The 115343-nt window shown below is 71.9% G+C and carries 78 protein-coding genes and 6 pseudogenes (2 of these 84 cut by a window edge); 56 read left to right on the top strand and 28 right to left on the bottom strand.

All coding sequences use genetic code 11. The features are described 5' to 3' along the window. On the bottom strand, positions 1–426 hold the 5' portion of the coding sequence (locus tag ACLB9X_RS05440) for a DUF6643 family protein (protein ID WP_410359058.1). It extends 30 nt beyond the left edge of the window; the window shows 426 of its 456 coding nt (coding positions 1–426); the start codon lies at positions 424–426; its stop codon lies beyond the left edge, outside the window. 250 nt (positions 427–676) lie between these two features. Here ACLB9X_RS05440 and ACLB9X_RS05435 point away from each other — a divergent pair, with 250 nt between their 5' ends. Continuing rightward, on the top strand, positions 677–1960 hold the full coding sequence (locus ACLB9X_RS05435) for a TerD family protein (protein ID WP_410359057.1): 1284 nt from the start codon (positions 677–679) through the stop codon (positions 1958–1960). Positions 1961–2027: 67 nt separating this feature from the next. Here the strand turns inward: ACLB9X_RS05435 and ACLB9X_RS05430 are convergent, their stop codons facing one another. Continuing rightward, the gene (locus ACLB9X_RS05430; RefSeq protein ID WP_410359056.1) at positions 2028–3224 is read right to left on the bottom strand and encodes a glycosyltransferase; all 1197 of its coding nucleotides are present in this window, start codon (positions 3222–3224) and stop codon (positions 2028–2030) included. Between the two features lie 58 nt (positions 3225–3282). Here ACLB9X_RS05430 and ACLB9X_RS05425 point away from each other — a divergent pair, with 58 nt between their 5' ends. The 6 genes from ACLB9X_RS05425 to ACLB9X_RS05400 all read left to right on the top strand — a co-directional run bounded on the left by ACLB9X_RS05425 (position 3283) and on the right by ACLB9X_RS05400 (position 10030). Continuing rightward, positions 3283–4071: a glutamate racemase gene (locus tag ACLB9X_RS05425; protein WP_410359055.1), complete on the top strand. Its 789-nt coding sequence runs from the start codon at positions 3283–3285 to the stop codon at positions 4069–4071. A 101-nt stretch (positions 4072–4172) separates the two neighbouring features. Then, the gene (locus tag ACLB9X_RS05420; RefSeq protein ID WP_410359054.1) at positions 4173–4733 is read left to right on the top strand and encodes a hypothetical protein; all 561 of its coding nucleotides are present in this window, start codon (positions 4173–4175) and stop codon (positions 4731–4733) included. A gap of 286 nt (positions 4734–5019) precedes the next feature. After that, positions 5020–6642, top strand: a complete 1623-nt coding sequence (gene lnt, locus ACLB9X_RS05415) for an apolipoprotein N-acyltransferase (RefSeq protein WP_410359053.1) — start codon at positions 5020–5022, stop codon at positions 6640–6642. Between the two features lie 43 nt (positions 6643–6685). Then, positions 6686–7168 carry an NUDIX hydrolase gene (locus ACLB9X_RS05410; RefSeq protein ID WP_410359052.1) on the top strand — a complete coding sequence of 161 codons (483 nt, stop codon included), beginning with the start codon at positions 6686–6688 and terminating at the stop codon, positions 7166–7168. Between the two features lie 55 nt (positions 7169–7223). Next, entirely contained in the window at positions 7224–8027 is an 804-nt protein-coding gene (locus ACLB9X_RS05405; RefSeq protein ID WP_410359051.1) for a 3-hydroxybutyrate dehydrogenase, read from the top strand. Between the two features lie 101 nt (positions 8028–8128). Beyond that, positions 8129–10030, top strand: a complete 1902-nt coding sequence (locus ACLB9X_RS05400) for a helix-turn-helix domain-containing protein (protein WP_410359050.1) — start codon at positions 8129–8131, stop codon at positions 10028–10030. 106 nt (positions 10031–10136) lie between these two features. Here the strand turns inward: ACLB9X_RS05400 and ACLB9X_RS05395 are convergent, their stop codons facing one another. Continuing rightward, positions 10137–11528: an MFS transporter gene (locus tag ACLB9X_RS05395; protein WP_410359049.1), complete on the bottom strand. Its 1392-nt coding sequence runs from the start codon at positions 11526–11528 to the stop codon at positions 10137–10139. A 1004-nt stretch (positions 11529–12532) separates the two neighbouring features. On the opposite strand from ACLB9X_RS05395, the gene ACLB9X_RS05390 reads away from it, so the two are divergent. After that, on the top strand, positions 12533–14311 hold the full coding sequence (locus ACLB9X_RS05390) for a diguanylate cyclase domain-containing protein (RefSeq protein WP_410359048.1): 1779 nt from the start codon (positions 12533–12535) through the stop codon (positions 14309–14311). A gap of 106 nt (positions 14312–14417) precedes the next feature. Here ACLB9X_RS05390 and ACLB9X_RS05385 read toward each other — a convergent pair whose 3' ends face one another. Further along, positions 14418–15158, bottom strand: a complete 741-nt coding sequence (locus ACLB9X_RS05385) for an NAD(P)-dependent oxidoreductase (RefSeq protein WP_410359047.1) — start codon at positions 15156–15158, stop codon at positions 14418–14420. A gap of 98 nt (positions 15159–15256) precedes the next feature. On the opposite strand from ACLB9X_RS05385, the gene ACLB9X_RS05380 reads away from it, so the two are divergent. Beyond that, positions 15257–15937 carry a TetR/AcrR family transcriptional regulator gene (locus ACLB9X_RS05380; RefSeq protein WP_410359046.1) on the top strand — a complete coding sequence of 227 codons (681 nt, stop codon included), beginning with the start codon at positions 15257–15259 and terminating at the stop codon, positions 15935–15937. Between the two features lie 29 nt (positions 15938–15966). Here the strand turns inward: ACLB9X_RS05380 and ACLB9X_RS05375 are convergent. Then, positions 15967–16113 (bottom strand): annotated as a pseudogene (locus ACLB9X_RS05375) (hypothetical protein); the annotation flags it as partial. 421 nt (positions 16114–16534) lie between these two features. Here ACLB9X_RS05375 and ACLB9X_RS05370 point away from each other — a divergent pair. Continuing rightward, positions 16535–16645 (top strand): annotated as a pseudogene (locus tag ACLB9X_RS05370) (IS5/IS1182 family transposase); the annotation flags it as partial. A gap of 59 nt (positions 16646–16704) precedes the next feature. Beyond that, entirely contained in the window at positions 16705–17148 is a 444-nt protein-coding gene (locus tag ACLB9X_RS05365) for an archease (protein WP_410359045.1), read from the top strand. 24 nt (positions 17149–17172) lie between these two features. On the opposite strand, the gene ACLB9X_RS05360 is transcribed toward ACLB9X_RS05365, so the two are convergent. Further along, complete coding sequence (locus ACLB9X_RS05360) at positions 17173–18585, bottom strand: RtcB family protein (protein WP_410359044.1); 1413 nt, start codon at positions 18583–18585, stop codon at positions 17173–17175. Between the two features lie 385 nt (positions 18586–18970). On the opposite strand from ACLB9X_RS05360, the gene ACLB9X_RS05355 reads away from it, so the two are divergent. From ACLB9X_RS05355 to ACLB9X_RS05235, 25 genes and pseudogenes are all read left to right on the top strand, one after another. Beyond that, positions 18971–19249 carry a hypothetical protein gene (locus ACLB9X_RS05355; RefSeq protein ID WP_410359043.1) on the top strand — a complete coding sequence of 93 codons (279 nt, stop codon included), beginning with the start codon at positions 18971–18973 and terminating at the stop codon, positions 19247–19249. A 68-nt stretch (positions 19250–19317) separates the two neighbouring features. Then, on the top strand, positions 19318–19554 hold the full coding sequence (locus ACLB9X_RS05350; protein WP_410359042.1) for a hypothetical protein: 237 nt from the start codon (positions 19318–19320) through the stop codon (positions 19552–19554). 614 nt (positions 19555–20168) lie between these two features. Beyond that, positions 20169–22163 (top strand): VWA domain-containing protein, encoded by a 1995-nt coding sequence (locus tag ACLB9X_RS05345; protein ID WP_410359041.1) that lies wholly within the window; start codon positions 20169–20171, stop codon positions 22161–22163. A gap of 168 nt (positions 22164–22331) precedes the next feature. Beyond that, positions 22332–22922: pseudogene (locus tag ACLB9X_RS05340) on the top strand (AMP-binding enzyme); the annotation flags it as partial. A 1120-nt stretch (positions 22923–24042) separates the two neighbouring features. Then, the gene (locus ACLB9X_RS05335) at positions 24043–25521 is read left to right on the top strand and encodes a sugar transferase (RefSeq protein WP_410359040.1); all 1479 of its coding nucleotides are present in this window, start codon (positions 24043–24045) and stop codon (positions 25519–25521) included. 127 nt (positions 25522–25648) lie between these two features. Next, complete coding sequence (locus ACLB9X_RS05330) at positions 25649–26974, top strand: nucleotide sugar dehydrogenase (protein ID WP_410359039.1); 1326 nt, start codon at positions 25649–25651, stop codon at positions 26972–26974. A gap of 1 nt (position 26975) precedes the next feature. Continuing rightward, a complete protein-coding gene (locus ACLB9X_RS05325) occupies positions 26976–28229 on the top strand; it encodes a glycosyltransferase family 4 protein (protein ID WP_410359038.1) in 1254 nt (417 codons plus the stop codon). Continuing rightward, positions 28226–29590 (top strand): Wzz/FepE/Etk N-terminal domain-containing protein, encoded by a 1365-nt coding sequence (locus ACLB9X_RS05320; RefSeq protein WP_410359037.1) that lies wholly within the window; start codon positions 28226–28228, stop codon positions 29588–29590. Before ACLB9X_RS05325 ends, ACLB9X_RS05320 begins: the two co-directional genes overlap by 4 nt. Continuing rightward, complete coding sequence (locus tag ACLB9X_RS05315; protein WP_410359036.1) at positions 29587–31101, top strand: Wzz/FepE/Etk N-terminal domain-containing protein; 1515 nt, start codon at positions 29587–29589, stop codon at positions 31099–31101. Before ACLB9X_RS05320 ends, ACLB9X_RS05315 begins: the two co-directional genes overlap by 4 nt. A 3-nt stretch (positions 31102–31104) precedes the next feature. After that, a complete protein-coding gene (gene asnB, locus ACLB9X_RS05310; protein ID WP_410359035.1) occupies positions 31105–33039 on the top strand; it encodes an asparagine synthase (glutamine-hydrolyzing) in 1935 nt (644 codons plus the stop codon). Positions 33040–33056: 17 nt separating this feature from the next. Further along, the gene (locus ACLB9X_RS05305; protein ID WP_410359034.1) at positions 33057–35255 is read left to right on the top strand and encodes a bi-domain-containing oxidoreductase; all 2199 of its coding nucleotides are present in this window, start codon (positions 33057–33059) and stop codon (positions 35253–35255) included. Further along, positions 35252–37213, top strand: coding sequence for an alginate lyase family protein (locus ACLB9X_RS05300; protein ID WP_410359033.1), 1962 nt, complete (start codon positions 35252–35254; stop codon positions 37211–37213). The genes ACLB9X_RS05305 and ACLB9X_RS05300 overlap by 4 nt, the downstream gene beginning before the upstream one ends. 9 nt (positions 37214–37222) lie before the next feature. Further along, entirely contained in the window at positions 37223–38440 is a 1218-nt protein-coding gene (locus tag ACLB9X_RS05295) for a right-handed parallel beta-helix repeat-containing protein (RefSeq protein ID WP_410359032.1), read from the top strand. Between the two features lies 1 nt (position 38441). After that, positions 38442–39770, top strand: coding sequence for an O-antigen ligase family protein (locus tag ACLB9X_RS05290; RefSeq protein WP_410359031.1), 1329 nt, complete (start codon positions 38442–38444; stop codon positions 39768–39770). A 2-nt stretch (positions 39771–39772) separates the two neighbouring features. Then, positions 39773–40981 carry a glycosyltransferase gene (locus ACLB9X_RS05285; protein ID WP_410359030.1) on the top strand — a complete coding sequence of 403 codons (1209 nt, stop codon included), beginning with the start codon at positions 39773–39775 and terminating at the stop codon, positions 40979–40981. Beyond that, complete coding sequence (locus ACLB9X_RS05280) at positions 40978–42213, top strand: class I SAM-dependent methyltransferase (protein ID WP_410359029.1); 1236 nt, start codon at positions 40978–40980, stop codon at positions 42211–42213. Before ACLB9X_RS05285 ends, ACLB9X_RS05280 begins: the two co-directional genes overlap by 4 nt. Positions 42214–42224: 11 nt before the next feature. Then, positions 42225–43019, top strand: coding sequence for a glucose-1-phosphate cytidylyltransferase (locus ACLB9X_RS05275; RefSeq protein ID WP_410359028.1), 795 nt, complete (start codon positions 42225–42227; stop codon positions 43017–43019). Further along, positions 43016–43663, top strand: coding sequence for a PIG-L deacetylase family protein (locus ACLB9X_RS05270; RefSeq protein ID WP_410359027.1), 648 nt, complete (start codon positions 43016–43018; stop codon positions 43661–43663). Before ACLB9X_RS05275 ends, ACLB9X_RS05270 begins: the two co-directional genes overlap by 4 nt. Positions 43664–43666: 3 nt before the next feature. After that, entirely contained in the window at positions 43667–44692 is a 1026-nt protein-coding gene (locus tag ACLB9X_RS05265) for an NAD-dependent epimerase/dehydratase family protein (RefSeq protein WP_410359026.1), read from the top strand. Then, the gene (locus ACLB9X_RS05260; RefSeq protein WP_410359025.1) at positions 44680–45963 is read left to right on the top strand and encodes a DUF4910 domain-containing protein; all 1284 of its coding nucleotides are present in this window, start codon (positions 44680–44682) and stop codon (positions 45961–45963) included. The genes ACLB9X_RS05265 and ACLB9X_RS05260 overlap by 13 nt, the downstream gene beginning before the upstream one ends. 5 nt (positions 45964–45968) lie before the next feature. Then, complete coding sequence (locus ACLB9X_RS05255) at positions 45969–47258, top strand: hypothetical protein (protein ID WP_410359024.1); 1290 nt, start codon at positions 45969–45971, stop codon at positions 47256–47258. Continuing rightward, entirely contained in the window at positions 47255–48202 is a 948-nt protein-coding gene (locus tag ACLB9X_RS05250; protein WP_410359023.1) for a glycosyltransferase family 2 protein, read from the top strand. The genes ACLB9X_RS05255 and ACLB9X_RS05250 overlap by 4 nt, the downstream gene beginning before the upstream one ends. Further along, entirely contained in the window at positions 48199–49437 is a 1239-nt protein-coding gene (locus ACLB9X_RS05245) for a polysaccharide pyruvyl transferase family protein (protein WP_410359022.1), read from the top strand. Before ACLB9X_RS05250 ends, ACLB9X_RS05245 begins: the two co-directional genes overlap by 4 nt. After that, positions 49434–49985 carry a dTDP-4-dehydrorhamnose 3,5-epimerase gene (gene rfbC, locus ACLB9X_RS05240; RefSeq protein ID WP_410359021.1) on the top strand — a complete coding sequence of 184 codons (552 nt, stop codon included), beginning with the start codon at positions 49434–49436 and terminating at the stop codon, positions 49983–49985. Before ACLB9X_RS05245 ends, rfbC begins: the two co-directional genes overlap by 4 nt. A gap of 8 nt (positions 49986–49993) precedes the next feature. Continuing rightward, positions 49994–51346, top strand: a complete 1353-nt coding sequence (locus ACLB9X_RS05235) for a glutamate-1-semialdehyde 2,1-aminomutase (RefSeq protein ID WP_410359020.1) — start codon at positions 49994–49996, stop codon at positions 51344–51346. A 7-nt stretch (positions 51347–51353) separates the two neighbouring features. Here ACLB9X_RS05235 and ACLB9X_RS05230 read toward each other — a convergent pair. Together ACLB9X_RS05230 and ACLB9X_RS05225 are read right to left on the bottom strand one after the other, a co-directional pair. Next, positions 51354–52021: pseudogene (locus ACLB9X_RS05230) on the bottom strand (phosphatase PAP2 family protein). 438 nt (positions 52022–52459) lie between these two features. Beyond that, positions 52460–55213: a SpoIIE family protein phosphatase gene (locus ACLB9X_RS05225; protein ID WP_410359019.1), complete on the bottom strand. Its 2754-nt coding sequence runs from the start codon at positions 55211–55213 to the stop codon at positions 52460–52462. 201 nt (positions 55214–55414) lie between these two features. On the opposite strand from ACLB9X_RS05225, the gene ACLB9X_RS05220 reads away from it, so the two are divergent. The 3 genes from ACLB9X_RS05220 to ACLB9X_RS05210 all read left to right on the top strand — a co-directional run bounded on the left by ACLB9X_RS05220 (position 55415) and on the right by ACLB9X_RS05210 (position 58747). Next, on the top strand, positions 55415–56536 hold the full coding sequence (locus ACLB9X_RS05220; protein ID WP_410359151.1) for a PP2C family protein-serine/threonine phosphatase: 1122 nt from the start codon (positions 55415–55417) through the stop codon (positions 56534–56536). Positions 56537–56712: 176 nt separating this feature from the next. Beyond that, a complete protein-coding gene (locus ACLB9X_RS05215) occupies positions 56713–57408 on the top strand; it encodes a GNAT family N-acetyltransferase (RefSeq protein ID WP_410359018.1) in 696 nt (231 codons plus the stop codon). A gap of 91 nt (positions 57409–57499) precedes the next feature. Further along, positions 57500–58747, top strand: coding sequence for a MalY/PatB family protein (locus ACLB9X_RS05210; protein ID WP_410359017.1), 1248 nt, complete (start codon positions 57500–57502; stop codon positions 58745–58747). Between the two features lie 74 nt (positions 58748–58821). Here ACLB9X_RS05210 and ACLB9X_RS05205 read toward each other — a convergent pair whose 3' ends face one another. From ACLB9X_RS05205 to ACLB9X_RS05185, 5 genes are all read right to left on the bottom strand, one after another. Then, entirely contained in the window at positions 58822–59859 is a 1038-nt protein-coding gene (locus ACLB9X_RS05205; RefSeq protein ID WP_410359016.1) for a sodium:calcium antiporter, read from the bottom strand. A gap of 36 nt (positions 59860–59895) precedes the next feature. Next, the gene (locus tag ACLB9X_RS05200) at positions 59896–61026 is read right to left on the bottom strand and encodes a site-2 protease family protein (protein ID WP_410359150.1); all 1131 of its coding nucleotides are present in this window, start codon (positions 61024–61026) and stop codon (positions 59896–59898) included. A 446-nt stretch (positions 61027–61472) separates the two neighbouring features. Continuing rightward, complete coding sequence (locus ACLB9X_RS05195; protein WP_410359015.1) at positions 61473–62816, bottom strand: acyltransferase family protein; 1344 nt, start codon at positions 62814–62816, stop codon at positions 61473–61475. 150 nt (positions 62817–62966) lie between these two features. Then, positions 62967–63263: a sulfurtransferase TusA family protein gene (locus ACLB9X_RS05190; RefSeq protein WP_410359014.1), complete on the bottom strand. Its 297-nt coding sequence runs from the start codon at positions 63261–63263 to the stop codon at positions 62967–62969. Positions 63264–63291: 28 nt separating this feature from the next. Continuing rightward, positions 63292–63966, bottom strand: coding sequence for an ArsR/SmtB family transcription factor (locus ACLB9X_RS05185; RefSeq protein WP_410359013.1), 675 nt, complete (start codon positions 63964–63966; stop codon positions 63292–63294). A 60-nt stretch (positions 63967–64026) separates the two neighbouring features. On the opposite strand from ACLB9X_RS05185, the gene ACLB9X_RS05180 reads away from it, so the two are divergent. The 3 genes from ACLB9X_RS05180 to ACLB9X_RS05170 are packed head-to-tail and all read left to right on the top strand — an operon-like array spanning position 64027 to position 67113. Beyond that, complete coding sequence (locus ACLB9X_RS05180; RefSeq protein ID WP_410359012.1) at positions 64027–65433, top strand: MBL fold metallo-hydrolase; 1407 nt, start codon at positions 64027–64029, stop codon at positions 65431–65433. Next, complete coding sequence (locus tag ACLB9X_RS05175) at positions 65430–66707, top strand: MFS transporter (RefSeq protein WP_410359011.1); 1278 nt, start codon at positions 65430–65432, stop codon at positions 66705–66707. Before ACLB9X_RS05180 ends, ACLB9X_RS05175 begins: the two co-directional genes overlap by 4 nt. Positions 66708–66759: 52 nt before the next feature. After that, positions 66760–67113 carry an MmcQ/YjbR family DNA-binding protein gene (locus tag ACLB9X_RS05170; RefSeq protein WP_410359010.1) on the top strand — a complete coding sequence of 118 codons (354 nt, stop codon included), beginning with the start codon at positions 66760–66762 and terminating at the stop codon, positions 67111–67113. Positions 67114–67141: 28 nt separating this feature from the next. Here the strand turns inward: ACLB9X_RS05170 and ACLB9X_RS05165 are convergent, their stop codons facing one another. Both ACLB9X_RS05165 and ACLB9X_RS05160 read right to left on the bottom strand, forming a co-directional pair. After that, positions 67142–67669 carry a nucleoside-triphosphatase gene (locus tag ACLB9X_RS05165; RefSeq protein ID WP_410359009.1) on the bottom strand — a complete coding sequence of 176 codons (528 nt, stop codon included), beginning with the start codon at positions 67667–67669 and terminating at the stop codon, positions 67142–67144. 242 nt (positions 67670–67911) lie between these two features. After that, positions 67912–68859 (bottom strand): methionyl-tRNA formyltransferase, encoded by a 948-nt coding sequence (locus ACLB9X_RS05160; RefSeq protein ID WP_410359008.1) that lies wholly within the window; start codon positions 68857–68859, stop codon positions 67912–67914. A 260-nt stretch (positions 68860–69119) separates the two neighbouring features. Between ACLB9X_RS05160 and ACLB9X_RS05155 the strand changes: the two genes are divergently transcribed. The 4 genes from ACLB9X_RS05155 to ACLB9X_RS05140 all read left to right on the top strand — a co-directional run bounded on the left by ACLB9X_RS05155 (position 69120) and on the right by ACLB9X_RS05140 (position 87658). Further along, entirely contained in the window at positions 69120–70472 is a 1353-nt protein-coding gene (locus tag ACLB9X_RS05155) for a lysine N(6)-hydroxylase/L-ornithine N(5)-oxygenase family protein (RefSeq protein ID WP_410359007.1), read from the top strand. A 143-nt stretch (positions 70473–70615) separates the two neighbouring features. Then, positions 70616–71647 carry an iron-siderophore ABC transporter substrate-binding protein gene (locus ACLB9X_RS05150; RefSeq protein WP_410359006.1) on the top strand — a complete coding sequence of 344 codons (1032 nt, stop codon included), beginning with the start codon at positions 70616–70618 and terminating at the stop codon, positions 71645–71647. 226 nt (positions 71648–71873) lie between these two features. Continuing rightward, complete coding sequence (locus ACLB9X_RS05145; RefSeq protein ID WP_410359005.1) at positions 71874–87452, top strand: amino acid adenylation domain-containing protein; 15579 nt, start codon at positions 71874–71876, stop codon at positions 87450–87452. After that, on the top strand, positions 87449–87658 hold the full coding sequence (locus tag ACLB9X_RS05140; RefSeq protein ID WP_410359004.1) for an MbtH family protein: 210 nt from the start codon (positions 87449–87451) through the stop codon (positions 87656–87658). The genes ACLB9X_RS05145 and ACLB9X_RS05140 overlap by 4 nt, the downstream gene beginning before the upstream one ends. A 145-nt stretch (positions 87659–87803) precedes the next feature. Here the strand turns inward: ACLB9X_RS05140 and ACLB9X_RS05135 are convergent, their stop codons facing one another. The 3 genes from ACLB9X_RS05135 to ACLB9X_RS05125 all read right to left on the bottom strand — a co-directional run bounded on the left by ACLB9X_RS05135 (position 87804) and on the right by ACLB9X_RS05125 (position 92090). Next, entirely contained in the window at positions 87804–88325 is a 522-nt protein-coding gene (locus ACLB9X_RS05135) for a hypothetical protein (protein WP_410359003.1), read from the bottom strand. Positions 88326–88521: 196 nt separating this feature from the next. Beyond that, a complete protein-coding gene (locus tag ACLB9X_RS05130; RefSeq protein WP_410359149.1) occupies positions 88522–90333 on the bottom strand; it encodes an ABC transporter ATP-binding protein in 1812 nt (603 codons plus the stop codon). 44 nt (positions 90334–90377) lie between these two features. Beyond that, a complete protein-coding gene (locus ACLB9X_RS05125) occupies positions 90378–92090 on the bottom strand; it encodes an ABC transporter ATP-binding protein (RefSeq protein ID WP_410359002.1) in 1713 nt (570 codons plus the stop codon). A gap of 228 nt (positions 92091–92318) precedes the next feature. Between ACLB9X_RS05125 and ACLB9X_RS05120 the strand changes: the two genes are divergently transcribed. From ACLB9X_RS05120 to ACLB9X_RS05100, 5 genes are all read left to right on the top strand, one after another. Then, positions 92319–93386 carry a FecCD family ABC transporter permease gene (locus ACLB9X_RS05120; RefSeq protein ID WP_410359001.1) on the top strand — a complete coding sequence of 356 codons (1068 nt, stop codon included), beginning with the start codon at positions 92319–92321 and terminating at the stop codon, positions 93384–93386. A gap of 118 nt (positions 93387–93504) precedes the next feature. Continuing rightward, complete coding sequence (locus tag ACLB9X_RS05115) at positions 93505–94626, top strand: FecCD family ABC transporter permease (RefSeq protein ID WP_410359000.1); 1122 nt, start codon at positions 93505–93507, stop codon at positions 94624–94626. Beyond that, the gene (locus tag ACLB9X_RS05110; RefSeq protein WP_410358999.1) at positions 94623–95504 is read left to right on the top strand and encodes an ABC transporter ATP-binding protein; all 882 of its coding nucleotides are present in this window, start codon (positions 94623–94625) and stop codon (positions 95502–95504) included. The genes ACLB9X_RS05115 and ACLB9X_RS05110 overlap by 4 nt, the downstream gene beginning before the upstream one ends. 22 nt (positions 95505–95526) lie before the next feature. Next, positions 95527–97107 carry an amidohydrolase gene (locus tag ACLB9X_RS05105; RefSeq protein ID WP_410359148.1) on the top strand — a complete coding sequence of 527 codons (1581 nt, stop codon included), beginning with the start codon at positions 95527–95529 and terminating at the stop codon, positions 97105–97107. Positions 97108–97220: 113 nt separating this feature from the next. After that, positions 97221–97754, top strand: a complete 534-nt coding sequence (locus ACLB9X_RS05100) for a GNAT family N-acetyltransferase (RefSeq protein ID WP_410358998.1) — start codon at positions 97221–97223, stop codon at positions 97752–97754. Positions 97755–97823: 69 nt separating this feature from the next. On the opposite strand, the pseudogene ACLB9X_RS05095 reads toward ACLB9X_RS05100, so the two are convergent. The 5 genes and pseudogenes from ACLB9X_RS05095 to ACLB9X_RS05075 all read right to left on the bottom strand — a co-directional run. Continuing rightward, a pseudogene (locus tag ACLB9X_RS05095) lies at positions 97824–98084 on the bottom strand (aminotransferase class III-fold pyridoxal phosphate-dependent enzyme); the annotation flags it as partial. A gap of 161 nt (positions 98085–98245) precedes the next feature. Further along, positions 98246–99223: an acetylglutamate kinase gene (gene argB, locus ACLB9X_RS05090; protein WP_410358997.1), complete on the bottom strand. Its 978-nt coding sequence runs from the start codon at positions 99221–99223 to the stop codon at positions 98246–98248. Then, the gene (gene argJ, locus ACLB9X_RS05085; RefSeq protein WP_410358996.1) at positions 99220–100371 is read right to left on the bottom strand and encodes a bifunctional glutamate N-acetyltransferase/amino-acid acetyltransferase ArgJ; all 1152 of its coding nucleotides are present in this window, start codon (positions 100369–100371) and stop codon (positions 99220–99222) included. Before argJ ends, argB begins: the two co-directional genes overlap by 4 nt. A 119-nt stretch (positions 100372–100490) precedes the next feature. Then, positions 100491–101528, bottom strand: coding sequence for an N-acetyl-gamma-glutamyl-phosphate reductase (gene argC, locus ACLB9X_RS05080; protein WP_410358995.1), 1038 nt, complete (start codon positions 101526–101528; stop codon positions 100491–100493). A gap of 106 nt (positions 101529–101634) precedes the next feature. Next, positions 101635–102354, bottom strand: coding sequence for a DUF2470 domain-containing protein (locus tag ACLB9X_RS05075; RefSeq protein WP_410358994.1), 720 nt, complete (start codon positions 102352–102354; stop codon positions 101635–101637). 230 nt (positions 102355–102584) lie between these two features. Here ACLB9X_RS05075 and ACLB9X_RS05070 point away from each other — a divergent pair. Continuing rightward, a pseudogene (locus ACLB9X_RS05070) lies at positions 102585–103543 on the top strand (FAD-dependent oxidoreductase); the annotation flags it as partial. Positions 103544–103613: 70 nt separating this feature from the next. Here ACLB9X_RS05070 and ACLB9X_RS05065 read toward each other — a convergent pair. The 5 genes from ACLB9X_RS05065 to ACLB9X_RS05045 form a co-directional block, all read right to left on the bottom strand. Continuing rightward, complete coding sequence (locus ACLB9X_RS05065) at positions 103614–105263, bottom strand: FAD-dependent oxidoreductase (RefSeq protein WP_410358993.1); 1650 nt, start codon at positions 105261–105263, stop codon at positions 103614–103616. A gap of 89 nt (positions 105264–105352) precedes the next feature. Next, positions 105353–106279, bottom strand: a complete 927-nt coding sequence (locus ACLB9X_RS05060; protein WP_410358992.1) for an AurF N-oxygenase family protein — start codon at positions 106277–106279, stop codon at positions 105353–105355. Between the two features lie 403 nt (positions 106280–106682). Further along, entirely contained in the window at positions 106683–109004 is a 2322-nt protein-coding gene (locus tag ACLB9X_RS05055; RefSeq protein WP_410358991.1) for an FtsX-like permease family protein, read from the bottom strand. A 2-nt stretch (positions 109005–109006) separates the two neighbouring features. After that, a complete protein-coding gene (locus ACLB9X_RS05050; protein ID WP_410359147.1) occupies positions 109007–109738 on the bottom strand; it encodes an ABC transporter ATP-binding protein in 732 nt (243 codons plus the stop codon). 293 nt (positions 109739–110031) lie between these two features. Continuing rightward, positions 110032–110538, bottom strand: a complete 507-nt coding sequence (locus ACLB9X_RS05045; protein WP_410358990.1) for a PadR family transcriptional regulator — start codon at positions 110536–110538, stop codon at positions 110032–110034. 168 nt (positions 110539–110706) lie between these two features. Here ACLB9X_RS05045 and ACLB9X_RS05040 point away from each other — a divergent pair, with 168 nt between their 5' ends. The 4 genes from ACLB9X_RS05040 to ACLB9X_RS05025 all read left to right on the top strand — a co-directional run. Next, on the top strand, positions 110707–111978 hold the full coding sequence (locus ACLB9X_RS05040) for an ABC transporter substrate-binding protein (protein WP_410358989.1): 1272 nt from the start codon (positions 110707–110709) through the stop codon (positions 111976–111978). A gap of 212 nt (positions 111979–112190) precedes the next feature. Continuing rightward, positions 112191–113870 carry a glycoside hydrolase family 13 protein gene (locus tag ACLB9X_RS05035; protein ID WP_410358988.1) on the top strand — a complete coding sequence of 560 codons (1680 nt, stop codon included), beginning with the start codon at positions 112191–112193 and terminating at the stop codon, positions 113868–113870. 28 nt (positions 113871–113898) lie between these two features. Then, positions 113899–115230, top strand: coding sequence for an ABC transporter substrate-binding protein (locus ACLB9X_RS05030; RefSeq protein ID WP_410358987.1), 1332 nt, complete (start codon positions 113899–113901; stop codon positions 115228–115230). 10 nt (positions 115231–115240) lie between these two features. After that, positions 115241–115343, top strand: the 5' end (the start) of a protein-coding gene (locus tag ACLB9X_RS05025) for a carbohydrate ABC transporter permease (protein ID WP_410358986.1). 1229 nt of this gene lie beyond the right edge of the window; only the first 103 of its 1332 coding nucleotides appear in the window; its start codon is at positions 115241–115243; its stop codon lies beyond the right edge, outside the window.

Here is a 115343-nt window from a genome sequence, read left to right as displayed (position 1 = left end):
GTACGGATCGTCGTACGGCGCGGGCGAAGGCGCGGGCCGCGGCGCGGCCGGGCGCATGGCCTCGTACCCGGTGGCGACCGGACGCGGCTGCTGCGGCTGGCCCTGGTACTGCGGGCCGGGGTACCCGCGAGGCGCCGACGCCTGCTGCGGGATGTACGGCGCGGGCGCGTGCTGCAGCGGTACGGGTTGCGGCGTCTGCTGCGGGTAACCGTAGGCAGGCGACGGGGACGGTGCCGCCGGGAGGGCGGGCAGGGCCGCGGGGAGCGCCGGCAGGTAGCTGCTGCCGGTGTCGTACGCGGCGGGCACTCGGATCGGCGCGATCTGAGGCGTGCCCCGCTCCGCGACAAGGGAGTCGTAGATCGGGGTGTCGGGGAACGACGGCGCGGAGTAGTAACCGCCGCCGTAGGTGGCGCGGGGGGAGGTCATGGCACATAAGTTAAGCCCACGATGTGCTGGTTGGGGAGCCCGATAAGCGGGTTGTTTCGACAGCTCTGAGTGACTACGGATCCTCAATTCGAGCGAATCAGGTGAAAAGGGTCGACCTGGCGTCTCGCTCTCATGTAAAGGGCAAGGGCAGAGCGGGTTACCGACGGGTCGGACCCGATCAGGTGGACGTATGCGGAATAGGTTGACGAGAAATGAACTTCCGGGCGCAGGAACCGGTGAGGGGGCGGTCATGTCGATGCTCAAAGGAGCCAACACCGCGGTGCGGGCTGAGCGCGTCCGTGTCGAACTGGGGTGGCGGCCCGGACCGGGCGTTCCGGACATCGACGCCTCGGCGCTCCTCCTGACCGGCGGCAGGGTCCGCTCCGACGCCGACTTCGTGTTCTACAACCAGCCCGCGCATGCCTCGGGAGCCGTGCGTCACGAGGGGAAGCGGACGGCGCAGGGCGCCGCCACCGACGTGGTCGCCGTCGACCTCGACCGCGTCGAGGCCGGAATCGACCGGGTCGTGCTCGCCGCCTCCGCGGACGGCGGCACCTTCGGCCAGGTGCCAGGACTGCACATCCGCGTCCTTGACGCGGCGTCGGGCGCCGAACTGGCCCGCTACGACAGCCAGGACGCCACCGTCGAGACGGCGTTCGTCCTCGGCGAGCTCTACCGGCGACAGGGCGCGTGGAAGTTCCGCGCCGTCGGCCAGGGATACGGCACCGGACTCGAGGGTCTCGCCACGGACTTCGGCATCTCCGTCGACGAGCCCCAGCGCCCGGCGGCATCCGCTGCGACCGCGTCCTCGCCGCCTTCCGTCCCGGCTCCCGCGGCCCCCTCGCCCGCCGCGGCTCCACCGCCGCCTCCCGCCCCGCCCGCAGCGCCGCCCGACCCGGTACGGCTCACCAAGATCACCCTGACGAAAGAGGTCCCGTCCGTCTCGCTGACGAAGCAGGGCGGCACCTCGGGTGCGATGCGCGTAAATCTGAACTGGCGGGTGCGCAAGCAGTTCCAGGGCTGGGGCGCCAAGCTCGGCCGCGCCGTCGCCGTGCACGGCGACCTCGACCTCGACCTGTGCGCCCTGTACGAACTCACCGACGGACGCAAGGGCGTTGTCCAGGCGCTGGGCAACGCCTTCGGCGCCCTGCACCAGCCCCCGTACATCCACCTCGACGGCGACGACCGCACCGGCGGCACACCCGGCGAGAACCTCACCATCAACCTCGACCACAAGAGCGCCCTGCGCCGGATCGTCATCTTCGTGACCATTTACGAGGGCGCACGGAGCTTCGCCGACCTCGACGCGACGGTCACGCTCCAGCCCCAGCACGGCGCCGCCATCGACTTCTCCCTCGGCGAGTGCACCGTGCCCTCCACGGTCTGCGCCCTCGCCCTCATCACGAACACCGGATCGGACCTCGTCGTCCAGCGCGAGGCCCGCTTCCTCGTGCCCGAGCGGGGGGTCAGCCCCCAGCGCACCATCGACCATGCCTACGGCTGGGGCATGAACTGGACGCCGGGCAGGAAGTGACGCCCGCCCGAGGGGCGTTCATCGGTCCACGGGCGTCGGGCCGGGGTTCAGCGGACGCGCCGAGTACTCAGCGGTCGGGCGCGGCCTCGGGCCGGGCGTAGGTACGCCCCTTCCAGGCCGCCCCCCGGCCCCGGTAGTGCTGGACCGCCGAGTCGACGGTCATCAGCAGGTACAGCAGCGCGGTGAACGGCAGGGTGGGGGCGAGCAGCAGAGACAGGCGGTAGTAGCGAAGCATCGGCGCGTACGTCCCCGCCATCACCGCCCAGGCCAGTCCCGCCACTCCCACGGCCACCGGGTCGCCCGCCACCGTGGCGGCCACCAGCACGACGGGCGGCGCCAGATACACCAGGGCGAGCCCCGCCACCGTGGCCGCCAGCACCAGCGGGTGGTGCCGCAGCTGCGCGTACGCACAGCGCGACACCATCCGCCACAGATCCGCGAACTTCGGATACGGGCGCACGCTGTCCACCCGCTCCGCGAGCCCGAGCCAGATCCGGCCGCCCGCGCGCCGCACCGCGCGCGCCAGCGAGACGTCGTCGATCACCGCCTGCCGGATCGACGCCGGGACGTCCGCCCGCACCGCGGTGGCGGTGCGCAGCAGGACGCACCCGCCGGCCGCCGCGGCCGTCCGCGCGCCGTCCGCGTTGATCCAGCGGAAGGGATAGAGCTGGGCGAAGAAGTACACGAACGCCGGGACCACCAGCCGCTCCCAGCCGCTCTCGACGCGCAGCCGCGCCATCTGGGACACCAGGTCGTACCGGCCGGCGTCCCCGTCCGCCGAGCCGCTCCCGTGGGCGGCGGCCACCAGCTCGCGCAGGCTGTCCGGCTCGTGGGCGATGTCCGCGTCCGTCAGCAGCAGGAACTCCGGACCGTTCGCCCGGGCCAGGGCGATCCCGTGCCGCAGCGCCCACAGCTTCCCCGTCCAGCCGGGCTCCGGCTCGCCCGGGGTCACGACCCGCAGCGGCAGGCCGCCGTGCCGCGCGGCGAGCGAGTGCGCGACCTCGCCGGTGCCGTCGCCGCTGTTGTCGTCCACGAGCACGATCTCCGCCCGGCCCGGGTACCGCTGGCCGAGCAGGGAGGGCAGGCTGTCCGGCAGGACCGCGGCCTCGTCCCGCGCGGGCACCACGACGGCGACATCCGGCCACACCGAGGGGTCCTCCCGTCGCGGCAGGCGCTGGTCGGTGCGCCAGAAGAACCCCTGGCCGAGCAGCAGCCAGCACCATGCGGCCAGCGATCCGAGGGCGGTCCACGCGAGGGCGCTCATGCGCCGCAGTCTGCCCCAGCCCGGGGGGCCCGGAGCGGCGGTCGACTATGGTGACCGGGTGAAGATCGCGCTCATGGACTCCGGAATCGGCCTGCTCGCGGCGGCCGCCGCCGTACGCCGACTGCGACCCGATGCTGATCTGGTCCTCTCCTCGGCTCCCGACAGCATGCCTTGGGGGCCGCTCACGCCGGCCGACGTCACCGAGCGCGCGCTCGCCGTGGCACGGGCGGCGGCCGCCCACCGGCCGGACGCGCTGATCATCGCCTGCAACACCGCCTCGGTGCACGCTCTGCCCGCGATCCGTGCGGAGCTGGAGCCGGACCTCCCCGTCGTGGGGACCGTGCCCGCGATCAAACCCGCCGCGGCAGGCGGCGGCCCGGTGGCCATCTGGGCCACGCCGGCGACCACGGGCAGCCCCTACCAGCGCGGACTCATCGCGGAATTCGCCCACGCCGTCGACGTCACCGAGGTCCCCTGCCCCGGTCTCGCCGACGCCGTCGAGAGCGCCGACGAGGCGGGGATCGACCGGGCCGTCGCCGCGGCGGCAGCCATCACGCCGCAGCATGTCAGCGCCGTCGTCCTCGGCTGCACCCACTACGAACTCGTCGCGGAACGCATCCGCGCGGCCGTCGCGTCCGACGGTGACGGCAGCGCCCTCGCCCTTTACGGCTCCGCGGACGCGGTCGCCGCCCAGGCCCTGCGCCGCAGCGGTGCCGCCCCCGCGCCCGATGCCGCGCCGAGCGGCCGGATCACGGTCCTGCTCAGCGGCCGGGAGTCCGAGCTGCCCGACGCCGCCCTCGCCTACGCCGAGGGGCGCCTGTTCCAGGCGGTCACGCCCGCGGTCTGACGCCCGCCACAGCCGGCCGGCGCGCCGTCCCGCCGGTGATCCTTACTCTCGGTCACGCCTGGACCGTGCTGTGTACGCCGATGCTGGGTACCCTCCCAGACATGAGGCACCGTCTGCGCCACCTGGGGCCCGCGAGCGAGCCCCTCCCCGAAGTCTGGACCGGCCGAGCGACCAACCGCCTGCAGTGGGTGCTGGCTGCGGCGGGTGCGGCGTGCCTCGCGCTCGGCATCAAGCTCGCCGTCTCGGCCAACTGGGAGACGGCGATCACGGCCCTGCTGATGGCGGTGATCGGCTGCGTCGCGGCCGGCCTCCTGATGCTCTACGGCACGCTCGCCTTCGTCCGACTGGAAGTGACCATCGACCGGGAGGCCCTCGAAGTGCGCTGCGGCCACGTGGGCTTGCCGCGCAAGCGCATCCTCCTCAGCGAGGTCGTCGAGGCCGACTACGACCCGAAGATCACCCCGTACCAGTGGGGCGGCTGGGGCTGCCGCTGGCGTCCGGAGAAGGGCACGGCGTGGCTCGTGCGGCGCGGCGAGGGAGTGGTCGTCACGCTGGCGGGCGGCGAGACGTTCACGGTGACCGTCGACGGTGCCGAGATGGCCGTGCGCGTCATCCGGGACCGCCTCAGCAGGTCGAACAGCGACCCGGTCCCCCAAATCTGAGCCGGCGCCGCCCCGCGCGGGACCGCGTTGTGCCGTCCCCGAGCGCTGCGCCCGACTCGACTGAGCCTGGGCCGGCCCGCACGGGACACGTTCGTGCCGTGCCCGAGCGATGCGTCCCCGCAGGTCTGAGCCGGAACGGCCACCGCGGGGCAAGGCCCTGTCCCCGAGCGACGCCGTCTCGCCCCGTCTGAGCCGGGGCTGCCCCACGGAACGCCCTCGTGCCGTCCCGGTCACGAACGGTGACCGCACTGCCGGGCGCACAGGTCACCGCCGTAGACTCCGGCAGGTGAGCGCCACCATCGCCCCAGTCGACATCCCGCAGCCCGCCCGCGTGGCCGGCCGCCCGCTGATCCGGCGGTTCGTACGGCCCGGAGCCGCGGCCCTGTCCGGGGTGCTGCTCTATCTGAGCTTCCCCCCGAGGCCCCTGTGGTGGCTGGTGCTCCCCGCTTTCGCGCTGCTCGGCTGGACCCTGCGCGGGCGGCGGCCGCGGGCGGCGCTGGGCCTCGGCTACCTGGCGGGCCTGGGCTTCCTGCTCCCCCTGCTCGTCTGGACCGGCGAGGAGGTCGGCGCGGTCCCGTGGCTGGCGCTCGCCGCAGTCGAGGCCCTGTTCGTCGCGGTCGCCTGCGTGGGCATGGCCGCCGTCTCGCGCCTGCCCGCGTGGCCGGTGTGGGGCGCGGCGGTCTGGATCGCCGGGGAGGCGGCCCGTGCCAGGATGCCGTTCGGCGGCTTCCCCTGGGGGAAGATCGCGTTCGGACAGGCGGACGGCCTCTTCCTGCCGCTGGCCGCCGTCGGCGGCACCCCCGTGCTGAGCTTCGCAGTCGTCCTGTGCGGTCTGGGGCTGTACGAAACGGTGCGCCAGGCGGCGGCGCACCGCCGCACCGGCACCGTGCGCAGCGGGACGGCGGCCGCCGCTCTGCTGGCTCTCGTGCTGCCGCTCGTGGGCGCCGTGTGCGCCCGGCCGCTCGTCGACGACGCCGCCGAGGACGGCACCGCGACCGTCGCCGCGATCCAGGGCAACGTGCCGCGCCTGGGACTCGACTTCAACGCCCAGCGCCGGGCGGTGCTCGACAACCACGCGCAGCGCACCGAGCAGCTGGCCGACGACGTGGCAGCGGGCAAGGCGCCGAAGCCGGACTTCGTCCTGTGGCCGGAGAACTCCTCCGACCTCGACCCCTACCGCAACGCCGACGCCCGCCTCGTCATCGACGACGCCGTCAGGGCCATCGGCGTCCCCACCGTCGTCGGCGCCGTGCTGACCCCCGAGACGGGCACGCTCCGCAACACGCTGATCGAGTGGGACCCGCGCCACGGCCCCGTCGACACCTACGACAAGCGCCACGTCCAGCCGTTCGGCGAGTACATCCCGCTGCGGCCGATCGTACGGATCTTCAACTCCGACGTGGACCGCGTCAGCCGCGACTTCGGTCCGGGGTACGAGGTCGGCGTCTTCGACCTGGCGGGGACGCAGGTCGGGCTCGTCACCTGTTTCGAGGCGGCGTTCGACGACGCGGCCCGTGACACCGTCACCCATGGCGCGCAGCTCATCTCCGTCCCCAGCAACAACGCCACGTTCGGCCGCAGCGAGATGACCTACCAGCAGCTGGCCATGTCGCGCGTGCGGGCCGTGGAGCACAGCCGGTCCGTCGTCGTCCCCGTCACCAGCGGCGTCAGCGCCGTGATCATGCCGGACGGCGAGATCGTCCAGGAGACGCGCATGTTCACGCCCGACGCGCTCGTCGCCGAGGTGCCCCTGCGGTCCTCCCTCACGCCCGCCACCCGGCTCGGCGTCTGGCCCGAGGTGGCCCTGCTGCTCCTCGCGGCCGCCGCCGTGGGCAAGGCCGTCACCGATGCCGTACGCGAACGGCGCGGGCGTGCGGACGCCGCAGTGGAGCAGGGAGCCGGGGCCTGACCTGTCCGACCGGTGTCGGCCGCCGCCCGTTAGGGTCGCGGGCATGGGTACGCCTGACTTCATCCGTGAGATCCGGGCCACCGCGGGCCACCAGCTGTTGTTGCTGCCGGGGGTGAGCGCCGTCGTCCTCGACGACGAGGGACGTGTGCTGCTCGGCAGACGGGCGGACACCGGGAAGTGGTCGATCATCGGCGGCATCCCGGAGCCGGGGGAGGAGCCGGCCGTGACCGCGGAGCGCGAGGTGTTCGAGGAGACGGCCGTACGGTGCGTTGCCGAGCGGGTCGTCCTCGTGCAGGCGCTGCCCGATCCGGTCACCTATCCCAACGGGGACCGCTGCCAGTACATGGACATCACGATGCGGTGCCGGGCGGTCGGCGGCGATGCCCGGGTCAACGACGAGGAGTCGCTCGAGGTGGGCTGGTTCCCGATCGACTCACTGCCGGAACTCAAGGAGCCCGACCTGTTCCGGATCAAGCAGGCGCTGGCCGAGGGACCAGCATGGTTTCACCCCACCATTACGCCGTGAAGTATGGGCGCTGACCACATCGGTCGGGGGATGATCGCTGCCTAGGGTGCACACCATGACCGCGCCCATCACCTCAGGTCCCACAGCGCCCTCCGTCTCCCTCGACCTCGGCGGCCGCACCGCCCTGGTCACCGGTGCCGCGGGCGGCATCGGCCACGCCTGCGTGCTGCGACTCGCGGCCGCGGGCGCGAAGGTCAGAGCCGTCGACCGCGACGCCGAGGGGCTGGCGGCGCTGGTGGAGCAGGCCGACGGACTCGCCGGCGCCGTCGAGGCGCGGGTGCTCGACCTCACCGACCTCGACGCCGCCGAGGCCGTCGCCGCGGGCGCGGACATCCTCGTCAACAACGCCGGACTGCAACTCGTCCGCCCCATCGAGGAGTTCCCGCCGGACGTCTTCCACACCGTGCTCACGGTCATGCTGGAGGCGCCGTTCCGCCTGATCAGGGGCGCGCTGCCGCACATGTACGCGCAGGGCTGGGGGCGGATCGTCAACATCTCCTCCGTGCACGGACTGCGGGCCTCCCCCTACAAGTCCGCCTATGTGGCCGCCAAACACGGACTGGAGGGCCTGTCCAAGACCGCGGCCCTGGAAGGCGCTCCCCACGGTGTGACGTCGGTGTGCGTCAATCCGGGCTATGTGCGTACGCCCCTGGTCGAGAAGCAGATCGCCGACCAGGCCGCCGCACACTCCCTGCCCGAGGAACGCGTCCTGACCGAGGTCCTGCTCAAGGACTCGGCGATCAAGCGCCTCATCGAAACGGACGAGGTCGCCGAGGCCGTGCTGTACCTGTGTTCGCCGCAGGCCGCGTTCATCACCGGCACCTCCCTCGCCCTCGACGGCGGATGGACCGCCCACTGACGGCGGGCGGCCCCTTGACGGCGGGCGGAGCGGCCGACGGCGGCCGCCCGGTTGTCCACAGGGCTGGCGCGACCCCGGCCGCGCCGGGTAATCCTGTGTCCATGTCCCTGGATCAAGCCGCCTACCTGGAGCTCCTCGCCCGCGGCGCCGCAGTCGAGGCCTACGACAGGCCCGTCCTGCTCGCGCGGGCCCACGGCGCCGACGCCGCGTCGCTCGCCGCCACCGAGCACGCCAAGCAGCTCGCGCTGCGGGTCCGTGCCGAGCTGGAGGGCCGCAGGCGGCGCGAGGCGGAGCTGTCCGCGCTCTTCGAGACGGCGCACGACCTGGCCGGGCTGCGCGACCTCGATGCCGTGCTGCGCGCGATCGTGCAGCGCGCCCGCTCCCTGCTGGGCACCGAGGTCGCCTACCTCAGCCTCAACGACCCCGTCGCCGGCGACACCTACATGCGGGTCACCGAGGGGTCGGTCTCGGCGCGCTTCCAGCAGGTCCGGCTCGGCATGGGCGAGGGCCTCGGCGGCCTCGTCGCGCAGACGGCCCGGCCCTATGTGACCGAGAGCTACTTCGAGGACGCCCGGTTCGAGCACACGGGGCCGATCGACGCGGCGGTCAGGGACGAGGGGCTGGTCGCCATCCTCGGCGTGCCGCTGATGCTCGGCAGCCAGGTCATCGGCGTGCTGTTCGCCGCCGACCGCCGCGCCCGCGTCTTCGAACGGGAACAGGTCGCGCTGCTCGCCTCGTTCGCCGCACACGCCGCCGTGGCCATCGACACGGCGAACCTGCTCGCCGAGACGCGCTCCGCCCTGTCCGAGCTGGAGCGGGCCCACGCGATCATCCAGGAGCACAGCGGTGTCATCGAGCGCGCGTCGGAGGTGCACGACCGGCTCACCGAACTGGTGCTGCGCGGCGGCGGCGTCGACGACGTGGCCGCCGCACTCTCGGAAGTCCTGGACGGCACGGTCGAGTTCACCGAGCACGGCCCCCGGCTCACCGCGGCGGACGGACGCGCGGGCCGCCACGGCGACGACTGGGTCGCCGAAGTCTCCGCGGGCGGCGAGGTGTTCGGCGCCCTCGTGCTGCGCGGCCACCCCGATCTCGCCCTCGTCGACCAGCGCACCCTGGAGCGGGCCGCCATGGTCACCTCGCTGCTCCTGCTCGCCCGCCGGTCGGCGCACGACGCCGAACAGCGCGTACGGGGCGAGCTGCTGGACGACCTGCTGGACGCGCAGGACCGCGACCCCCGCCTCCTGCGGGAGCGCGCGGCGCGGCTGCGCGCCGACCTGGACGTGCCCCACGTCGTGCTGGCCGCGCGGATCGACGGCCACCCGGACCCCGGCTCCGCGGCCGGCCCCCAGTCGGCCGCCGCGCGCGAGAGCGCGGACCGGCAGCGGCTGTGGTCGGCCGCCTCGCACATGGCCGCGACCCGTTCGGGCCTCGCCGCGGCCCGGGACGGCGGCACCGTGCTGCTCCTCCCGCTCGGCCCCGACGACACCCCGGCCTCCCTCGCCCGCCAGACCGCCCGCCAACTGGGCGGCACACTGCGCGAGTCGGTGACCGTCGGAGCCTCGTCCCCGGTGGCCTCCCCGGCCGGCGACCCCGCTCCGATATCCGGCGCCTACGAGCAGGCACGGCGGTGCCTGGACGCTTTGCGCCTGCTCGGCCGCTCCGGACAGGGCGCGGCCGCCGAGGACCTGGGCTTCCTCGGGCTGCTGCTGGCCGACCCCGGCGACATCGACGGCTTCGTGCACCGCACGATCGGCGAGGTCGTCGCGTACGACAGGCGCCGGGGCACCGACCTCGTCGGCACCCTCGACGCGTACTTCGCCAGCGGCATGAGCCCGGCCCGTACGAAGGACGACCTCCACGTCCATGTGAACACCGTCGCCCAGCGCCTCGAGCGCATCGGCCGGCTCCTGGGCCCCGACTGGCAGACGCCCGCCCGCTCCCTGGAGATCCAGCTGGCCCTGCGGCTGTACGGGATGTCCTCGGCGGCGCACCGGGATTGAGGCCGACACCTCCCGCCGCCGTTCCGGCCGGGCCGTGCCCCGCACACGAAGCCACGCGGGACCCATGAGGTCCCGCGCGGCTTCGGCGTGGTGCACAGGGCGCTGCTCAGGCGGTACGGGCAGCGTCCGCCGCCGGGGAGGACGCGGGGTCCGTGGCGCCGTCGGAGCCGGGCTCCACGTCGTTGAGGTTCCGGTGCCTGGTCTCCCTGGCGCATGCGATGGCCACCACGGTGAGCAGGGCGGCGGCGATGACGTACAGGGCGATCGGCGTCGACGAGCCGTAGTCCGCGAGCAGGGCGGTCGCGATGAGCGGCGCGGGGGCCCCTGCGGCGACGGAGGAGAACTGCGCGCCGATGGACGCCCCGGAGTAGCGCATGCGCGTCGCGAACATCTCGGAGAAGAACGCCGCCTGCGGCGCGTACATCGCCCCGTGCAGCACCAGACCGACGGTCACGGCCAGCAGCAGCGAACCGAAGCTCCCCTGGTCGATCAGTGCGAAGAAGGGGAACATCCACGCGCCGACGCCGATGGCGCCGATGAGGTAGACGGGCCTGCGGCCCAGCCGGTCCGACAGCGCGCCCCAGAGCGGGATCACGGCGAAGTGGACGGCCGAGGCGATGAGTACGGCGTTCAGCGCGGTCTGCTTGCTCATCTCCACGGCGGTCGTCGCGTACACGAGGATGAACGCGGTGATCACGTAGTAGCTGATGTTCTCCGCCATGCGCGCGCCCATGGCGACCAGCACATCGCGCCAGTGGTGGCGCAGCACGGCGACGAGCGGCATCTTCTCGACCTGGCCGGCGGCGGCCTTGCGCTGCTCGGCCTGGGCCAGGGCGGCCTTGAAGACGGGCGATTCGTCGACGGAGAGACGAATCCACAGACCGACGATCACCAGGACGCCCGAGAGCAGGAACGGGATCCGCCATCCCCATGAGGTGAACGCGGCGTCGGAGAGCAGCGCGGTGAGCGCGGAGAGCACACCGGTCGCCAGCAACTGCCCGGCCGGAGCACCGGTCTGCGGCCACGACGCCCAGAAGCCGCGCCGGCCGGCGTCCCCGTGCTCGGACACGAGCAGAACGGCCCCGCCCCATTCGCCGCCGAGGGCGAAGCCCTGCACGAGGCGGAGGACGGTGAGCAGCACGGGCGCCGCGGTCCCGATGGTCGCGTGCGTGGGCAGCAGCCCGATCGCGAACGTGGCCCCGCCCATCATCAACAGGCTCAGCACCAGCAGCTTCTTGCGCCCGAGCCGGTCGCCGTAGTGCCCGAAGACGAGCGCTCCGAGCGGCCGGGCCGCGAAGCCGACGGCGTAGGTGAGGAAGGACAGCAGGGTGCCCACGAGCGGGTCGGACTCGGGGAAGAAGAGCTTGTTGAACACCAGCGCGGCGGCCGAACCGTACAGGAAGAAGTCGTACCACTCGATGGTGGTGCCGATGAGGCTGGCTGCGACGATGCGCTTGAGGTTCGACGGAGTGGGTGGAGCGCTTGCGGGCGACGACATCGGCACCACTTCCTGGCGTTCGACGGGGACGTATGCGTATCGCCACACCGTAGGAATGGCCAGGTCAGAGGCGTATGTGGTGGGACACTATAGTTCTGGGCGCTGGAGTGCGCGTGCCCACCATGGAGGCACTTCTTGGATCTCCGTGACGGTCTTGACAAGGCCGCGAAGGCATCTGTCCGAGTTGCACTATTCGGGCATGATGTGGAGGTGCCGTGCTGACTCCCGTGCTGACTTGGTGCTGACTACGCTGCGTATTCCACAGCACGACGGCGTTGAGGACGAGACTCGGACTGGCGCGCTGGTCCTTCTGGCCGTCGCGGTATGCCTGCCGGATCCTCGGCGTGCGTTCACGTCTGCCCGTACAGGAAGCTGCGGAACTCTCGCCCCACTTCAGGTCGCTGAAGTCCGGGTAGCTGAACCGCTTCCGAATTTTCTGCGCGTGTTCGTACACCGTCATCAAAGCCGACGGCTCACCCGCAATCACCCGAACCCGCGTGGCACATGACTTCGCAGCAGACGCTATCTCCGGGACGAAACGCTCTTCTGGTGGCGGTGGTGCCTTGCAGGAGCGATTCGCCACGGCACTGACTGACGGGAACGCAGCATCTTCCCTACCAGTTCAGTCCCGCCGCGTCAGTGGCACACGGGCGCTGTCGTTATTTCAGGTGAAGGCCCCAAGGCGGCATGCGCATTGAGCGAAGGATCGTCCTACCCTTTTATCGCACTCGTTTTGCAAGGGTTTGTGTCCGCCCTCCTGAGCCGGGTCACTCCGGGAGGTTCGCATGGTGCCAGGATTAGCCGGTCGAGGCGGTTCGACCCGCGTCGCCCGTATCGGCTGGCCGCACGGGGCAGGGGCGCGCGAGGCCCTGGGTGTGGGCTCTGCGGCAGCTGCAGCCGTGGGAGGGTGCGTCACCGCGGCAGTGGTGCTGGGTGCCTGCGTAGGGGTGGCAGCTGCGCATGGGGTAGCCACTCTCTCGCTCTACGCGCGTGCCCGAACCGTCATGGGAAGGGTCCGCCTGCGCCTGATTCTGCTGGCGGTTTCGGTGGCAGCAGGTGGTCTTCACCACCTTTTGGCCAGTCAACGCCCCACAGCACAGGCAGGATTTGCCGGCGTTGTCCAATCCGTGATCGAACTGCTGACAGTCGCCGGGATCTTGGTTTCTCTGGGGTTGGGTGTCGCCGGACTGGTCGTGGCAGCTGCGGACAGCGGCACGACGCTGATCTGGTTACGGCGGCTCCTGGACGGCTGGATGACCGCAGGCTCGCTGTTCATGCTGAGCTGGGTGCTTCTGTTGCATCGCGTCGACAAAGGCGGTGACGTATCGGGATCGCTCATGGCTCTCACCCGTGTGGCGGCGGACATCCTCGTCCTCGGGTTACTGGTCGCCTTGCGCTTCTGCCGGAGATCCGGGGAGCGCGCAGCGGTCACTCTGGCGGCCGCGGCCGTCGCCGTTTTGGCCGTGAGCGACATGCTGGCCATTCTGTTGCCCGCTCCAGGCGCCTGGTCCGGGATTCCTGTCACGGCGGCCCTTTCGATGGCCGGATTGTTCCTCGTGGCCCTCGCGCCCTGGCTGTCCGGCGGTGCCAGCATCATGGGCGCCGACCGGCGCGAGTTGCCTGTCGCCGGGGTGGTCGTCGCCTTTGTACCCGTGGTCGTCTGCGCTTTCGCCATGGCTGCGCATGTACTGGCCGGTGGCCACCCCGATGTGGTGATGCTCGCCCTGGCAGGTTCTGTGCTTCTCGGGCTCAGCGCCCGGCAAGGCGTTGCTCACGCCGACCACTTGCAGCTCACTCGAGAGGCGGCAGCCCGGGAGGCCCATTACCGCACGCTGGTCGATGGCTCGAGCGATGTGATCACCATCGTCGGCCTGGATGGTCGCGTGCTCTACATCAGTCCGGCCGTCCGTGAGGTCTTCGGATACCGCCCTGAGGAACTCGTAGGCGCCCGCCTGCCCCTGTACAGCCACCCGGACGACGTGGCGCCGCTGATGCAAGCCGTCGAGACGCTGCGGCGGGAAGCCGAGTCAGGCACCCGCGGTCCGGGCCGCTGCGTGTCGTGTCGGGTTCGGGCGGCGGACGGGCAATGGCGCCACGTCGAGTCGACGATCAGCCACCACGCCGACGGACTGATCTTCAACAGCCGCGATATCACCGAGCGAGTCACATTGCAGGCACAACTCGAGCACCTGGCATTCCACGACGTGTTGACGGGCCTGCCCAACCGCGCGTTATTCGCCGACAGGGTCAAACACGCGCTGCAGAAGCGGACCGCCGACGCCACGCCGCCCGCGGTGATCGTCCTGGACCTGGACGGCTTCAAGGCCGTCAACGACTCGGCCGGTCACGCGGCAGGTGATGGCCTGCTCGTCCAGGCTGCCCGTCGGCTCGAGGCATCCGTGCGGGCCGCGGACACGGTCGCCCGCCTCGGCGGTGACGAGTTCGCCGCGCTGCTGGAGGGAAAGGCAGGAGCATGCCCTTCCCGGGCCAGGGAGGTAGCGGAGCGGATCTTGTCGGCCCTGATGAAGCCGTACCGCATCGGCAGCACCGATGCGGTGGTATCGGCTTCCATTGGCATCGCGGTAGCCACTCCAGGGATCACGCCGGATGAACTCCTGCACAACGCCGACCTGGTCATGTACGAGGCCAAAGCCGCGGGAAAAGGCCGCATCCGCATGCACGGCGCGCAGCCGCAGAGCATCAGTTGCGAGACTTCTTCCACCGTTATCACCACCTGTGTCTGCAAAGACACTGCTGTACCAACGGCCAACACAGTGGGTTGAGTTGTTCGGCGGCGCCGTTCGCGGGTGTCCGGCAGGGGCGACTGTCCGGAATGCTGGAGGGCTGAGACGCACGCGGATCAGGCCGTACCCCGATGGTCCCAAGGTGTCAGGCCACGCCCTCCGTGCGGGCGTGGGCGAGGGCCGACGGGGTCAGCCGGCCGACGATGGCCGGGGCCTCCCGGACGAGGGCGTCGTCCTCCACCGCGTCGACCATGAAAAGGGCGAAGTCCACGCGACGGGTCAGGTTGCTCGCGAGGACGGGGTCGCCGACATGCCGGCTCCACACGGGCAGGCCCTGGCTCTCGCCCTCCTCCAGGTCGCTGCCGCGGACGACCGTCCATTCGGTGTCGCTGGAGAATATCCTTCGGCATGCCTCCACCTGGTCGTCCAGGTCCGCCACGCGAGCCAGTCTTGCCAACCGCCCGAAGACCGCCACGAACGTTTTGAGTTTCCGGGTGTACACGTCCTTCCCGTCGCGGGTGATGTGCCAGCCGCAGGAGAACACCAACCGGGCTCCTGGTGGCGCCTGGTCGAGCACGGTCTGGGCCGTACCGGAGGAGTAGTGGTTCATCCCCCATGGCACCAGCACCGTGAGCACGGCCTGGCACCCGTCCACCGCCCGTGCGATGACCGCACGGTCGTCGGTCGCGCCGGGGATCACCGTGATCCGCCCCTCGAACTCGGCGAGCTTGTCGACGCTCTGTTCCCGGCACACGCCCACCACCTCGTAGCCCCGGTTCAGCGCGTGGCGCACCATGTACCGCCCGAGCTTTCCGGACGCGCCGACGACGCACACCCTTTTCCCTGGGCCCCGTGTCCGGGCCTCCTGCGAGCCGATCGGTTCCATGACCTTCGCCCTCCCTCTCCCCACCCGTCCTTACGGCGTAAGGGTGTGCCTTACGTAGTAAGGTTGTCAACCGATGAAGCCCGCCCAGGGAGGATTCCGTGTCCACCGAGCCAGCCCCCGTGTCGGCGTCCCGCCGCCGACCGCTCAGCAAGGAGACGGTGCTCCGCTCGGCGGTCGCGCTGGCGGACGAGGCCGGCACCGGCGCGCTGACGATGCGCAAACTCGCCGCGCGGCTTGGTGTCGAGGCCATGTCGCTGTACCACCACGTCCGCAACAAGGAGGCGATTCTCGACGGCATGGTCGACCTCCTCTTCGGTGAGATCGAGCTCCCGCCGAAGGACCTCCACTGGCGGGCCGCGATGCGACGGCGCGCGGTTTCGACACGCGACGCACTGCTCCGCCACCCGTGGGCGATCGGCCTGATGGACTCGCGGAGCAACCCCGGCCTCGCGACGCTGCGCCACCACGACGCCGTGATCGGCTGCCTGCGATCGGGCGGCTTCACCCTCGCCGGTGCGGCACACGCGTTCTCCGTACTCGACAGCTACGTCTACGGGTTCACGCTGCAGGAGCTCAGCCTGCCGTTCGAGTCGTCCGCCGACATCGAGGACCTGGCGGACTCGATCCTGGAACAGATGCCCCGCGACGAGTTCCCCCACCTGACCGAGATGATCGGCCACCATGCCCTGAAACCCGGCTACGCGTACGCTGCGGAATTCGACATCGGACTCGACCTGATTCTCGACGGATTGCAACGACAGCGCGAAAGCTGGCTGTGACCAGTCACCGGACGCGTACACGTGCCCCCTCACTCCTGCCGCAGCGCGAACCACAGCTCCATCCGAACGTGCTCGTCGCCAGGGTCTGACTCCAGCCGTGCCGGGCCGCGCGTGATGCACTGGCGAACCGTGTTGCGGTGAGCTTCCGGCGCCGTGGCCGTCCCGCCCCAACTGCCACGGGCCGGCGGAGATCAGGCGGATCTGCTCAGTCAGATGCCGAGGTGGTTCGACGCGCCCGTCGACTGAACGCGCACTCGGGGCCCGAGGGCGGGCCGTTGTGACGGGATGCGCGACATCATGCGCTCGATCTGCCCGGCCACGGGCGGACGGCGAAGAACATCGCGCCCATGCCGTTCTGGTCGTAGATGCCGCTGAACGGGCTGGTGAGGAGTTCGAGCCGGGATACCGCCGGCCGGGAACTCGGCGAAAACCAACGCGGCGGCGTTGCGTGCGGCCGACCTGCTGGGGTGGCAATCCCGCGGCGCGCGGAGGAGGCGATGGCCTCCCGCCTGGCACCTGGGCGTCGGTGATCTCCTTGGCGAAGCCGTCCTCGCCCGGCAGGCTGACCGGTTTCGGGTCGGTGGTGTCGAACACCAGGTGCTGGACGGGTTGTGGGAGTTGTTCCAGCGGGTGGTGCCGGAGGCGCCGATACGGCCCCAGGGCGGTGGCCGACGCCAGTACGGTGACCGTGAGGTGCCGGCCGGGTTGCCTTCATGGAAGCGCGGCTCGAGCCTGCCCCGGGGACGGACCGGGCACATGATGGAGACATGGCCGACGACACACAGAGGGGCAGGCCGGGGGAGACCGGTCACCGGACGGTCCCGCACACGGCCGACGTGCGGATCGAGGCATGGGGGGCGAGCCGGGAGCAGTGTCTGGCGGAGGCTGTGCTCGGGATGGTGGGGTGCTTCGCGGACGTCTCCGGCGTGCGGCCGACCGCGGTGCGGCAGGTGGAGCTGGCCGAGGCCGACGACGACGATCTGCTGATCGCGTCCCTGGACGAGGTCATCTTCCGGCTGGAGGTGCACGGCGAGGTGCCGGTGGACGTGGAGGCGGAGGCGACAGACGGGGGACTCGACGTACGACTGGCCGTGACCGACGTGGCGGCGGTACGGATCATCGGCGCCATCCCCAAGGCCGTGTCGTGGAGTGATCTGTACCTTGCCCCGGATCCGTACGGCTGGTCCTGCGCTGTGACGGTCGACGTATGACGGGCTGATTCATGACGGTCTGACCTACCCCTTCACCACGCCCAGCGGGACCAGCCGGACGACCTTGCGGCACAGCCCCGCTCCCTCGCTCGCCTCCACCACGGCGGAGACGTCCTTGTACGCCTCCGGTGCCTCCTCTGCCAGGCCCTGCAAGGACGCAACGCGTACCGCGATCCCTTGCGCCTCCAGGCGTGACCGCAGCTCCCGGCCGCGCACCGCACGCACGGCCGCGTGCCGGCTCAGGACCCGGCCGGCCCCGTGGCAGGTGGAGGAGAACGCGTCGCCGTCGGGGACCCCGGTCAGGACGTACGAGGCGGTGCCCATGGTGCCGGGAATGAGCACCGGCTGCCCGACCCCGCGCAGGTCGTCCGGCAGATCGGAGTGGCCGGGCGGCAGTGCCCTGGTGGCGCCCTTGCGGTGGACGCACAAGGTACGAGGTTCCCCCCGCACGAGATGGGTCTCGATCTTGGCCAGGTTGTGGGACACGTCGTAGACCAGGGAAAGACGGGCCCCCAGCTCACGGCGGAAGATGCGGCGGGCCGCCTGGGAAAGAAGCTGACGGTTGGCGCGCCCGTAATTGGCCGCGGCGCCCATCGCGCCGAGATACGCGCGCCCTTCCGGCGAGTCGACCGGGGCGCAGGCGAGCTGCTTGTCGGGAACGGTGATGCCGTGCCGCGGCATGGCCAGGTTCATCATCCGGACGTCATCCGTGCAGACCTGGTGCCCCAGCCCGCGCGAGCCGCAGTGGATCATCACGCAGATCTGGCCGAGTGCGAGTTCGAAGGCGGCGGCGACCGGCTCGTCGTAGACCTCGGCGACCTGCTGTACCTCCAGGAAGTGGTTGCCCCCGCCCAGGCTGCCGACCTGCGCGAGCCCCCGTTCCATCGCCCGCTCGCTCACCTGTGTCACGTCCGCGTCGGGTACCGCCCCGTTGTCCTCGCAGCGGCTCAGGTCGCGCGGCTCTCCGTGGCCTTGGTCGACCGCGTACCGGGATCCTTCCGCCAGTACCCGTTTGAGCTGAGCCGTGCTGCCCAGCTGCCAGACCGCGCCGCGTCCGGCACCACGCGGGGTGTCCCAGCCCAGTCCGTCCATCAACGCGGACAGCACAGGCGCGAGGTCCTGGCGGTCGCAGTCGGCGGCCAGCAGTCGTACACCGCAGGAGATGTCGAACCCGACACCGCCGGGTGAGACCACCCCACCCTCCTCGACATCGGTCGCGGCCACCCCGCCGATGGGAAAGCCGTAGCCCCAGTGAACGTCCGGCATCGCGTACGAGGCCGTCACGATGCCCGGCAGCGTCGCCACGTTGGCGACCTGCTCCAACGCCTTCTCGGCGTCCCGCAGCAGCCCGCGCGAGGCGAACACGATCCCGGGCACCCTCATGTCGCGCCGCGGATCGATGCGGTAGCGGTACGGGCGCTCCTCTACGATCTCCATGGCAGCCTCCAGGGTTCTGTCTTCCAGGATCCGCCGTTTCCCCGGTCCAGGCCCTGCCGTCTTCCTGGTCCCCGCCGCCGAACCGGCCCCGGGCGCGAGTGCCCGCGACCGCGCCGCGGGATCCGCTGCCACTACGCCAGCACCGCCGCCGAGCTCGCGGTCATCGGCCCGCACACGGAGTGGCAGCTTCCATCCTGGCCATCGTGCTCGTCTCCCCAGTGCACAAGCCGACCATGCGCGGGCCGGCGTGCGCGGCGTCGGCGGCGGCGAGGTCCCGCCAACTCACCCCAACAGCCGCTTGATCATTTTCGGACGCGACTGAAAACTGGCAATGAAGGCAGCGTCCGTCTCGGCCTCGTGGCGGACATCCGAGAGGAGACCAACAGTGACGACCGACACGAAAAGCAGAGTGCGTTTGAAAGAGGAAGACGCCGTGCGAATGCGTCGGCTGCATGAAGAGATTTCCGGCCGCGTCGAGGAAATGGCACTCATCGCGGCGCGGAATCTCAAGATGAAGCTGAACGGTGAGGGTGTGCGCATGTTCCACCCGGTGCGGAATGAGAAGGCGAGGCGGATCGAATTCGAGGGCGTCGAAATCATCTGTTACCCGAACGGTGTGTGCGCTTGTTACGACTACGACTCCGGCGAGTGCTACGAGTGCTGACGGGGAACGCCGAGTGAGGCAGCGCGGCAAGCCGGACTTGGCGCCTGGTTCATGGCAGAGGAGATCACATGGCATCGAACAAGCGGCAGGAGTTCCGCGTCGAGATCGACGGACTCGACCTTGCTGAGGAGGTGGTGCAGCGGATCAATGACGCCGTGCGCAGGGTTGTACTGCACGAACTGGCGGCGATCAGTCCGGCCGGAAGCAGCAGGAGCGTTGATCTGTTGGGAAAGGGATTCACGGCCCGTGGCATCGAGCATGGTGGCACTCAGGGAATCCGTGTGCGCTCAGCGGAATCGGAATGACCGACCCCCAGTCGGAGACGCGCGAATCGCTCGCCACGGAATCGCGGACAACCCCGGTCTGCCCCAGTTCGACCTGCCATGAAGGCGCTGTTGTCATCGGCGTACTGGGAGAAAGCGGCCGCCTGGGCTACATTCGGCCTCCCGTCCCCGTCGACTCGCACTTCGCCGAAACCGCCGGCCGGCACGGCGATCCTGAATCGCGTTTCCGTTTCGCCGACAACTGCGTGCGCCATGCCTGTGAACACTGGACCGGCCGGCAGTGCGGGCTCATCGGCCGGCTGGTCCACTCTGCACATGCTCAAGAACTTGAGCTTGCCACAAACCTGCCGAGATGCGCTGTCAGAGCCGACTGTCAGTGGTTCGCCCAGAACGGACAGGAGGCATGCGCCGTCTGCCCTCTAGTTGTGTATCGCCCCAAATAGGGTCGTATTGCCCTGCCGGTTCAGAGATGCGTACGCATGTCCGATCTGCTCAGTGTCTTGACGCAGCGGGCTCAAGTCGGCACGCTCCGTTGCGGACAACAGCGGGGACGAGCGCATCGGCGTGCCCGTCCCGCCGCTTGGATTCCTAGGGGGGAATCAATGCACGCGTTATCGACGCGCCTGCGCACGCCCATGCCCATACGGACACTCCTGGCCGGATTCACAGTCCTGGTCCTCGCTCTGACCGGCCTGGTCGCCTTGGCGCCCAGTGCCGCGGCGGCGCCCGTGCCCGACGCCTCGGCCGGCCCCACGGCCGTCGCCCGGTACGGCACCTCCACCGTGAAACTCAGACTCGACGGCGAGTCCAGCACTCAGTCGACACCGACCGACCTCGTGCTCGTCCTCGACGAGTCCGGCAGCATCGACGGCACCGAGTGGGGCCAACTGAAGGACTTCGCCAAGAGCGTGGTCAACGGCGTGGCGGCCCACGGGCTGTTCACCAACGGCGGCAGGATCGGCGTCGTCGGCTTCGCCAACGGCGTGACACCGCCCGTCAGCGCCCTCAGCGGCGACAAGGATGCCGTCCTGAACGCCATCGACACGAACCCCAAGCAGGACACAGGCACCTGCATCGCCTGCGGCCTGGCCGAGGCCAACGCCGTAATGGGGCCCGACGACCCGGCCCGCAACCAGCTGGCGATCGTGATCACCGACGGTGAGGCGACCAGCGGCGACACGGCCGCCGAGGCAGCCGCCCTGCAGGCCGAGGCCACCGTATTCGCCGTCGGCGTCGGCGGGGGGATCCAGCAGGCCACCCTTGAGGTCATCGCCAGCGGCCCGGGCTCCGACAACACCTTCTCGGCCGGTGACTTCGGCAGCCTCGACACCCTGCTGAAGGAGATCGTCGAGGCGGTCGTGGTACCCGGCGCCATCCACCCGTCGATCGCCGTCACGCTCGACGCGCCCTGGCAGCTCGTGGCCGGCACCGTGACCGCGAACCTCGCCGGATCGGCCGTGAACGACGTCACCGCCGACGGGTTCACCTGGTCCCGGGCCGAACTCGGGGACGAGGACCTGGAGATCACTTACCAGGTCAAGCACCGCGGCGCCCCCTGCGGGCCGCTGGACGTCAACAAGTCCGTCGTCTACCACGACGACCAGAGCGCTTCCGTGACCTTCCCGAAGGTCATCGTCACCGTCAACTGTCTGCCGCCCGTCGCCGATGCCGGCCTCGACAAGACCGTCGACGAGGGCTCCGCGGTCATGCTGGACGGCTCCGCCAGCCACGACCCGGACGGCACCGTCGTCTCGTACGCCTGGAGCGGCGCCGACGCCGGCATCGGCACGCTGGCGAACGCCGGTGCGGCGGTCGCCACGTACAACGGTCTCGACGACGGCGATGACGCCGTGACGCTCACCGTGACGGATGACAACGGCCTCACGGACGACGACTCCACCACCGTGACGGTCAAGAACGTCGCCCCGAACCTCACCCTCACCACCTGCCCGGTCGACCCGCACGCGGTGAACACGGACGTCTCCTTCGGCGGAACCTTCACCGACCCGGGCACGCTCGACACCCACACGATGTCCGTCGACTGGGGCGACGGCACGACGACCGACGTGTCCGGCGTGAACTCCCCGGTGGGCAGCACGCATCAGTACCCGGCCGCGGGCATCTACGACATCGCCGTCACCGTCACGGACGACGACGGCGGGACCGACACCCAGCACTGTGGCTTCGTGGTCGTGTACGACCCCGACGGCGGCTTCGTGACCGGCGGCGGCTGGATCAACTCTCCGGCCGGCGCCTACCCGGCAGACCCGGGGGCCACCGGGCGTGCGAACTTCGGCTTCGTGTCGAAGTACAAGAAGGGCGCGGCCGTTCCCACCGGCAGCACGGAGTTCCAGTTCAAGGCCGGAAACCTGAACTTCCACTCCGCCGACCACCAGTGGCTGGTCGTCGCCGGTGACAGGGCCATCTTCAAGGGCACGGGCACGGTCAACGGCGTCGCAGGGTACTCGTTCATGCTCAGCGCGACCGACGGTACGCCGGACACCTTCCGGATGCGGGTGTGGAAGACCGCGGACGACACGCTCGTCTACGACAACCAGATCGGCTCGGCACCCGACGCGGACCCGACGACCGCCCTTGCGGGAGGGTCGATCGTGATCCACAAGAGCTGACGCCACAGGCCCGGCCGGCGGCTCACCCGACGCCGGCCGGGCTGCGCGGTCCCTTCGCCTGCGCTGATTCGGAGATGTGCCGAGCCCATCGGGCGCACCCAGGGCGCCACCGGCCGCTCACGCGGGTGGCTGCACCACCCAGCTGAAGGACGAGGTGGCGGCCTTCGGCCGGCCGGTGTCGACGGCGCGCTCGTCGTGAAGTTCCCCCTGCCGCCCGGTTCGCTGCCCACCCTCTGGAACGACGACGCCCGCTTCGTCGCCTCCTACCTCTCCACCTGCGACGGCTACTACCTCACGGGCGACAGCGGGCACATCGACGAGGACGGCTATGTGTACGTCATGGGCCGCACCGACGACGTCATCAACGTCGACGGACACCGGCTGTCCACCGGCAGCATGGAAGAGGCCCTGGCCACGCACTCCGATGTCGCCGAGTGCGCCGTGATCGGCGTCGCGGACGCCCTCAAGGGGCAGGTCCCACGCGGCTTCGTCGTCCTGAAGGCGGGCACCGCCCGCGACCCGAGGGAGATCGAGGCCGAACTGGTCCGGCTCGTACGCGAGCGCATCGGTGCCGTCGCCTCCCTCAAGGAGGTGGCTGTCGTGGCCGCCCTGTCCAAGACGCGCTCGGGGAAGATCCTGCGCAAGACGATGCCCGGTATCGCCGACGGCCTCGACGAACCCACCCCGTCCACGGTGGACGACCCGAGCGCCATCGAGACCCTGCGTCCGGTTCTTCACCGCCCCGATCACAGCGTTTGAGCACGCTGCCGAACCGGCGGTCGGTCACGCCTGGACGCCAACGCGGGGTTGCGCGGAGCTCACGGTGGGCGGGTGACGTGCGAGGGCGCCGCGGCCGTACCGGACCGTGGGGGCTGGGGCGTGTCGGCTCATCTTCCGGTGCTGCATGCCCTCCCTCTGCGCGATGTGATCCACCGACGTCAGGAAGCCGTCGGTGACGGCCCCGGATATCGACACGCACGCCGCGCGACAACGTCGGCGCCCAAGACCATAACCAGGTCTTGGGCGTCGCTGTCCCGCGTGGGCTCGAATTTGGCCAACAGCGTCGGGGGCTCGGCAGGGCGTCGGTGTGGGCGGGGTGCGGGCGCACTGCCGTGCCGTTGTCCCGACCCGTGGCCGTAGCCGGCATCGGCCACGATCACCGGCGCGGAAGACAGCCAGCCGGCCGGTCAACAGGCCAGCGGCAGATGGTATTTGGGCGCATTTCTGACGCCATCGGGCCCCTGTGGCCGGCTCACCTCGCACCGTACTGACGAACTGCTGCAGGGCATGCACCCCCTCCGGCCGCCGCCTGATCCAGCCATCCGACATGCTCCCGATCAGCCCCGATGAACACACTGACGCAGTCCGGAGAACTCCCCGTCATCACAGGTCACAAGGCACGCCTTCGTCGCCAACGCGCCCGCAGGGCGGTTACGGCTGCGTGGATCCATCTTCAAATCTTGAGCGCAAATTGCACACATCGTCTCTTCAGATGGGCCTCGATGGTCTAGATTGACCGTGCTTCACATGCGGCACGCAAGGCGTCAAATGATGATCTATGGGTCAGACGCTATGCGAAGCCGGCAACTGCGTCTTCGGCCTCAGACGTGCGGGTGATCAACTCTTTGAGCCCGAGAGGGGTTTTGGGTGCGGGGAGCACCCGAGATTTCGACGGGTTCCGGCGCACCTCGAGACGCGGGCGGGGCACATGAGTCCGCTGCGGCCGGGGCGGGTTGTTCACGTAGCGCTGAAGTAGCCGGGATGCCATATGCGGGGGCAGGGGCCTCCCGCGGGGAGGAACAGCGCGGGGCGGGGGCCTCCCGCGGGGAGGAACAGTGTCAGGCGAACACGTCGTACCACTGGGGACCGGGGGGGTTCTGTGCGGCAGGGGGGATTAGTCGGCCCTTTTTCGTCGGCGTGCGGGGGTCTGACGAATGGGGCGATCAGCAGGCCCGCGATCGACTGGGAGCAGCGGTACCGCCGTACGGTGATCACCAGCGATACCGTGGCCACCGCCTTGGTGGTGGCGGCGATCGGCAACTTCTTCGGGGTTCGGGACGCAGCCAACTGGCACGAGAAGTGGGGAATTCTCGCGTTCGGCACTGAGCTGCTGGTACTGGGAGCGCTTGCGGTGAGCCGGTCGTGGGCTCCGGCCGTGCTCGGCCAGGGCGCCGAGGAATTCCGCCGACTCGGACGCTCACTGTTCGCGGCGACCGTCGTACTGGCGCTCGGCGGTATCGCCCTCGCCTCGCGCAACATCAAGCTCTGGATATTCGTCGCGATCCCCGCGGTCGCGCTCGTCACCATGACCGCGCGGTATCTGCTCCGCCTCTGGCTGCACAAACAGCGCAAGGAAGGACGGTGCCTGCGACCGGTGCTCGCTGCCGGGAGCCCGGCCACCGTGCGCGACCTGATCACGCGAACCCGCAAGTTCCCCCACATCGGCTGGCGGGTGGAGGCGGTGTGCACGCCGGACGGTCGCGGGCTCGAGGGCGACCACCTCGACGGAGTGCCGGTCGTCGGCCGGATGACGGACGTCGCCAAGCATGTACGCCACGACGGCTACCGTGTCGTCGCGGTCACACCGGACCCGCACTGGTCACCGGACCGGCTGCAGCGGCTGGCCTGGAACCTCGAAGGCAGCGATACCGAGATGGTCGTGGCCCCCGTGCTGATGGAGGTGGCCGGCCCGCGGCTGCACGTCGACGCGGTGCTCGGGATCCCGCTGCTGCGGGTCAGCATGCCGACCTTCACCGGGGGCCGCCGGGCGATCAAGGGGGTCGTCGACCGGGTAGGCGCAACGTTTCTGCTGATGTTGTTCGCGCCGCTAATGGTGCTCGTCGGGCTGCTCGTGGTGCTGGACAGCCGGGGTGGGGTGTTCTACCGCCAGCGCAGGGTCGGCAAGGACGGCCGTGAGTTCAACATTCTCAAGTTCCGCACCATGGTCGCCGGGGCCCACGGGGCACGGGCCGAGCTGGCCGACCGCAACGAGGGCGCCGGCCTGCTGTTCAAGCTCCGCCGGGATCCGCGGGTGACCCGGGTGGGAGCAGTACTGCGCCGGTACTCGCTCGACGAGCTGCCGCAGCTGTTCAACGTGCTCACCGGATCGATGTCGCTGGTCGGACCCCGGCCTCCGTTGCCGGAGGAGTGCGCCGCGTACGACCCGGACATCCGGCGGCGGCTCCTGGTCAAGCCCGGGCTCACCGGCCTGTGGCAGATCAGCGGACGCAGCGACCTGCCGTGGGAGGAAGCGGTCCGGCTCGACCTGCGGTACGTGGAGGACTGGTCGCTCGCCCTGGACACAGTGATCTTGTGGAAGACGCTGCGTGCGGTGCTCCACGGGCAGGGGGCCTACTGATGCATGGGGGGCGTCGTTAGGCCGACGCGCGAACGGCAGGCCAGGATTTTTTGGGGGATCGCAGGCCACAAGGACCTGCATGCGGCGACCGCAGGCCACAAGGGTCTGCCTGGGGGAGAGACGGGTCATGAGAGTCAGCGTTTTCGGGCTCGGCTACGTGGGCTGCGTGTCGGCCGCGTGCCTGGCCAGCATGGGGCACGAGGTCATCGGGGTGGACGTGAACCAGGTGAAGGTCGACCTGGTCAACGACGGCAAGGCCCCGGTGGTCGAGGAGCGGATCGGCGAGCTCATCGCCGAGGTCGTGCGAACCGGAGGGTTACGCGCCACCGGCGACGTCCGCGAGGCGATCACGGGCAGTGAGGTGTCGCTGGTCTGTGTGGGCACGCCGTCGGAGCCCAACGGCAGCCTGTGCACCACGTACTTGGAGCGGGTCACCGAGCAGATCGGCGCCGCGCTGGCCGAGGGGGCCAAGCAGGGGGGCCAGCACACCGTCGTCTTCCGCAGCACCATGCTCCCGGGCACCTGCCTGAACCTGCTGGTCCCGATCCTGGAGAAATACCTCGGCGGCACGGCCGGGGTGGACATCGGAGTCGCGGTCAACCCTGAGTTCCTGCGCGAGGGCACGAGCGTGCGGGACTTCTTCGACCCGCCCAAGACCGTCATCGGCGAGCTCGACCCGGCAAGCGGCGACGCGGTGGCGGCGCTGTACGACGGCTTGCCCGGCGAGGTGTTCCGGGTGCCGGTCGCGACGGCCGAGGCGATCAAGTACGCGGACAACGCGTTCCACGGCCTCAAGATCGGCTTCGCGAACGAGATGGGCGCGGTGTGCCGGGCGCTCGGGGTGGACTCACACCAGGTGATGGACGTGTTCCTGGCCGACCGCAAGTTGAACATCAGCCCCGCCTACCTGCGGCCCGGTTTCGCCTTCGGTGGCTCCTGCCTGCCCAAGGACCTGCGCAGCCTGGTCCACGCGGCGCGGCGGGCCGACGTCTCGGTGCCCATCCTCGCCCACGTGCTGCCCTCCAACTCCGACCATCTGCAGCGCGCGGTGGAACTGGTCGAGCGCACCGGCAAGCGCCGGGTGGGTCTGTTCGGGCTCTCCTTCAAACCCGGCACCGACGACCTCCGCGAGAGCCCGCTCGTCGAGCTGGCGGAGAGACTCTTCGGCAAGGGCTACGACCTCAAGATCCACGACGCCAACGTGAGCCTGTCCCGGCTGGTCGGCGCGAACCGCGAGTACATCGAGACCCGGCTGCCGCACCTCGCGCAGCTGCTCGCCGACTCCGTCGACGAGGTGCTCGAGCACGCAGAGGTGTGCCTGGTCGGGACCAGGGATCCGGCCGTGCTGTCGGCGCTGCCACACGGTGACGGCCCGGTGATCGTCGACCTCATCCGCCTTCCCGACGCCGAGGCGCGCCGGGCCGAACCGGGATACGTGGGCCTTGCTTGGTGACATGACCGGCGGCGACCGGCCGGGCCGGCGCGCGCTGATCCTGGTGGAGAACCTGTCGGTGCCGTTCGACCGGCGGGTGTGGCAGGAGTGCACGACGCTGCGCGACGCGGGCTGGGAGGTGCGCGTCATCTGTCCACGGGGGGAAAAGCGGGACAGGGAACCGGAGGCGCTGATCGACGGAGTGCGGATCCACCGCTACCCGTTGCGCGCGGCCACCGGAGGACCGGCCGGCTACCTTCGCGAGTACGGATCGGCGTTGTGGCACACGGTCCAGCTGGCCCGCGAGGTCGGCCCGGTCGACGTGGTCCACGCCTGCAATCCGCCCGACTTGCTGTTCCTGCCCGCACTGTGGCTGAAGAGGCGAGGCGCGCGGTTCATCTTCGACCAGCACGACCTGGTGCCCGAGCTGTACCTCTCCCGGTTCGACCGTGGCAAGGACCTGCTCTACCGCGCCGTGTGCGCGCTGGAACGGCGGACCTACCGGGCCGCGGACATCGTGCTCGCCACGAACGAGAGCTACCGGGACGTCGCGATGCGCCGCGGCGGTCGGCGACCGGAGGACGTTTTCGTCGTGCGCAGCGCACCCGCCATCGACCGGTTCCAACCGGTGCCGCCGGAGCCGCAGTTGAAGCGCGGCAAGCCCCATCTGCTGTGCTACCTCGGCGTCATGGGCCCGCAGGACGGCGTCGACTACGCCCTGCGCGCCCTCGCGAAACTGCGCGACGAGTTCGGACGGACCGACTGGCATGCGGTGTTCGTCGGCGCCGGCGACGCCTTCGACGCGATGGTGGAGCTGTCCCGGCGGCTCGGGCTCTCCGAACAGGTGCAGTTCACCGGGCGCATCCCGGACGCCGACCTGGTGCGCTACCTGTCCACTGCGAGCGTGTGCCTTTCCCCCGACCCGCGCAATCCGCTCAACGACGTGTCGACCATGAACAAGGTCCTGGAGTACATGGCGATGGGCCGGCCCATCGTCTCGTTCGACCTGAAGGAGGCGCGCGTCTCCGCCGGTGACGCCGCCGTCTACGCGCCCGCCAACGACGAGGCCGCATTCGCGGGACTCATCGCGTTGTTGCTGGACGATCCGGAGAAGCGGGCCCGGATGGGCAAGATCGGCCAGGAGCGGATCAGCGGGCCGCTCTCCTGGCGGAACTCGCAAGAGTCGCTGCTCGCCGCCTACGCCGCTGCCTGCCGTGACCGCACTCCGATGTCGGCGGGCGACCCGGTCCGCACGGGGAAGAGGCAGCGCCGTTGAGCAATGACACGATCCGCTTGGTCACGATCGGCCGGATTCTCCGTCGGCGCCGGCGGCTTCTCGCCATCCTCGCCGTGGTGGGCGCACTCGTCGGCTACGGCGTCTCGGTGGTGTTTCCGCCTCGCTACACGACGACGGCATCGGTCCTGCTGCCGGGGCAGTGGGAGGAGCGCGAGCTGCTGACTCAGGTGGACATCGCGACCAGTTCGACGGTGCTCGACCGCGTGGGTGCCGCGCTCGGCTGGACCGGTGTCAGCGGCGCCGAGCTGCGGGATCGAGTGAGCGCCAAGGCCGCCGACGGGAACATCATTGACATCTCGGGTACGGCCGACACCCCCGAGCGCGCGCAGCAGCTCTCCGACCAGGTCGCCCAGCAGTTCGTCAGATATGCCGCGCGGATCACAGGCGGCGGCACCGACGCCGCTGCGGCTACGGGGCTCGAGGCGCTGCGGCAGAAGGTCCAGGAGACCGACCGCCGCATCACCGACCTGGCCAAGGCGGCCGACCCGGGGACCGTGGAAGGCGTGCAGGCCCGCACCGCGCTGGAGAAGCTGCGGACCTCGCTCGAGGAGGCCATGACGAAGCTGGACCAGGCCGATCCGGCGACCACCATGGCCGGCATGGTCGTCATGGGCCCGGCGGCCCGGCCGACCGGCGAGGCGCCGCCGACGAGGATGCAGCTCATCGTCGCCGGGGCACTGCTGTTCTTCCTGCTCGCGATCACCGGCCATCTCGTCGCCGCACGGGTGAATCACCGACTGCGCGCCGGACCGGAGATCGCCGCGGCGCTGGGCTCGGCGGTCCTCGGCACCGTCGACGTGCCCGATGAACGGCGCCCGCACCGGCCGGCGGACAGTGGCCCACGGGCCTCCGTCCGCCGACTCCTCGGCGTCCACACCAGGTGGGACATACCGGCCCCGCTCAGGTCGGTCGACGAGGCCGGCAGCCGGATCCACCACCGGCGGCTGTGCACTCGCCTTCGGCAACAACTGCCCGCCCCCCGGAGACTGTTGGCTGTCGTGCCGGGCGGCGACGAGATCGCCCGCCGGGCCGCCGGGCAGCTCGTCGCCGCGGCCGAGGGCGATCCTCTGCTGCGGGTGGTGGAGGTGTCGGTGGACCGGCCGATGGTGCCGGACCGCGACACCGAGTCCGGTGCCCTGGTCGTCCTCAGCGCGGGCAGCTGGACCGCGGAGGAGCTCACCGGCATCGCCGAAGCGTGTGCGGACGGCGGACATGAGGTCGTCGGCATCGTCGTCGCCGACACGGTACGGGCCCGTCCGACGCGATCTGCCGGCCGTCCTCCGGATGACGCCGCTCCCGCGCTCGCGGTTCGCGGCCACGCGACGGGGTGTTCAACATGACGACGAGCACGACTTCGGAGTCGTCGGCCGCCACTCCGCTGCTCGACCTGCAGGCGCTGGTGGTCGCGGTCCGCAGGCGCCGCCGCCTCTGCTGCGCCATGGCGCTGCTGGGACTGCTGGTCGGGACGGCCGTGGCCGTCCTGATGCCGCCGCCGACCGCGGTGACCAAAGTGCTGGTCGTGCACAAGGAGGACCAGCCGAACGACACCGGAACGCTGATCCGCACCGACGTCGAGCTGCTGGGGACCACGCGGATCGCCAGCAAGGCCCTGCAGTCCCTCAAATCCCGGGAGAAACCGGAAGACTTCATGCGGGACTACCGGGGCACCGGTCTGACCAACAACCTGCTGCAGATCACTGTGACAGGTGACAGCGACGAGGAAGCGGTGGCCCGGGCCAGGGCACTGGCCGACGCGTTCGTCGCGGACCATGTGCGGCGGATGCGGGAAACCGCGGAGGCCGAGGCTGACGCCCTGCTCGACCAGCGTGACCGCATGCGGGACGAGCTCGACCAGGTCAACAAGGCGATCGGAGACCGATCGCCGGACAGCGACCCGAAAGCGTCGGCGAGCATCGAGTCGCTCTTCGCCCGCCGGGCCGAGCTCAACTCACGGATCGCCGATTTCGACCAGCGCGCCGCGGAGGCGCGTACCGGCACGCCCAAGGTCGTCGCCGGCACGCAGATCGTGGACGCCCCGCGGGCGGTGCGGCACTCCCTGCCCAAGGCCGCTGCCACCAACGCCGCGATCGGGCTCGTCCTCGGGCTCGTCCTCGGGCTCGCGCTGGCCGCGGTCGGCACCGTGGTGGCGGACCGCCCCGTGCTGCGCCGGGACATCGCGGCGAACCTGGGCGCCTCGGTCATCGCGGAGCTGCCCCGCCGCTCGGGCAGGCCGTGGCAGCGCCGACGGACCCGGGCGGTACGCGAACGGCTCACCGCGACCCTTGCCCGCACCGTGCGCGGCTCCGTGGAGCCGCTGTCGCTGCTGGAACTGGGCTGTGCGCGCAGCACAAGCGTGATCGCCCTGGACCTGGCCAGAGCGATGGCGGCGGACGGACCATGGGCTGTCATCGACGGTCTGCCCGGCCCGCAGCTCGCAAAGCGGCACCTGAAGCCAGGAGACCCCACCGTGGTCAGCGGCCGGCGTGCCGCAACCGTGTCGCATCAGGAGCGCCGGCTCGGCGTCGGCTCGGTGGCGCCCGGCACGGCGTGGACCGACCTCCGGTGCCTCGGCACACAGACCGTGCTCGTCGTGCGTGCCGGGCACGGCAGCGCCGCGTGGCTGCACACCGTGGCGCGGCAGCTCGCTGACCAGCGCATTCCGGTGATCGGTGTGGTGCTGATCGACCCCGATCCGCGTGACCGGACCGACGGGACCCTGTGGGACGGCCTGCACACCGCGCTGCGCGGCCGGAGCGAACGGCCGGCCCGGCAGAACGGGACGGGCCGGCCGCGGACGGAGCAGGCGTCATGGGCCGTACGGGGCGCGGACAACGACCAGGAGGCGCGGTAGGACATGTGTGGCATCGCGGGCACTTACCGATGGCCGGACGGGAAGGTCGTGACCGACCGGCTCACCGACACCCTCGCCCACCGCGGCCCGGACGGGGCGGGCCGGTACGGCCACCCCGTCGGTGACGGCGAAGTACAGCTCGGGCACCGCCGGCTGGCCATCATCGACCTGTCCGAGACCGGCGCCCAGCCGATGGTCTCGGGCGGCCTCGCCCTGACCTACAACGGCGAGCTGTACAACGCCCCCGAACTGCGGGCCGAACTGGTCGCCGCCGGGGTGCGCTTCCGCGGTACCTCCGACACCGAAGTGCTGCTGGGGGCCTGGCGGCGCTGGGGCACGGACTGCCTGCCCCGCCTGCGCGGCATGTTCGCGTTCGGCATCTTCGACGAGCGCACCGGTGAACTGGTACTGGCTCGCGACCAGTTGGGCATCAAGCCGCTGTTCCTTCTCCGGCGCGGCGAGGGCCTGGTGTTCGCCTCCGAGCTCAAGGCGCTCGCCGCCGCGACCGGGGGGACGCTGGAGGTGGACCATGCGGCGCTGGTGGCCTCACTGCTCTATTACTGGGTGCCGGACTCACGGTGCGCGTTCCGCGGGGCGGAGAAGCTGCCGCCAGGGAGCTGGATGAAGTTCCGGCCCGACGGCCGGGTGGAGCGCGGCCGGTTCTGGCATCTGAAAGACGTCGCCGCCGAGGGCCGGGAGCGGGCACAGGCCGGCGAGCGGCCGGACATAGCCGCCATCGTCGAGGAGTCGACCCGGCGCCACCTGCTCTCCGACGTACCCGTGGCGACCTTTCTCTCCGGCGGCCTCGACTCCAGCTACCTGACCGCGCTGGCGGCCCGAGCCCGACCCGGCATCTCCGCTTACACGATCGGATTCCGCGCCGAGGACGCCAGGTTCGAGGCGATGCCGGACGACCTGCGCTACGCCCGTCAGGTGGCCCAGCGGTTCGGCGTCGACCTGCACGAGATCGAGATCGCCCCGAACGTGCTCGACCTGCTGCCGCAGATGACCTACCACCTGGACGAGCCGATCGGCGACCCCGCCGCGATCAACACGTTCCTGATCTGCTCGGCCGCCCGGGAGGCCGGGGTCAAGGTGATGCTCTCGGGGATGGGTGCCGACGAGCTGTTCGCCGGGTACCGCAAGCACCTGGCCAACCTGATCGCGCTGCGCTACCAGCGCGTCCCGAGGCTCCTGCGGCGCGGCCTGTCCAGGGCCGTGGACCGGCTGCCGGTCGCCACGTCCCGCCGGGGGTACCGGTCGGTGCGCTTCGCCAAGCGGTTCCTCTCCTTCGCCGATCTGCCGGAGGAGACCGCGTTCCGGCGCAGCTACACCATGTACGACCAGGACGAACTGCTCGCCTTGGTCGATCCGGACCTGGCCCAGGCGGTCGAGGACGTGCTGACCGAGCACGCTGACGTCTACCAGGACAACGACCTCGACGACTTCGTCAACCGCATGTGCCTGGGCGACGCCCGGATGTTCCTGCCGGGTCTGAACCTCACGTACACGGACCGGTCGAGCATGGCCGCGTCGACCGAGGTGCGGGTGCCGTACGTGGACGTCGAGGTGGTCAAGGCAGCGTTCGCCGTGCCCGGCGACCGCAAGATCGCCGGACGACAGGGCAAGGCCGTCCTCAAGGAGGCGGCCGGCTCGATCCTGCCCCGGGAGATCGTGTACCGGCCCAAGGGCCTGTTCAGCGCACCGCTGCGGGCCTGGATGAGCCGGGATCTGGCACCGCTGGTGCGCGAGGTGGTCAACGACGGCGTGCTCGTCCGCTCCGGGTTCCTGCGCCGGGACGCACTTCAGCGGCTCGTCGCCGAGGACGCCGCCGGACAGCGGGACTTCTCCAAGCATCTGTGGCATGTGCTGACCCTCGAGTACTGGTATCGCGACGCGACCTCTGGGTCCGGCCAGAGCACTCGGTTAACGGTTTAGGAATCAGAGGAGTTCGGGTGAAGCAGGTTGTACAGAACTACAAGAGCGGCGAGCTGGCGGTGCTCGACGTTCCGGTGCCGGGGTGCAAGCCGGGCGGTGTGCTGGTCCGCAGCGCCTACTCGCTGATCTCCACCGGGACCGAGCTCATGAAGGTGTCCGAGGCCGGCATGTCGATGCTGGGCAAGGCCCGCTCCCGCCCGGACCAGGTGGCCAAGGTCGTGCAGAGCGTGGCCACCAACGGGGTGCCCGCCACCTACCGCAAGGTGATGGGCAAGCTGGACTCCTACACGCCGCTGGGCTACTCGCTGTGCGGGGTCGTCGAGCAGGTCGGCGCCGGGATCGACGATGTGAAGGTCGGCGACCTCGTGGCCTGCGCCGGCAACCAGCACGCGCTGCACGCCGAACTGAACTGGGTGCCGAAGAACCTCTACACCCCGGTGCCGGACGGCCTCGCGCCGCGGCACGCGGCCTTCGGCACCGTCGGGTCGATCGCGCTCCAGGGTGTCCGCCAAGGCGAGCCGCAGCTCGGCGAAGTCGCGCTGGTCATCGGCCTCGGGCTGATCGGGCAGCTGGTGGTGCAGCTGCTCGCCGCCTCGGGAGTCCGCGTCGTCGGGGTCGACCCGGACCCGGCGCGCTGCGAGCTCGCGGAGAGCCTGGGCGCCGCGGCCTGCGGCGATCCGGCCTCCGCGGCCGTGGAAGCCGCCGTCGCCGAATTCACCGGCGGCCACGGAGTGGACCAGGTGTACCTGGCCGCCGGCGGCGGCAGCAACCAGCCCGTCGAGCTGGCCGCCCGGCTGAGCCGGGACCGCGGCCGGGTCGTCGACATCGGCAAGTGCCGCCTGGACCTGCCGTGGAACGCGTACTACGAGAAGGAGCTCGACGTCCGGTTTTCCCGCAGTTACGGCCCCGGGCGCTACGACCCGGAGTACGAGCTGGAGGGGCGGGACTACCCGATCGGCTACGTGCGCTGGACCGAGCGCCGAAACCTGGCGTGCTTCCTCGACCTCGTCGCCCGCCGCTGCGTCGACGTGGAGCCCTTGGTCTCGCACACAGCCGACTTCGAGGACGCCGTGGAGACGTACCAGCGTCTGAAGGACGGCGACCTGAAGGCCGTGGCCGTGCTGTTCCGGTACCCCGAACACGCGGCAGAAGCGGGGGAGTCGCAGGCCCCGGCGGTGGCCGTGCCCGCGGTGAAGCGACCCGGCGGCGGAGCGTCCACGCCGGCCCGGGCCGCCAAGGCGCCGGTGCGGCTAGCGTTCGTCGGCGCGGGCAACTACGCGACGTCGATGCTGCTGCCGCACCTGGCACAGCGCGACGACGTCGAGTTGTCGACCGTCGTCACCACGACGGCGCTGTCTGCGGCCAACGCGCAGCGGAAGTTCGGCTTCGCAGAGGCGACCACCGATCTCGACGCCGTGCTCGGCGACACGTCGATCGACGCGGTGTTCGTCGTCACCCGGCACAGCTCGCACGCCGAACTGACCCGCAAGGGGCTGCTCGCCGGCAAGACGGTGTTCGTGGAGAAGCCCCTGGCCCTCACCGAGGACGAGCTGGCCGGCGTGCTCGGGGCGGTGGAGGAGTCCGGCAACGACCGGCTGCAGGTGGGTTTCAACCGCCGGTTCGCGCCATTGCTGCGGGAGGCTCGGCAGCGGTTCGGCGCCCGGACCGGTCCGGCGAGCCTTCGCTACCTGGTCAACGCGGGCCGGCTGCAGCAGGGCAGCTGGTACCTCCAACAGGGCACCGAGGGCTCGCGGTTCGCCGGCGAGGGCGGACACTTCATCGACACCGCGAGCTGGCTGCTCGATGCCGACCCGGTCTCGGTGTACGCGGTCGCCACGTCCGGCAGCGAGGACCTGCAGGTCGTACTGCGCTACCCGAACGGGTCCACCGCCACGATCAGCTACGTCACCACCGGCGCGGCCGGCTTCCCCAAGGAGACGCTGGACCTGGTCGCGGACGGCAAGGTGCTGCGGCTCAACGACTTCGTCCGTGCCGCTGTTTACGACGGCCGCCGCAAGCGGTGGGTCGGTTCGCGGCTGCCCAAGGCCCGGGACAAGGGCCAGAACGCCGAGCTGGCCGCGTTAGTCAAGGCCGTGCGGACCGGCGGACCGATGCCGGTGCCACTCGAGTCGCTGGTCGCCACCACGGCGGCCACCCTCGCCGTGCAGGCCGGCCTGGCGGGCGGTGCGCCGGTGACGTTGGCGAGGACGCGATGACCATGAGCGCGGGCTGGTACCTGCGGCGGTTGTCCCGGATGGGACCGCGGGAGGTCGGCGGCCGGGTGGGCGACGCAGTGCGCAGACGGCGGTGGCGGTCGGCGCCGCCGGACTGCCCGAGCGTGACCGGCGCCCGGTTCACCGCCGTACTGCCCGCCGGGACGATCGCCGCGGTTCCACCGGACGCCGCGAAACGTCTCATCGCCGAGGCGGACCGGCTCATGGCCGGGCACGCCGAGTACTTCGGGGTGGTGCGCGACGACCTGGTGGACCCGGACTGGTGGTACGACCCGAAGACCGGGCGCCGGGCTCCGTGGGGCTACGCCTTCGGCCTGCCGTACCGCGACGAGGACGCGGTCGGGGACATCAAGCAGATCTGGGAGCCGTCCCGGCATCAGTACCTGACCGTGCTAGCCGCCGCCTACGCGATCACCGGCGACGAGCGGTACGCCGAGCGAGTGGCCGAGCACCTGCGCTCGTGGTGGGCGGCCAACGCGCCGCTGCACGGCGTGCACTGGATCAGCGGCATCGAGCTGGGGATCCGACTGCTGTCCTGGGTGTGGATCCGCCGCCTGCTCGACGGCTGGCCGGGCGCGGCCGGACTGTTCGAGGACAACCCTCAGGCACGGAACCAGATCTGGCACCACCAGCGCTGGCTGACCGCCTTCCCCAGCCGGGGGTCCTCAGCGAACAACCACGTCATCGCCGAGGCGGCCGGGCAGTTCGCCGCGGCCTGCGCGTTCGGGTGGTTCCCCTCCTCGGCGCGTTGGCGAGCCGACGCGCTGCGGTCGCTGGAGCGGCATCTGCGCGGCAACACCTTTCCCTCCGGCCTCAACCGCGAGCTGGCCACCGAGTATCACGGACTGGTCCTTGAACTCGGCCTGGCCGCGGTGGCCGAGGCGGACGCCGCCGGCGTGCCCGTCCCCGCGTCGCTCCGGCTGGTGCTGCTGCGGATGACCGACGCGCTGGCGGCGATCGTGGACAGCCACCTGCGGCCGCCGCGCCAGGGAGACGCGGACGACGGACACGGTCTGGTCGTGGACGGCGCGGGCACCGACCGGTGGGCCTCGCTACTGGCCACCGGGGAAGCCGTGTTCGGCCGGCTCGCCTGGTGGCCGGCGGTGACCGGCACCGATGTCCGCACCCCGCTGCTGGCCGCGCTCATCCGGCCGTACAGCGGAACCGCTCCGGCCGTGACCCGCCCGGCAAGCCGACCAGGCCACTTTGCCGACGCGGGCATGACCATCCTGCGTGGTCCGGGGGAGATCTGGTGCCGCTGCGACGGTGGTCCGCACGGCTTCCTGTCCATCGCCGCGCATGCCCACGCGGACGCGCTGTCCGTGGAGGTCAGGCACGACGGGGTCGACGTGCTGGCTGACCCGGGGACGTTCTGCTACCACGGGCAACCCGAGTGGCGGCAGTACTTCCGGTCGACCCTCGGCCACAACACCCTGCAGGTGGACGGCGGTGACCAGTCCGTCTCCGGCGGCCCGTTCCTGTGGACCAGGCATGCCCGCAGCCGCGCCCTGGCCGTGGACACATCCGACGGGGGAGTGGCCCGCTGGTGCGCAGAGCACGACGGTTACCTGCCCTCCGTACACCGCCGCAGGGTGGAGCTGGCGGCCGCGAGCCAGGAGCTGAGGGTGGTGGACGAGGTCCGCGGCCAACACAGCCCGCGCCGGGCCGTGCGCCTGGCGTTCCACCTCGGCCCGGCGATCTCCGCGGACCTGGTGGGGAACAGGGCAGTGCTCACCTGGATCCGGCACGGCGAGGGGCGCTCCGCCGTGCTCGACCTGCCGGAGCAACTGGCCTGGCAGGCGCATCGCGGCGAGACAGACCCTCCGCTGGGCTGGTACTCCGCCGGCTTCGGGCGCAAGGAACTCACCACCACGCTGGTCGGCACCGGTTTCACCGACGGCGCGGAGGGGTTCACCACCGTGCTCAGGTTCCACGGCTAGGGGGGGCGCGTGGAGAGCAAGAGGGAGGACTGGGCGTGGGCGGCGGCACCGCTGACGCTGGTCCTGCTGGCCGCGACCGGCTGTGACAGCACGTCGGACGCCGGGGCGAAGCCGACCGCCGCGCCGTCGTCCACGCCCGTGGCCCGGGTGTGCGCCAATCCCGCGGCCGGCCCTGCGAAGGCGCCGGCGGGCGCGGTGACGGTCGACCCGGCGGTGGTCGGTGACCTCGCGGCGAAGACCAAGAGCAACCCCCCGAACACCACGTTCTGGCTTCGACCGGGCAAGCACCGGCTCGACCCGGACCGCTACGCCCAGGTCATCCCCAAGAAGGGGAACAGCTACGTCGCCGCGCCGGGCGCGGTGCTCGACGGCCGGAAGACCAACCAGTACGCGTTCGGCGGCAGCGCCCGCAACGTCACCATCCGCCACCTGACCGTGCAGGGCTTCGTCGCGCCGCACGACGAGGGCGTGGTCAACCATGACTCGGCCGACGGGTGTGTGATCGAGCACGCGACGATCCAGAACAACTCCGGCGCCGGACTGATGGCCGGAGCCCGCCAGCGGGTCCGCGCCGGCTGCCTGCGCGACGACGGTCAGTACGGCATGAACGCGTACAAGGCCACCGGCCGTATCAGCGGCCTGGTGGTCGAGGACAACGAGGTCGTGGGCAACAACACCGGCGACTGGGAGCGGCGGCGGGAGGGCTGTGGCTGCACCGGAGGCATCAAGTTCTGGGCCGTCGACGGCGCCGACGTACGCGGCAACTGGGTGCACGACAACCGCGGAACCGGGTTGTGGGCGGACGGCCCGGCCAACACCTCGTCCGGTGACTGCACCTTGCTGGTGAAGGACACCGACCGCTGCGCGAAGCCGGCGATCGCTACCGCACCGCTCTACGCCGACTGCCGGTGGAAGACCCAGCGGGTGGACATCCACGACAACCGCTTCATGCTGGACAAGTCCGTCGTCGAATGCACGGCGAAGTGCGATCGCATGGCGGTGCTGGCCAACTACGGCACCTACCCGGACTGGTCGCCGTACCAGGGCGAGCGGGTCGCCGAGGCGATCACTCACAAGCAGCACAACCGCTGGCACGACAACGTCTACGCCGGACCGTGGAAGTTCGTCGCCCACGACCCGAGCCGGGTGCTCGACTTCGGGCAGTGGCAGAGCAAGCGGTACCGGCAGGACGCCGGCAGCACCCTCGACCCACGGGCCGGTGGTTGAGATGGGCGAGAACCTGCGGCACGGCGGGCAGCCGGGCGCACCGGACACGGTGGGCACGCAGCCCGGCGCCGAGCCGCGCCCTGCCGGCACACCGAAGATCGTCGGGATCGCCTGGGGGTTGCTGGTCCTCAACACGCTCGGCTCCGCCGGGGCGAACACCATCGTCCCGCTCCCCCGCTCCCTCATCCAGATATTCACCATGGGCGCGCTGGCCGCCGCGTTCGCGCTGGCGCTCGCGGCCAATCTCCGGCTGCGCATCCGCGCGAGCGCCTACGTGTTCCTGCTGACCTTGCTGCTGGTGCCGAGCGTGATTTCCAGCGCGAACCTGGAGTCCGGGTTCGGTGCACTGTTCCGCTGCGCCCGACTGACCCTCTTCGTCACCACGCTGTGGCTGCTCAGCCGCTGGTGGGACGGTGGCCTGACGTTCGTCCGGCATCACATCCGGATGTACTTCGCGGTGCTCGGGTCGGTGGCCGCCGGCCTGGCTGTCTCACCGGGAGCGGCCATGCCCGAGCTGTACGGCGGGCGGCTGGTCGGCGCGCTGTGGCCGCTCACCCCGCCGCAGATCGGGCAGTACGCCGCGGTGATCACCGGACTCACCGTGCTGCTCGTTCTGGGCCGCCGGACCGTCAGGACCGGCGCGGCGGTGGTCATCGTGCCGGCACTCGTCCTGCTCGCGCTGACCCATACCCGGACGGCCACGCTCGGCCTGCTCATCGGCCTGGTGTTGGCGATCGGGTCGCTCATCATGACCAGCGCCGCAGCCCGCCGGTTCTTCACCTGGGCGGTGCTGTGCGCCACGGTGGCCGTGGTGGGGTTCGCCTCCGCGCTGCAGGCGTGGTTCCTGCGCGGACAGAGCAAGGAGACCTTCTCCAACCTCACCGGTCGGGCCAAGGTCTGGGACGCCCTGCTGGCCGAGCCCCGGTCGACGACGGAGAAGTTGTTCGGCATGGGCCTGGGCGACAAGTCGTTCGGCGGGCTGCCGATCGACAACAGCTGGCTGGCCGTGTACCAGGAACAGGGCCTGATCGGCGTCGCGTTGGTGGCGGCGATCATCATCGTGCTGGGCGGCGTGGCGTTGCTGCGGCCACCGTCGCTGCAGAGAGCCTGCGCGATCTTCCTGACCAGCTACTGCGTGATCGCGTCGTACACCGAGGTCGGTCTTGGCGACGCCTCGCCGTATCTGCTGCATCTGGCCCTGGCCGCCTCACTCCTGGCGGCACCTGCCGCGGCCGCTCCCGACTCGACGCCCCAAGCCCCTCGCCTCTCGACACCCGAACTCCCTCGACATCACATCCCGCGCTGGGCCCGGACATCAGAGGTGACCTGAGCATGCACGTCCTCGTGGTGCACAATCGCTACGCCTCGGCGCAGCCGAGCGGGGAGAACAAGGTCGTCGACCAGGAGGTGGAGCTGCTACGCGAGGCCGGCCATCGGGTCGAGGTGTTCGAGCGGCGCAGCGACGACATCGCATCCCGGTCCCTCCTCGGCAAGGTGGCGGTACCGCTGCTGGTGCCGTGGAACCCGCCGGTCCGCGCGGAGCTCGCCGCCCGGCTTCGCGCCGAGCGCCCGGACGTGGTCCACGTCCACAACGTCTTCCCGCTCCTGTCGCCCGCGGTGCTGGCCGCCTGCGCCGACGCCGGTGTGCCCGCCGTCGCCACACTGCACAACTACACCCAGGTCTGCCCGCCCGGCACGCTGCAGCGGGACGGCCGGCCGTGCACCGAGTGCGTCGGATCGACGCCGCTGCCCGCCGTCCGGCACGGCTGCTACCGGAGCTCCCGCCTTGCGACGGTGCCGCTCGCGGTCAGCCTGTCGGTCAACCGGCAGCGGTGGTGGTCCGGCGTGGAGCGGTTCTTCTGCATCTCCGCGGCGCAGCGCGACGTTCTGGTGCGGTCCGGCATGCCGGCCGAGCGGCTGGCGGTGAAGCACAACTTCGTGCCCGACCCGGGCGCCTGCCGAGTGGGCGGGGGAGAGCATCTGCTCTATCTCGGCCGGCTCGCGGAGGCCAAGGGCGTGCGGCTGCTCATGGCCGCGTGGGACGAGATCGCAGCGGGCGGCGGTGTGGGCGTGCCGCTCGTGATCGCCGGCGCGGGGCCGCTGGAGCGAGAGGTGACCGCCTGGGCGGCGGGCCGGGACGACGTGCGCTACGTCGGCCTGTACGACCCGGCTCAGTGCCGTCGGGCCATCGCGGGGTCGGTCGCCGTGGTGGCTCCCTCGACGTGGCTGGAGGCGTTCGGCCTCGTGGTTGTCGAGGCGATGGCGGCCGGGGTCCCGACCGTCGCCGCCGGCCACGGCGCCTTCGTCGAACTCGTCGAGGACGAGGTGACCGGCCTGCTGCACCGGCCGGGCGAGCCCGCCTCGCTCGCGTCCTGCATACGCCGGATCGCGGCCGATCCGGCCCGCAACCGGGAGATGGGGCAGGCGGCCCGGGGCCGTTACGAGCAGGGTTTCAGCCCGGCCGTCGGCCTTGACCGCCTGGTGGAGGGGTACCGCACCGCGATCGCGGGTCGGACGAAATCAATGGGGGGCAGTAAATGACACAATGCCGACTCTGCGGCTCGGCGGCGCTGGCGAGCGTCGTCGACCTCGGGGCGACGCCACCGTGCGAGAGCTTTCTCGCCGCGGACCAACTGGACCAGCCGGAACCCGCGTACCCGCTGCACCTGCGGGTCTGCACCGACTGCTGGCTGGCACAGATCCCGCCGCTGATCACGCCCGAGGAGACGTTCAAGGAGTACGCGTACTTCTCCTCCTACTCGACCTCCTGGGTGGAGCACGCGCGTACGTTCGTCGCCGACGCCGTTCAGCGCCTCGCCCTCGGCACCGACGCCTTCGTGGTGGAGGTCGCGAGCAACGACGGGTACCTGCTGCAGCACATGGTGGGCCGGGGGATCCGCTGCCTGGGCATCGAGCCGTCGGTGAACGTCGGCGCCGCGGCGCGGGAGAAGGGTGTGCCCACGCTCACGGAGTTCCTGAGCCCGGACACCGGCTCGGCCGTCCGCGCCGAACACGGCCCGGCGGACCTGGTCGTGGCCAACAACGTGTACGCGCACATCCCCGACGTGATCGGGTTCACCGAGGGGCTGCGCGCGCTGGTCGCCGACGACGGCTGGGTCTCCATTGAGGTGCAGCACCTGCTGACCCTGATCGAGGAGAACCAGTACGACACGATCTACCACGAGCACTTCCAGTACTACACGGTCGCGTCCGCGACCCGAGCCCTCGCGAGCGGCGGACTCGCACTCGTCGACGTCGAGTTGCTGCCCACGCACGGCGGCTCCATCCGGCTGTGGGCCCGGCCCGCCGAGGTGGCCGGCGAGCCGTCGCAGAGGGTGGCCGACGTGCTGGCCCGGGAGAAGGCGGCCGGGCTGCAGGAGCTGTCCGGGTACACCGAGTTCTCCGCACGGGTGGCCAAGGTGCGCCGGGACCTGCTGCGGTTCCTCATCGAGGCGGCCGAGCGCGGCGAGACCGTCGTCGGCTACGGCGCCCCGGGCAAGGGCAACACCCTGCTCAACCACTGCGGCATCCGGCCCGACCTGCTCCCGTACACGGTCGACCGCAACCCCTACAAGCACGGCAGGTTCACGCCGGGCACCCGCATCCCGATCCGGCCGCCCGAGCAGATCGCCTCCGACCGACCGGACTACGTCCTCGTCCTCCCGTGGAACCTGCGGGCCGAGCTGGTCGAGCAGCTGTCGTTCGTACACGACTGGGGCGGCCGACTGGTCTTTCCCATCCCGGAACTGAGCATTGTCGAGGTCGCGTCTTGAAAGGTCACAGCATGAAGGTCGTTCTGTTCTGCGGCGGTTACGGGATGCGGATGCGGAGCGGCGCCGCGGACGACGTGCCCAAGCCGATGGCGATGGTCGGCCCCAGGCCGCTGATCTGGCACGTCATGCGCTACTACGCGCACTTCGGGCACAAGGAGTTCATCCTGTGCCTCGGATACGGGGCCCACCACATCAAGGACTTCTTCCTCAACTACGAGGAGACGACGTCCAACGACTTCGTGCTGCGAGGCGGGCGGACCGAGCTGCTGTCCACCGACATCGCGGACTGGACGATCACGTTTGCGCAGACCGGCATCGAGTCCCCGATCGGGGAGCGGCTGCGCCGGGTGCGGCACCACCTGGACGGCGACGACATGTTCCTCGCCAACTACGCCGACGTACTGACCGACGCCCCGCTGCCGGAGATGATCGACCGGTTCGCCCGGCGCGACGCCGGTGCGTCGATGGTGGTGGTGCCGCCGCAGTCCTCGTTCCACTGCGTGGACCTGGGCGAGGACGGCCTGGTGGGGGGCATCACCGCGGTGAGCGACCTGCCGCTGTGGGAGAACGGCGGCTACTTCGTGCTCCGCCAGGAGATCTTCGACCACATCCCGGAGAACGGGGACCTGGTCGCCGACGGATGCGCCCAACTGGCCAAGCGGGGCCGGTTGCTGGCGCACCAGCACCGCGGTTTCTGGAAGCCGACCGACACCGTGAAGGAGCGGGCCGCGCTGGACGAGGCCTACGCCCGGGGCGACCGGCCGTGGGCCGTATGGGAACGGGCCAGCGCGGGGGTGCGTGCGTGATCCGGCTCAACACCCGACGCCTGAACCGGATCGTCGCGGTGGGCGCGCACTGCGACGACATCGCCATCGGCGCGGGCGGCACGCTGCTGACGATGTGCCTCGCGCGGCCGGGGATCCGCGTCGACGCGCTGGTGCTCTCCGGCGGCGGCAGCGAGCGCGAGCAGGAGGAGCAGGCCGCGCTCGCCGCCTTCTGCCCCGGTGCCGACCTGCGGCTGACCGTGCACAAGCTGCCGGACGGCCGCCTGCCCGCGAACTGGGAGGAGGCCAAGTCCGCCGTCGAGGAGCTGCGCGCGCAGACCGACCCGGATCTGGTCCTCGCCCCGCGCACCGATGACGCGCACCAGGACCACCGCGGTCTGGCCCAGCTGATACCCACCGCGTTCCGCGACCACTTCGTCCTCGGCTACGAGATCGTCAAGTGGGACGGCGATCTCGGCCGGCTGGCGGCGTACCAGCCGCTCTCACCGGAGACCGCCGAACAGAAGGTGCGGCTGCTGCAGGAGCACTACCCCTCGCAGCGCCACCGCCCCTGGTACGACCGGGAGGCCTTCCTCGGCCTCGCACGCATCCGCGGAATCGAATGCCACGAGCGCTACGCCGAGGCGTTCGCCGTCACCAAACTCACGCTCGACCTGGGGGATTGAACCTTGCGCGTACTGCTGACCGGACACCAGGGCTACCTGGGCACCGTGATGGCCCAGGTACTGGCCGCCGCCGGACACGACGTCGTCGGCCTCGACTCCGGCCTGTTCGCCGACTGCGTCCTCGGCCCTACGCCCGCGGATCCGCAGGGCCATCGGGTGGACCTGCGCGACATCACGGCCGACCACGTGGCAGGGGTGGACGCCGTGATCCACCTGGCCGCGCTGTCCAACGACCCGCTGGGATCCCTGGCACCGGAGCTCACCTACGACATCAACCACCACGCGTCCGTACGGCTGGCCCGGCTGGCCCGCGACGCCGGCGTGCGGCGCTTCCTGTACGCGTCGACCTGCTCGGTCTACGGCGCCGCCGGCGGCGACGACCTGGTGGGCGAGGACGCCCCGCTGCGCCCGGTGACGCCGTACGCGGAGTCCAAGGTGCGGGTGGAGGACGACCTGCACGCGCTGGCCGACGGCGACTTCACCCCGGTGTTCATGCGCAACGCCACCGCCTTCGGCTACTCACCCCGGCTGCGCGCCGACATCGTGCTGAACAACCTGGTGGGCCACGCGCTCCTGTCCGGCGAGGTCCTGGTGCTCTCCGACGGCACCCCCTGGCGCCCGCTGGTGCACGCCGCCGACATCGCACGGGCCTTCACGGCCGCGCTGACCGCGCCACGGGAAGCGGTGCACGACCGGGCGTTCAACATCGGCAGCGAGATCAACAACGTCACGGTCGCCGCGATCGCCGCGCAGGTCGCCGAGGCGGTGTCCGGCGCGAAGGTGGTGATCACCGGGGAGACCGGTGCCGATCCGCGGTCGTACCAAGTGGACTTCTCCCGGTTCCGCGCCGCGATACCCGGCTTCGACTGCGAGTGGACGGTGAAGCAGGGCGCACTCGAACTCGCCGACGCCTACCGGAAACACGGGCTGACCCGGGAGGACTTCGAGCGACGCTTCACCCGGCTTGCCGTGCTACGCGCGGCGTCCGAGGCCGGTGCCGTCGACGACACCTTGCGGTGGCGCCGATGACGGCGGCAGGCGACGAGATGTACGCGCTGGTGGAGCGGCTGTACCCGCTCTGCCGGAGCATCACCGGCGACGGGGTACGCGCCACCCTGGACATCGTCGGCGAGTACCTCCCGCTGCAGGTGCACGAGGTGCCGACCGGCATCCAGGTGCTCGACTGGACGGTGCCGCAGGAGTGGAACATCCGGGACGCGTACATCGCCGACTCCGCCGGTCACCGGGTCGTCGACTTCGCCGCGTCCAGCCTGCACGTGCTCGGCTACAGCGTGCCGGTGTCGGCGACCATGCCGCTGGCCGAGCTGCGGGAACACCTGCACACCCTGCCGGACCACCCGTCCTGGGTGCCGTACCGCACCAGTTACTACAAACCGGAATGGGGGTTCTGCCTGGCCCAGGAGACCTTGGACGCGATGCCGGACGGCGAGTACGAGGTGTGCGTCGACTCCACCCTCGCCGACGGCCACCTCACCTACGCCGAGCACGTGGTCCCCGGGCAGGTCCCCGACGAGGTGATCGTCTCCTGCCACGTCTGCCACCCGTCGCTGGCCAACGACAACCTGGCCGGCATCGCGGTGGCCACGTTCCTGGCCCGGGCGCTGGCGGAGCAGACGCCGTACTACACCTACCGGTTCCTGTTCGCGCCCGGCACCATCGGGGCGATCACCTGGCTCGCCCGCAACGCGGAGCGGGTGGAACGGGTCAAGCACGGGCTCGTGCTGGCCTGCGCCGGTGACCCGGGCCAACTGACGTACAAGCGGAGCAGGCGCGGCGACGCGGAGATCGACCGGGTGATGGGGCACGTGCTGGCCGCCTCCGAACGCCCGCACCGCGTCGTCGAGTTCACTCCGTACGGCTACGACGAGCGGCAGTTCTGCTCCCCGGGGTTCGATCTGGGCGTGGGCTCGCTCACCCGGACCCCGTACGCCGGTTACCCCGAGTACCACACCTCGGCGGACAACCTTGACTTCATCTCCCCGGAGGCGATGGCGGACACGCTCGCCGTCTGCCGCGAGGCATTCGCCCTGCTGGACCGCAACCGGCGGTACGTCAACCTCAGCCCCTACGGCGAGCCACAGCTGGGCCGACGCGGGCTGTACGACGCGCTCGGTGGCCGCAGCGACACCAAGCACGCCCAGACGGCCATGCTCTGGGTGCTCAGTCTCTCCGACGGCGAGCACAGTCTGCTGGACGTCGCGGAGCGATCCGGGCTGCCGTTCGAGACCGTCGCCGACGCGGCCGACGCCCTGCACGGCGCCGGGCTGATCAAGGCATGACGCCGATGACCACCGAGGGGGAGAAGACGAGGCCGAAGGCGGCGACCGCCAGGCGGGCCATCGTCGGGCGGCTGTCCTGGGGACTGGCCGACCAGGCGGCCTCCAGCATGACCAACTTCGCGGTGGGGATCTACGTGGCACGCTCGCTCGGGCTGACCGCGTTCGGCGTGTTCAGTCTGGCCTGGGTGACCTACGGCGTGGTGCTCAGCGTCTCCCGCGGGCTGGCCACCGACCCGCTCGTGGTGCGCTTCAGCGGCGTACCGGACTGGTCCTGGCGCGGGGCGGTGGCGCGGTCGTCGGGTACCGCGCTCGGCGTCGGTGCCGCCATCGGCGCGGCGTGTCTGGTGGTCGGCCTCGCTGTCGGCGGCAGCGTGGGGCCCGCGTTCGCCTGTCTCGGCGTCATGCTGCCGGGGCTGCTGCTGCAGGACGCCTGGCGGTACTCGTTCTTCGCCGCCGGTGCCGGGCGCAAGGCGTTCGTCAACGACCTCGTGTGGGGTGTCGCGCTCGTCCCGGCCATGGTGATGGTGGCCCGCGTGGGCAGCGTGGCCGCTTTCGTGCTCGCCTGGGGCGGGTCCGCCGCGGTGGCCGCGGTGTACGGCTGCCTCCAGTCCGGGATCCGGCCCCGGTTGACCGGAGTGCGCGAGTGGCTGCGCGAGCACCGCGACCTCGGCACCCGGTACCTGGTCGAGAACTCATGCGTCAGCGGCGCGAGCCAGCTGCGGGCCTACGGACTCGGCGCGATCGTCGGGGTCGGCGCGGTGGGCGTGGTCCGGGGCGCCGAGCTGCTGCTCGGCCCGTTCCTCGCCGTGCTGATGGGGCTGTCGCTGGTCACCGTCGCGGAGGCGGCACGGGTACTGCGGCGGGCCCCGCATCGGCTGGCCAGGTTCTGCCTCCTGCTCGGCGCCGGGCAGGCCGCCGCCGCGCTGCTCTGGGGCGCGGCGCTGCTGCTGGTGCCGGACCGGGTCGGCGAGCTCGTACTCGGCGGCGTCTGGCACTCCGCCGCTGAGCTCATCGTCCCGGCCACGCTCGGCGTCGCGGGCGCCGGCCTCGGCACCAGCGCGGCGGCCGGGCTGCGCGCGCTGGGCGCTGCCCGGCGCAGTCTGCGCAGCCAGTTGTTCGCCTCCGCCTGTTACGTCATCGGCGGGCTCGGCGGGGCGCCCGTGGCCGGCACGGTCGGCTCGGCCTGGGGCGTCGCCGCGGCGACCGTCAGCGGCTCGGCCGTGTGGTGGCTGCACCTGAGGTCCGCCCTGCGCGAGCGCCACCACAACCCCATCACCGAAGTGAGGACGCCATGACCCCGCACCCCCGGCTGAGCATCGGCCTGCCCGTCTACAACGGCGAGGAGTACCTGGCCGAGTCGCTCGACGCCCTGCTCGGCCAGACCTACGAGGACTTCGAGCTGGTCATCTCGGACAACGCCTCGACCGACGGGACCGAGGACATCTGCCGCAAGTACGCGGCTCAGGACTCCCGTATCCGGTACGTCCGGCTGCGCCGGAACATCGGCGCCGCACCGAACCACAACTACGTGTTCACCGAGTGCCGCGGCGAGCTGTTCAAGTGGGCCTCGCACGACGACCTTTACGCCCGCGACCTGCTGCGGCGTTGTGTGGAGGCGCTGGACGAGCGGCCGGACGTGATCCTCGCCCACTCCGACCAGGCGGTCATCGACGGCGACGGCCAGGTGAAGGTCCCGTACGAGTACGGGCTCGCCACCGACTCGCCGCACGCGCCGGAACGCTTCCGCAGCCTGCTGTTCGAGCCCGGTGGCGACGACTTCTACGGGGTGATGCGGGCCGACGTGCTGCGCCGGGTGAAGCCGCACGACAGCTACCACCACGCGGACCGCACGTTCGTCGCCGAGATCACCCTGCACGGGCCCTTCCACCAGGCGCCGGAACTGCTGTACTTCCGCCGCGACCACCCCACCCGCGCCGAGCGGGCGAACCCGTCCAAGCGCTCCCGGTGCGTCAACCTTGACCCGCGCCGGGCCGGCCCGCTGCACCCGACGCCGCGGCTGCTCGCCGAGTACGTCTGGGGCTTCGTCACGGCGATCCGGCGCGCGCCGCTGTCCCCGGCCGACCGGCGCGCGTGCTACGGCCACCTGGCCGCGTGGATGACCAGCAGGGCCCGGCCGGGCGCCGGCGAGCGGGTCGAGGACCGCCCCCCGGTCGACCCGGAACGGCTCACCGTCTCCGTCGACGCCCTCGTCGCCGGACGCGAGGGAAGGCGGGCATGACGTCTGATGGACGCGCGACTCCAGTGCGCGTAGGCGTGTTCGGCCTGCTCGGCTCCGGCAACCTCGGTAACGACGGGTCGCTGGAGGCCGTGCTCGGGTACCTCCGCGCAGAGCACCCGGAGGCGGTCGTGGACGCACTGTGCGGCGGACCCGAGGTCGTCGCGACCCGGTACGGGATCCCGGCGACGCGGCTGCACTGGTACCGCGGGGAGTACCGGACCGCATCACGGGCGGGCGCGATCGCGGCGAAGGGGCTGGGTAAAGTCGTCGACGCCTTCCGCACCGCTATCTGGGTGCGCCGGCACGACGTGGTGATCGTGCCGGGCATGGGCGTCCTGGAGGCCACGTTGCCGCTGCGGCCTTGGGGCTTCCCGTACTCGCTGTTCCTGCTCTGCGTGACCGGCCGGCTGTTCGGCGCCAAGGTCGCGCTGGTCGGCGTGGGCGCGGACGCGATCAGCGACAGGCCGACCCGGGCCCTCGTGCGCTGGTCGGCGCGGCTGGCCGCGTACCGGTCGTACCGGGACGCCCTGTCCCGCGACGCGATGCGGGCGATGGGCGTCGACACCGCGCGCGACGAGGTCTACCCGGACCTCGCCTTCGCCCTGCCGACGCCGTCGGCGAGCGCGCCCTCGGGCCACCCGGGCCCGCCCGGCCCGGTCTGCGTCGGCGTCATGGCCTTCCACGGCGGCAACGACGACCGAGCCCGGGCCGAGGAGATCCACCGGCGCTACCTCGACGGGACGACCCGGTTCGTCCGCGCGCTGGTGGAGGACGGCAGGCCGGTCCGGCTGCTCACCGGCGACGAGTGCGATGCTCCGGTGGTCGCCGCGATCCTCGACGCGGTGGACTCGCCGCTGGTCACCGCTGCCGAGGCGGCCTCGCTGGCCGACCTGATGAAGGAGACGGCGGCTGCCGGCACCGTGGTGGCGACCCGGTACCACAACCTGATCTGCGCGCTGAAGACCGGTACGCCGACGCTCGCACTCAGCTATGCGGCGAAGAGCGACGCGCTCATGGATCGGATGGGTCTCGGCGCGTACTGCCATCCGGCCCGCGAGGTCGATACCGACCGGCTGCTCGAGCAGTTCCGGGCGCTGGAGCGGAAGTCGGCGCGGCTGCGGCGGACCCTCGCCGAGCGGAACCGGGTGGCTGCCGGGCAACTCCGGGATCAGTTCACCGCCTTGACCTCGGCCCTGTTCCCGGCGGCCGACCACGTGTTTCGGGAGGCTCCATGAAAGCGATCCAAGTTCCGGAGATCGCGGGCGCTTACCTCTTCGAGCCGACGCCGTACGCCGACGAGCGCGGCTTCTTCTGCCGCACCTTCGACGCCGACGTGGTCCGCTCGGTGGGCCTCGACCCGGACGCCTTCGTCCAGGACAGCCTGTCCCGCTCGGTCCGGGGCGTCCTGCGCGGCCTGCACCTGCGCTCCGGTGCCGGCGAGGCCAAGCTGGTGCGGTGCTCGTACGGGAGGATTTTCGACGTCGTGGTGGACCTGCGGGCGGACTCGCCGACGTATCTGGGCCGGGCCTTCTTCGAGCTGTCCGGCGAGACGCAGGTGACGCTGTACATCCCGGCGGGGTGCGCGCACGGCTTCCAGGCACTCACCGACACCGCCGACACCTCGTACCGGATCGACCGCCCGCACGATCCGTCCGAGGACGTGACGATCGCCTTCGGCGATCCGGAGCTCGCCATTGACTGGCCGCTGCCGGTCACATCGATGTCCCAGCGGGACCGGGAGGCGCCGAGGCTCGCCGAGGTCCTGAAGCAGAGAGAGAAGTGAGGGCCGGCGTGGACACCGAACACACCGAAGTGGCCGAAGAGACCGAGGAGTTCCGCCTGCCCCGGTCGCGGCAGGCGAACGAGCGGCTGCACGCCATGATCCCTGGGGGCGCGCACACCTACGCCAAGGGCGACGACCAGTACCCCGAGAACCTGGCCCCGGTCGTCAGCCACGGCCACGGTGCCCACGTGTGGGACGTCGACGGCAACCGCTACCTCGAGTACGGCTCCGGCCTGCGGTCGGTCAGCCTCGGCCACGCCCACGCCCGCGTGATCGAGGCGGTGCGGCGCGAACTCGACCGAGGCAGCAACTTCGTCCGGCCGTCCATGGTGGAGGTCGAGGCCGCGGAACGCTTCCTGGCCACGGTGCCGACCGCCGAGATGGTGAAGTTCGCGAAGAACGGCTCCGACGTCACCACGGCCGCGGTGCGCCTCGCCCGCGCCGTCACCGGGCGCCTGCGGGTGGCCATCTGCGCCGACCATCCGTTCTTCTCCGTCGACGACTGGTTCATCGGCACCACGCCGATGTCCGCCGGCATTCCGGCGGCGACCACCGAACTCACCGTGGCGTTCCCTTATGGGGACCTGGCCGCCACGGAAGAACTGCTCACCCGGTACCAGGACGAGGTCGCCTGCCTGATCCTCGAACCCGCCACCCACACCGAGCCTCCGCCCGGGTACCTCGCCGGCCTGCGCGAGCTGGCCGACCGGCACGGCTGCGTACTGATCTTCGATGAGATGATCACTGGACTCCGCTGGTCCGAGGCGGGCGCCCAGGGCCTGTACGGCGTCGTCCCCGACCTCTCCACGTTCGGCAAGGCGCTGGGCAACGGGTTCGCCGTCTCCGCGCTGGCCGGGCGCCGCGACCTGATGGAGCGGGGCGGGCTGCGTCACTCCCGCGACCGGGTGTTCCTGCTGTCCACCACGCACGGTGCGGAAACGCACTCCCTGGCAGCCGCGATGGCCGTGCAGGCCACGTACGTCGAGGAAGGCATCACCGCGCGACTGCACGCCCTCGGGGAGCGGCTGGCCGCCGGTGTCCGCGACGCCGCGGCGAGCATGGGCGTCGGCGACCACATCGTCGTCCGGGGCCGGGCCAGCAACCTGGTCTTCACCACCCTTGACGACAACCGGCAGCAGTCGCAGCAGTACCGCACGCTGTTCCTGCGCCAACTCCTCGCGGGCGGGGTGCTGGCCCCGTCGTTCGTGGTGAGCAGCGCGCTGAGCGACGCCGACATCGACCGCACCGTCGACGTGGTGGCCCAGGCATGTGCGGTGTACCGGAAGGCACTGGACGCCGCCGACCCCAACCCCTGGCTGGCCGGGCGCCCGGTGCAGCCCGTATTCCGCCGCTTGGCATGACGTGACGTCAGCGGTGTTCCCGCCGACCGGCGTCGGCCGTGCGATCGACCATCCGGTCGACCAGCCACGCGGTCGCCGGTGTCACCGCCAGTGCGGTGCACCAGCCGCCGAGGACGTCGGTCGGGTAGTGCGCGCCCAGGGCGACCTGCGCCCAGCCCATGGCGGCGCCGGCCACCAGCGCCGCGGCGAGCACGAGTGACGTGCCCGCCGTCCTGCCGAGGCCGAGCCGGCCGGTCGCGAGCAGCGCCACCATGATGCCGAGCGCGGTGAGGAAGGCGGTATGGCCGCTCGGGTAGGACAGGTGCCCGCCGTGGATGGAACGTCCCACCAGGGGCTTGAGCACCGTCGTCGTCCCCACGGCAACGGCGGCGCCGGCGACGATGAGCACCGCCGCGCGAGGACGCCGAAGCAGCAGGCAGCCCGCCACGGCGGCCACGACCGACATCGCCGCTCCGGCGGGCTCCGCCAAGAAGTCCGTGGCCAGAGCGACGTTCCGCCACGGCGGCCGCATGCTGTCTGCCGTCGGCTGGACGATCCACCTGTCCACCTTGCCGGGCTCGCTGTGGCCGGCGTACAGGACCCCGAGCACGACGACCACCAGCGCGGCGAGGGCCGCGATCAGCCCGAGCCCCGCGCGCAGCGACGGGGCACCGCGGGCGCCGGCCGGCCGGTCACACGCCCACCGCGTTCGGTCGACCCGCGGTGGTGACCTTCTCGTCTGCCGTGCGCGGCGTCGGGCGTTGCGGGATCACGTCGCCGCCCCCGCCGCGGTGCGGGCCCGCGTCAAGGGCATCGCGTTTCGGGCGCTGCGCGGCTGGACCGGACGGGATGACAAATCTGCCGAGCACCAACTGGCCCCGGCCGACCTCCAGTTCCGCTCCGGCCAGGCGATCCAACGCGAGCCCCCCGTCGTGTCCGCGCCCCCACCCTCCAGCGGCCATGACCGCCCCGCGGGCACCCGGTCCTGGCCTGGACGACTCCGCGGGAGTCGTCAGCCGCGCGGCCCCGAACTCGCCGACCCGGTCACCTGGCCACGTCGCGAACGCCTCGACGTCGCCCCACTCGGCCTTGCCGGACGACATGTCGTCCGGTGGCATCCGGCTGTCGCCGCCGTCACGTCGGGGTCCTCGGGTCGGCAGCCTCTCCGTCCGGGGGCGTGTCCGCGTCGGCCGGTGCCGGGACGGGCTGCCGACTGATCTCGGGCAGGGCCAGTTCGGCCCAGATTACCTTGCCCTGCGGGATGTACCGGGTGCCCCAGCGCTCGGCCATCTGCGACACGAGGAACAGGCCCCGGCCGCCCTCGTCCGTCGTCGCGGCGTACCGCAGATGCGGTGAGGTACTGCTGGCGTCGGCCACCTCGCAGATCAACGTACGGTCGCGGATCAGCCGCACGTGGATCGGCCCGGCGCCGTAGCGGATGGCGTTGGTGATCAGCTCGCTCAGGATGAGCTCCATGGTGAAGCCGAACTCCGACAGACCCCACGCGTCGAGCCTTTGCGACACAGCGTCGCGCATGCCGGCGACGGCGGCCGGGTCCGCTGGTACGTCCCAGTCGGCGATCCGGTCGGGCGGCAGTTCCCGCGTGCGGGCGACGAGCAGGGCGACGTCGTCCTTGGGACGCCCGGGGAGCAGGCTGGCCAGCACGTCCTGGCAGGTCTCCTCGGGCGGCCGGCCGGGGTGGCCCGTCAGCGCGTCGCGCAGCAGTTCCATGCCCACGTCCAGGTCGCGCCTGCGGTCCTCGATGAGGCCGTCGGTGTAGAGGACGAGCTGGGTTCCCTCCGCGAGGCACAGCTCCGCCGTCTCGAACGGCATGCCGCCGAGGCCCAGGGGCGGGCCGGGAGGCACGTCCGGGAAGGTGACGGTGCCGTCAGGCTGGACCAGGGCGGGTGCCAGATGCCCCGCACGCGCCATGACGTAGCGGCGCGTCACGGGGTCGTAGATCCCGTACAGGCAGGTGGCGCCCACGACGCCCGCCGCACTCTCTGCCGCCTCGTTCTGGTCGATGCGGCCGACCAGGTCGTCCAGATGGCTCAGCAGCTCGTCGGGTGGCAGATCGAGGGTGGAGAAGTTGTGCACCGCGGTCCGCAGCCGTCCCATCGTGGCGGCGGCGTGCAGGCCGTGGCCGACCACATCACCGACGGCCAGCGCCACCCGGCTCCCCGGCAGGGGAATCACGTCGAACCAGTCTCCGCCCACGCCCGACTGGGCGGGGAGGTAGCGGTAGGCGATGTCGAGGGCGTTCTGCTCGGGCATGGCCTGCGGCAGCAGGCTGCGCTGGAGGGTGACCGCCAAGGCGTGCTCGCGGGTGTAGCGGCGGGCATTGTCGATGCTGATCGCGGCACGGGCCACCAATTCCTCCGCCAGCGACAGGTCTTCCTCGTCGAAGCCCTCGTGCTGCTCGGCGCGCCAGAAGTTGGCCATGCCCAGCACGACGCCACGGGCCTGGATGGGGGCGGTGATGAGGGAGTGGATGCCGTAGTCGATGATCGCCTTGGCGCGCTCCGGGTCCTGCACGCGCCAGCCCGTGGCGGTCGGCAGATCGCTCACCAACTGGGAGCGGCCGCTGCCGTAGCCGCGCGCCTGGGGCGTGGAGGGAAGATAGTCGAAGAGCCGGCCCTGTTCGGAGAGCGGATGGTCGTCCCGGATACCGCGCACGGCCGCGCGTCGCAGGTCCGTCGCCGTGGGCGCCGGCTCCTCGCCGTGCAGGACGGCGTCGGCCAGATCCACGGTGACGAAGTCCGCGAAGCGGGGAATGGGGACGCGCGCCAGCTCGTCGGCGGTGCGCAGCACGTCCAGGGTGGTACCGATGCGGAGCCCGGCGTCGTACAGCAGCCTGAGCCGCTCCCTTGCCACCTCCGCCCTGCCGGTCACCGCCTGCAGTTCGGTGGAGTCGCGTAGCGTCACCACCGTTCCCTCGGGGCCTCCCTGGCGATCCGTGGGGCGTTGGTTCACCGCGAGCAGCCGCTCTCCCGCGAGGTGGACTTCGTCGGTGGCCTCGCGCCCGGAGGCGAGCAGCGCCTTCGTCTCGGGATCGAGGCCCGGCAGGTCCGAGACGAGCCGTCCCTCGACGTCCGGGGGCAGCCCAAGCAGTCGTCTGGCCTCGTCGTTCGCCAGGATCAGCCGCCCGTCGGCGGCCACGATCAGCACCCCTTCCCGAACGGAGTGGAGCACCGTGTCGTGGTGCTCGTACATCAAGGTCATCTCGTCGGGGGCCAGGCTGTGTGTCTGCCGTCGCAGCCGTCTGCCCACCAGTGCCGTCACGCCCGTGGACAACGCGAGCGCTCCGGCGCCGGCGCCCAGGATGATCGGTAGTTGCCGGTCCACCTGACTCTCGACGTTGTTGACCTTCATCCCGGCCGAGACGAGGGCCACCACCTCGCTGTCGGCGTTCTCGATCGGCACCGTCGCCTGCACCTCGCGGCCGAGCGGGCCGTTGACGCTCTCCACGTAGACCCTGCCCGCCAGCGACGGCTCGATCTCGCCCACGAACCGCTTTCCGATCCGGTCCGGCAAGGGGTGCGTGTAACGGATGCCCTCGGTGTCCATGACGACGATGAAGTCGACGCCGGCGGCACGGCGTGCCGCCTCGGTGAGCGGCTGGAGGATCTTGCTCGGATCCGAGGTCTGCAATGCCGCCAGGACGCCCGGTGCGTGCGCGAAAGTCTCTGCCACGGCCGTGGAGCGGCGCCTGGCCTCGGCGCCGGCGTCCCGCTCCGACTGCAGGATGAGAGCGAAGACGCCGCAGGCCACGAGCAGCACGACCAGAGCGACCTGGAAAACCAACACCTGCCCGGCCACGCTCCGCGTGCTCGTCCTGATCAGGTGCTTGACCGATAGGTGTCGAAAACGGGCGAAACGATTCGCCATGCGACCTTTCTAACATTGGTGATCCCGGGTAGCCAGGGCCCGCCCGATCCTGGGCCGGCCGGCCTCGGGCCTCCGGGTGGCCATCTGCCGCATGGCCTCGGCTTCTCCGGGTACGGCCGTCCGTCGCGCGTTCTCGCGTGTGCGGTGCGTGATCATTCCCTGCCGGATGCCCGAATAGGTCGATATGATGCTTTTGTGATCATGCCTGCACGGCTGCGGCGCCGTCGCCCGGCCTACAGCGGTCGATGGAACGCTGCCCGGCTGTCACCTCTGGTCGTCACCGTTGTCGTCGCCGGCCTGGCGTTCTCCACACCCAGGGACATCGCCTTCAGCCGCCTTCTGCCTGCCGCGCCCGCCCTCGCCGCCGCGATGTGGCCCGTGCTCCCCACGATCTTGTTGGGGGCGTTCTGCCTGCTGCTCATGATCATCCTCAGTCTCTTCCACACCGATCTGGGGACGCAGTACACGTCGGCCGCGATCATCGCGGTCACCTTGGCGGCCGCCTACGGGAGTCATGTCCGACTGCAGCGGGAGGCGATTCTTTTCCATGTCCGGCTCGTCGCCGACGCGGCCCAGAAGGTACTGTTGCGCCCGCTGCCGCGCCGCATCGAGGGCGTCGAGATCGAGTCGCTGTATCTGGCGGCCCAGGAACAGGCCCGGATCGGCGGCGACTTCTACGAGGCGCTCGGTACACCGCACGGGCTCCGGCTGCTCATCGGCGACGTACGGGGCAAGGGCCTGTCCGCGGTGGGGGCGGCCTCGGCCGTGATCGGTTGCTTCAGGGAGGCGGCGTACGACGAGCCCGACCTCCAGGGCATCGTCCACCGCCTGGAGACCACCGTCACGCGCCACAGCGCTGCGTTTCCCGCCCAGGACCGGCCCGAGCACTTCGCCACTGCTCTCCTCGCCGAGATCCCGCACGGCGGCGGCCACGTACGACTTCTCAACTGCGGGCACCCCCCGCCGCTGATCGCGCACAGCGGGGAGGTCCGGGTCCTGGAGCCCGCCCTCCCCTCCCCGCCCCTCAACCTCGCAGCGCTCATCGGGGACCGCTACTGGGTCGACATCGTCGCCTTCACTCCGGGCGACCAGCTGCTGCTCTACACGGACGGCGTATCGGAGACCCGGGACCACACCGGCCAGTTCTTCCCGCTGCCGGACTGGATGCGGCGGCAGGGCCTGGAGCAGCCCCGTGAGCTGCTGGACCAGCTGCACCGGGATCTGCTCCAGCACAGCGGCGGCAGGCTCGACGACGACATCGCGGCCCTCGCGCTGAGGTGCTCCGACGCGCAGGATCGGGGAGCCGTCGGCGCAGAGGCCTGAGGATGCACGGGGGCGCTGGACACCCGCCCGAGCCGGCATGTCTATGATCACAACCCTTGCCGCGCCCGGGACAGCCGGTCCGGCCGGCTCGAGCTCGCTGCACTGGTGAGGGGGGCGTTCGGCGTCGAGTGGCCCGGGTGACGGACTTCGGCGCACGACATGAGAGGCACAGCGCGATGGTGAACCACGACGACCTGGCACTCGACGACCCGGTGGGCCAGTCACTCCGCGGCCACCACGCGCAGTTCGCCCGCCGGCTGGGCCGGGCTGCCACGTACCTGCCGGGAGTCGCGACCTTCTCCACGGTGTCCGCCGACCCGGACACGGCGGAATGGGCCGACCTGGCTCGGCTGCTCGGCCGGGGCGAACTCGCCGACATGTTCAGCTCCCCGGCCACTCCGCCGTCGGCCTGGGAGCCGGTCTTCCATCTCGAAGGCCGGCAGATGATCTGGCCCGGTCACCTGCGAGCCGACACCGACACCGACACCGGTGTGGTCGAACTGGGCGCGGACAGCGTGCCCGAGATGCAGGACCTCGTCGCGCGGACCGGGCCCGGCCCGTTCTGGCCGCGCACCCACGAACTCGGTACCTATCTCGGCATCCGCGACAACGGCACCTTGGTGGCGATGGCGGGTGAACGGCTACGGCCCCCGGGCTGGACCGAGATCAGTGCTGTCTGCACCGCTCCCGCGGCACGCGGGAAAGGCCACGCCGCCCGTCTGATCAGTGCGCTCGTCGCGCGCATCGTGGCTCTCGGTGAGCGTCCCTTCCTGCACGTGGCCGAGGCGAACACCGGCGCGATCGCCCTCTACGAGCGGCTCGGCTTCGAGGCCCGCAAGCACGTGACCTTCCAGGGGTTCCGCACTCCGTGACGGTCAGACGTCGCGCGGAAGGCGCGGTGTGGGGGGCTGAGCGATGACAACAGCAGGGCATCGTGCCCCCTGCCGTGGCTAGCATCCAGCCATGGCAAACGACGCGACCCACCGTGACCGGGCACGACAGGACGTCTCCGCGGGAACCAAGGGATCCGTTTTCGACACCGTCGTGGACCGCAGGCATTCCAACTCGATGAAGTGGGCCTACGCCCATCAGCTCCTGGCGGCCGATGAGGCCGCGGCCGATCCGCAGCCGATGTGGGTCGCCGACACCGACTTCAAGGCCCCGCAGGCCGTGATCGACGCGCTCCACGAGGCCGTGGACCACGGTGTCTTCGGGTATCCCGGCGGCGCGACCGACAGCTACCTCGACGCCGTGACGGGCTGGCAGGCCAAGCGGTTCGGGTGGGAGGTGCCGCGGGAGTGGGTGCTGCAGACCGCGGGCGTCATCACCACGCTCAAGACCGTGGTGCAGGCGTTCTCCGCGCCGGGTGATTCGGTCCTGATCCAGCCGCCGGTCTACGCCCACTTCCACCACGACGTTCTCCTCAACGGCCGCCACCTCGCGTTCGCGCCGCTGGAGCGGACCGACGACGGCTACCGTTTCGACGCCCGAACGTTCGAGGCCGCGATACGCCCCGACACCAAGCTGTTCATCCTCAGTCACCCCCACAACCCCACCGGGAACGTCTGGACCGAGGACGACCTGAGGGCCATGGGGGAGATCTGCGCCCGGCACGGCGTCCTGGTCGTCTCCGACGAGATCCACCAGGACCTCATCATCAACCCGGACAAGCAGCACATCCCGTTCGCCTCGCTCGGCCCGGAATTCGCGCGGAACAGCATCACGTGCACGGCTCCCAGCAAGACGTTCAACCTTCCCGGCCTGCAGAGCGCCAACGTCTTCGTCCCCGACGGCAGGCTGCGCGAGGAGCTGGCCCGCCAGTACGAGCGCAATGTGTTCCCGCTGGTCAACGTGCTGGGCATGATCGCCGCCGAGGCCGCCTACGCGCACGGCGAGCCGTGGCTGGAGGAGCTGCTCACCTACCTGCGCGGCAACCACGCGCACTTCGCGCAGGAGGTCAACAGCGCCACCTCGAAGGTGCGGGTGCTGCCGGCCGACTCCCTCTACCTGGCGTGGATGGACTGCCGCGGGCTCGGGATGGACGTGGAGTCCCTGGACACGTTCATGCTCACGAAGGCGCGCCTGTGGCTGGACAAGGGACAGAAGTTCGGGACCGAGGGCCACGGCTACATGCGGGTGAACCTGGGCTGCCCCCGCTCCACGGTCGACGAAGCCGTACGACGACTGATCACGGCCGTCGGGGACCTGTGAGCGTCGGGGGCACAGCCACGTCGCTCAGGGAGCCCCAGCTGCCGACAGGCGTCCCCGTGCACGAGGCCGGTGCGTCATACAGCCAGGGCCGCGACCGTGAGCGCGTAGATCGCGATGAGCAGGACGCCCTCGAAGCCCAGCCTCCCCCAACCGCGCCGCTGCCGTACCAGCAGTCCGCCGAGCAGGACGGAGGTCATCACCAGCGCGCCGGTGGTCAGGAACAGCTCGTCCGGCTGCGCCGCGTGGTACAGCGATCCGCCCCGGTAGGCCACGTCCCCGACGGCGAGATTCAGGACGTCGAGACAGTTGCCGCCGACCACCGCCGCGATCGCCAAGGTGAGAGCGCCACGCCTGACGGCGGCGACCGCGGTCACCGTCTCCGGCAGGGCGTTGACGATGCCCATGAACACCGCGCCGACGAGCCCGGCCTTCAAACCGGTGGCCGCCACCAGACTCGCCGCGGCGTGCGCCACCGCCCAGCCGCCCGCCACGACGACGATCGCCACGCCCGCGAACTCGGCCCAGATGCCCGCGGTACGCCGCCGGGCGGACGCGGGGGAGTGGTCGGGGACGTCCGTCACGGTGTCCTCGGTGCGCACGGCGCGCCACATCGGCTGCTTGGTGCTCCGGATCAGTCGCACCCCCGCGAGGTAGAAGGCGATCAGCACCGCGGAGGCCGGATGCACCCCGAGGACCGTCGCCTCGGGGCCGAGGGAGGCCATGAGCGCGATGCCGAGCAGGGCCACGAGCAGGCAGCCGAACAGCAGGTTCCGCGAGGATGCCGCCGCGTGTTCGAGATTCGCTCCCCGGTAGGCCGCGTCCGCGACGGCGACGGCGAGGGTCTGGGCGGCGATGCCGCCGACGGCGTTGCTGTAGGCCAGTTGGGGATGTCCGTCCGACGCGCTGACGGCGGTCATGACGATGCCGGACAACGACGTCGCCAGCCCGAAGAACACCGCCCCGAACAGGGCCTCGCCCCAGCCGGTCCGGTCCGCGAGCGTGTCCCCGAGGGCGGTGAGCCGCACACCGCAGACGACCGTGGCCGCGCCGGCGATGACGAACGCCGCGATGCTCCAGCCCACCGACCACTGACCGGTCACCTGGTCGAGCACTGAGAAGTCCCTTCCGCGCGCCTCATGCCTCCATGGTCATCCGGTTCCGTTGCCGCGCAGTCGGCGACGTTGGGCGAGACGGGTGATGTCGTGTGCGGTGATGATGCCCGTGAGACGGCCGCCGTCCAGGACGAGGACGGGCAGGCCGGTGGGCGGGCGGAGCTTCTTGAGCACGTCGTCCAGGAGGTCGTCCGGTGCGCAGGTGGCGTACTGCGAGACGGGAGCCGCCACGTCGCGAAGGCGTACTTCCTCCCGCTGCCGCACGGGGATCCTCGCGAGCTGTGGCAGCCGGAGCAGGCCGCTGGGGTGTCCCTCGAAGTCGAGCAACGGCAGCGCAGAATGGCGGGTGTCGACCGTCGGTCCGTCGACGAAACGCTGCACGGTGATCCAGTCGGGGGCGGTCTCGACAGGGCTGGACATGGCGTCGGCGGCTCGCAGTCCGCTCAGGGCTGCCGCAAGGAACGCCTGCTGCCGCTCCGCATTGGCGACGATCATGACGAAGAAGCCGATGAGGGCCAGCCACAGTCCGCCCCACACGCCGCGCAGGAAGGCGATCCAGCCGAGGGCGATCAGCAGGAAGCCGAGGACCTGCCCGCTGCGGCCGGCCGCCTGCTCGGCGCGCTCCCGGTCCCCGGTGCGCCACCACATCACGGCCTGAACCACCCGTCCGCCGTCGAGCGGTGCGGCGGGCAGGAGGTTGAAGACTCCCAGCAGAACGTTCGCCCATCCCAGCCATACCAGCACGGCCGCCGGCAGCGTCCAGCCCGGACCCGCGTCCAGCCCCATCCCTGCACCGAGCGCCGCTCCGCCGACGACCAGGCTGGTGAGCGGCCCGCTCACCGCTACGAGGAAGGCCGCACCCGGGGCGGGTGGTTTGTCCATCTCGGTCACGCCGCCGAGGGCCCAGAGGGTGAGGTTGTGGACGGGGATGCCCTTGCGCCGGGCCGCGATGGCGTGCGCGGACTCGTGGGCCAGCAGGCTCAGCACGAGCAGCAGGGCGCCGGCGAGCCCGGCGACGGTGTAGGCGGTCGTCGACTGTCCCGGGATCCAGGCGGGCAGCGTCGCGCTCGCCAGGCTGTAGCCGAACAGGAACACCAGCAGCGGCACCGTCCAGTGGACGCGCAGGGGTACCCCGGACACCTGGCCGATCCGCAGCGAGTACTTCATCACGACTCCTGACCGTGCGTCATCCGCCGCCGCCGCCGTCAGCCCGGCCGAGCAGGCGGGCCGGCTCCCCGGCAGACCGCTCGACCACCGCGTGAAGGGCTTCGGCCGTGGGTCGCAGGCGGACAGGGCCGCGTACGGTTGTGGGCCCAGCGGCGACTCGCCGGCCGGAACGTTCAGGGCGGGCCGGACGATGGCGTGCACGACGCGCAGCGCGGCTCCCCTCACCAGCGCCTCGTGCGCCGCGGCCGCTGCGGCGGCCGCAGCCGAGGGTGAGCCGTCGCCCCTTACCACCACCGGCCCGTGCACAACGCTGCACTCTCCTCGCCATGGTGCCCCGACGCGGGCCAAGGCCCGGCGTCCTGCTCTCCCAGCCTCTCGTACTGCTCATACGGGTGCCACCAGGCGCAGGCCCGGCCCACCGCCTGACCTGCACAACACAACCGTCGTCAGCCGGCCCGGCGGTCGACTGCCGAGCGGGCCGCGCGGAGGAGGGCCGCCCCGGCCAGGAAGCCCGCCACGGCTGCGGTCGGCAGCCCGAGCGGGCCGTGATCGGCGGGACCGGCGTCGGCGACACCGAGCAGGCCGAGCACGCAGGCGGCGTAGCCGACGGTGGTCGCGGTGGCCCGCAGTCGCGGTCGGCAGAGCGCCCTCGGCGTCCACCGACTGCGGGAGGGCACAGCGCCGCGCCTTTCGATCCGGCCGAAGACGGCCACCAACGCGCCGAGCACCATCAGGAGCACGGCCAGCCACGGCAGCTTCCACAGCACCCAGGCGACCGTGTCCCCGGGGGGCCGGGGCAGCGGGAACAGGCCGGACGCGTTCACGGCCGCGGCGACGAGCGCGAACGCGCTCATGTGCCACAGCAGCACCGTGAGGATCACCGAGTTCACGGCGATCACGGCCATCCACGGCCCGAGCCGTCGCAGCCGCCGGTTCCCGGAGTCGCGCAGCAGCAGCAACAGCCCGAGCTGAGCCGTGGCCAACGCCAGGAGCGCGAGCGTCGGCGGCGAGAGGTTGCCGAACGGCGCGCCGGGGATGTCCACCATGCTCACCGGGTACGGACCGGCCACCGTGAGCAGCACCGCCACCGCCGCACCGCCCACCAGCAGCGGCACGGCCACCACGGGCCGGTCCGGCAGCGTTCCGTCCTGCCAGGCGAAGCCGATCTGGTGCACCGCCAGCCAGGCGAACAGGAAGTTGCCCAGCTGCAGCGTCGGCGCGTCGAACGCCAGCCGCGCCACGTCCCCTGCGGCGACAAGCCCCACCAGCGCCAGCGGCACGGCCGGCCCCGCCCGCCGGTGCAGGCGGTGCATCAGCGGCGTCAGGAAGACCACCACGAGGTAGACGAGCAGGAACCACAGCGGGATCGACGCCAGCCACACCATCCGGCCGATCTGGGCGGGGTCGACGCCCGCCCACCGGGCGATCAGCGCGGCGGCGCCAAGCGTCACCAGCAGCGCGGTCGTCGGCCGTACGAGCCGCGCGCTGCGGTCGAGCAGCCAGTCCTGGACGTCGCCGCCCCGACGCCCGTGTGAGGTCAGCGAGGCGGCGTTGGCGAATCCGCCCACCATGAAGAACACCGGCATGACCTGCGCGAACCAAGTGATGGGGCGGCCCCATGGCAGCACTTCCAGGGCGCTGAAGCCGTTCAGGCCGCGGGCCCCGCCGGTGACCACGACGACCATCCAGTGGCCGAGCACCACGATGAGGATGGCGAGCGCCCGCAGCAGGTCGACGTAGCGTTCCCGCTGCGGCGGTGTGCGCTCCGCGAGCTCGCGCAGGCCGGGCATGTGGCCATCATAGGAACGGGTGGCCGACCGAAGATTCTCACAAGAGGTTCCCCGGCGGGAGGGCACCACGGTCACCTGCTGACCGCATCGCCACGCGCGTCCTGACCGGGCGCCGTGCGACCGCTCGGCGTGAGTCGGCGCGGCCAGGTGTCAGCGCTCGCTTCGGTGCCAGGGTGCGTCGGGCCTGGTGGCATGGGCGTGGGCCGCGAGCCTCAGGGCGTACACCGGCCGCGTCTCGGTGGTGACGCGGCCGAGGTAGTGATGGCCCGTCATGTGGCACCACGCGGGCAGGTCGAGCGGTGCGGCCGGGTCGGTGGCGATGACGTGGACGACCGTGCCTGGCGGCGCGCCGGCGATCTCCTTGCCGAGGCGGAGCAGGAGGGTGACGCAGAGCAGGCCGGTGCCGTCGACGGTGATGTCCGGCGCGGGGGTCAGGGGCTCGGTCACTGTGCCGTCACCGCCTGGACGAGGCCCGTCACGCGAGGTCCCCGGCGGCGACGGGCATCTCGGCCAGGCGCCACTCGAGCATGCCGTCGTTGAGACGGATCGCATGCCGTCCGCGCCCGGTCAGCAGCCGCACCGCGTCGTGGGCGAGCACGCAGTACTCGCCGCGGCAGTACACGACGATCTCCCTCTCCTCGGGCAATTCGCTGATCCGCTCGGCCAGTTCCTCCACCGGGATGCAGACGGCGCCCGGGATGTGCCCGGCGAGATATTCCGCCACGGGCCGCACGTCCAGCACCACGGTCCGGCCGTCCTGCACGCGGGCCACCAGCTCCTCACGGGTGATCTCCTGCGCGCCGTCCTCGCCGAGATAGGCGTCGCGAGCGGCCGGAACGGACGCGTGGTGGGCCTCGGCGACCTTGCGCAGCAGCGCGAACAGCCGGGCGACGTCGTCGCCGGCGAGCCGGTAGTGAATGCGGACGCCCTCGCGCCGCGTGGTGACGAAGCCGGCCTGCTTGAGCGTCTGCAGATGAGCCGAGGCCGTCGTCAGGTTCAGGCCGGCCGCCTTCGCCAGCGCGTCCACGGTGCGCTCGCCCTGAGCGAGCAGATCCAGCAGCTCCAGCCGCTTTCCGCTGGCCAGCGCCTTGCCGCCGGCCGCGAACGCGTCGTACAGCCGCGACTTCGAACGGCTGGTGGTCTCCGCCATGACATCCTCCATAAATCCATGGAATAGTGTAGACGAACGTCGGGGGATGACACACCCTGCGTGGAGCACCGACTTGGAGGCAACGCCATGGGCTTCGCCGATGACCTGCTCGTACCGCTTGTCGACGCAGGGCTGGGCAACAGCGCCTACCTCGTCGACCTGGGCGACGGCCGCGCCCTGGCCGTGGACGCCAGCCGTGACCTGCGAAGCCTGAACGCCGCCGCCGAACGGCGCGGGCTGCGCGTCGCCTTCGCCGCCGACACCCACCTGCACGCCGACTTCCTCTCCGGCGCCGTACAGCTCGGCCACGACCAGGGGGCCACCGTGCTGGCCTCCGCCGCGGGCCGCCGCGCCTTCGACCACCGGGGGCTCGCCGACGGTGACGAGGTCGACCTGGGGGGACTGACCCTGCGCGCCCTGGCCACCCCCGGCCACACCGACGAGCACCTGTCCTTCCTGCTCCTGGACGGCTCGCGTGAACTCGGCGTGTTCAGCGGCGGATCGCTCATCGTGAACTCCGCCGCCCGCACCGACCTCCTCGGCGCCGAACGGACCGAGGAACTCGCCCGCGCCCAGTACCGCTCCCTCAAGCGGCTGACCGCGCTGCCGGACGAGACCGCGGTGTGGCCCACGCACGGCGCGGGCTCGTTCTGCTCCGCCCCGTCGGGCGCCGAGCGCACCACCACCATCGGCGCGCAGAGGCAGGCCAACCCCCTGCTCGCCGCCCCGGACGAGGACGCCTTCGTCCGCCGGCTGGTCGCGAGCCTGAGCTCGTACCCGGCCTACTTCGACCGCCTCGCCGAGGCCAACCGGCGCGGCCCCAGGGTGCTCGACACCGCACTGCGGCTGCCCGCACTCGACGCCGGCCAGGTCAAGGCCCTGCTCGCACAGGGCGGACACGTCGTCGACGTCCGGCCCGCCGCCGCGTACGCGGCCGGCCACATCCCCGGGGCCGTGTCGATCCCGCTGCGCGGCCAGTTCGCCACCTGGCTCGGCTGGCTCCTGCCCGACACCGCCCCCCTCGCCTTCGTCACCGGCGAGGGCCAGGACCTGAGCGAGATCGTCTGGCAGGCGTACAAGATCGGCTACGAGCGCCTGGCAGGCCGTCTCGCGGGCGGCATGGACGCCTGGCTCGCCGCCGGCGGAACCCGGAGCACCACGCCGTTCGTCACCGCCGACCAGGCCGGTGGGGGACCGGTCCTCGACGTCCGGCAGAGTGCGGAGCACACCGCGGGCCACATCCCCGGCGCCGTCCACATCGAGCTCGGCGAGCTCGCCGCCCGAGCGGCCGACGCCCCCGCGCACGCTGTCGTCCACTGCGGACACGGCGAGCGCGCGATGACCGCCGCCAGCCTGCTGGAACGCGCCGGACGCAGCGACCTCACGGTCCTTGACGGCGGCCCCGACCAGTACGCCGCCGCACACGACCTGCACCTCACCGACGCCGCCGAGGACACCGGCCCGTGAAAGCCGCCCCCACCCCGCCGACCGACGCCTCCGGCCGGCTCGTCCGGCTGGGCCTGCGGGAGAACTGGCCGCAGTTCACCCTGCTCGTCGTCGTCAACATCTGCGTCGGCGGCCTCGTCGGCCTCGAACGCACCACCGTCCCGCTCATCGGCACCGACACCTTCGGTCTGACCAGCGACCTCGCCGTCTTCTCGTTCATCATCGCCTTCGGCCTGACGAAGGCGATGACCAACCTGGCCGCCGGCGCGCTCACGGCCCGCTTCCGCCGCAAGCAACTCCTCGTCGCCGGCTGGCTGATCGGCGTCCCCGTACCCTTCGCCCTCGCCTGGGCCCCGTCGTGGGGCTGGATCGTCGCCGCCAACGTCCTGCTCGGCCTGAACCAGGGCCTGACCTGGTCGATGACCGTCAACATGAAGATCGACCTCGTCGGGCCCGCCCGCCGGGGGCTCGCCACCGGCCTGAACGAGGCCGCCGGCTACACGGCGGTCGGCGTCACCGCCCTCCTCACCGGGTACCTCGCCACCTCCTACGGCCTGCGCCCCGTCCCGGAACTCATCGGCGTCGTCTTCGTCGCAGCCGGCCTCGCCCTGGCGCTGGTCGTCCGCGACACCGCCGCCCACGTCGCCCTCGAACTCGCCCAGCACACCAGGCCCTTGCCGGCGGGCGAGAACAACGGCCTGGCCGCCACGTTCGCCCGCACCTCCTGGTGCGACCGTTCGCTGCGCGGCGCCAGCCAGGCCGGGCTGGTCAACAACCTCAACGACGGCCTCACCTGGGGTGTCTTCCCCCTGCTGTTCACCGAACACGGCCTCGGGCTCGCCGCCGTCGGACTGATCAAGGGGCTCTACCCGATCCTGTGGGGCATCGGGCAGATCCCCACCGGCCACCTCGCCGACCGCCTGGGCCGCAAACCCCTCATCGTCACCGGCATGCTCGTCCAGGCCGCCGGATTCGTCCTCGCCCTCGCCCTGCTGGACACCCCGCTGCTCGCCGGCGTCCTGTCCGCCGTCGCCCTCGGCATCGGCACCGCCATGGTCTATCCGGCGCTCATCGCCTCGGTCTCCGACCACGCCCATCCCGCCTGGCGCGCCAACGCCCTGGGCACCTACCGCTTCTGGCGCGACGTCGGCTACGCCGTCGGCGCCCTCGTCGCCGGCCTCCTCGCCGACGCCTTCGGCCTGAACGCGACCGTCGTCGCAGCCGCTGTCCTCACCGCAGCATCCGGCCTGCTCGCCGCTCACTGGATCACCGAACACCCGCGCCGCACTCCGTAGGAACGCCGCCGTGACGAGCACCGATGTCAGGGGTCTGCCGTACGGTCGGCGCATGAGCACGTCCGAAGAAGTCCGTGAACTCGCCCTCGCCCTGCCCGAGACGACCGAGAAGGAGGCATGGGCCATGCCCACCTTCCGGGTCGCCGGGAAGATGTTCCTGACCCTGCCCGACGAGGAGACGTCGATGGCCGTCCGGTGCCCGAAGGAGGAGCGCGACGAGTTGGTCCTCGCCGAGCCCGAGAAGTTCTGGGTCGCGGACCACGAGGCGGCCTTCGCCTGGGTGCGGGTGCGCCTGGCCGCCGTCGACGACGCGGACGAGCTGCGTGCGATCGTCGTCGACTCCTGGCGTCAGGCGGCTCCGCCCGGGCTGCTCAAGGCCCACCCCGACCTGGCGCGCCAGGCATAGGGGCTGTTCGCGCGGGACGGGGGAAGCCTCATGTCTCCAGCCGTGCCGCCAAGTCCCCGGGGAGCGCATCGCGGTTCCGTGCCGTCACCTGGATCACTTCGATGCCGGCGCGCCGCTTGAGGGCGTCGGTGAACGGGTCGTGGTGGGCGTGCACGGTGGCCACGAGGTCGACGTCGGCCGTGAGCAGTTCGCCCACGGCCTCCCGGAAAGCGGGGCTGGACAGCTCCATGCGGCCCAGTTCGTCGATGAGCGCGAGAGCACCCGGTGCCGGGTTCCGTGACAGCGGGGCGAGGGCCGACAGCGCCAGGTCGTCCATGACGTGCGGATCGACACCGTACCGGCCGACGCGCGGCGGCCCGGGGAAGGTGACATGCGCGAGCACGGCCCGCCTGCCGTCCAGCGTCTCCAGCGCGAAACCCACTCGGGCGCTGCCTTCCCGGATCTCCTCCGTCGTGAAACCGACGGGCGCGCGGGTGTGCAGCAGGGTGGCCAGCCGCCGCACGGCGGTGGTCTTGCCCACGCCGGGGCGTCCTTCGAGCATGATTCTGGTGGGCATCGCGTCCTCCGGGCGTTGCGTTCATCCGCGTCCCCGCGATCCTCGCCCGGGCGAGGCCGCGGGACCGCCAACGTCTCCGCGTCCGGTGGAGCGACGGACCGCGCAGGTGCCGCTCCCGTCGGGAAGGCCGAGGCGCACCCGGTCGGAGCCGCGCCGTCGGAAACGGCCCGGCCCTTCGCGGCAAAGGAGCCGGCCCACCCCGGGACCGTCCGGGGTGGGCCGTGTTCTGGGGGCGCCGGCCGTCAGGGGCGGCTGGTCAGGTAGCCGCCCATGGAGGTGAAGTACTCCGTGGCGGGCATCTCCCGGCCGTCCTCGGTCCGCACCCGGGTGATCGCCAGGCCGTGGTTGCGGCCCGTGCGGGCGTCGGCGCCGGCGACGATCGCCACGCCCTCGCCCTCCCGGTAGAAGATGCGGCCCGGGGTGCCGCCGTAGCGCCCCTCGGACACGACGGCGGAGAGGATTTCGAGCCGCTTGCCCTTGTGGAAGGTGAAGGCGCTCGGGTACGGGGCCGACTGGGCGCGGACCAGGCGCTCCAGGACCTCGGCGGGCCAGTCCCAGTTGATCCGGATGTCCTCTTCGGCCCGCTTGTGGAAGAAGGTGGCCTGCGAGCGGTCCTGCTTCGTGAACTCGGTCTGTCCGGAGGCGATCAGGTCGAGGGCGCCGATCGTGACCGGGGCGATCAGGTCGACGGTCTTGTGGAACAGGTCGGTGGTCGTGTCCGTCGGCCCGACGGCGACCGCGCGCTGCATGACGATGTCGCCGGCGTCGAGCTCCTCGTCCATCATGTGCGCCGTCACGCCGACTTCGGGCTCGCCGTTGATGAGGGCCCAGATCAGGGGCGAGAACCCGGCGTACTTGGGCAGCAGCGAGTCGTGGACGTTCAGCGTGCCGTGCTTCGGCAGGGTGTAGATGCGCGGAGGGATCCAGGTGCGCCAGTTGTTGGCCACGATGATGTCCGGGTCGGCCTCCTTGAGCTGCTGGAACAGCTCGTCGTCGTCGGGCCGGTTGCGGATGATCACGGGGACGCCGTGCTCCTCGGCCAGGTCGGCGACGGAGTCGCTCCAGATCTTCTCGTAGGCGTGCTCGCTCTTCGGGTGCGTCACGACCGTGACCACGTCGTGCTCGGAGTCCAGGAGCGCCTGCAGGGTGCGGTGGCCCCAGGTCTGATAACCGAACATGACGACCCGCATGGGGTTCCTCCTCAGAAAAGCGATTGACCGGCGCTAAGTAAAGCAAGGCTTACCTAAGGATGCAACGGGCCCCGATTTGAGCCCCAGTTGGCACGCCAACGGGCCCGGTGTCCGTTTTGCCCCGTCGACAGGCTGGCCAGATCAGGTTAGCTTTACCTAAGTTCCGCTCGACAGCCGGTTCACCGGCGTGCCAGGGCTTCGCCGTTCCCCACGCCTGACAGCACGCCTGACAGGCGGTTGTCCCGCACGATGGGAGTGACATGTCACAGGCTCTTCCTGACGACGCACCACTGATCCACGACCTCATTGGCATCGGCTTCGGGCCGTCCAACGTGGCCATGGCGATCGCGCTCAGTGAGCACAACGCACGCGTCGGAAGGCAGGAGGCGGTCACCGCTCACTTCTTCGAGCGGCAGCCCGAATTCGGCTGGCACCGCGGCATGCTCATCGACGACGCGACCATGCAGGTGTCCTTCCTCAAGGACCTGGTGACGCTCCGGAACCCGAGCAGTGAGTACAGTTTCCTCTGCTATCTGCAGAGCAAGGGCCGGCTCATCGACTTCGTCAACCACAAGAACCTCTTCCCGCTGCGCGTGGAGTTCCACGACTACTTCGAGTGGGCCGCGGCCAAGGTCGACGACATGGTCTCGTACGGCCATGAGGTCGTCTCCGTCGAACCCGTCGTACGGGACGGCGTGGTGGAGTACCTCGACGTGACGGCCCGCTCCGGCACGGAGACCGTCGTCCACCGGGCCCGCAACCTCGTCATCGGCACGGGCCTGCGCCCCCTCATGCCGGAGGGCGTCGAGCGGACCGACCGCGTCTGGCACAACTCCGACCTGCTCGCCAAGGTGGACGGCCTGGAGGGCACCGACCCCGCCCGCTTCATCGTCGTCGGCGCCGGGCAGAGCGCCGCGGAGAACGTCGCCTACCTGCACCGCCGCTTCCCCGAGGCGGAGGTCTGCGCCGTCTTCTCGCGCTACGGGTACAGCCCTGCCGACGACAGCAGCTTCGCCAACCGCATCTTCGACCCCGAGGCGGTCGACGAGTACTACACGGCGCCCGACGACATCAAGCGCAAGCTGATGGACTACCACGGCAACACCAACTACTCCGTGGTGGACATCGACCTGATCGACGACCTGTACCGGCAGGCCTACCAGGAGAAGGTCCTCGGCACCGAGCGTCTGCGCTTCCTGAACGTCTCCCGTCTCACCGACGTCACGGAGACGGCCGACTCGGTCAGCGCCACCATCACCTCCCTCGTCACCGGCGAGGAGAGCCGGCTGGACGCCGACGTCGTCGTGTGCGCCACCGGTTACGCCAGCGCCGACGCCCTCGGCCTCCTCGGCCCGGTCGCGGACCGCTGCCACCGCGACGACCGGGGCCGCGTCCGCGTCGAGCGCGACTACCGCATCGCGACCGACCCCGAACTGCGCTGTGGCATCTACCTGCAGGGCGGCACCGAGCACACGCACGGCATCACGTCCTCCCTGCTGTCCAACACCGCGATCCGGGTCGGCGAGATCCTCGACTCGATCCTCGACCGGGAGCCGAAGCTCGACCTCGTCGAGGTCACGCCGGTGGCCGACGGAGTCGGCACCGCCCGCTGAGCCTTGTCCGGCCGTGCCCCGCGCAGGGGACTCCCCTCCGGTCCAGCCCCCCCCACAGCCCGTCCGGTCCGCCGGTAGCGCCGTCGTACGCGGCGATCCGGGCACGCAGTACGCACCGTGCAACCCCCGTGAAAGGAACAACCGTGTCCACTGGTACACGCCCCGCGCTGACGCGGCTCGTCAGACACCTCCCTCGTGCCGCCGTGGCGGCCGTGGCCGCGTTCGCCCTGACCGCCTGTGGGGGCGGTTCCCAGGAGGCCGAGTCGAAGCCGTCCGGGAGCGCCGAGTCCGCTGCTTTCCCGGTGACGGTGGAGCACAAGTACGGCAGCACGACGATCGAGGCGGAGCCGAAGAAGGTCGTCACGCTGGGCCTTTCGGATCAGGACGCGGTGCTTGCGCTGGGTGTCAAGCCGGTGGGTTCGGTGGACTGGTTCAAGGAGCAGCCGTACGGCAAGTGGCCCTGGACGAAGGACAAGTGGGGTTCGACCCCGCCGCAGATCGTCGGTGAGCGTGACGAGTACAACGTGGAGAAGATCGCGGCGCTGAAGCCGGACCTGATCATCGCGCAGTACTCGGGCATGAAGAAGGAGCAGTACGACACGCTGTCCAAGATCGCCAAGGTCGTCGCGCAGCCCAAGGGCCACGAGGACTACCAGGCGCCCTGGCAGGACATGACGCGGCAGATCGGCAAGGCGCTGGGCAAGGACGCCGAGACCGAGAAGCTGATCGCCGGCATCGACGCCCGCTTCAAGGCCGTCCGCGACAAGCACCCGGAGTGGAAGGGCAAGACCGTCACCGTCGGCGAGCCCTACGAGCCGGGTAAGTTCTCCGCGTTCTCTCCGAAGGACCCGAAGGTCATCTTCCTGTCGGAGATGGGCTTCACCACCTCCGAGAAGTACCGCGCCGCCCTCGGCAAGGAGAACATCGCGGACCTCAGCGTCGAGCGCCTCGACGTCATGGAGGCCGACCGCACGGTGTGGCTGGGCACCCCGGACACCGAGAAGGCCATGAGGGCCGACCCGCTGTACAAGAAGACCAAGGTCCACCAGGGAAAGCGGGACCTGTTCCTCCCGTACGACAGTCCTGACATCGGAGCCGCGCTCTCCTTCAACACGGTTCTGTCCATCCCGTACGCCATAGACCAGGTCGTGCCGAGGCTCGAGGCCATCAAGTAAGTCCGGACCAGGTGCCGCCTCCCGTCGGCACCGCTCCGGCCGCTCCGCCCTCCCCCTCGGCGGCCGTGGGGGGACCTCCAGGTGGCCGTGCCCACCGGGCGGGCGCGGCCTGGATTCACCGTCCTGTCGATCCCCTGCGCCATCGACGAGATCGTGCCGCGGCTCACGGCCGGCACCGCATGACGACCCACCACTGACGCACCACCAGGGAAAGGCCACACGAACGATGTTTGACGCCGAGTCGGGCCGGGCAACCGCTGCCGGTACCCCCGTCACCGGCGGGCAATCCGGCATCTGGCTCGCCCAGCAGATCGAGCCGGAGAACTCGGCCTACAACATCTCGTTCGTCCTCGACCTGCGCGGAGACATCGACCTGCACCGCCTCGCCGCCACCGTCCGGCAGGCAGTCGAGGAGGCCGAGAGCCTGCACGTCCGGATCGTCGGCGACAACGGCGTACCGAGCCAGGTGGCATCGCCCGTCCCGGTCGACATCCCGACCGTCGACCTGCGTGGCGAGTCCGACCCTGTGGCTGCGGCCCACCGGTGGGCCGACGCCGACCGGGACCGCCCCACCGACCTCGCGGCCGCCCCGCTCTACGCCCACGCGCTGCTGCGCCTCGCGGACGACCGCGTCTGGTGGTACCAGCGCTACCACCACATCGTCGTCGACGGCATGGGCATCGTCGGGATCTCCCGCCGGGCCGGTGACCTCTATACCCACGGCGACCAGGCCGCGGCCCCCGACTGGTCGCTCTCCCGGCTGGTCGACGCGGACGCCGCCTACCGCGCCTCGGAGGAGCACCAGCAGGACCGCGCGTACTGGCTGCGGCGCATGGGCGACCGGCCCGAACCCGTGCGGCTCGTCGAACGGTCGTCGGGGACGACCAAGCGGCGTCTGCGCCGCACGACCGAACTCGCGGCGCCCGCCGCCGGGCGGCTCCGCGACGCCGCGGCCGCCGCCGGCGTGCAGCTCTCCCGCATCCTGCTGTCCGCCGTCGCCGCCTACCTGCACCGGACCACCGGGGAGCAGGATCTGGTCCTCGGCCTGCCCGTCACCACCCGGCAGGACCCGGCGACCCGGCACATCCCCGGCATGGTCTCCAACATCCTGCCGCTGCGCCTCACCGTCCGCCCCGACATGACCGGCGTCCAGCTCGTGGCGGCGGTCGGCACGGCGGTCGCCGAGACCGTCACCCACAGCCGCCTGCGCGCCGAGGACCTGGCCCGCGACCTCGGGCTCGTCGACGGTGTGCAGGAGCTCGTCGGCCCCACGGTCAACATCCTCCCCAGCGGTGAGCGGATCCGGTTCGGTGACCTCGACGCCGACCTCGCCCCGATGTGGCTCGGCCCGGTCAGCGACCTCGCCATCACGTTCGGCGACTTCCGGGGCGGCCAGGGCCTGCGCGTCCTGCTCGACGCCGACGCCGATGCGTGCGACGAGGGGAAGCTGATCGAGCACGAACAGCGTTTCCTCATGCTGCTCCACGCATTCGCGACCGACCTGACCCGTCGGGTCGGACATCTCGAACTCACCACCGGCGCGGAACGCGCGCAGCTGCTCGACGAGTTCGGCGTGGCACCGCGCGAGGTGGCCGAACTCTCCTGGCCCGCGGCCTTCGAGCGGCAGGTACGGAGCACACCGGACGCCGTCGCCCTGGTGTACGAGGACCGCGAACTGTCGTATGCGGAACTCAACGCCGCCGCGAACCGCCTCGCCCGGCTCCTCGCCGCCCGGGGCGTCGGCCGCGAGGACGTCGTCGCCGTGGCGCTGCCCCGCTCCCCGGAACTCGTGGTCTGTCTGCTGGCCGTGATGAAGGCAGGTGCGGCGTACCTGCCGCTGGACGCCGACCACCCGCAGGACCGGATCGCGTACATGCTCACCGACGCGGCCGCCCGGACCGTCGTGACCACATGCGAGCTGTCCGCGGACCTGCCCGTCGCGCCGGGCGTCGTGCACGTCCTGCTCGACGAGCCGTCCGTGGCCGCCGAGTGCGCCGGCCTCGACGACACCGACCCCGGTGTTCCCGTCGCCCTGGACCAGGCCGCGTACGTCATCTACACCTCGGGCTCCACCGGCCGCCCCAAGGGCGTCGTGGTCCCGCACGACGGCGTCGGCAGCCTCGTCGCCACCGCCACCGACCGCATCGGCATCACCGCCGACAGCCGCGTCGTGCAGTTCGCGTCCGTCGGCTTCGACGTCACCGTCTGGGACCTGATCATGTCGCTGTGCGTCGGCGGCCGGATCATCGTCGTCCCCACCGAGCGCCGCGTCGCCGGCACCGCACTCACCGACTACATCGCACGCCACCGCGCCACCCACATGATCCTGCCGCCGTCGCTCGTCTCGGCGCTCCCGCAGGACTGCGAACTCCCCGACGGTTCTGTGCTGATCGTCGGCACCGAAGCGGTTCCCAGCGAACTGATCGCCCGCTGGGCCGGGCATGTGCGGGTCGTCGTCGCCTACGGCCTCACCGAGGCGAGCGTCAACTCCACGCTGTGGGTCTCCGACCCCGACCGTCCCGGTCCCGCCCCGATCGGCGTCCCCGACCCCAACACCCGCGCCTACGTGCTCGACTCGGCTCTCCGCCCCGTGCCCGTCGGCGCCGAGGGCGAGCTCTACGTCGCCGGGCGCGGCCTCGCCCGCGGCTACCTGGGCCGGGCCCGGCTCACTTCGGAGCGCTTCGTGGCCGACCCGTTCGGCGAGCCGGGCGCGCGCATGTACCGGACGGGCGACCGGGTGCGCTGGGGCGCCGACGGCAACCTCGAGTTCCTCGGCCGCGCGGACGGCCAGATCAAGATCCGCGGCCACCGCATCGAGCCCGGCGAGATCGAGAGCGCCTTCATGGCCTGCCCCGGCATCGCCCAGGCCGCCGTCCTCGTCCGCGAGGACCACCGGAACGTGCAGCGGCTCGTCGCCTACCTGGTCGCGGAGGCCGGTGCCGGTGCGGCCACGGACCACAGCACCGGTACGGACGCCGAGGCCGCCGTGGCCGAGGCCCGCGCCCGGATTGCCGCCACCCTCCCGGACTACATGGTTCCGTCCGCCGTCGTCCGCCTCGACGGCGCCCTTCCGCTGACGCCCAACGGCAAGCTCGACCGCCGCGCCCTGCCCGCGCCCCGGTGGACGGCGATGGGCGGCGACGACGCGCCCACCACGCCCGCCGAGACCGCGCTCGCCGGGTTGTTCGCCGACGTCCTCGGTCTGCCGTCGGTGGGCGTCCACGACAGCTTCTTCGAGCTGGGCGGCGACAGCATCGTGGCGATCCAGCTGGTGAACCGCGCCCGCGCGGCCGGTTTCGCGCTCACGCCGCGCGATGTGTTCCGGCACCGGACGGTCGCGGCACTCGCCCGCCTCAGGGGAGAGGCGGTGGACACCCCTCACGCTCTGAACGGTGACGTGCCCGCCCCGTTCTCGCTCGTCACGCTCACCGACGCCGAGCGCGCCGAGTGCGAGGCCGCCGTTGCGGGTCTCGCGGACGCCGTTCCGGCCACTCCGCTCCAGGAGGGCTTCTACTTCCACGCCTCCGTCGACGAGACAGGCGCCGACGGATACGCCGTACAGGACACCGTCGAGCTGGCGGGTGACGTCGACCCCGAGGCACTGCGGCTCGCCGTCCAGGGTCTCCTCGACCGCCACCCGCTGCTGCGCGCCGCCTTCCACCAGCTCCCGGACGGCAGGATCGTGCAGCTCATCGGCGAGCGCGTCACCCTGCCCTGGCGCTTCGACGACCTGTCCGGCCGGCACCCCGACCAGCGCGCGGCGGCGGCCGACGCCATCGGGGCCGAGGAGCGGGCGGAAGGATTCGACCTGGCCGTCCCGCCCCTGCTGCGGGCAGCACTGATCCGCCACGGCGCCGACCGTTCCGAGCTGGTGCTGACGCTGCACCACATCGTCGTGGACGGCTGGTCGGTGTCGCTCCTCATGCGCGAGCTCCTTGGTGGCTACCGGCCCGGCGTCGAGGCTCCGCGGCCGGCAGAGGACCCGGCGTACCGGGCGTACGCCGGCTGGCTCGCCGCACGCGACCGCAACGGAGCGCTGGGCGCCTGGCGCGACGCCCTCGCCGGATACGACGGCCCGGCCAGGCTTCCCGTACGAGGTGCGGACACCGGTGAGCGCCGGACCGGCACGATCGAGCTGGAGCTGACCGCGGCGGACACCGCCGCCCTCACCGCACGGGCCCGCGCGCTGGGACTGACGCTCGGCAGCGTCGTCCAGGGCGGCTTCGGGCTCCTGCTCGGCGACGTCACCGGCACCCGGGACATGGTCCTCGGCAGCACCGTCTCGGGCCGCCAGGCCTCCGTCGAAGGTGTGGAGAGCCTCGTCGGCCTTTTCATCAACACCCTTCCCGCACGGCTGCGGTGGCGCCCCGAGCAGTCGCTCGTCGACGTCCTCTCGCGGTTCCAGGACGACCAGGCCGAGCTGCTCGACCACCAGCACGTGGGCCTCGCCGACATCCAGCGCGCCGTGGGACGCGGCGAGCTGTTCGAAGCACTGGTCGTCGTCGAGAACCTGCCCGAGACCGGCGAGCCCTGCGACCCGGCAGGACTGGTCCGGATCACCGGCTCCCACATCCGGGACGCCGTCCACTACCCGCTGGCCCTCACCGTCCTGCCCGGCGAACGGCTCCGGCTGCGCCTCGACCACGATCCGGCCCGACTCGACCCGGCGGCCGCCCGCCGGTTCGCCGACCGGCTGGCGGCCCTGCTCGACCAGTTCGTCGAGGACCCGCTCCGCCCGGTGGCGCAACTCGCCCTGCGCACCCCCGACGAGGACCGGGCCACCCTCGACCGGCTGGCCGGCGCGGACCACGCCCTGCCCGGCGACACACTGCACGCGGCCTTCGCCCGGCAGGCCCGCCGAACCCCGGAGGCGACCGCGCTGATCCACGAGGCCGGGCGGACGACCTATGCCGAACTGGACGCGCGCGCCGAGGCACTGGCCGCAGCGCTGCTCGCCCGGGGCGTGACACCCGAGTCCGTCGTCGCCGTCGCCGTGCCCCGGTCGGCCAAGACGCTGATCGCCATGCTCGGCGTGCTCAAGGCAGGCGCCGCCTACCTGCCGGTCGACGTCGACTACCCGGCCGACCGGGTGCGTTACCTGCTGGAGGACTCCGGGGCGCGGACCGTTCTGGTCACCGCCGCGTCCCGGACCCGGCTGCCCGCACTCGACGGTGTGACCCACGTCGTGGTCGGCGAGGAGACGGCGGGAGCCGATCCCGTGTCCGGTCGTGTGCCCGCGGCCGTCCACCCGGACAGCGCCGCGTACGTGATCTACACCTCCGGTTCCACCGGCCGCCCCAAGGGCGTCGTCGTCCCGCACCGCGCGGTCGTCGGTCAACTCCTGTGGACCGCCGAGCGGTTCGGGTACGGCCCGGACGAGCGTGTGCTGCACCAGTACTCGACCAGCTTCGACCCGTCCGTACTGGAGATCTTCACGCCGCTGCTCACCGGCGGCGCCGTGGTGATCGCCCGGCCGGACGGACACCGCGACCCGGCGTACCTCGTCGGCCTGATCCGCGACGAGCAGGTCACCGGCGTCGACCTCGTGCCCTCCCTGTACGGCGCGCTGCTGGCCGAGGACGAGGCGGGTCAGTGGTGGGTGAGCCTGCGCCGCGCCTTCAGCGGCGGTGAGGCGCTGCCGGTTCCCCTCGCCCGTCGTTGGCAGGAGCGCACCGGAGTACCGCTGTTCAACGTGTACGGACCCACCGAGGCCGTCATCCAGGTCACCAGCTGGGAAGCGGACCCGGCTCCGGACGGGGCCACCGTGCCCATCGGGCGGCCGGTGTGGAACACCCGCCTCTACGTCCTCGACCGCCACCTGCGACCCGTCGCGGAGGGCGAACCGGGCGAGCTCTGCATCGCGGGCGCACAGCTGGCCCGCGGCTATCACGCACGCGCCGCGCTGACCGCGGAGCGTTTCGTCGCCGACCCGTTCGGCGGTCCGGGAGCGCGGATGTACCGCACCGGAGACATGGTTCAGTTCAGTGGAGACGGTGTGCTCACCTACCTCGGGCGCACCGACCACCAGGTCAAGATCAGGGGTAACCGGGTGGAGCTCGGGGAAATCGAAGCCCGGCTGCGCGACGAGCCGGCCGTCGGCGACGCCGTCGTCGTGGCACGCGACGACGAGCGGGGCGTCAAGCAGCTGGTGGCCTACCTGGTCCCGGCCGCCGGTGCACGGAAGCTGGACACCGAGGCCGTACGCGCCGCGCTGAGCGACTCGCTGCCCGCGCCCATGGTGCCCAGCCACTTCGTACGGCTCGACGCGCTCCCCCTCACCCCCGGCGGGAAGACCGACCTGGGGGCCCTGCCCGCTCCCGAGGCACCCAGGCGGCGCCGCAACGCCAGCGCACGCGAAGGCTACGAGCAGCAGCTGTGCGGCATCTTCGCCGAGGTGCTCGGCACCGAGGGGATCGACGCCGACGAGGACTTCTTCGTCCTGGGCGGCGACAGCATCCTGTCCATGGCGGTCTCCAGCCGCGCCCGCAAGGCGGGGCTGCCGGTGACCCCGCGCGACGTCTTCGAGCACCGCACCCCGGCCGCCCTGGCGGCCACCGTCGCCGGTGCGGCGGCCGCGGTCCCGGCACCCGTCGCCGACTCCGACGGCGTCGGTGACGTACCGCTGCTGCCGATCGTCCACCAGCTCCGCGAGGACGGCGGCACGATCAGCCGCTTCAACCTCTCCATGCTGGTACAGGCGCCCGCCACCGCCGACACCGAGAAGCTGACGCGTGTCCTGCAGGCGGTGCTCGACCACCACGACGGCCTGCGGCTCACCCTCACCCGCATGGACCTCGGCCCGGCGATCCCCGCCCTGTGGTCCGCACGGACGCTGCCCGTGGGGTCCGTCGACGCGTCCGGACTGCTCCGCCGCATCGACGCACGCGGCCTCGACGAGTCCGCTCTGCGCACGGTCGTCCGCGAGGAGTCCGACGCCGCGGCGAACCGCCTCGACCCCGACGCCGGCGTAACGGTGCAGGCCGTCTGGTTCGACGCCGGTACGGATCGGCCCGGCCGGCTGCTGCTCGTCGTCCACCACCTCGTGATCGACGGGGTGTCCTGGCGCGTGCTCCTCGGCGACCTCGCCACCGCGTGGGACGCCGTCGTGCGAGGCGAGTCCCCGGAGCTCGAGCCCGTGCCGACCTCTCTGCGGAGGTTCGCCCGCGACGTCACCGAGCAGGCCACCTCCCCGCAGCGGCAGGCCGAACTGCCCTACTGGGCCAAGACGCTCGCGCCCGGAGCCGACCTGGTCGCCGGAGCAAGGCGTACCGGAACGGCCGGTGCGGCGGGGGAGCACGTCGTCACCCTGGCCGCCGAGGACACCCGCGCGCTGCTCACCGCCGTGCCGGCGGCGGCCGGCGCCGACGTCACCGAGGTCCTGCTCGCGGCGCTGCGGCGAGCCGTCACCCAGTGGCGCCCCGACGCCGACCGTGACCTGCTGGTCGACCTGGAACGCCACGGACGGGACGGCACGGACGCCGACCTCTCGCGCACCGTGGGCTGGTTCACCAGCCTCCACCCGGTGCGTCTGCCCGCCGCCGACGACCCGTTCGACACGCTCAAGCAGGTCAAGGAGGCCGTGCGGTCGGCCCCGGACTCCGGTGCCGGATACGGCATGCTGCGCTACCTCAACCCGCAGCTCGCCCCCGTCTTCGCCCAACTGTCCACCGCCCAGGTCCTGTTCAACTACTTCGGCCGCCTCCCCGCCGAGCAGACCCACGACTGGGCGCCCGCCGTCGAGTCCGACGCGCTCGCCGTCGAGCCCGACGCCGATCTCGCGATGCCCTACCCGCTCCAGGTCAACGCCGTCTGCGCGGAGACCCCGAACGGCCCCGAGCTGCGCGCCACCTGGACCTGGCCCGAGGGCGACGTGCTCACCGCGGACGACGTGCGGGCACTGAGCCGCGCCTGGACCGACGCCCTGCGCGACCTCGTCGCCCGGACCGCCGCGCCGGGAGCCCGGCCCTCCCTCACCCCCTCGGACGTGCCGCTCGTCGCCCTCACCCAGGCCGGCATCGAGCTGGTCGAGCGGGTGAGCCCGGCGCCGGTGGCCGACATCTGGCCGCTGTCGCCGCTCCAGGAAGGCATCTACTTCCACGCCAGCTACGACACGACCGCGCTCGACGTCTACACCGCGCAGGACACCTTCGACTTCGACCGCCGGCTCGACGCCGACCGGCTGCGCGCGGCCGTCGCGACCCTGCTGCACCGGCACCCCAGCCTGTGCGCGGGCATCGTCAGCGACGGCCTGCCCGAGCCGGTGCAGTTCGTCTGCCCGGCCGCCGAACTGCCCGTACCGCTCACCGAGATCGACCTGACCGGCCTGACCGACGCCGAGCGCCGGACCCGGCTCGCCGAGATATCCGACACCGACCGGCACCGGCGGTTCGATCTCGCCGCGCCCCCGCTGTTCCGGCTCACCCTGATCCGGCTCACCGACACCACCGACCGGCTGATGCTCAGCCACCACCTCGTCGCGTGGGACGGCTGGTCCCAGTCCCTCTTCCTCGACGAACTGCTCGGCCTGTACGCGGCGGCCGGCGACGACAGCGCCCTGCCCGCCGCCGGAAGCTACCGGGACTACCTGAGCTGGCTCGCCGGCCAGGACTTCGACGCGGCCCGCGAGACCTGGCGGGGCGCCCTCGCCGGACTCGACGAGCCGACCCTCGTCGCCCGCGAGCGCGGTGACGAACCGACTATCCCGCGCCGCCGCACCCTGGCCCTCGGACGAGCCCTCAGCGACCGGCTGCGCAGCTCCGCGCGCGAGCACGGGCTGACCATCAACGCGGTGCTCTCCGCCGCGTGGGCACTCGTCCTGTCCTCCACCGTGGGCCGTGACGACGTGGTGTTCGGCGCCACGGTCGCCGGACGCCCGGCGGACGTGCCCGGAGTCGACACGACGATCGGCATGTTCCTCAACACCGTGCCGCAGCGGATCACCCTCGACCCGGCGGAGCCGGTCGGGGACCTGCTGCGCCGCATCCAGACCGAGCGCGTCGCCCTGATGGACCACGAGTACCTGGGACTCGCCGAACTCCAGCGGGCCGGCGGGCACCCCACCCTCTTCGACACCCTGTACGTCCTGCAGAATTTCGCCGACGAGGGTGCCTTCCAGCAGCTCACCGAGCGCCATGGCATCACGGGCGTGGGCAGCGTCGACGCCACCCACTACCCGATGACACTGATCGTCAACCCGGCCGAGACGGTCCAGGTCAAGCTGGAGTACCGCCCCGACCTGGTCGAGGACGAGCAGGCCGCGGCCACGCTCGACCGCTTCGGCGCACTGGTGGAACGGCTCATCGGAGACCTGACGACCCGAGTCGGCGCCCTCGACCTGCTGCTGCCCGGCGAGCGGGAGACCCTCTCCGCCGAATGGGCGGGCAGCCGGGAGCCGGTACCGAACGAGACCGTCGCCGACATGCTGGCCGCCCAGGTGGCCCGTACTCCCGACGCGGTGGCGCTGGTGTTCGGCGAGCAGGCCCTCACGTACGCCGAACTCGACGCGCACATCAACCGGCTCGCCCGGCTGCTGCTCGCCCGGGGCGCGGGACCGGAGAAGGCGGTCGCTCTCGCGCTGCCGCGCTCCATCGACATGGTGGCCGCGCTGTTCGCCGTCCTGCGCACAGGTGCCGCGTACCTGCCGCTGGACCTGGACCACCCGGCCGACCGCCTGCGGCTGATGGTCGAGGACACTCGGCCACTGTGCCTGCTGTCCACGACCGCCGTGGCCCCGACCCTCCGCGGTGAGACCGGCCCCGCCGCGCCCGAACTTCTCCTGGACGACGAGGCCGTGGCCGCGGAACTGGCCGCTCTCCCCGGCACCGGGATCACCGACGCCGAACGGCCCGCGTTCGCCCACGACCGGGCCGACCGCCTGGAGCACCCGGCGTACGTCATCTACACCTCGGGCTCGACCGGCACACCCAAGGGCGTCGTCACTCCGTACCGGGGCCTGACGAACATGCAGCTCAACCACCAGAAGGAGATCTTCGACCCGGCCATCGCCGCGGCCGGCGGACGACGGCTGCGCATCGCACACACCGTGTCCTTCGCCTTCGACATGTCCTGGGAGGAGCTGCTCTGGCTCGTCGAGGGCCACGAGGTCCACGTCTGCGACGAGGAGCTGCGCCGCGACGCCGAGGCCCTGGTCGCCTACTGCGACCGGCACCGGGTCGACGTGGTCAACGTGACGCCCACCTACGCCCAGCTCCTCGTCGAGGAGGGCCTGCTCGACCAGGCCGACGACACCACAGCGGGGAAGCACCGCCCCGCACTGGTCCTGCTGGGCGGCGAGGCGGTGTCGGAGACGGTGTGGACGAAACTGCGCCGCACCGACGGCTGTTACGGCTACAACCTGTACGGCCCGACCGAGTACACGATCAACACGCTCGGCGGATCGACCGCCGACAGCGCGACCCCCACGGTCGGCGTGCCCATCCGCAACACCCGCGCCTACGTCCTCGACGCGATGCTGCGGCCCGTTCCGCCGGGCTGCCCCGGTGAGCTGTACATCGCGGGCACCGGTCTGGCGCGCGGCTACCACGACCGGCCCGGCCTGACCGCCGAGCGCTTCGTCGCCGATCCGTTCGGCGAGCCGGGAGGGAGGATGTACCGCACCGGTGACCTCGTACGCCGGCGTCCCGACAGCCTGCTCGACTTCCTCGGCCGCACCGACGACCAGGTCAAGATCCGCGGCTACCGCATCGAGCTGGGCGAGATCGCCTCGGCCCTGTCCGCACACCCCGAGGTCGCGCACGCCGCCGTGGTCGTGAACGAGGCCACCGGTAGCAAGCGCCTGGTCGGCTACGTCGTACCGGAGGACGCCACCGAGGCGGGGGAGGAACTGCTCCAGCGGCTGCGCGACCACCTGAAGGCCGGCCTGCCGGACTACATGGTCCCGTCCGCACTCGTCGCCGTGGACACGCTGCCACTGACCGTCAACGGAAAGCTCGACGTCAGGGCGCTGCCCGCCCCTGACTTCGGAGGCAGGGGCCCCAGTCGCGCCGCCCGCACGCCGCGGGAGGAGACCCTCTGCGCCCTCTTCGCCGAGGTGCTCGGCCTGCCCGAGGGCAGCGTCGGCATCGACAGCGACTTCTTCGAACTGGGCGGTCACTCGCTGCTCGCCACCCGTCTGGTGAGCCGCGCCCGCACCGCGCTCGACACCGAACTGGCCATCCGTCACCTCTTCGAGGCGCCGACCGTCGCGGAGCTGGTGGAACGCGCGGACCGCTCCGGCGGCGCCGCCCGCCCGGCGCTGACCGCCGGCGAGCGGCCCGAAGAGCTGCCGCTGTCCCACGCCCAGCAGCGGCTGTGGGTCGTCCAGCAGATCGAGTGCACCTCCGCCGCCTACAACTTCCCGCTGGTGATGCGGCTGCGCGGCGCCCTGGACATCGACGCGTGGACCGCCGCTCTCGCCGATGTCACGGCCCGCCACGAGGCCCTGCGCACGGTCTTCGCCGAGCGAGACGGCCAGGCGTTCCAGCGGGTCCTGCCGGCCGAGGAGGCCCGACCGGTGGTCGAGCTCGTGCGCGCCACCGAGGACGAGGTGCCCGGCCTCGTCGACGACGAGGCCAACCGGCCCTTCGACCTCGCCGCCGAACTGCCCCTGCGGGCCACGATCGTGGAGGTCGCGCCCCACGACCACGTCGTCATCCTGCTGCTGCACCACATCACCACCGACGAGTGGTCCGACCGCCCGTTCCTGCGCGACCTGGCCACGGCCTACGAGTCCCGCCTCGCACACGGCACGGCCCCGGACTGGGAGCCCCTGCCCGTCCAGTACGCCGACTACGCCCTGTGGCAGCAGCGTCTGCTCGGGGACCCCACCGGCACGGACAGCCTGGCCGCCCGTCAGCTGGAGTACTGGCACGCGACGCTCAGCGGGGCGCCGGAAGAGCTCGAACTGCCCGCCGACCGGCCCCGGCCCGCCCGCCCGGCGTTCTCGGGAGCCGAGCTGGACATCGACTTCGACGCCGACGTCCACGAGGGTCTCAAGCGGCTCGCCCGCGAGACCGGCGCCAGCATGTTCATGGTGGTGCACGCGGCCGTGGCCGCCCTGCTGCACCGTATGGGCGCCGGGACGGACATCCCCCTCGGCGCGCCCATCGCGGGGCGCGGCGACGAGGCGCTGGACGACCTGGTCGGCTTCTTCGTCAACACCCTCGTGCTCCGCACCGATCTCAGCGGTGACCCGAGCTTCACCGAGCTGCTGAGGCGGGTCCGCGAGACCGACCTGGCGGCCTTCTCCCACGCGGACGTGCCGTTCGAGTCGGTCGTGGAAAAGCTCAACCCGACCCGCTCGCTCTCCCGGAACCCGCTGTTCCAGGTGATGGTCGGCTACCACGCCCGCACCGGCGACGCACTGGAACTGGCCGGGCTCGACGTGGAGTACGTCCCCTTCCGTATCCGCTCCGCCAAGTTCGACCTGGTGTTCAGCTTCACCGAGCACACGGCCGCCGACGGCTCCGCGGGCTCCCTGGCCTGCCGCCTGGAGTTCGCCACCGAGCTGTTCGACCACGAGAGTGCCGAGCGGATCGGCGACCGGCTCCGGGCGCTCGTCACCGCCCTCGTCGCCGCGCCCGAGCGGCCCGTCTCGCAGGCGGAGATCCTCGCCGCCGACGAGCGTCATCTCGTCCTGGAGGGCTTCAACGGCACCCCGCGGCCCGTCCACGAGGAGACCCTGCCCGCGATGTTCGCGCGGCGGCTCGCCGAGCGGCCCGACGCGGTCGCCGTCGTGGACCGCTCGCATGCGGTGACGTACGAGCGGCTCGACGCGCGGTCCAACCGCATCGCCCGGCTCCTGGCCGCGCGCGGTGTGGGCGCGGAGAGCGTGGTCGGCGTGGCCGTGCCCCGCTCCGCCGACATGATCGCCACGGTGCTCGCCGCGCTCAAGCTCGGTGCCGCGTTCCTGCCGCTCGACCTGGCCCACCCAGCCGACCGGCTCGGCTACATGATCGAGAACTCGGGGGTGAACGTCGTGGTCGCCACTGAGTCCGTGGCCGGGAAGATCCCGGACGTGGCAGGGGTGCCGGCGATGCTGCTCGACGAGCCGTCCGTCGCCGCCGAGCTGGACGGTCTGCCGGAGACCGCCGTCGAGAGCGGACCGGTCGCCCTGGACCAGGCCGCGTACGTGATCTACACCTCCGGCTCGACCGGACGCCCGAAGGGCGTGGTCGTCCCGCACGAGGGCATCGCCTCTCTGGTGGCGACCGCCGTCGACCGGATGGGTCTCGAACCCGACAGCCGTGTGCTGCAATTCGCCTCGATCGGCTTCGACGTATTCGTCTTCGAGCTGTCGATGGCGCTGTGCCACGGCGGCCGGCTCGTCCTCATCACCGACGAGGCGAGGGTCGCCGGGCCCGCGCTTACCGACTTCCTCGCGCACCAGCGGATCAGCCACATGATCCTGCCCCCGTCCCTGGTGTCGGCGCTGCCGCCCGGCTGCGAGCTGCCCGAGGGCTCGACCGTCCTGGTCGGTACGGAGACCGTGCCGCCGGACCTGTTCGAGCGCTTCGGCACCACGGCCCACCTGATCTGCGCGTACGGTCTCACCGAGGCGACGGTCAACTCCACGCTGTGGTCCTCCCGCGAGCAGGGTGGTCCCTCCGGCCGAAGGTCAGGGGCAGGCCGGCCCACCGGCCGGGTCCCCATCGGTCGACCCGACCCCAACACCCGCTGCTACGTCCTCGACGACCACCTGCGGCCCGTCCCGCCCGGTGTCGTCGGCGAGCTGTACGTCTCCGGACGCGGCCTCGCCCGCGGCTACCTCGGCAAGGCCGGGCTGACCTCGGAACGGTTCGTCGCGGACCCCTACGGCCCGCCCGGCGGCCGCATGTACCGCACCGGCGACCGGGCCCGCTGGCGCGCGGACGGGAACCTCGACTTCCTGGGCCGTGTCGACACCCAGGTCAAGGTGCGCGGCTTCCGTATCGAGCTCGGGGAGATCGAGGCGGCGCTCGCCTCGCACCCGTCGGTCGCGCAGGCCGCGGTCGTGCCGGACCGCGACGGCGACATCGTCCGCCTGGTCGGGTACGCCGTACCGGAGGCGGGAGAGGCCGGGGAGGCAGACCCGCAGGAGCTGCGTGCCCATGTGGCGGGCGTACTGCCGGAGTACATGGTCCCGGCACTCGTCGTACCGCTGGACGGCCCCCTCCCCCTGACCCCCAACGGCAAGCTGGACCGCAAGGCGCTGCCCGCGCCGGACTGGTCCGCGATGACCGGCGACGCGAGCCCGGCGACCAGGACACAGGCCCGCCTGGCGGACCTGTTCTGCGAGATCCTCCGGCTGGAGAAGGTCGGCATCCACGACAACTTCTTCGCGCTCGGCGGCCACTCCATGGCCTCGATGCGGCTCCTGGGCCGTATCCGCACGGAGTTCGGCGTCGAGCTGAGCATCCGGGACGTCTTCGACGCGCTGACCGTCGCCGGTCTCGCCGGCAAGCTGGAGGGCGCGGCGGCCGCCCGCCCGGCGCTTCGGCCCGCCGAGGACACCGAAGACACTGCCGGCGCCCCGCTGCCGCTCGCCCCGGCCCAGCGCTGGGAGTGGGAGGCGCACCGCCGCACCCCGGGCTTCGACCACGCGCTGGCCCTGCGGGTACCGGAGGGTGGACTGGCCGCCGCCGCACTCGCCGACGCCCTGGCCGATGTGGTGGCCCGGCACGAGCCGCTGCGTACGGCGTTCACCGAGCGCGACGGTGTGGTGCTCCAGCGGCCTGCCGAGGCCCCGGGGCTCACGCTCGACCGGTGCAGGGACCTGGACGCCCGCCTGGCGGAACTCGCCGCGCAGGCCCCGGACCTGGAGCGCGAGGCCCCGCTGCGGGCGACGCTGCTGACGGATGCGGCCGGTCACCAGGCTCTCCTGCTGACCTCGCACTACCTGGCGGTGGACGAATGGTCGGTGGTGCCGCTGTTCCGTGACCTCACCACGGCGTACGCGGCCCGCACGGAGGGCCGGGCGCCCGAGTGGGAGCCGCTGCCGGTGACGTACGCGGACTACACCCGCTGGGCGCACCAGGTCCTCGGCGACCTGTCCGACCCGGAGAGCCGGGGTGGGCGGCAGCTCGCCTACTGGCGGCAGACGCTGGAGGACGTACCGGTGGAGCTGGCGCTCCCCACGGGCGCCCCGCGCCCGGGGGCCGAGGGCGGCGTCTGTCTGGGATTCGTCCTGGACGAGCAGTTGCACGCGGCCGTGGACGAGCTGGCCCGGGCCACCGGCACCAGCATGTTCATGGTGCTGCACTCCGCCTTCTCCGCGCTGCTCACCGCCCACGGCGCGGGCACCGATCTGCCGATCGGTACGATGGTCGCCGGCCGTGGCGACGACCAGCTGGCCGACCTCGTCGGCTGCTTCCTCAACACGGTGGTGCTGCGCACCGACACGGCGGGCGATCCGACCTTCGCGGAACTGCTGACCCGGGTACGGGAGACCACCCTCAGCGCCCTCGACCGGCAGGACGTGCCCTTCGACGAGGTCGTCCGGGCGACCGGACTGCCCCCGCAGGGCCCGCAGGTCATGGTGGTCCACCACGAACAGGCGGATCTCGGGCAGCTGGAGGGCGGCAGGGGCTCCTTCCACGCCGTACCGACCGGCTCGGCCCGGACGGAGCTGACCCTCAGCTTCTACGAGCCGCAGGGCGACGGACCGGTGCACTGCGAGCTGATCCACGCGGCCGGCCTGCTCGGCCCGGAGAAGGCCCGGCAGCTCGCCGAAGAACTTCAGACACTGCTGCGCACCGCGGCGGCCGACCCCGAGCAGCCGCTCTCCGAGCTGTTCACCGTAAAGTCCACGAGGAGTGACGACGCATGAGCACCAACCCGTTCGAGGATCCGCAGGGCCGATTCCTGGTCCTGGTCAACGACGAGGACCAGCACTCGCTGTGGCCCTCCTTCGCCGAGGTACCGGCCGGCTGGCGCGTCGCCTTCGGCGACGACACGCGCGAGGCGTGCCTCGCCTACGTCGAGACGAACTGGACCGACCTGCGCCCCAAGAGCCTGGTCGCCCAGCAGGGCTGAACACGCCGCAGCGCACTGTGCCGCCGCCCGCCGAGAATTCCTCTCGGCGGGCGGCGGCGTGCGTTCGACGGCCGACGTGCTCGCTGCCCGGCGCGGGGAGCATGCCTGCATCCGCAGCGAGAAGGGCATCCGCCGGGGGCGGACGTCAAGCACCTTCAAGGGGTTGCGCCTGTTTCCATGCCCGGTGCCGCTTCGCGTACGACCAGGTCACCGCGGTCATCAGTACCGGGATGGCGAACAGCGGGGCGAAGGCGAAGGCCCAGAGGGTCTGTGCTGTACCGCTCGACATGTACGTCTGGCTCTCGACGGTGAAAGCGACCACGAGTTGCCACAGTGCCACCAGGACCAGGATGCCCGAGGCGGTCCAGGCCGACGCGGCGAGGGCCCCTGGGCGCAGGCGGCGCCACCGGTCGCTGACGAGCAGCAGCGGTAACAGGGCGGCCAGCTCGGCAAGAACGGAGAGGCCGACGACATAGGCGATGCCCCAGCCCGGGATGTCGTACACGTCGCGCAGCACCTGGTCGCTGTACCCGACGTAGACGCCGGATGCCATGGCGATGCGCCACAAGCTGGACGGGAGCGCGCACAGAGGGATGGCATGGGCGGCGCGGCGAGCCCAGACGGGCGCGGCTGTGAGTGTGGCGGGAGGAACGGTCGCTGTCGTCATGAACACATGCTGGCCCCGGACACAGCAGCCGCGCTTCATCCGTCACGGCGCACCCTCTCCACCCCGCGGATGAGGGCGCAGCCGCTGAGGTAGGACCTGAGAAGGGGGGATCGCGCGAACCGCACACCCCGCTCCTTCTCTCCGGCTGCCGGGCGACGCGCCGACGTTCCGCGGCGACGTGAGCAGCCCGGGCGGCTCACGCCTCCCGCGGGGGCTCCCGGCGGCTGTCGGACCAGGCCGACCAGAGAGCGGCGTAGCGGCCGCCCGCCGCGACCAGTTCGTCGTGCGTGCCGGTCTCGGCCACCCGCCCCTGGTCGAGTACGACGACGCGGTCGGCGGAGGCGGCCTGGGGCAGGCGGTGGGCCACCATCAGGCCCGTACGGCCTTCCAGGGCCCGGGCGGCGGCTGCCTCCAGGACGCGTGCGCCGGCGCTTCCCGCGTCTGCGGTCGCCTCGTCCAGGATGGCGATCGGCGGGTCCGCCAGGACGAGGCGGGCCAGGGCCAGGTGCTGGGCCTGTGTCACGGTCAGCCGGTGGCCGCCCTCACCGACCACCGTCGCGAGACCTTCGGGGAGCGCTTCGACCCAGTCCAGGGCTTCCACCCGCCCCAGTGCCGTGCGCAGTTCCTCGTCGGTGGCCCCCGGGCGCGCCAGCCGCAGATCCTCGGCCAGTGGTCCCGCAAACACATGGACCTCCTGGCTGATCAGCGTCACGGCGCGCCGGACTCGGGCCGGACCCAACTCGCGGGCCTCGACCCCGCCGAGCACGATCGAGCCCGCGGACGCCTCGTGGACGCCCGCGACGAGTTTCGCCAGAGTCGTCTTCCCGGCGCCGCTCGCACCCACCAGAGCGACCCGTTCGCCGCTGCGGACCTCGAGATCCACGTCACTCAGGACCGGGTGGCCCTCGACGTACGCGTGGCTGAGCCCGGAGACCTTGACCGTGCCGTCCACGGGCTTCTCCTCGGTGTCCGGTTCGGGATTCGGCTCGACGGGCAGGTTCGACACCCCCACCAGGCGGGCGAGGCTCGCGCCGGCCGACTGCGCGTCGTCGATGAGGAACAGGGCGGCGTTGATCGGATTGAAGAGGCTGTGGAAGTAGAGCGCGGCCGCGGTCGCCGTGCCGATGCTCACGGAGCCGTCGTCCACCAGGAAGAAGCCTGTCACCAGGACCCCGGTCAGTCCGATGAACTCTGCCGCGTTGAGACGGGAGAAGAAGCCGGAGACCAGCCGGATGCCTTGCAGCGCAAGGCCGACGGCCTCACGGGACCGCCGCTGAAGTGCCTGCGCGTGGCTGCCGTTCAGCCGGAACGCGCGTACGGTGCGGGCACCGCCGATGCTGTCGAGGAGTTGGTGCTGCAGCGCGCCGCTCGCCACCCGGTGCCTGGCGTACACCGACGCGGCACGTGGGATGTACCAGCGGACCGTCAGTACGTGCACCGGCACGGCGAGCAGGACGGCGAGCAGGAAGCGCCAGTCCAGTACGGCAAGTCCCACGAGCGTCAGCGCGATGGTGAGGAGTGCCGTGGCGAACTCCGGCAGCGCCTGGCGCACCGCCTTCGCGATGATGGTGACGTCACCGGTCACCCGGGAGGTCAGGTCGCCCGAACCGGCCTGTTCGACCCGTTCCAGGGGCAGGCGCAGCGCCCGTCCGACGAACCGCTCGCGCAGGTCCGCGAGGACGGTCTCGCCGAGGCGGGCGACGAGCGAGTGGCCGATCGCGGTCGCCGTGCCCCGGGCCACTGCCACCGCCACGAGCAGCACCATCGGTACCGTCAGCGCGCCCGCCCCCCGCAGTTCGGCGACGAGGTCGACGATACGTCCGAGCAGCGGAGCGGTGAGCAGGCCGATGCCCGTGGCGGCGATCAGCACGGTGACCGCGAGTACGGTCAGGAGCCGGTGGTGCCGCAACAACGCCCGGACGGCCGCGAGCGTCTGTGGGCCGGTCGCGGTGGGCAGCAGCTCGCGTTCCCCGCTCGCGCCGCGGTCCGCCCTACGGGGTTCGGTCATCTCGGGTCCTTCGTCGTTCACCAGATCGTCGCTCGTGAGCTCTGTCATGCCAGCACCGCCGCACGGTATGCCTCGTGGGAGGCGACGAGTTCCTGATGGCGGCCGTCGGCGGTCACGGTGCCGTCGTCGAGCAGCACCACGCGGTCGGTCGCGGCGAGCAGCGTGGGGCTCGTGGTGACCAGGATCGTCGTACGGCCGTCCCGGAGCTGGCGAAGGCCGGCGGCGATACGTGACTCGGTGACCGTGTCGACCGCGGTCGTCGGGTCGTGGACGACGAGCACCGGGGGGTCGGCGGCGAGCGCCCGGGCCAGGGCAACTCGCTGGCGCTGACCGCCGGACAGGGACCGGCCGCGTTCGGCGAGGACTGTGGCCGTGCCCTCGGGGAGCGCCCGCGCGACGTCGTCGGCGGCGGCCACGGCCAGGGCGGGCGCGAGGTCGGCTTCCCCGGCGTTGGACCCCGCCCGCACGTTGTCGAGCAGACTGCTCTCGAACAGGTCGGCGTCGTGGTGGGCGACGAGGATGGCGCGGCGGGCGCTCCGAGGGTCCAACTCGGTGAGTGGTACGCCGTCGAGTTCGACGGCCCCTTCGGCGGGGTCGAGCTCCCTGCCCAGGCAGAGCAGCAGGTCGTGCGCCGCCGCCGGGTCCTTCGCGACGACGCCGATGACGGAGCCGGCGGCGATGTCGAGGTCGACGCCGCGCAGGGCGCCGTGTCCGAGCCCGCGCAGCCGGATTCCGCCGGGGACGGAGTCGGGGAGTACGGCCCGTCCGGTCGCGACGGCGGGCGACGAGGCGAGCACCTCGGCGATCCGGTCGGCGGAGGCACGGCCGAGCGCCAACTCGCCGTTGACGTACGTGAGGAGCTGGAAGGGGCCGAGGAGGTACTGGGCGAGTCCGACGGCCGCCACCAGTTCGCCCACGCTGATCGAGCCGCGCATGGCCAGATGGGCGCCGGCGAGGCCGATGGCCGCGATGAAGATGCCGGTGAGTGCGAGGATCGCGCCGTCGTGCCAGGCTCGGCTGCGGGCGGCCCGCAGTGCGGCGGCCAAGGAGTCCTGGCTCGTGCGCCGGTAGCGGGAAACGGCCGCGGCCTCAGCCCCGATACCCTTCAGCACCCGCAGGCCCGCGACGAGGTCGGCGGCGACGCCGGAGGCGTGCGCGGCACGCTCCTGCTCGATCTCGCTGCGCTCTTCGAGGGGGCGGCTGATCCGGTGGCCGAGCCACAGCAGGGGCGGGACACCGAGCAGGATGAGCAACCCGAGCGGCACCGAGACGCGGAGCAGCGCCACCGCGCTGACGATCAGCCCGGTGAGCGCCGACACCGCGTACGGCACGGCGGCCGCGACCGCTCCGACGCGTCTCGCGTCACCGGTGGCGACGGCCGTGAGCGCGCCGGGCAGCCGTCCGGCGTCGGCTCCGCCACGGGGATCGAGCACCCTGGTGCCGAGGTCGACGCGGAGTTGGTGTGCCGCGTGTTCGCCCGCCCCGTCGGTGATCCTCGCGGCGGTCCGGTAACACGTGGAGAGAACCAGGAAAAGGACGGCGAGGACGAGCAGCCAGCGCAGGAGAGCGGCCGAGGAGCCGGTGGACACGGCTCGGTCGATGACGACGCCGATCACGACGGGGACAAGCGCCTCGCACGCCTGGTGGGCCATGCCGAGGAGCGACGCCCCGACGACCCTTCGGCGCTGACCCCTGATCGTTCTCCGGAGGACGAGGCCCCCCGTCGGTCCCCCCTCGTTGGGTCCCCCCACGGGCATGCGGTACCTCCGCGAAGACGTCGATTAGTTAGGTAAGCCTACTCTAATCAGGTCGCTCGCCAAGGCTGTCGGCGGTGGTCGCCCCCGGTCGGCCCGTGACCGGCGGCCTCGTCGGGGGTCCACGCGTTGACCCTGCCGAGAGCTTCGGTTAGCCTCACCTAAGTCTGTGTCTGTTGTCACGTCACATGTGTTGTCTCGCGCGGGAGTCGCCGCCAGGGGGAGTTGTCGTTGTCGGTCGAAGCCCAAGCGGCGCCCAGGAGCGGATCGAGCGGTCCGGCCGGGCCGGGGGTCCGCCGGTCCGTGGCCGCCCTGCGCGGTCTGGGCCTGCTCGCGACCCTGGCGGCCCTGGTTCTCGTCGGACTGCTCAGCGTGTGGCTGGGCACCCGGGGCATCCCGGTCACGTCCACCTGGAACGCGCTGTGGCAGCCCGACGGGTCGGAGGCCTCGGTCATCATCCACGAGTACCGGATCCCCAGGACCGTCCTCGGGCTGCTCGTCGGTGTGGCCCTCGGACTCTCCGGCGCGCTCATGCAGTCGCTGACCCGCAACCCGCTCGCCGACCCGGGGCTGCTCGGTGTGAGTCTCGGCGCCTCCACGGGAGTCGTCGTGGCCATCGCCTTCTTCGGTGTGGGTACGGCCCTGGGCTATGTGTGGTTCGCGTTCCTCGGTGCGGCGGCGGCTTCGGTGCTCGTCTACGTCCTGGGCTCCTCGGGGCGGACGCTGGCGACGCCCGACCGGCTCGTCGTCGCCGGAGCGGCGGTGACGGCGGTGCTCTTCGCCTTCAGCTCCGCGGTACTGCTGCTCAACCCGCGCGCCTTCGACCAGTTCCGGTTCTGGACGGTCGGGTCCCTGGCGGGCCGGAACACGGACATCGTCCTCATCGCCCTGCCCTTCGTCGCCGTGGGCCTGCTCCTCGCGCTCGGCCTGGCCCCCTCCTTGAACGCCCTGGCCATGGGCGACGAGGCGGGGCGAGCCCTGGGCGTGAACGTCGGCCGGACCCGGGTGCTGGGCGCCGTCGCCGTGATGCTCCTGTGCGGCGCGGCGACCGCCGCGGCCGGCCCGATCGCTTTCGTCGGCCTGGTCGTCCCGCACGTCGCCCGGTTCGTCGTGGGTCCAGACCAGCGCTGGGTACTGGCCTATTCGATGCTGTTCGCACCTGTTCTGCTGATCGGTGCCGACGTCCTCGGGCGGGTCCTCGGCTCCCCGGGCGAGATCCAGGTCGGCATCGTCACCGCGTTTCTCGGAGCCCCGCTGTTCATCGCACTGTGCCGTCGCCGGAAGCTGGTCATGCTGTGAGTGGCACTCATGAGACCGCCGGGCCGCAGACAGGCCACAGAGCCGCACCTCCGCTCCTCGCGGGCGGAGACGGGGCTACCTCCCGGGCGTCGGCCCTGGGGGAGAACGAGGAGACCCTGTGAGTGCCGTACGGGAGTCAGAGGCATCCGCCCCCGATCAGCGACCCGTCAAGAACCGAGCGACCCCCGCGACGCCGCGCGTCGTCACCGGGATGGTCGTCCGTACCCGCAACGGCGGCCTCTCCCTGCGGGTCCAGGGCCGCGCCCTGGCCGTCACGGCCGTCCTGGGCGCCGCGCTCGTCCTGCTCATGGGTGTCACCCTCACCACCGGCGACTTCGAACTCTCCGTCGGCGAGGTCCTCCAGGCGCTGTTCGGCAACGGCTCCGGGGCCGCAGACTTCATCGTCAACACCCTGCGCATGCCCCGGCTGGTGACCGCCCTGTGCGTCGGCGCCGCCCTGGCCGTCAGCGGCGCCGTCCTGCAGAGCCTGACCGGCAACGCGCTGGGCAGCCCCGACATCATCGGCTTCACCAACGGCTCGGCCACCGGCGCCCTCGTCGTCATCGTGGTCCTGAACGGCAGCATGACCCAGATCGCCCTCGGGGCACTCGTCGGGGGACTTGCCACCGCCGCGGCGGTCTCCCTCCTCATGCTGGGCCGGGGCCTGCAGGGCTTCCGCCTGGTCGTGGTCGGCATCGGCGTCAGCGCCCTGCTCCTCGCCCTCAACTCGTACCTGATCACCCGGGCGAGCTGGCAGGAGGCGCTGGAGGCCCAGGCGTGGCTGATCGGCAGTCTGGGGAACCGCCTGTGGATCCACGCGAACACCATCGGCCTCGCCGTCCTGGTGCTGCTCCCGCTCGCCTTCTTCCTCGCCCGCCGCCTGTCCATGGTGGAGATGGGCGACGGCATCGCCACCGCCCTCGGTGTCCACGTGACCCGGACGCGGGCGGCACTGCTCGTCATCAGCGTCGCCCTGGCCGCCCTCGCCACCGCGGTGACCGGCCCCATCGTGTTCATCGCCCTGGCCGCTCCCCAACTGGCCCGCAGACTGACCCGCTCGTCCGGTCCGGCTCTCCTGCCGTCCGCCCTCATGGGCGCCCTGCTGCTCGCCCTGAGCGACCTCGTCGTGCAGCGCATCTTCGCACCGGCGCTCCTCCCTGTGGGCACGGCTACCGGGACCATCGGCGGGCTGTACCTCATCTGGCTGCTGATCACCGAGTCGCGAAAGAGCCGCGCATGACTGGAACGAACTCCCCGCAGCCCCGGCTGCGCGCCGAGGACCTCACGCTCTCCTACGACCAGCGGACGGTGGCCACGTCGCTGAGCGTCGACATCCCCGACCACTCCTTCACGGTGATCATCGGGCCGAACGCCTGCGGCAAGTCGACGCTCCTCGCGGCGCTCGCCCGGATGCTCAGGCCCAAGACCGGGCAGGTCTACCTCGACGGCGTGGCGATCGCCTCGTATCGCTCGCGCGAGGTCGCCCGCCGCCTCGGCCTCCTCCCGCAGTCGTCCACCGCGCCCGGCGGCATCACCGTCGGCGACCTCGTGGCGCGCGGCCGCTACCCGCACCAGCGGATGCTGAAACAGTGGTCCGCCGAGGACGAGGCGGCCGTGACCGCGGCGATGCGGCAGACCGGCGTACTCGAACTCGCCGACCGGCCCGTCGACGACCTCTCCGGCGGCCAGCGCCAGCGCGTCTGGCTGTCCATGGTGCTGGCCCAGCAGACGTCCATCCTGCTGCTCGACGAGCCCACCACGTTCCTGGACATCGCCCATCAGGTCGAGGTGCTCGACCTGTGCGCCGAACTGCACGCGCGCAAGGGCCACACGGTCGTCGCCGTCCTGCACGACCTCAACCAGGCGTGCCGCTACGCCACCCACCTCGTCGTGATGCGGCCCGGCGGTGTCATCGCCGCCCAGGGCGACCCGGCCACCGTCATGACCGCCGAACTCGTCGAGGACGTGTTCGGACTGCCCTGCCGGATCATCGACGACCCCGAGACGGGCACGCCGCTGATGGTGCCCGCCGCGCCCAGGCGGTACGAGACGCGGGCCGGGGCGCGCGACCCGCAGGGCGCCACGTCCGCCGCCACCGTGCTCGCCGAAACCTCCTAGAGACGGACGGACTTCGCCCATGATGCTGTGCACGAGGCTGACGAACGCGCGCATCCTCACCATGGACCCGGACCACCCCGTCGCCCACGACCTGGGTGTCTGGCGGGGCCGGATCGTGGGCCTGGACGAGGCCGTGACCTCCCTGCCCGCGCGCGAGGTCGTCGACCTCCAGGGCGCCACCGTGCTGCCCGGGTTCATCGACAGCCATGTCCACCTGGCGTGGACCGGGATGAAGGCCACCACCCCGACCATCGCACCGTGCCGGCGCGTCGAGGACGTGCTCGCCGTCGTGGCGGACGCCGCCTCCCGCAACGGCCGGCCCGGCGCCTGGGTCGACGTCATGGGATACGACCAGCGGACCCTGGGCCGCCACCTGACCGCCGCCGAGCTGGACCGGGTCAGCCACGGCCGCAAGGTCTTCCTGATGCACGACTCCGGACACGGCTGCATCGTGAACAGCGCCGTCCTGGACCTGCTTCCGGCCGGCGTCCCGCACGAGAACGGCTTCCTGGCGGAGAGCGCGATGACCGCCGCCCGGCGGCTGCGACTGCCGTACGCGCAGGAGGAACTCGCCGACGCGATCGAACACGCCGGCCGCGCCTGCCTCGCCGAAGGGGTGACCGCCGTGGCCGAGGCGGGCATCGGGGGCGGCCTGCTGGGCAACAGCCCGGTGGAGCTCGGCGCCTACCAACTGCTGCGGGACCAGGGCCGACTGCCCCTGCGGGTCCAGCTCATGGCGGCCGGCGACACGCTCCGGCCCGTCGCGGCCCACCGGAACGACGGGATCCCGCGCGCCCTGGACCTCGGCCTGCGCACCGGCTTCGGAGACGACTGGCTGTCGCTGGGAGCGCTGAAGATCTACACCGACGGCGGCATGATGGCCCGTACCGCCGCGCTCACCTCCCCATACGAGGGCATGACCCACGCCGGGCAGCTCCAGGACGACCCCGACCGGCTCGCCGGCCTCATCGTGGACGGGCACCTAGCCGGCTGGCAGCTCGCCGTCCACGCCATCGGCGACCGCGCCGCCGACCTCGCACTCGACGCCCTGGAGCGGGCGCAGGACCTGCGGCCCCGCCCGGACGCGCGCCACCGGATCGAGCACGCCGGGCTGATCCGTCCCGACCAGCTCCCGCGCTTCGCCCGACTGGGTGTCAGCGCGGTCGTCCAGCCCAACTTCCTGCGCTACTTCGGCGACGACTACGCGGCCGTGATGGGCGAGGAGCGGGCGCCCTGGATGTACCGGGGCCGGGGCTTCCTCGACCACGGCGTCACGCTCGTCGGCAGCTCGGACCGGCCCGTCGCCGACGGATCGCCGCTGCGGGCCGTCCAGTTCATGGTCGAGCGCGCCTCCGCCTCGGGCCGGCTGGTCGGCCCCGACGAGGGCATCACCGTCGACGAGGCCCTGCGCGCGTACACCGTCGCCGGTGCGTACGCCTGCCGGTGGGACGACAGCGCGGGCAGCCTCACGCCGGGCAAGCGCGCCGACCTCGTCGTGCTGGGCGACGACCCGCACGTCGTCGACCCCTCCCGGATCGGTGACATCGAGGTCGTGGCGACGTTCGTGGACGGACGCGAGGCGACGCAGGAGGGACACGGGTGACGACCCGACTTGGCCGTTGAAATAGGTAAGGCTACCCTTACCTTGACTCTTCACCGGGGCCGCGCGGCGATGCAACCGGCCCTCGCACACGGTGAAACCGAGGAAGGAAAGCCTTGATCACGGCCACACCGCGTCCCGCCACGCTGCCGGAACGCGCCCTCCCCTCACCCGACTTCCCCCGGTTCTCCGTCCGGTCCGCACGGCCCGACGACGCCGCCGCACTCGCCGCACTCTCCCGGCCGTTCGCGCGCTCGGGAGCACTGCGCGAGCGTTCCCAGGCCCAGTACGCCTCCCAGGCGCCCGACTTCCTCGTCGCCGAGGCCCCCGACGGCAGCCTCGAAGGGTGCCTGGGGCTGAGCGTCCACCCCGCCGGCACGCCCGCCGGCCGGCCCGCAGCCGGAGTCGTCTACAACTTCTGCGTCGCAGGGCACCGGCAGGGATGCGGCACGGGAGCCCGGCTGCTGCACGCCGCGCTGGCGAGGGCGCGAAACCGTTCGCTGCGGACCCTGTTCACGGCGACGACCGGCAGCGGCCGGCTCTTCCTCCGGCACGGCTTCCAACCGGTCTGCCCGAGCCTCGCACCGGCAGCCTGGACGCAGACCCTGGACCCCCGCCGCAACGCACGCGTTCTGGCCCGCGCAGTGTGAGGCCACGGAGTACGCGCGCGGGCCCGGGAGCCGAAACGGCTCCCGGGCCCGCACCCTGTGCGTGGCGCCTCAGGCGTCGAGGATCTCCGGCAGGCCATCACAGTTCATCGACCTGATCGTCCGTCACCCTCAGGGCGAGTGCCGGCCGCACGGTGCCCGGGCCCGCCGCGTTGACGAGGAACCCCGCGTCCTGCGCGGCCCGTTGGACGAGGGCGGCGACCGGCTCGGTGAGCACGACGCCCAGGAGAAGGCCGCGCCCCGCACCTCGGCGACCCTCGGGTGCTCCAGCGCCTCGATGCCCCGGCGCAGCCGCTCACCCACCCGCGCGACCGGCGCCCCCAGTGCGCCCGTGGAACCCGCGCTCCGTGGCGACCAGGTATGAACGCCCGTGCTGCCCTCGCCCCGGACCAGAGCCAGCGGGGGAGTGGCCTACGTGTCCATCATGACCGCGCGCCGGCGGTCGGTGAGCGGTGTCGCGAGGTCGCGGGTGGTCACGCGCCGTCCTCCCCGGCCTCGGGCCCGGGGTCGGGAACCACGGTCGTGCCCGGAGCGTGCTCGGCGAAGACGCTACGCAGCAGCGCGTGCGGTACCCGGCCGTCGATGACCTGGGCCCTGGCGACCCCCGCGCGTACCGCCCGCAGACAGCCCTCCATCTTCGGGAGCATGCCGCTCGTGAGCTGCGGCAGCAGCGCGTCCAGTTCACCGGCGGTCATGCGGCCGATCACCTCGGTGCTCCGCGGCCAGTCCGCGTACAGCCCCTCGACATCGGTCAGCACCACCAGCCGTTCCGCGCCGAGGGCCACGGCCAGCGCGGAGGCCGCGAGATCGGCGTTCACGTTGTAGACCTCCCCGTCCGCTCCGCGCGCGACGGGCGAGACCACGGGGATGCGGCCCTCGTCCAGCAGTGTGCGTACGGTGCCGGGTTCCACGGCCACGACCTCTCCGACGAGACCCATGTCCACCGGCCGGCCGTCCACCCACGCGGAGCGCCGCACGGCGGTCATGGTGTGCGCGTCCTCGCCCGACAGCCCGACGGCGAACGGCCCGTGGGCGTTGAGCGCGCCGACGAGTTCCCGCTGGACCTGTCCTGTCAGCACCATGCGGACCACGTCCATGGTCTCCGGCGTGGTGACCCGCAGGCCCGCCTCGAAGCGGACCTCCAGGTCGAGGCGGTCCAGCATGGCGCTGATCTGCGGTCCGCCGCCGTGCACGACGACGGGGCGCAGCCCCGCGTGCCACAGCTCCACGACGTCCTGGGCGAAGGTCCGGTGGAGCGCGGGGTCCACCATGGCGTTGCCGCCGAACTTGACGACGACCGTCCGGCCCTGGAGTTCCTCCAGCCAGGGCAGCTCGGCAGGGGCCGGTTCGGCGGCCGACTCGGCCGTGGCGCCGTCGGCGGGCTCGGCGGTGGCGTCGAGCCCGCTGAGGGAGAGCCGTCGGCCCGTCTGTGTCGTCCCGTGCCCGCTCATGAGCTGTACGCGCTGTTCTCGTGGACGTACTCGGCCGTGAGGTCGTTGGTCCAGATCGCCGCGGAGGACTCGCCCGAGCGCAGATCCACCGTCACCGTGACCCGGCGCCCCGACAGATCGACCTTGTCCCGCGACTCGCCCGCCGCGCCGTTCCGGCACACCCAGATGTCGTTGATCGCCACGTCCAGACGGTCAGGGTCGAAGGCGGCGGACGTCGTGCCGATCGCTGACAGCACCCGGCCCCAGTTCGGGTCCTCCCCGTGCAGCGCGCACTTGAGGAGGTTGTTCCGGGCCACGGACCGGCCCACCTCGACCGCGTCCTGCTCCGATGCCGCGCCGACGACCGTCACCTCGATCTCCTTCGACGCGCCCTCGGCGTCCGCCACCAGTTGCCGGGCCAGGTCCAGGCACACCGCGTGCACGGCCTCGGTGAATTCCTCCGGATCGGGTACGACCCCCGAAGCGCCCGAGGCGAGCAGCAGGACGGTGTCGTTGGTCGACATGCAGCCGTCCGAGTCCACCCGGTCGAAGGTGGTGCCAACCGCCGTGCGGAGCGTCGGGTCCAGTACGGCCGCGCTCACATCGGCGTCCGTGGTGAGAACGACCAGCATCGTGGCGAGACCCGGGGCGAGCATGCCCGCCCCCTTCGCCATGCCGCCCACCGTCCAGCCGGGCCCGGACACGACAGCGGTCTTGTGCACCGAGTCCGTCGTCTTGATGGCGACGGCCGCGTCCTCGCCGCCCTGTGACGACAGCAGATCTCCGGCGACGCCGATGCCCGCCATGACGCGGTCCATCGGCAGCCGCACGCCGATGAGGCCGGTGGAGCACACCGCGACCTCGTCCGGGTCCACGTCCACCACCCGTGCCGTGTGCTCGGCCATCAGCCGCGCGTCGACGGCACCCGCCTCCCCCGTACAGGCGTTGGCGCCACCGGAGTTGAGGACGACGGCCGATATGCGGCCGTCCTCCAGGGCACGCCGGGACCAGCGGACGGGAGCGGCCTGGACGCGGTTGGAGGTGAAGACGCCGGCGGCGGCGCGCGACGGCCCCCGGTTCACCACCAGGGCCAGATCGCGATCACCGGACTCCTTGATGCCGGCGGCCACACCGCTCGCAAGGAATCCCCGGGCAGCGGTCACACTCACTGTCTTTCTCCGTTCCCCCAGAGCTGATGCCTGGGTGGTTCCCCCAACGCCCGCGTACCGAGGAGGTGCGGGCATCGCTGTCGTCCGCGGGCCGGCGGCTGCGCCGGCGCCTGCGTCACTCACGGAGCCACTCCATTCGTGGGCAGGCCCAGCCCTTCCGGCAGGCCGAGGGCGACATTCAAGCTCTGCACCGCGCCACCCGCGGTGCCCTTCGTCAGGTTGTCGATGGCGCTCACGCAGATCAGCCGGCCGGCCTCCGGGTCCACGGCGATCTGCACCTGGGCGGTGTTGGAGCCGAGCACGGCGGCGGTCGAAGGCCACTGCCCGGGCGGCAGCAGCCGTACGAACGGCTCGTCGGCGTAAGCCGCTTCGTACACGGCGCGCACCTCGTCGGGCCCGGCGGCCGCCACGTCCGGGCGGAGGCGGGCCGAGCAGGTGGCGAGGATGCCCCGGGGCATGGGAGCCAGCGTCGGGGTGAAGGAGACCGTGACGTGTTCACCCGCCACCCGGGAGAGGTTCTGCGTCAGCTCGGGCGTGTGGCGGTGGCCGCCCCCGACTCCGTACGGGCTCATGGAGCCCATCACCTCGGCGCCGAGCAAGTGCGGCTTGAGCGCCCGTCCGGCGCCCGACGTCCCGCTGGCCGCGACGATCACGGCCTCCGGCTCCACCAGCCGGGAGGCGTAGGCGGGGAACAGCGCGAGGGTCACCGCCGTGGGGAAGCAGCCGGGTACGGCGATCCGCAGTGCACCCCTCAACTCCTCGCGCGTACCGGGAAGTTCGGGCAGTCCATAGGGCCAGGTCCCGGCGTGGGCGGAGCCGTAGAAGCGTTCCCAGGCCGCCGCGTCGCGCAGCCGGAAGTCCGCTCCGCAGTCCACGATCAGTGTGCCGGGGGCCAACTCGCGTGCGACAGCGGCCGACCGGCCGTGCGGCAGGGCCAGGAAGACCACGTCGTGACCGCCCAGGGCGGCCGCCGACGTCTCGTCGAGGACTCGGTCCGCGAGCGTTGCGAGCTGCGGCTGTACGGAGGCGAGTGACCGGCCCGCGCTGCTGTGCGCGGTCACCACGCCGATCTCCACACCGGGATGCGACTGAAGCAGGCGGAGGATCTGCCCGCCCGCGTAGCCGCTGGCACCGGCCACCGCGACCCTTACGGTCATGTTCTTCCGTCTCTCTCGGTACGTATGGCGGCTGCCGTCGCGGGGTGGGCACCGCGGGCCGCCGTCCCGGGGAATCGCGCCGAAGCGGGCGTGCATCCGCCCACGTTCAACCGGCCGCGGGATGCCGGTGGTGTCCGCAGCGGGGTGCCGTGAGGAGCCGCCGGACCTGCTCCCCGGCCTCGGCGGCGTCCCGGGCCGTGGCCGGGAACAGCAGGCGCAGGTCGCAGTGGCCTTCGCGGTACTCGCAGCGCAGGGTGATGCCGTGCCGGTCCACGGCGAGGGGCATGACCCGCAGCACGCCGTGCGGCAGTCGTGACCCGGCGAGGACGACCAGATCCGCCACCATGTCCTCGTGGGCGTCGGCGAGATGCGTCAGCATCGCGGCCTCCTCGACGGCGAGCGGGTCGGGTTCGGCGAGGGCGAACTCGTCCAGACCGACGTCCTGGGTTCCGGCGGCGGTCCGCAGCGTCACGCGCGCCAGGTCGAGGCGCAGCGCGTCGCCCTCCTGCGGCTCCGCGGGGGCGAGCCGGCCGGAGATGGTCACCCTGGCCCGCACGCGTTCACGGAGCGCGGTCGGCGCGATGTCGGTGAACTCCAGCAGGGCGGCGAGGCTTCCGTGCGGCGCGGCGGCGACCTGGGCGCGCAGCGGGCTGTCCGCCTGGGGATGGAGAGTGACCCGCCCGTTGACGTCCACGGAATGCATGCCGATCAGGTCGTCGGTCTGCCTGTCCGTGGTGAGCGACAGGGAGACTGCCCTGGCCAGTACGGAGCGGACGCGTTCCGCCGCCGTCTGCTCGGGCAGGGCGATGTCGGGGGCGGCACTCAAGGCAACTCTCCTCGGGGGCGGGTCGGTCGGGACGGCTCCGGTCCGAGGCGGCGTGAAACCATGCCCCCTCGTTGAGGTAAGGCTAACCTAACTTGTACGCCCTCCGTGCGTCCATCCCTCACAGCACGGCGAAGTGCCACGTGCGGGCGCCGGCCGGGCCGGCCCCTCGGTGAACGTTCATTCGCGGGGCGCCTGCGAGGCCGGATCTCGGCCGGAGATCACCCAGCTGCCGGGTGGGCGCTCTCACCCTCGCGGAGGGCCGTCCTGCCTGGGTCACCGGCGTACAGGTGGGCGCGGAGACGCACCAGGCGGATCTGGTCGTCGATACGGCCGGTCGTCGCTCGGCCGTTCCCGCCTGGCTGATCGCGGCCGGCTGCCGCCCGCCCGTGGTCGACAGCCACCGCACCGGGATCGCGTATCTGTGCCGCTGGTACCGCCTGTGTGCCGGCGGCCCGCGTGACCCCGGGCGGGTCAAGACCGGCTCGGCCGCACCGTTCGCGCTCGCCGGCGTCTTCCCTTCCGACAACGACACCTTCGCGCTGAGCCTGGTGCTCTCCACGGGTGATCCGACCCGCGGCGCGCTCACCGACCCCGCCGTGTTCGAGGCCGTCGCCCGCCGCTTCCCCGCCACCGCCGCCTGGCTCGACCTGGCCCCCCAACCACAGACAGCCGTCCTGGCGATGGCCGGCCTGGACAACCGCTGGACCTCCCTCGTCGACGACGACGGACCTGTCGTCACGGGCCTGGTCAACGCCGGGGACAGCCTCGTCCACACCAACCCCACCCTGGGCCATGGCGTGGCCCTCGGCCCGCGCGCCGCCCAGCACCTCGCCGCCCATGTCGAACAGATCGCCGCGGACCCCATCGGCTACCACACCTGGACGGCACAGGCCCTCCGCCCGTGGTTCGACGCGCAGGTGACGGCCGACCGCGGCAACGAGCAACGCTGACCGAGAGTTCACCGTCCTCGGACCGGCGGGCTGCTGCCCTGGCCGCCTGTGCCTTCGACGATCCCGTCGTCATGCGAGCCCGAGCCCAGGTACGCCATCTGCTGCGACCGGCCGATGACGCCTACGGCACCGACGAGGTGGACCGGCACGTCACCGCCTGGCTCGCCGCCCGCCCGGACTTCTCGCCCACGCACGACGGCCCGACCCGAGACCAGTGGGATGCACTCATCCCCGGCTGAGCGCCTGCCCGGCACCTCATCGCGCGGCGTGCCCCCGGAGCCCGTGCGTCGTCCCACGACCCGTGACGCCTCAGCGCGACAGCACCCAGCGGCCGCCCTTCGCCGCGGCGACCAACTCGCGCACCGTGGCCAGCTTGACCCGCGGCCGGCCGGCGCGGCGGCCCCGGGTCAGTTCGGCGCGCTCGATCGCGGCCAGGCCGCGGGCGTCGACGACCTGGCGGTTGCGGCGCCGGGCGAGGCGGTGGAACGCCTTCGGCGGGGCAGTCGGCGTGGGCAGCGAGCCCGCGACGGCATCGGCGAGGAGCGTGCCGATGGTCTCGGCGGCACACGTACGGTTCGCGCCGATCCCGCCCGAGGGCCCACGCTTGATCCAGCCCACGACGTACGTCCCCGGCCGGCCGGTCACCCGGCCCGCCTCGTGCGGGACGGTGCCGGTGTCCTCGTCGAACGGCAGCCCGGCGACCGGGACTCCGCGATAACCGACCGCCCGCAGCAGCATGCCGGCCGCGATCTCCTGCTCGCCGGAGCCACTCGTGACGCGCACGGCACGGACCGCCTCCTCGCCGAGCACCTCCGCCGCCGAGGAGTGGAACCGGAACACGATGCGCCGCCCCGGCGCGGGCGGAAGCGAGAAGTCGACACGGGCGCGGCTCACGCCCTGGAGCACCGCGGCCTTGTCCTGCGGCCCTGCCGCTTCGATCGACGCGCCGGTCCGCGCGTCGTGGTCGTCGACGACCAGCTCCACACCCTCCAGGTGCTTGAGCGCGAGCAGTTCGGACCTCGTGTACGCCGCGTCCTCGGGACCGCGGCGCCCCAGCAGCACCACCTCGCGCACCGAGCCCACCCGCAGGGCCGTCAGGGCGTGGTCCGCGATGTCGGTGCCGGCCAGCGCGTCCGGGTCCGCGACCAGGATGCGGGCGACGTCGAGGGCGACGTTGCCGTTGCCGACCACGACCACGCGCTCGGCGGACAGGCCGACCGCGTCGGGCGCGACCTCCGGGTGGGCGTTGTACCAGGCGACGAACGCCGTCGCGGAGATGCTGCCGGGCAGGTCCTCGCCGGGGATCCCCAGCCGGCGGTCGGCGGAGGCGCCCACGGCGTAGACGACCGCGTCGTGGTGCGCCGCGAGCTCCTCCACACTGATGTCCCGGCCGACGTCCAGGCCCAGGTGCATGCGCACGCGGGGGTCCGCGTGAAACCGCCTGAAGGTGTCGCCGACCTTCTTGGTCGCGGGGTGGTCCGGCGCCACCCCGTACCGGACGAGGCCGCCGGCCACCGGGAGCCGGTCCACCAGCGTGACCTCGGCGTTGGTGTGCCGCAGCAGGTCCTCGGCGGCGTACATGCCGGCCGGGCCCGTGCCGACGACCGCGACCCGGATCGGCGCGAAGTCGGACGGCAGGCCGCGGTCGAAGGACGGCTCGCCCCAGGAGTGGAAGTTCGGTCCGTCGTCGGCCGGTCGGGGCTCCTGGCCCTCGAAGTACTCCGCGTTGATCCGGGCGTACTCCTGCTGCGCGGCGGACAGGCTGTCCACCGGGAAGATCGCGTCCACCGGACAGGCGTCGGCACAGGCGCCGCAGTCGATGCACGACGCCGGGTCGATGTGCAGCATCTCCGTACCGCCGAAGGCGCGCTCCTGCGGCGTCGGGTGGATGCAGTTGACCGGGCACACGGCAACGCAGGTGGCGTCGCTGCAGCAGGTCTGGGTGATGGCGAAGGTCATGTCGTCAGCTCAGTTCGGCTCGGGTCGGCTCAGTTCGGTACGGGTCGGCTCGGGTCGGGCTCTGTCGGGCGCAGCTCGGTCCGGCGCGGTCAGATCAGGTTCGCGCGCTTGTAGAACATGAGGGCCGGCCTGGTGAGCAGTCGGGACGAGGCCAGGAACTCCATGAGGCCCGAACAGCTGGAGCGCATCAGGGACTTGTGGTGCTCGTTGGCCTTCGCCTCGCTGACGGCGCGCTTCCTGTCGAGCCCGGCGTTCGGGTAGACGTCCTCGTTCACCATGCTGGAGACGATGACGTAGGACGCGACCGCGATGACGAAGGCGTGGATCTGGCGGCGCAGCCACCCGGCCTTCGCGAGGTGCCTGCGCGTCTCGTCGCGGGCGAACTTCATGTGCCGCGACTCCTCGACGACATGGATGTTGTTGATGGTGCGGACGAACGGCACGACCCGCTCGTCGCGCATCCAGTCGCGCTGCATCACGTCGAGGACCTCCTCGGCGACCAGGATCGCGGCGTACGCGGCCTCGCCGAACGCGACGGTCTTGAAGACCCTGCCCAGTTCGACCGCGATCCGGTGCGGGCGGTACGCCGGCGCCCCGAGCTTCTTCGCGCCACGGGCGAACATGATCGAGTGCCGGCACTCGTCGGCGATCTCGGTCAGGGCCCACTGGAAACCCGCCTGCGTCGGATCCTTGGCGTAGATGTCCCGGAGCACCATCTGCTGCAGGATCATCTCGAACCAGATGCCGGTGCTGGCGACCGACGCGGCCTCCTGCCGCGTCAGTTCCTTGCGCTGAGCATCGGTCAGCTCCCGCCAGTACGCCGTGCCGTAGAGCGTGCTCCACTCCGGGCTCGCCCCGTGGAAGTCCTTGTCCAGCGGCGTCTCCCAGTCCACCTCCCTGACCGGGTCGTACGACAGCGTCGCGGCCGAGTCGAGCAGGCGCCGGGCGACGTCGTGGCCGCGGTCCTCGTCCCGGGCCCCGTCCTGGATCTCCGGCCGAACGGTGCTGCTTGCCATGGTGCGGCTCCTCGATGCGGTGGGTGTGTTCCTTGTTCGCTGGTGCGGGGATGCGAGGTGCGTCGGGGCGACGAGTCGGCTGTGTGGGCCGTCGGCCGCGTCTCGTGCGCGCGGCGACCGGCGGCCCGCGAGATCACCGTCGCCGCCGCTTGTTAGACGGACCGTATAGTAAGAGGGCCGCTGCGGCCTACCCCCGAGTACGAAATCGTCAACGGCGGCCCGCACAGGGGGAGTGAGGACCGGGGCTTCACCAGGACGTACGGCTCCATGGACCGCATGCCGACGCGGTGCCACCGGCCGGATGTCCGACACGAGGGCACGGGAACGGTGTCCGCGACGGCCGAGCCGCACTCCGCGCGGAGCCCCGGCCGGCCCGGCCGCCCGAGTCAGCCGGCGCGGTTGCTCACAGCGTCTCGCTCAGCGAGTCGGCCAGCCTCCGACGTGCCGTGCGCGTCGCGGGAACCGAGGCCGCCGCCACCGCGCCGAGCACCGCCGCGGCGATCAGCGCCGACAGCACCGGGAGCGGCGGCAGTTGCGCGATGCCCGCGCCCATGCCGCCCGCACCGCCCTGGGCGTCCACCAGACGGCGGCCCACCACGGCGCCCACCGTCGTCCCGAGAACGGCGGACAGCAGCGCGGTCAGCCCGGCCGCCGTCACGATCACCGCCCCGATCTGCCGGGGCGTCAGGCCGATGGCCTTGAGGGCGAGCAGGTCGCGGCCCCGGTCGCGTACGCCCGTACCGATCAGCGTCAGCAGCTCGATCAGGCCGATCAGCGCGAGGACCGCGATCAGCGCGGCGATCACCGCGCGCGCCGGTTCCAGCCGGTCCGCCGGGTTGGGCGTCTCCCGGATCTCCAGCGCGCCGCCCCCCGCCTCGGCGAGCTCCGCGCTCACCGCGCGCGGGTCGGCGCCGTCGCGCAGGACCAGCGCGTGGAAGGCGGGGCGCAGCCCGGGATCGCGCTCGCGCAGGGTGTCGACGGTCGTCGAGACGATCCGGCCGCCGGACTCCGGTTCGATGCTGCGGCCGACGATGTGGAGGATCTGCGGCCGTCCCTCGACCGTCATCCGCACCCAGTCGCCCACGCGTACGCCGAGCAGGTCCAGCAGCCCCTGTCCTGCGACCGCCTCGTCGGGGCCGTCGGGGGCCCGGCCCTCCACCACGGCCGACGGGAACGGCTCACGTGCGGTGCCGAGTCCGCGCAGCGTGATGGTGCCGGTCTGGCCCGGCACGAGGGCCGCCGTCTCCACACCGGGATGGACCGCGGTCACGTCGTCGACGCCGGCGAGGATGCGCTCCAGCTCCGCCTCGCTCGGACCGCCCGGCTGCTCGGCCCGTACGGTCAGGGCGGCCGGAAGTCCCACCCGGTCGGGGTGGCTGCGGAACTGGTCCAGGGTCGACCAGGTGACCAGCGCGACGGTGATCAGCACCAGCGGCAGGGCGAGGCGGAGCACCGCCGCCACCGCGCCGCCCCGGCGCGCGAAGGCGGCGCGCGTGCCGAGCACGAGGGCGGGCGGCACCCGCAGGCCGAGTGCACGCCTGCCGAGCGCGGTCATCGGCGCGGCGGTCGGCAGCGCCGCGCGCGCCACGGGGACCGGAGGCACACGTCCGGCACGCCAGGCCGCGAGGCCGGTCGCGACCGCGATGAGCAGCACCGCCCCGCACGGCAGCCCGATCAACAGGGCCGCGTGACCGGGCAGGTCCTGCCACAGGGCCACCGCGTCACCGATCCGGCCCGGTATCCGCGAGCCCAGCAGGGCGATCGCGAGCGTGCCGAGCGCGACGCCCAGCAGCGCGAAGGCGAGGTGCTGCACGAGGAAGCCGCGGACCACCTGGCCCGGTGTGAACCCCACGGCCTTCAGCACCGCGATGTCCCGGAGCTGGCCGCGCACCCGTGCGGCGATAGCGCCCGACGCGGCCAGAGCGGCGGCCAGCAGCGCGCCCGTCCCGAACACGGCGAACAGCTGGCCCAGCAGCCGGTCGTCGCCGCCCGCCTCGGCCCGCGCCTGCTGCCACTTGGTGACCTGGGCGACGCGGTCCGCGCCGAGGAGCGTCACGGCGCGCTGGACGGTGAAGTCGGTGTCGTCCGGGTCGTCCAGCCGCAGGCCCACGGTCTGCCCGCCGCTCTTGGGGGCGATCTCGTCGAGCGTGCCGGGCAGCACCCAGCCGATGCCCGGCTCGCCGCCCGGCCGGTAGTGCGGCTCCGCGGCCTCCGCGATGCCCGCGACCCGCAGGGTGCTCGTCGCACCTTCCGGTCCGGCGACCCGCAGGGTGTCGCCCGGCTCCGCCCACAGGGCCCGGGCGAGCGACGTCTCCAGTACGACGGCGGCCGCGCCGCCGTCGCCCGGCGGCGTGAGCCAGCTGCCCGAGGTGACGAGCGGCCGGGCGGTCTGCGGGGGCCGTGGGCCGGTCGCGCGCAGTTCGAGGCCCGCCCGTGCGCCGCGCGACTCGACCGTGGTGGTCGCGGTGCGGTACGGGCCGGAGAGCGCGGCCACGCCGTCGAGCCGGGACAGGCCGGTGGTGTCGGCCCCGGCGCGGGTGTGCAGCCAGATGTGCGCCCCCTGGGACTGGTTGAAGACCCGTTGCCAGGGGTTGGCGGCGTAGCCGAACAGGGCACCGGCCAGGAGCAGGGAGGCGATGATCCCGGCACTGGCGAGGACGACGAAGAGGGCCTCGCCGCGGTGTGCCCGGAAGTCGGCGTGCGCCCAGCGCAGGGTGGCGCGCACCGTCACTCCCTCAGTTCGAGTACGCCGGAGACGCCGCCGCCCGGGGCGCGGTGCCCGGTGTCGAGCACCGCGTCGTCGGCGACGCGCCCGTCGAAGAAGCTGATGACACGGTCGGCGGCGCTCGCCATCCGGGCGTCGTGGGTGACCATCAGGATCGTCTGTCCGCGCTGGTGGAAGCGGGACAGCAGCCGCAGCACCTCGCGGGTGCCCTTGCTGTCGAGGCTGCCGGCGGGCTCGTCGGCCAGCAGCAGCGCGGGGTGGTTGACGAGTGCCCTGGCGAGTGCGACGCGCTGCTGCTCGCCGCCGGACAACTCGCCCGGCATGGACTTCTCCCGGCCTTCCAGCCCGAGCTCGGCGAGCAGTTCGGCCCGGGAGGCGCGGGCCGACCGGGGCGACGCCCCGGCGAGCAGTGCGGGCAGTTCCACGTTGTCGGCGACGGTCAGGTTGGAGACGAGGTTGAAGAACTGGAAGACGATGCCGATGCTGCGGCGGCGCAGCACCGCCCAGCGGGCCTCCCGGTAGGTGTCGACCCGCTCGCCGCCGATCCACAGCCGCCCGCTGTCGGGCCGCTGCAGCCCGCCGATCAGATGCAGCAGCGTCGACTTCCCGGCGCCCGAGGGCCCCGTGACGGCGACGAACTCCCCGGGCCGTACGGTCAGGTCCACCCCGCGCACGGCGTGCACGGCGGCACCCTCGCCGTGGTGGGTCTTGGTCAACCCCTCAGCCCGCACGATGGGCGCGCACTCACCCGCGCGGGTCGCGTCTCCGACCCCTGCGGTGCGACGGCCTTCCGCGCGGGGCGCGGGTCCCTCACGTCCGCTGGGGCGGCCCGGCGCGCCCGCGTGCGCGGCACCGGCGTCCGTGTCGGGCTGGCCGCCCGGAGCGTCCGCGTGCGGCATGGGTCCCGCACCCGCGGCAGGGCGGCCCTCCGCGCGGGGCGCGGGTCCCGCACCCGCGGTGGCGCGGCCCTCCGCAGCGTCCCCGTGCGGCGAGCGCCCCTCGGCCGCGCCGGACGGCGCGTCGTCGCTCATTCCAGCTCCTCCTGACAGCGTTCCAGCCAGTCGAGGTCGGCCTGCAGATGCAGCATGGCTCCCTCGATCAGCAGCTGGGAGACCTTGTTGTCCCGGTCCTCGGACGCGGCCAGCTTCGACAGCTCCCGCATGGTGTTGAGGTACTGCCGCCGCTGCCTGTTGATCAGGACGATCGGGTCGGCGAGCCCCGACTCCGGCGCGAGCGCGAGCTTCATGAAGAACTCGTCCCGCACCCGCGGCTCGTCGGCGGTCTCCTCGAACCAGGCCAGCACGGCCTCGCGCCCGGCATCGGTGAGCCGGTACGTCCGTTTGTTGGGCCGACCCGACTGCTCGACGTCCTCGCCGTCGATCAGGCCGCTCTTCTCCAGCCTGCCGAGGGTGACGTAGATCTGGCCGACGTTCGGCTGAGGGTACGCGGCGCCCAGGAGCTTCTCAAGGTCCTGCTTGAGCTCGTAGCCGTGCGCGGGGCCACGGGTGAGGAGTGCCAGGAGCGGCAGCCGCACGCGCTCCCCCTCCCTCCCGCTGCGTAGTCTGCTGTTGGTGAGGCAGTGGGATGTCCGGACCGCCCGGCCGCCCACTCTGCCTGGGCCTCTAGTATCGCCCATGCCTAACGGGTATATATAGGCCACTATGGTCGGCGGCGCAGCCGGATCGTGCACCGGGAGGAACCTATGCGGTGGATGCGTGCCGCGGGTAGGGGACTCCTCGCCGCGGCGGTGGTCCTTGCGGGATACGCGGGGTTCGACGCGCGCGCCGGGGGAGCGGAGCCCGCCGGCCGGGGTCCCATGACTTTGGTGACGGCCGGCGACCTGACCGGCTACCTCCCGCCGCTGCTGGAGGACTGGAACGAGGAGCACCCCGGCGAACGCGTGGCGCTCGTCGAGCTGCCGGACTCGGCCGACGAGACCCGTGCCCAGATGATCAGCGAGCTGCGCTCGGGCAGCGACCGGTTCGACGTACTGAACATCGACGTGGCCTGGACCTCGGAGTTCGCCGCGGCGGGGTGGATCGCGCCGCTCGAGCGCGACCGCGTCCCCCTGGACACGTTCCTGCGTCCCGTGGTCGACACCGCGACCTTCGACGGGCGGCTGTACGCCGTGCCGTACGTGACCAACGCCGGGCTGCTCTACTACCGCAAGGACGTCCTGGACCGTGCGGGCGTGAAGCCGCCGCGCACCTGGGCGGAGTTGGCCCACCAGGCCCGCACCCTCGCGCCGCGCCACGGACTCGACGGATACGCGGGCCAGTTCCTGCCGTACGAGGGGCTGACCGTCAACGTCACGGAGGCGGTGCACTCGGCGGGCGGCTCGATCCTGCGGGACGACGGCGAACGGGTCACCGTGGACTCGGACGCGGCGCGGGCCGCCTTCTCCTTCCTCGCGGACGGCGTGCGCGAGGGCTGGATCCCCCGCGACGCCCTCGGCTACAAGGAGGAGGAGTCCCGCCGGGCGTTCCAGGACGGCCGGCTGCTGTTCCTGCGCAACTGGCCCTACGTCCACGCCGACGCGAGCGCGAAGGACTCGAAGGTGGCCGGGCGGTTCGGCGTGGTGCCCCTGCCCGGTCCCGACGGACCGGGCACCAGCGTGCTCGGCGGCTCCAACCTGGCGGTCAGCAGCCATGCGCGCCACCCGGAGTCGGCCGCGGACCTGATCGCGTACCTCACCAGCGAACGCGTCCAGCGGAAGGTGCTGACCGAGGGGTCCCTGCCGCCGGTGCGCGCCGCGCTGTACGAGGATCCGGCGCTGATCGCCGCGCATGCCTATCTGCCGACGCTGCGCCGGAGCGTGCTGTCGGCCGTGCCGCGCCCCAAGTCCGCGCGCTACGACCAGGTGAGCCTCGCCGTGCAGGCGGTGGCGCAGGACGTCATGGCACTGCGCCAGACGCCCGAGCAGGCCGTCGCGCGGCTCGCGCGCGAGCTGGGTGACATCTCCCGCACCGGCTGAGCCCATCGTCATCTCCCTCAGGAGCCTCTACTTACATGTTAAGTAGAGGCTCCTGCGTAGTGAAGTCCACATAGTCGGGCAAAAGCCCCCAGCTTTCCAGTGTTTACGGACGCATCGTTGACACCTCGGCGTCATGGCTACTTAACATGCATGCATAACAGCGCACCCGATCCGGGGCGCTCTCGCATTCAGCAGAAACAGGTCGACGCGAGATGCTCAGCACGCTTCCGGCCGGCATCGGCCACCCCTCCCGCAGCTCCGCCACTCCCGAACCGTGGTGGCGCGACGCGGTGATCTACCAGGTGTACGTCCGCAGCTTCCTCGACAGCACGGGGGACGGGATAGGCGACCTGGCCGGCGTCCGTGCCGGGCTTCCCTACCTGCGGAAACTCGGCGTCGACGGCATCTGGCTCAGCCCCTTCTACCCCTCGCCGCAGCACGACCACGGCTATGACGTCGCCGACTACTGCGACGTCGACCCCGTCTACGGCGACCTCGCCGAGTTCGACCGGCTGGTCGCCGACGCCCGCAGGCTCGGGCTCAAGCTGCTGCTCGACATCGTCCCCAACCACTGCTCCAGCGAGCACCCCTGGTTCCGCGCGGCCCTCGCCGCCGCCCCCGGCAGCCCGGCCCGCTCCCGGTTCCACTTCGCCCCCGGCCGCGGCGCGGACGGCGCCGAGCCGCCCAACAACTGGCGCGCCATGTTCGGCGGCCCCGCCTGGAGCCGGACCACCGAGCCCGACGGGACGCCCGGCGAGTGGTACCTGCACCTGTTCACCCCCGAGCAGCCCGATCTCAACTGGCGCGAGCCGGCCGTCGGCGACGAGTTCGAGCGGGTGCTGCGCTTCTGGCTGGACCGCGGTGTGGACGGCTTCCGCATCGACGTGGCGGCCGGTCTCTACAAGCACCCCGACCTGCCGGACTCCGACGACCCCGAAGCCGACGAGCGCTCCCGCGACTCGGTCAACCCCCTCGCCTGGAACCAGCCGGAGGTCCACGACGTGTGGCGCCGCTGGCGCGCGGTGTGCGAGGAGTACGCCGCACGCGACGGTCACGAGCGGCTGCTCGTCGGCGAGGTCTCCGTGCCGACCGCACGCGAGCACGCCCTGTACGTCCGGCCCGACGAACTGCACCAGGCGTTCTTCTTCGACCTGCTCAGCGCCCCCTGGGACGCCGAAGCCTTCCGTTCGACGATCGACGAGGCCGTACGCGACATCGCCGGCACCGGCTCCACCGTCACCTGGGTGCTCAACAACCACGACCAGGTTCGCACGGTGACGCGGTACGCGGGCGAGCCCGGCGTCGAGGGCAGCGGACTCGGCGCCGCACGCGCCCGGGCCGCCGCCCTGCTGATGCTGGCCCTCCCCGGCGCCGCGTACGTCTATCAGGGGGAGGAGCTCGGGCTGCCCGAGGTCCTCGATCTGCCGGACGAGGTCCTCACCGACCCGATCTTCCACCGCACCGGCAGCCGCAAGCACATCCGCGACGGCTGCCGCGTCCCGCTGCCCTGGTCCGGCCACGCTTCCCCGTTCGGCTTCAGCCAGGGCGAGGCCGGGGCCCGGCCGTGGCTGCCGCAGCCCGAGTGGTTCGCGGCGCACGCCACGGACCGGGCCCTCGCCGACACCCGCTCCTTCTGGCACCTGTACCGCGAGGGCCTGCAGCTGCGGCACAGCCTCCCGCAGTTGGGCGAGGGCACACTCCGCTGGCTCGACGCGCCCCCGCACGTGCTCGCCATGGTCCGCGGCGACGGGCTGGTCTGCGCGGTCAACTTCGGCACCGAGCCCGTCCCCGCCCCCGTGAGGGGCACCCCCCTGCTGTCCAGCGGCCCCTGCCCCGACGGTGTACTCCCCGGAGCGACCGCCGCGTGGTGGACCGCCGACCCCACCTCCTGACCCGCCCCACCCTCGGAAGGACATCACCATGCGACGACTCTCGAAGACGACCCGGCGGACGGCGACGACGGTCTCGGCGGCCCTCGCCGTCGCCCTGACCGCCACCGCCTGCGGCGGTACCACCGGCCCCGCGAGCGGCGGCGAACTCAGCGGCCAGACCGTGACCGTGGCCGGTGTCTGGACCGGCAGCGAGCAGAAGAACTTCAAGAAGGTGCTGGACGCCTTCACCGAGAAGACGGGTGCCAAGACCGTCTTCGTGCCCTCCGGCGACAACGTCTCCACCTTCGTCGGCAGCAAGATCGAGGGCGGCAACGCCCCCGACGTGGTGATGGTCCCGCAGGTCGGCGTGCTGCAGCAGTTCGCCGCCGAGGGCTGGCTCAAGCCGCTGTCGGACAAGACCGAGAAGTCGGCCACCGACGGCCTCGCCCCCGTCTGGAAGAACTACGGCACGGTCGACGGCACCTACTACGGCCTCTACTTCAAGGCGGCCCACAAGTCGACCGTCTGGTACAGCCCGGAGGCGTTCACCCAGGCCGGCGTCACGGAGCCCAGCTCGTGGAGCGGCCTGCTGGAGGCCGGCCGCACCCTCTCCGACTCCGGCCGCCCCGGCTTCGCCATAGCCGGCGAGGACGGCTGGACGCTCACCGACTGGTTCGAGAACGTGTACCTCTCGCAGGCCGGACCCGAGAAGTACGACCAGCTCGCCCAGCACAAGATCAAGTGGACGGACGACAGCGTCGTCAAGGCGCTGACCACCCTGGCCGAGGTGTTCAAGGACAAGCAGCTCGTCGCCGGCGGCGCCCAGGGCGCGCTGAGCACCGACTTCCCCGCCTCCGTCGAGCAGGTCTTCGGCCCCGAACCGAAGGCGGGCATGGTCTACGAGGGCGACTTCGTCGCGGGCGTGGCCAAGGACGAGTTCGGCCGGAAGCCGGGCGAGGACGCCAAGTTCTTCCCCTTCCCCGGGGTCGGCGCCGGGGAGCCGCCGGTGGTCAGCGGCGGCGACGCGGCGGTCGTCCTCAAGGAGGGCAAGAACGCCGAGGCCGGGATGCGGCTGCTGGAGTTCCTGGCGACGCCCGAGGCCGCGGAGGTGTGGGCCGGCGCGGGCGGCTTCCTCTCGCCGAACAAGGACGTCAGCCTCGACGCGTACGGCGACGACGTGACCCGCAAGACCGCCGAGTCGCTGATCGGCGCGGGCAACTCGGTCCGCTTCGACATGTCCGACCAGGCGCCCGCCGCCTTCGGCGGCACCAAGGGTGCGGGGGAGTGGAAGCTGCTCCAGGACTTCCTGCGCGACCCGTCCGACCCGAAGGCCACCGCGGCGAAGCTGGAAGCCGCGGCCGCCAAGGCCTACCGGAACTGAGGCCGCTTTCATGGCTGACACCCTCAAGGCCCGCGCCGCGGCGGACCGGCGGCGCCGGGCCCAGCGCAGGAAGCGCCGCCTCGCGGTCGTCTTCGTCCTGCCCGCACTGCTGC

Origin of the sequence: Streptomyces sp. 5K101 (genome assembly GCF_046506645.1) — a bacterium.
Classification (GTDB): Bacteria; Actinomycetota; Actinomycetes; order Streptomycetales; family Streptomycetaceae; genus Streptomyces.
The sequence above is the reverse complement of the archived record's forward strand: the minus strand, read 5'-3'. Positions and strand labels throughout refer to the sequence as shown.

Excerpts from the sequence above, each read along its gene's own strand:
- ACLB9X_RS05060 (WP_410358992.1), bottom strand. The coding sequence starts at position 106,279 with ATGGCAAGCAGCACCGTTCGGCCGGAGATCCAGGACGGGGCCCGGGAC.
- ACLB9X_RS05395 (WP_410359049.1), bottom strand. The coding sequence starts at position 11,528 with ATGTCGTCGCCCGCAAGCGCTCCACCCACTCCGTCGAACCTCAAGCGC.
- ACLB9X_RS05065 (WP_410358993.1), bottom strand. The coding sequence starts at position 105,263 with ATGACCTTCGCCATCACCCAGACCTGCTGCAGCGACGCCACCTGCGTT.
- ACLB9X_RS05420 (WP_410359054.1), top strand. The coding sequence starts at position 4,173 with ATGAGGCACCGTCTGCGCCACCTGGGGCCCGCGAGCGAGCCCCTCCCC.
- ACLB9X_RS05365 (WP_410359045.1), top strand. The coding sequence starts at position 16,705 with ATGGCCGACGACACACAGAGGGGCAGGCCGGGGGAGACCGGTCACCGG.
- ACLB9X_RS05280 (WP_410359029.1), top strand. The coding sequence starts at position 40,978 with ATGACACAATGCCGACTCTGCGGCTCGGCGGCGCTGGCGAGCGTCGTC.
- ACLB9X_RS05435 (WP_410359057.1), top strand. The coding sequence starts at position 677 with ATGTCGATGCTCAAAGGAGCCAACACCGCGGTGCGGGCTGAGCGCGTC.
- ACLB9X_RS05285 (WP_410359030.1), top strand. The coding sequence starts at position 39,773 with ATGCACGTCCTCGTGGTGCACAATCGCTACGCCTCGGCGCAGCCGAGC.
- ACLB9X_RS05185 (WP_410359013.1), bottom strand. The coding sequence starts at position 63,966 with ATGGCGGAGACCACCAGCCGTTCGAAGTCGCGGCTGTACGACGCGTTC.
- ACLB9X_RS05300 (WP_410359033.1), top strand. The coding sequence starts at position 35,252 with ATGACCATGAGCGCGGGCTGGTACCTGCGGCGGTTGTCCCGGATGGGA.
- ACLB9X_RS05255 (WP_410359024.1), top strand. The coding sequence starts at position 45,969 with ATGACCACCGAGGGGGAGAAGACGAGGCCGAAGGCGGCGACCGCCAGG.
- ACLB9X_RS05220 (WP_410359151.1), top strand. The coding sequence starts at position 55,415 with ATGCCTGCACGGCTGCGGCGCCGTCGCCCGGCCTACAGCGGTCGATGG.
- ACLB9X_RS05330 (WP_410359039.1), top strand. The coding sequence starts at position 25,649 with ATGAGAGTCAGCGTTTTCGGGCTCGGCTACGTGGGCTGCGTGTCGGCC.
- argB (WP_410358997.1), bottom strand. The coding sequence starts at position 99,223 with ATGAGCGGGCACGGGACGACACAGACGGGCCGACGGCTCTCCCTCAGC.
- ACLB9X_RS05360 (WP_410359044.1), bottom strand. The coding sequence starts at position 18,585 with ATGGAGATCGTAGAGGAGCGCCCGTACCGCTACCGCATCGATCCGCGG.
- ACLB9X_RS05125 (WP_410359002.1), bottom strand. The coding sequence starts at position 92,090 with ATGCCCGTGGGGGGACCCAACGAGGGGGGACCGACGGGGGGCCTCGTC.
- ACLB9X_RS05385 (WP_410359047.1), bottom strand. The coding sequence starts at position 15,158 with ATGGAACCGATCGGCTCGCAGGAGGCCCGGACACGGGGCCCAGGGAAA.
- ACLB9X_RS05390 (WP_410359048.1), top strand. The coding sequence starts at position 12,533 with ATGGGAAGGGTCCGCCTGCGCCTGATTCTGCTGGCGGTTTCGGTGGCA.
- ACLB9X_RS05110 (WP_410358999.1), top strand. The coding sequence starts at position 94,623 with ATGACTGGAACGAACTCCCCGCAGCCCCGGCTGCGCGCCGAGGACCTC.
- ACLB9X_RS05250 (WP_410359023.1), top strand. The coding sequence starts at position 47,255 with ATGACCCCGCACCCCCGGCTGAGCATCGGCCTGCCCGTCTACAACGGC.
- ACLB9X_RS05140 (WP_410359004.1), top strand. The coding sequence starts at position 87,449 with ATGAGCACCAACCCGTTCGAGGATCCGCAGGGCCGATTCCTGGTCCTG.
- ACLB9X_RS05105 (WP_410359148.1), top strand. The coding sequence starts at position 95,527 with ATGCTGTGCACGAGGCTGACGAACGCGCGCATCCTCACCATGGACCCG.
- ACLB9X_RS05210 (WP_410359017.1), top strand. The coding sequence starts at position 57,500 with ATGGCAAACGACGCGACCCACCGTGACCGGGCACGACAGGACGTCTCC.
- ACLB9X_RS05195 (WP_410359015.1), bottom strand. The coding sequence starts at position 62,816 with ATGCCCGGCCTGCGCGAGCTCGCGGAGCGCACACCGCCGCAGCGGGAA.
- ACLB9X_RS05170 (WP_410359010.1), top strand. The coding sequence starts at position 66,760 with ATGAGCACGTCCGAAGAAGTCCGTGAACTCGCCCTCGCCCTGCCCGAG.
- ACLB9X_RS05200 (WP_410359150.1), bottom strand. The coding sequence starts at position 61,026 with ATGAAGTACTCGCTGCGGATCGGCCAGGTGTCCGGGGTACCCCTGCGC.
- ACLB9X_RS05040 (WP_410358989.1), top strand. The coding sequence starts at position 110,707 with ATGCGGTGGATGCGTGCCGCGGGTAGGGGACTCCTCGCCGCGGCGGTG.
- ACLB9X_RS05160 (WP_410359008.1), bottom strand. The coding sequence starts at position 68,859 with ATGCGGGTCGTCATGTTCGGTTATCAGACCTGGGGCCACCGCACCCTG.
- ACLB9X_RS05275 (WP_410359028.1), top strand. The coding sequence starts at position 42,225 with ATGAAGGTCGTTCTGTTCTGCGGCGGTTACGGGATGCGGATGCGGAGC.
- ACLB9X_RS05225 (WP_410359019.1), bottom strand. The coding sequence starts at position 55,213 with ATGGCGAATCGTTTCGCCCGTTTTCGACACCTATCGGTCAAGCACCTG.
- ACLB9X_RS05135 (WP_410359003.1), bottom strand. The coding sequence starts at position 88,325 with ATGACGACAGCGACCGTTCCTCCCGCCACACTCACAGCCGCGCCCGTC.
- ACLB9X_RS05030 (WP_410358987.1), top strand. The coding sequence starts at position 113,899 with ATGCGACGACTCTCGAAGACGACCCGGCGGACGGCGACGACGGTCTCG.
- ACLB9X_RS05290 (WP_410359031.1), top strand. The coding sequence starts at position 38,442 with ATGGGCGAGAACCTGCGGCACGGCGGGCAGCCGGGCGCACCGGACACG.
- ACLB9X_RS05155 (WP_410359007.1), top strand. The coding sequence starts at position 69,120 with ATGTCACAGGCTCTTCCTGACGACGCACCACTGATCCACGACCTCATT.
- ACLB9X_RS05315 (WP_410359036.1), top strand. The coding sequence starts at position 29,587 with ATGACGACGAGCACGACTTCGGAGTCGTCGGCCGCCACTCCGCTGCTC.
- ACLB9X_RS05165 (WP_410359009.1), bottom strand. The coding sequence starts at position 67,669 with ATGCCCACCAGAATCATGCTCGAAGGACGCCCCGGCGTGGGCAAGACC.
- ACLB9X_RS05215 (WP_410359018.1), top strand. The coding sequence starts at position 56,713 with ATGGTGAACCACGACGACCTGGCACTCGACGACCCGGTGGGCCAGTCA.
- ACLB9X_RS05350 (WP_410359042.1), top strand. The coding sequence starts at position 19,318 with ATGGCATCGAACAAGCGGCAGGAGTTCCGCGTCGAGATCGACGGACTC.
- ACLB9X_RS05245 (WP_410359022.1), top strand. The coding sequence starts at position 48,199 with ATGACGTCTGATGGACGCGCGACTCCAGTGCGCGTAGGCGTGTTCGGC.
- ACLB9X_RS05325 (WP_410359038.1), top strand. The coding sequence starts at position 26,976 with ATGACCGGCGGCGACCGGCCGGGCCGGCGCGCGCTGATCCTGGTGGAG.
- ACLB9X_RS05035 (WP_410358988.1), top strand. The coding sequence starts at position 112,191 with ATGCTCAGCACGCTTCCGGCCGGCATCGGCCACCCCTCCCGCAGCTCC.
- ACLB9X_RS05145 (WP_410359005.1), top strand. The coding sequence starts at position 71,874 with ATGTTTGACGCCGAGTCGGGCCGGGCAACCGCTGCCGGTACCCCCGTC.
- asnB (WP_410359035.1), top strand. The coding sequence starts at position 31,105 with ATGTGTGGCATCGCGGGCACTTACCGATGGCCGGACGGGAAGGTCGTG.
- ACLB9X_RS05345 (WP_410359041.1), top strand. The coding sequence starts at position 20,169 with ATGCCCATACGGACACTCCTGGCCGGATTCACAGTCCTGGTCCTCGCT.
- argC (WP_410358995.1), bottom strand. The coding sequence starts at position 101,528 with ATGACCGTAAGGGTCGCGGTGGCCGGTGCCAGCGGCTACGCGGGCGGG.
- ACLB9X_RS05410 (WP_410359052.1), top strand. The coding sequence starts at position 6,686 with ATGGGTACGCCTGACTTCATCCGTGAGATCCGGGCCACCGCGGGCCAC.
- rfbC (WP_410359021.1), top strand. The coding sequence starts at position 49,434 with ATGAAAGCGATCCAAGTTCCGGAGATCGCGGGCGCTTACCTCTTCGAG.
- ACLB9X_RS05405 (WP_410359051.1), top strand. The coding sequence starts at position 7,224 with ATGACCGCGCCCATCACCTCAGGTCCCACAGCGCCCTCCGTCTCCCTC.
- ACLB9X_RS05130 (WP_410359149.1), bottom strand. The coding sequence starts at position 90,333 with ATGACCGAACCCCGTAGGGCGGACCGCGGCGCGAGCGGGGAACGCGAG.
- ACLB9X_RS05430 (WP_410359056.1), bottom strand. The coding sequence starts at position 3,224 with ATGAGCGCCCTCGCGTGGACCGCCCTCGGATCGCTGGCCGCATGGTGC.
- ACLB9X_RS05400 (WP_410359050.1), top strand. The coding sequence starts at position 8,129 with ATGTCCCTGGATCAAGCCGCCTACCTGGAGCTCCTCGCCCGCGGCGCC.